At 62.0% G+C, this 115,343-nt stretch carries 99 protein-coding genes and 1 pseudogene (2 of these 100 running past the window's edge); 45 read left to right on the top strand and 55 right to left on the bottom strand.

Annotation, left to right across the window (positions count from 1 at the left end; all coding sequences use genetic code 11):
* The 3 genes from GH663_RS04390 to GH663_RS04380 form a co-directional block, all read left to right on the top strand.
* A protein-coding gene (locus GH663_RS04390) for a transposase (protein WP_153130468.1) crosses the window boundary here: on the top strand, nucleotides 1–670 show its 3' portion. 392 nt of this gene lie to the left of the window's left edge; only the last 670 of its 1,062 coding nucleotides appear in the window; its start codon lies beyond the left edge, outside the window; it ends in the stop codon at nucleotides 668–670.
* A 132-nt stretch (nucleotides 671–802) separates the two neighbouring features.
* The gene (locus GH663_RS04385) at nucleotides 803–1,315 is read left to right on the top strand and encodes a hypothetical protein (RefSeq protein ID WP_153130467.1); all 513 of its coding nucleotides are present in this window, start codon (nucleotides 803–805) and stop codon (nucleotides 1,313–1,315) included.
* A gap of 179 nt (nucleotides 1,316–1,494) precedes the next feature.
* Nucleotides 1,495–2,376: an NYN domain-containing protein gene (locus GH663_RS04380; protein ID WP_246181494.1), complete on the top strand. Its 882-nt coding sequence runs from the start codon at nucleotides 1,495–1,497 to the stop codon at nucleotides 2,374–2,376.
* 657 nt (nucleotides 2,377–3,033) lie between these two features.
* Here the strand turns inward: GH663_RS04380 and GH663_RS04375 are convergent.
* Nucleotides 3,034–3,756 (bottom strand): ComEC/Rec2 family competence protein, encoded by a 723-nt coding sequence (locus tag GH663_RS04375; RefSeq protein WP_153130466.1) that lies wholly within the window; start codon nucleotides 3,754–3,756, stop codon nucleotides 3,034–3,036.
* 23 nt (nucleotides 3,757–3,779) lie between these two features.
* Between GH663_RS04375 and GH663_RS04370 the strand changes: the two genes are divergently transcribed.
* The gene (locus tag GH663_RS04370; RefSeq protein ID WP_153130465.1) at nucleotides 3,780–4,313 is read left to right on the top strand and encodes a DUF2062 domain-containing protein; all 534 of its coding nucleotides are present in this window, start codon (nucleotides 3,780–3,782) and stop codon (nucleotides 4,311–4,313) included.
* Here the strand turns inward: GH663_RS04370 and GH663_RS04365 are convergent.
* The 3 genes from GH663_RS04365 to GH663_RS04355 all read right to left on the bottom strand — a co-directional run bounded on the left by GH663_RS04365 (nucleotide 4,303) and on the right by GH663_RS04355 (nucleotide 8,336).
* Nucleotides 4,303–6,318 carry a methyl-accepting chemotaxis protein gene (locus tag GH663_RS04365; RefSeq protein ID WP_153130464.1) on the bottom strand — a complete coding sequence of 672 codons (2,016 nt, stop codon included), beginning with the start codon at nucleotides 6,316–6,318 and terminating at the stop codon, nucleotides 4,303–4,305. The two genes, GH663_RS04370 and GH663_RS04365, sit on opposite strands and share 11 nt — an antisense overlap.
* Nucleotides 6,319–6,418: 100 nt before the next feature.
* Complete coding sequence (gene lolD / locus GH663_RS04360; RefSeq protein WP_153130463.1) at nucleotides 6,419–7,096, bottom strand: lipoprotein-releasing ABC transporter ATP-binding protein LolD; 678 nt, start codon at nucleotides 7,094–7,096, stop codon at nucleotides 6,419–6,421.
* Nucleotides 7,089–8,336, bottom strand: a complete 1,248-nt coding sequence (locus GH663_RS04355; RefSeq protein WP_211371057.1) for a lipoprotein-releasing ABC transporter permease subunit — start codon at nucleotides 8,334–8,336, stop codon at nucleotides 7,089–7,091. The genes lolD and GH663_RS04355 overlap by 8 nt, the downstream gene beginning before the upstream one ends.
* 74 nt (nucleotides 8,337–8,410) lie before the next feature.
* Between GH663_RS04355 and GH663_RS04350 the strand changes: the two genes are divergently transcribed.
* Both GH663_RS04350 and recJ read left to right on the top strand, forming a co-directional pair.
* The gene (locus tag GH663_RS04350) at nucleotides 8,411–9,439 is read left to right on the top strand and encodes a hypothetical protein (RefSeq protein WP_153130462.1); all 1,029 of its coding nucleotides are present in this window, start codon (nucleotides 8,411–8,413) and stop codon (nucleotides 9,437–9,439) included.
* Nucleotides 9,436–11,124, top strand: a complete 1,689-nt coding sequence (recJ, locus tag GH663_RS04345; protein ID WP_153130461.1) for a single-stranded-DNA-specific exonuclease RecJ — start codon at nucleotides 9,436–9,438, stop codon at nucleotides 11,122–11,124. The genes GH663_RS04350 and recJ overlap by 4 nt, the downstream gene beginning before the upstream one ends.
* A gap of 10 nt (nucleotides 11,125–11,134) precedes the next feature.
* Here recJ and GH663_RS04340 read toward each other — a convergent pair whose 3' ends face one another.
* Complete coding sequence (locus tag GH663_RS04340) at nucleotides 11,135–13,783, bottom strand: bifunctional diguanylate cyclase/phosphodiesterase (protein WP_153130460.1); 2,649 nt, start codon at nucleotides 13,781–13,783, stop codon at nucleotides 11,135–11,137.
* Nucleotides 13,784–14,157: 374 nt separating this feature from the next.
* On the opposite strand from GH663_RS04340, the gene GH663_RS04335 reads away from it, so the two are divergent.
* Complete coding sequence (locus GH663_RS04335) at nucleotides 14,158–15,231, top strand: PEP-CTERM sorting domain-containing protein (protein ID WP_153130459.1); 1,074 nt, start codon at nucleotides 14,158–14,160, stop codon at nucleotides 15,229–15,231.
* Between the two features lie 141 nt (nucleotides 15,232–15,372).
* Nucleotides 15,373–15,846, top strand: coding sequence for an STAS domain-containing protein (locus tag GH663_RS04330; protein ID WP_153130458.1), 474 nt, complete (start codon nucleotides 15,373–15,375; stop codon nucleotides 15,844–15,846).
* Between the two features lie 24 nt (nucleotides 15,847–15,870).
* Here GH663_RS04330 and GH663_RS04325 read toward each other — a convergent pair whose 3' ends face one another.
* The 5 genes from GH663_RS04325 to GH663_RS04305 all read right to left on the bottom strand — a co-directional run bounded on the left by GH663_RS04325 (nucleotide 15,871) and on the right by GH663_RS04305 (nucleotide 24,865).
* On the bottom strand, nucleotides 15,871–16,881 hold the full coding sequence (locus tag GH663_RS04325) for a dihydroorotate dehydrogenase-like protein (RefSeq protein WP_153130457.1): 1,011 nt from the start codon (nucleotides 16,879–16,881) through the stop codon (nucleotides 15,871–15,873).
* The gene (gene nifJ / locus GH663_RS04320; protein WP_153130456.1) at nucleotides 16,874–20,521 is read right to left on the bottom strand and encodes a pyruvate:ferredoxin (flavodoxin) oxidoreductase; all 3,648 of its coding nucleotides are present in this window, start codon (nucleotides 20,519–20,521) and stop codon (nucleotides 16,874–16,876) included. The genes GH663_RS04325 and nifJ overlap by 8 nt, the downstream gene beginning before the upstream one ends.
* A gap of 157 nt (nucleotides 20,522–20,678) precedes the next feature.
* Nucleotides 20,679–22,838, bottom strand: coding sequence for a putative bifunctional diguanylate cyclase/phosphodiesterase (locus tag GH663_RS04315; RefSeq protein WP_153130455.1), 2,160 nt, complete (start codon nucleotides 22,836–22,838; stop codon nucleotides 20,679–20,681).
* Complete coding sequence (locus tag GH663_RS04310) at nucleotides 22,804–23,703, bottom strand: nitrate- and nitrite sensing domain-containing protein (RefSeq protein ID WP_066886609.1); 900 nt, start codon at nucleotides 23,701–23,703, stop codon at nucleotides 22,804–22,806. The genes GH663_RS04315 and GH663_RS04310 overlap by 35 nt, the downstream gene beginning before the upstream one ends.
* 7 nt (nucleotides 23,704–23,710) lie before the next feature.
* A complete protein-coding gene (locus GH663_RS04305) occupies nucleotides 23,711–24,865 on the bottom strand; it encodes a methyl-accepting chemotaxis protein (protein WP_170291331.1) in 1,155 nt (384 codons plus the stop codon).
* 331 nt (nucleotides 24,866–25,196) lie between these two features.
* On the opposite strand from GH663_RS04305, the gene prfB reads away from it, so the two are divergent.
* The 13 genes from prfB (at nucleotide 25,197) to GH663_RS04240 (ending at nucleotide 39,588) form a co-directional block, all read left to right on the top strand.
* Nucleotides 25,197–26,301, top strand: a protein-coding gene (gene prfB / locus GH663_RS04300; protein WP_153130453.1) for a peptide chain release factor 2 whose coding sequence is annotated in 2 segments (ribosomal slippage) — nucleotides 25,197–25,277 and nucleotides 25,279–26,301 — 1,104 coding nt in all. Because the reading frame shifts where the segments join, the coding sequence is not laid out codon by codon here.
* Nucleotides 26,302–26,324: 23 nt separating this feature from the next.
* Nucleotides 26,325–27,560: a YfiM family lipoprotein gene (locus GH663_RS04295; RefSeq protein ID WP_153130452.1), complete on the top strand. Its 1,236-nt coding sequence runs from the start codon at nucleotides 26,325–26,327 to the stop codon at nucleotides 27,558–27,560.
* A 5-nt stretch (nucleotides 27,561–27,565) separates the two neighbouring features.
* Nucleotides 27,566–27,895, top strand: a complete 330-nt coding sequence (locus GH663_RS04290) for a cupin domain-containing protein (RefSeq protein WP_153130451.1) — start codon at nucleotides 27,566–27,568, stop codon at nucleotides 27,893–27,895.
* Nucleotides 27,896–27,987: 92 nt separating this feature from the next.
* Entirely contained in the window at nucleotides 27,988–29,493 is a 1,506-nt protein-coding gene (gene lysS, locus GH663_RS04285) for a lysine--tRNA ligase (protein WP_153130450.1), read from the top strand.
* Nucleotides 29,494–29,605: 112 nt separating this feature from the next.
* Entirely contained in the window at nucleotides 29,606–30,403 is a 798-nt protein-coding gene (locus GH663_RS04280) for a BUD32 family EKC/KEOPS complex subunit (protein WP_153130449.1), read from the top strand.
* Entirely contained in the window at nucleotides 30,404–30,916 is a 513-nt protein-coding gene (locus tag GH663_RS04275) for a hypothetical protein (protein ID WP_153130448.1), read from the top strand.
* Complete coding sequence (gene mnmC, locus GH663_RS04270) at nucleotides 30,916–32,829, top strand: bifunctional tRNA (5-methylaminomethyl-2-thiouridine)(34)-methyltransferase MnmC2/FAD-dependent 5-carboxymethylaminomethyl-2-thiouridine(34) oxidoreductase MnmC1 (protein ID WP_153130447.1); 1,914 nt, start codon at nucleotides 30,916–30,918, stop codon at nucleotides 32,827–32,829. Before GH663_RS04275 ends, mnmC begins: the two co-directional genes overlap by 1 nt.
* 68 nt (nucleotides 32,830–32,897) lie before the next feature.
* Nucleotides 32,898–34,169: a bifunctional O-acetylhomoserine aminocarboxypropyltransferase/cysteine synthase gene (locus GH663_RS04265; protein WP_153130446.1), complete on the top strand. Its 1,272-nt coding sequence runs from the start codon at nucleotides 32,898–32,900 to the stop codon at nucleotides 34,167–34,169.
* 195 nt (nucleotides 34,170–34,364) lie between these two features.
* Nucleotides 34,365–35,195, top strand: coding sequence for a polyphosphate kinase 2 (ppk2, locus tag GH663_RS04260; RefSeq protein ID WP_153130445.1), 831 nt, complete (start codon nucleotides 34,365–34,367; stop codon nucleotides 35,193–35,195).
* A 37-nt stretch (nucleotides 35,196–35,232) separates the two neighbouring features.
* A complete protein-coding gene (locus GH663_RS04255) occupies nucleotides 35,233–36,264 on the top strand; it encodes a hypothetical protein (protein WP_211371056.1) in 1,032 nt (343 codons plus the stop codon).
* 54 nt (nucleotides 36,265–36,318) lie between these two features.
* Nucleotides 36,319–37,107: an enoyl-ACP reductase FabI gene (gene fabI / locus GH663_RS04250; RefSeq protein WP_153130444.1), complete on the top strand. Its 789-nt coding sequence runs from the start codon at nucleotides 36,319–36,321 to the stop codon at nucleotides 37,105–37,107.
* A gap of 114 nt (nucleotides 37,108–37,221) precedes the next feature.
* The gene (locus GH663_RS04245; protein ID WP_153130443.1) at nucleotides 37,222–38,565 is read left to right on the top strand and encodes a DUF3300 domain-containing protein; all 1,344 of its coding nucleotides are present in this window, start codon (nucleotides 37,222–37,224) and stop codon (nucleotides 38,563–38,565) included.
* A gap of 60 nt (nucleotides 38,566–38,625) precedes the next feature.
* Nucleotides 38,626–39,588 (top strand): DUF2950 domain-containing protein, encoded by a 963-nt coding sequence (locus GH663_RS04240; protein WP_153130442.1) that lies wholly within the window; start codon nucleotides 38,626–38,628, stop codon nucleotides 39,586–39,588.
* 80 nt (nucleotides 39,589–39,668) lie between these two features.
* Here the strand turns inward: GH663_RS04240 and GH663_RS04235 are convergent, their stop codons facing one another.
* The 21 genes from GH663_RS04235 to GH663_RS04135 all read right to left on the bottom strand — a co-directional run bounded on the left by GH663_RS04235 (nucleotide 39,669) and on the right by GH663_RS04135 (nucleotide 64,814).
* Complete coding sequence (locus tag GH663_RS04235; protein ID WP_153130441.1) at nucleotides 39,669–40,532, bottom strand: bile acid:sodium symporter family protein; 864 nt, start codon at nucleotides 40,530–40,532, stop codon at nucleotides 39,669–39,671.
* 106 nt (nucleotides 40,533–40,638) lie between these two features.
* Entirely contained in the window at nucleotides 40,639–41,628 is a 990-nt protein-coding gene (locus GH663_RS04230) for an LLM class flavin-dependent oxidoreductase (protein WP_153130440.1), read from the bottom strand.
* Nucleotides 41,625–42,554: a DMT family transporter gene (locus tag GH663_RS04225; RefSeq protein WP_153130439.1), complete on the bottom strand. Its 930-nt coding sequence runs from the start codon at nucleotides 42,552–42,554 to the stop codon at nucleotides 41,625–41,627. The genes GH663_RS04230 and GH663_RS04225 overlap by 4 nt, the downstream gene beginning before the upstream one ends.
* Before the next feature lie 67 nt (nucleotides 42,555–42,621).
* On the bottom strand, nucleotides 42,622–43,710 hold the full coding sequence (locus tag GH663_RS04220; RefSeq protein ID WP_153130438.1) for an alkene reductase: 1,089 nt from the start codon (nucleotides 43,708–43,710) through the stop codon (nucleotides 42,622–42,624).
* 108 nt (nucleotides 43,711–43,818) lie between these two features.
* On the bottom strand, nucleotides 43,819–44,403 hold the full coding sequence (curR, locus tag GH663_RS04215) for a TetR family transcriptional repressor CurR (RefSeq protein WP_153130437.1): 585 nt from the start codon (nucleotides 44,401–44,403) through the stop codon (nucleotides 43,819–43,821).
* Nucleotides 44,404–44,506: 103 nt separating this feature from the next.
* The gene (locus GH663_RS04210; protein WP_153130436.1) at nucleotides 44,507–47,440 is read right to left on the bottom strand and encodes an HD domain-containing phosphohydrolase; all 2,934 of its coding nucleotides are present in this window, start codon (nucleotides 47,438–47,440) and stop codon (nucleotides 44,507–44,509) included.
* A 114-nt stretch (nucleotides 47,441–47,554) separates the two neighbouring features.
* Entirely contained in the window at nucleotides 47,555–47,800 is a 246-nt protein-coding gene (locus tag GH663_RS04205; protein ID WP_153130435.1) for a hypothetical protein, read from the bottom strand.
* Nucleotides 47,797–48,582, bottom strand: coding sequence for a secretin GspD/PilQ domain-containing protein (locus GH663_RS04200; protein ID WP_153130434.1), 786 nt, complete (start codon nucleotides 48,580–48,582; stop codon nucleotides 47,797–47,799). The genes GH663_RS04205 and GH663_RS04200 overlap by 4 nt, the downstream gene beginning before the upstream one ends.
* A 27-nt stretch (nucleotides 48,583–48,609) precedes the next feature.
* Entirely contained in the window at nucleotides 48,610–49,857 is a 1,248-nt protein-coding gene (locus tag GH663_RS04195; protein WP_153130433.1) for an HD domain-containing phosphohydrolase, read from the bottom strand.
* Nucleotides 49,858–49,860: 3 nt separating this feature from the next.
* Nucleotides 49,861–50,976 carry a cell division protein ZapE gene (gene zapE / locus GH663_RS04190; protein ID WP_153130432.1) on the bottom strand — a complete coding sequence of 372 codons (1,116 nt, stop codon included), beginning with the start codon at nucleotides 50,974–50,976 and terminating at the stop codon, nucleotides 49,861–49,863.
* A 57-nt stretch (nucleotides 50,977–51,033) separates the two neighbouring features.
* A complete protein-coding gene (locus tag GH663_RS04185; RefSeq protein ID WP_153130431.1) occupies nucleotides 51,034–53,241 on the bottom strand; it encodes a putative bifunctional diguanylate cyclase/phosphodiesterase in 2,208 nt (735 codons plus the stop codon).
* A gap of 131 nt (nucleotides 53,242–53,372) precedes the next feature.
* Nucleotides 53,373–54,797, bottom strand: coding sequence for a dihydrolipoyl dehydrogenase (gene lpdA, locus GH663_RS04180; RefSeq protein ID WP_153130430.1), 1,425 nt, complete (start codon nucleotides 54,795–54,797; stop codon nucleotides 53,373–53,375).
* Between the two features lie 75 nt (nucleotides 54,798–54,872).
* Nucleotides 54,873–56,099, bottom strand: coding sequence for a 2-oxoglutarate dehydrogenase complex dihydrolipoyllysine-residue succinyltransferase (gene odhB / locus GH663_RS04175; protein WP_153130429.1), 1,227 nt, complete (start codon nucleotides 56,097–56,099; stop codon nucleotides 54,873–54,875).
* Between the two features lie 24 nt (nucleotides 56,100–56,123).
* Nucleotides 56,124–58,958 (bottom strand): 2-oxoglutarate dehydrogenase E1 component, encoded by a 2,835-nt coding sequence (locus GH663_RS04170; protein ID WP_153130428.1) that lies wholly within the window; start codon nucleotides 58,956–58,958, stop codon nucleotides 56,124–56,126.
* 104 nt (nucleotides 58,959–59,062) lie between these two features.
* Nucleotides 59,063–60,361 carry a citrate synthase gene (gltA, locus tag GH663_RS04165; RefSeq protein WP_153130427.1) on the bottom strand — a complete coding sequence of 433 codons (1,299 nt, stop codon included), beginning with the start codon at nucleotides 60,359–60,361 and terminating at the stop codon, nucleotides 59,063–59,065.
* Between the two features lie 83 nt (nucleotides 60,362–60,444).
* Nucleotides 60,445–60,687 (bottom strand): FAD assembly factor SdhE, encoded by a 243-nt coding sequence (locus GH663_RS04160; protein WP_066882611.1) that lies wholly within the window; start codon nucleotides 60,685–60,687, stop codon nucleotides 60,445–60,447.
* Nucleotides 60,687–61,397 carry a succinate dehydrogenase iron-sulfur subunit gene (locus GH663_RS04155; RefSeq protein WP_066882612.1) on the bottom strand — a complete coding sequence of 237 codons (711 nt, stop codon included), beginning with the start codon at nucleotides 61,395–61,397 and terminating at the stop codon, nucleotides 60,687–60,689. The genes GH663_RS04160 and GH663_RS04155 overlap by 1 nt, the downstream gene beginning before the upstream one ends.
* A gap of 12 nt (nucleotides 61,398–61,409) precedes the next feature.
* Nucleotides 61,410–63,194 carry a succinate dehydrogenase flavoprotein subunit gene (sdhA, locus tag GH663_RS04150; RefSeq protein WP_153130426.1) on the bottom strand — a complete coding sequence of 595 codons (1,785 nt, stop codon included), beginning with the start codon at nucleotides 63,192–63,194 and terminating at the stop codon, nucleotides 61,410–61,412.
* A 2-nt stretch (nucleotides 63,195–63,196) separates the two neighbouring features.
* Complete coding sequence (sdhD, locus tag GH663_RS04145) at nucleotides 63,197–63,544, bottom strand: succinate dehydrogenase, hydrophobic membrane anchor protein (protein ID WP_153130425.1); 348 nt, start codon at nucleotides 63,542–63,544, stop codon at nucleotides 63,197–63,199.
* Entirely contained in the window at nucleotides 63,541–63,927 is a 387-nt protein-coding gene (gene sdhC, locus GH663_RS04140; protein ID WP_153130424.1) for a succinate dehydrogenase, cytochrome b556 subunit, read from the bottom strand. The genes sdhD and sdhC overlap by 4 nt, the downstream gene beginning before the upstream one ends.
* Nucleotides 63,928–64,061: 134 nt before the next feature.
* Nucleotides 64,062–64,814: a GntR family transcriptional regulator gene (locus GH663_RS04135; RefSeq protein WP_211371055.1), complete on the bottom strand. Its 753-nt coding sequence runs from the start codon at nucleotides 64,812–64,814 to the stop codon at nucleotides 64,062–64,064.
* A gap of 199 nt (nucleotides 64,815–65,013) precedes the next feature.
* On the opposite strand from GH663_RS04135, the gene GH663_RS04130 reads away from it, so the two are divergent.
* The 3 genes from GH663_RS04130 to GH663_RS04120 all read left to right on the top strand — a co-directional run bounded on the left by GH663_RS04130 (nucleotide 65,014) and on the right by GH663_RS04120 (nucleotide 67,788).
* The gene (locus tag GH663_RS04130; protein WP_066882616.1) at nucleotides 65,014–66,000 is read left to right on the top strand and encodes a malate dehydrogenase; all 987 of its coding nucleotides are present in this window, start codon (nucleotides 65,014–65,016) and stop codon (nucleotides 65,998–66,000) included.
* Between the two features lie 77 nt (nucleotides 66,001–66,077).
* Nucleotides 66,078–67,061 carry an HpcH/HpaI aldolase/citrate lyase family protein gene (locus tag GH663_RS04125; RefSeq protein WP_153130423.1) on the top strand — a complete coding sequence of 328 codons (984 nt, stop codon included), beginning with the start codon at nucleotides 66,078–66,080 and terminating at the stop codon, nucleotides 67,059–67,061.
* Nucleotides 67,054–67,788, top strand: coding sequence for a tRNA pseudouridine(65) synthase TruC (locus GH663_RS04120; protein ID WP_153130422.1), 735 nt, complete (start codon nucleotides 67,054–67,056; stop codon nucleotides 67,786–67,788). Before GH663_RS04125 ends, GH663_RS04120 begins: the two co-directional genes overlap by 8 nt.
* On the opposite strand, the gene GH663_RS04115 is transcribed toward GH663_RS04120, so the two are convergent.
* The 5 genes from GH663_RS04115 to GH663_RS04095 form a co-directional block, all read right to left on the bottom strand.
* The gene (locus GH663_RS04115; RefSeq protein ID WP_153130421.1) at nucleotides 67,782–68,222 is read right to left on the bottom strand and encodes a CBS domain-containing protein; all 441 of its coding nucleotides are present in this window, start codon (nucleotides 68,220–68,222) and stop codon (nucleotides 67,782–67,784) included. The two genes, GH663_RS04120 and GH663_RS04115, sit on opposite strands and share 7 nt — an antisense overlap.
* Before the next feature lie 172 nt (nucleotides 68,223–68,394).
* On the bottom strand, nucleotides 68,395–68,832 hold the full coding sequence (locus GH663_RS04110) for a hypothetical protein (RefSeq protein ID WP_153130420.1): 438 nt from the start codon (nucleotides 68,830–68,832) through the stop codon (nucleotides 68,395–68,397).
* Between the two features lie 3 nt (nucleotides 68,833–68,835).
* Nucleotides 68,836–70,053, bottom strand: a complete 1,218-nt coding sequence (locus GH663_RS04105; protein ID WP_153130419.1) for a hypothetical protein — start codon at nucleotides 70,051–70,053, stop codon at nucleotides 68,836–68,838.
* 80 nt (nucleotides 70,054–70,133) lie between these two features.
* Nucleotides 70,134–70,691, bottom strand: a complete 558-nt coding sequence (locus tag GH663_RS04100; protein ID WP_246181493.1) for an ankyrin repeat domain-containing protein — start codon at nucleotides 70,689–70,691, stop codon at nucleotides 70,134–70,136.
* Between the two features lie 64 nt (nucleotides 70,692–70,755).
* Nucleotides 70,756–72,012 (bottom strand): nitronate monooxygenase, encoded by a 1,257-nt coding sequence (locus GH663_RS04095; protein ID WP_153130418.1) that lies wholly within the window; start codon nucleotides 72,010–72,012, stop codon nucleotides 70,756–70,758.
* A gap of 176 nt (nucleotides 72,013–72,188) precedes the next feature.
* Between GH663_RS04095 and GH663_RS04090 the strand changes: the two genes are divergently transcribed.
* Nucleotides 72,189–73,349, top strand: coding sequence for an NnrS family protein (locus GH663_RS04090; RefSeq protein WP_153130417.1), 1,161 nt, complete (start codon nucleotides 72,189–72,191; stop codon nucleotides 73,347–73,349).
* Nucleotides 73,349–73,810 carry a YaiI/YqxD family protein gene (locus GH663_RS04085; RefSeq protein ID WP_066882624.1) on the top strand — a complete coding sequence of 154 codons (462 nt, stop codon included), beginning with the start codon at nucleotides 73,349–73,351 and terminating at the stop codon, nucleotides 73,808–73,810. The genes GH663_RS04090 and GH663_RS04085 overlap by 1 nt, the downstream gene beginning before the upstream one ends.
* On the opposite strand, the gene hmuQ is transcribed toward GH663_RS04085, so the two are convergent.
* Both hmuQ and GH663_RS04075 read right to left on the bottom strand, forming a co-directional pair.
* Nucleotides 73,807–74,112 carry a heme-degrading protein HmuQ gene (gene hmuQ / locus GH663_RS04080; protein WP_153130416.1) on the bottom strand — a complete coding sequence of 102 codons (306 nt, stop codon included), beginning with the start codon at nucleotides 74,110–74,112 and terminating at the stop codon, nucleotides 73,807–73,809. The genes GH663_RS04085 and hmuQ overlap by 4 nt on opposite strands.
* Nucleotides 74,113–74,145: 33 nt before the next feature.
* A complete protein-coding gene (locus tag GH663_RS04075; protein WP_153130415.1) occupies nucleotides 74,146–75,846 on the bottom strand; it encodes an AAA family ATPase in 1,701 nt (566 codons plus the stop codon).
* A 172-nt stretch (nucleotides 75,847–76,018) separates the two neighbouring features.
* On the opposite strand from GH663_RS04075, the gene rlmF reads away from it, so the two are divergent.
* Nucleotides 76,019–77,050 carry a 23S rRNA (adenine(1618)-N(6))-methyltransferase RlmF gene (gene rlmF, locus GH663_RS04070; protein ID WP_246181492.1) on the top strand — a complete coding sequence of 344 codons (1,032 nt, stop codon included), beginning with the start codon at nucleotides 76,019–76,021 and terminating at the stop codon, nucleotides 77,048–77,050.
* Here the strand turns inward: rlmF and GH663_RS04065 are convergent.
* Entirely contained in the window at nucleotides 77,047–77,745 is a 699-nt protein-coding gene (locus tag GH663_RS04065; RefSeq protein WP_153130413.1) for a helix-turn-helix transcriptional regulator, read from the bottom strand. The genes rlmF and GH663_RS04065 overlap by 4 nt on opposite strands.
* Nucleotides 77,746–77,892: 147 nt before the next feature.
* Here GH663_RS04065 and GH663_RS04060 point away from each other — a divergent pair, with 147 nt between their 5' ends.
* From GH663_RS04060 to GH663_RS04045, 4 genes are all read left to right on the top strand, one after another.
* Nucleotides 77,893–78,261, top strand: a complete 369-nt coding sequence (locus GH663_RS04060; RefSeq protein ID WP_153130412.1) for a VOC family protein — start codon at nucleotides 77,893–77,895, stop codon at nucleotides 78,259–78,261.
* Nucleotides 78,262–78,381: 120 nt separating this feature from the next.
* Nucleotides 78,382–79,230 carry an archaetidylserine decarboxylase gene (asd, locus tag GH663_RS04055; protein ID WP_153130411.1) on the top strand — a complete coding sequence of 283 codons (849 nt, stop codon included), beginning with the start codon at nucleotides 78,382–78,384 and terminating at the stop codon, nucleotides 79,228–79,230.
* An 8-nt stretch (nucleotides 79,231–79,238) separates the two neighbouring features.
* A complete protein-coding gene (locus tag GH663_RS04050; protein WP_153130410.1) occupies nucleotides 79,239–79,544 on the top strand; it encodes a hypothetical protein in 306 nt (101 codons plus the stop codon).
* A 58-nt stretch (nucleotides 79,545–79,602) separates the two neighbouring features.
* Entirely contained in the window at nucleotides 79,603–80,568 is a 966-nt protein-coding gene (locus GH663_RS04045; protein WP_153130409.1) for an MBL fold metallo-hydrolase, read from the top strand.
* Between the two features lie 88 nt (nucleotides 80,569–80,656).
* On the opposite strand, the gene GH663_RS04040 is transcribed toward GH663_RS04045, so the two are convergent.
* Nucleotides 80,657–81,889: a right-handed parallel beta-helix repeat-containing protein gene (locus tag GH663_RS04040; protein WP_246181491.1), complete on the bottom strand. Its 1,233-nt coding sequence runs from the start codon at nucleotides 81,887–81,889 to the stop codon at nucleotides 80,657–80,659.
* Nucleotides 81,890–82,165: 276 nt separating this feature from the next.
* Between GH663_RS04040 and GH663_RS04035 the strand changes: the two are divergent.
* A pseudogene (locus GH663_RS04035) lies at nucleotides 82,166–83,122 on the top strand (peroxidase family protein); the annotation flags it as partial.
* 113 nt (nucleotides 83,123–83,235) lie between these two features.
* Here GH663_RS04035 and GH663_RS04030 read toward each other — a convergent pair.
* Complete coding sequence (locus GH663_RS04030; protein ID WP_153130413.1) at nucleotides 83,236–83,934, bottom strand: helix-turn-helix transcriptional regulator; 699 nt, start codon at nucleotides 83,932–83,934, stop codon at nucleotides 83,236–83,238.
* 147 nt (nucleotides 83,935–84,081) lie between these two features.
* Here GH663_RS04030 and GH663_RS04025 point away from each other — a divergent pair, with 147 nt between their 5' ends.
* The 4 genes from GH663_RS04025 (at nucleotide 84,082) to GH663_RS04010 (ending at nucleotide 86,757) form a co-directional block, all read left to right on the top strand.
* Nucleotides 84,082–84,450: a VOC family protein gene (locus GH663_RS04025; protein ID WP_153130412.1), complete on the top strand. Its 369-nt coding sequence runs from the start codon at nucleotides 84,082–84,084 to the stop codon at nucleotides 84,448–84,450.
* A 120-nt stretch (nucleotides 84,451–84,570) separates the two neighbouring features.
* Nucleotides 84,571–85,419 (top strand): archaetidylserine decarboxylase, encoded by an 849-nt coding sequence (gene asd / locus GH663_RS04020; RefSeq protein ID WP_153130411.1) that lies wholly within the window; start codon nucleotides 84,571–84,573, stop codon nucleotides 85,417–85,419.
* Between the two features lie 8 nt (nucleotides 85,420–85,427).
* Entirely contained in the window at nucleotides 85,428–85,733 is a 306-nt protein-coding gene (locus GH663_RS04015) for a hypothetical protein (RefSeq protein ID WP_153130410.1), read from the top strand.
* A gap of 58 nt (nucleotides 85,734–85,791) precedes the next feature.
* Nucleotides 85,792–86,757, top strand: coding sequence for an MBL fold metallo-hydrolase (locus GH663_RS04010; RefSeq protein ID WP_153130409.1), 966 nt, complete (start codon nucleotides 85,792–85,794; stop codon nucleotides 86,755–86,757).
* Nucleotides 86,758–86,845: 88 nt separating this feature from the next.
* Here GH663_RS04010 and GH663_RS04005 read toward each other — a convergent pair whose 3' ends face one another.
* Nucleotides 86,846–88,078: a right-handed parallel beta-helix repeat-containing protein gene (locus GH663_RS04005; protein WP_246181491.1), complete on the bottom strand. Its 1,233-nt coding sequence runs from the start codon at nucleotides 88,076–88,078 to the stop codon at nucleotides 86,846–86,848.
* Between the two features lie 276 nt (nucleotides 88,079–88,354).
* Here GH663_RS04005 and katG point away from each other — a divergent pair, with 276 nt between their 5' ends.
* Complete coding sequence (gene katG, locus GH663_RS04000) at nucleotides 88,355–90,529, top strand: catalase/peroxidase HPI (RefSeq protein WP_153130408.1); 2,175 nt, start codon at nucleotides 88,355–88,357, stop codon at nucleotides 90,527–90,529.
* 188 nt (nucleotides 90,530–90,717) lie between these two features.
* On the opposite strand, the gene GH663_RS03995 is transcribed toward katG, so the two are convergent.
* From GH663_RS03995 to GH663_RS03985, 3 genes are all read right to left on the bottom strand, one after another.
* A complete protein-coding gene (locus tag GH663_RS03995; protein ID WP_153130407.1) occupies nucleotides 90,718–92,739 on the bottom strand; it encodes a methyl-accepting chemotaxis protein in 2,022 nt (673 codons plus the stop codon).
* A 307-nt stretch (nucleotides 92,740–93,046) separates the two neighbouring features.
* Complete coding sequence (locus GH663_RS03990; protein ID WP_153130818.1) at nucleotides 93,047–95,635, bottom strand: bifunctional aconitate hydratase 2/2-methylisocitrate dehydratase; 2,589 nt, start codon at nucleotides 95,633–95,635, stop codon at nucleotides 93,047–93,049.
* A gap of 444 nt (nucleotides 95,636–96,079) precedes the next feature.
* Complete coding sequence (locus tag GH663_RS03985; RefSeq protein ID WP_153130406.1) at nucleotides 96,080–96,283, bottom strand: tautomerase family protein; 204 nt, start codon at nucleotides 96,281–96,283, stop codon at nucleotides 96,080–96,082.
* Nucleotides 96,284–96,550: 267 nt separating this feature from the next.
* Here GH663_RS03985 and tal point away from each other — a divergent pair, with 267 nt between their 5' ends.
* Both tal and GH663_RS03975 read left to right on the top strand, forming a co-directional pair.
* On the top strand, nucleotides 96,551–97,588 hold the full coding sequence (tal, locus tag GH663_RS03980) for a transaldolase (RefSeq protein ID WP_153130405.1): 1,038 nt from the start codon (nucleotides 96,551–96,553) through the stop codon (nucleotides 97,586–97,588).
* Nucleotides 97,589–97,593: 5 nt separating this feature from the next.
* Nucleotides 97,594–98,145 carry a DUF1439 domain-containing protein gene (locus GH663_RS03975; protein WP_153130404.1) on the top strand — a complete coding sequence of 184 codons (552 nt, stop codon included), beginning with the start codon at nucleotides 97,594–97,596 and terminating at the stop codon, nucleotides 98,143–98,145.
* A gap of 31 nt (nucleotides 98,146–98,176) precedes the next feature.
* Here the strand turns inward: GH663_RS03975 and GH663_RS03970 are convergent, their stop codons facing one another.
* Together GH663_RS03970 and GH663_RS03965 are read right to left on the bottom strand one after the other, a co-directional pair.
* Nucleotides 98,177–98,608, bottom strand: coding sequence for a PaaI family thioesterase (locus GH663_RS03970; protein WP_153130403.1), 432 nt, complete (start codon nucleotides 98,606–98,608; stop codon nucleotides 98,177–98,179).
* A gap of 32 nt (nucleotides 98,609–98,640) precedes the next feature.
* Nucleotides 98,641–99,855: an MFS transporter gene (locus GH663_RS03965; RefSeq protein ID WP_153130402.1), complete on the bottom strand. Its 1,215-nt coding sequence runs from the start codon at nucleotides 99,853–99,855 to the stop codon at nucleotides 98,641–98,643.
* A 102-nt stretch (nucleotides 99,856–99,957) separates the two neighbouring features.
* On the opposite strand from GH663_RS03965, the gene GH663_RS03960 reads away from it, so the two are divergent.
* On the top strand, nucleotides 99,958–100,884 hold the full coding sequence (locus GH663_RS03960; RefSeq protein WP_153130401.1) for a LysR family transcriptional regulator: 927 nt from the start codon (nucleotides 99,958–99,960) through the stop codon (nucleotides 100,882–100,884).
* Here GH663_RS03960 and GH663_RS03955 read toward each other — a convergent pair.
* The 4 genes from GH663_RS03955 to GH663_RS03940 all read right to left on the bottom strand — a co-directional run bounded on the left by GH663_RS03955 (nucleotide 100,881) and on the right by GH663_RS03940 (nucleotide 105,160).
* Nucleotides 100,881–101,195 carry a YkgJ family cysteine cluster protein gene (locus tag GH663_RS03955; RefSeq protein ID WP_170291330.1) on the bottom strand — a complete coding sequence of 105 codons (315 nt, stop codon included), beginning with the start codon at nucleotides 101,193–101,195 and terminating at the stop codon, nucleotides 100,881–100,883. The two genes, GH663_RS03960 and GH663_RS03955, sit on opposite strands and share 4 nt — an antisense overlap.
* The gene (gene trmB / locus GH663_RS03950; protein ID WP_153130399.1) at nucleotides 101,192–101,869 is read right to left on the bottom strand and encodes a tRNA (guanine(46)-N(7))-methyltransferase TrmB; all 678 of its coding nucleotides are present in this window, start codon (nucleotides 101,867–101,869) and stop codon (nucleotides 101,192–101,194) included. Before trmB ends, GH663_RS03955 begins: the two co-directional genes overlap by 4 nt.
* On the bottom strand, nucleotides 101,866–102,825 hold the full coding sequence (locus tag GH663_RS03945; protein ID WP_153130398.1) for a tRNA dihydrouridine synthase: 960 nt from the start codon (nucleotides 102,823–102,825) through the stop codon (nucleotides 101,866–101,868). The genes trmB and GH663_RS03945 overlap by 4 nt, the downstream gene beginning before the upstream one ends.
* Nucleotides 102,826–103,204: 379 nt before the next feature.
* Nucleotides 103,205–105,160: an ATP-binding protein gene (locus tag GH663_RS03940; protein WP_153130397.1), complete on the bottom strand. Its 1,956-nt coding sequence runs from the start codon at nucleotides 105,158–105,160 to the stop codon at nucleotides 103,205–103,207.
* Between the two features lie 465 nt (nucleotides 105,161–105,625).
* On the opposite strand from GH663_RS03940, the gene GH663_RS03935 reads away from it, so the two are divergent.
* Nucleotides 105,626–106,045, top strand: coding sequence for a putative toxin-antitoxin system toxin component, PIN family (locus GH663_RS03935; RefSeq protein WP_153130396.1), 420 nt, complete (start codon nucleotides 105,626–105,628; stop codon nucleotides 106,043–106,045).
* Between the two features lie 3 nt (nucleotides 106,046–106,048).
* Here the strand turns inward: GH663_RS03935 and GH663_RS03930 are convergent, their stop codons facing one another.
* The 4 genes from GH663_RS03930 to GH663_RS03915 all read right to left on the bottom strand — a co-directional run bounded on the left by GH663_RS03930 (nucleotide 106,049) and on the right by GH663_RS03915 (nucleotide 108,700).
* The gene (locus tag GH663_RS03930) at nucleotides 106,049–106,420 is read right to left on the bottom strand and encodes a hypothetical protein (RefSeq protein ID WP_153130395.1); all 372 of its coding nucleotides are present in this window, start codon (nucleotides 106,418–106,420) and stop codon (nucleotides 106,049–106,051) included.
* Nucleotides 106,417–107,190: a peroxide stress protein YaaA gene (yaaA, locus tag GH663_RS03925; RefSeq protein ID WP_153130394.1), complete on the bottom strand. Its 774-nt coding sequence runs from the start codon at nucleotides 107,188–107,190 to the stop codon at nucleotides 106,417–106,419. The genes GH663_RS03930 and yaaA overlap by 4 nt, the downstream gene beginning before the upstream one ends.
* A gap of 24 nt (nucleotides 107,191–107,214) precedes the next feature.
* Nucleotides 107,215–108,021 carry an AraC family transcriptional regulator gene (locus GH663_RS03920; protein WP_153130393.1) on the bottom strand — a complete coding sequence of 269 codons (807 nt, stop codon included), beginning with the start codon at nucleotides 108,019–108,021 and terminating at the stop codon, nucleotides 107,215–107,217.
* Nucleotides 108,022–108,142: 121 nt separating this feature from the next.
* Nucleotides 108,143–108,700: a YbhB/YbcL family Raf kinase inhibitor-like protein gene (locus GH663_RS03915; RefSeq protein ID WP_153130392.1), complete on the bottom strand. Its 558-nt coding sequence runs from the start codon at nucleotides 108,698–108,700 to the stop codon at nucleotides 108,143–108,145.
* A 325-nt stretch (nucleotides 108,701–109,025) separates the two neighbouring features.
* Here GH663_RS03915 and GH663_RS03910 point away from each other — a divergent pair, with 325 nt between their 5' ends.
* The 4 genes from GH663_RS03910 to GH663_RS03895 all read left to right on the top strand — a co-directional run.
* Complete coding sequence (locus GH663_RS03910; protein ID WP_066880163.1) at nucleotides 109,026–110,198, top strand: DUF2863 family protein; 1,173 nt, start codon at nucleotides 109,026–109,028, stop codon at nucleotides 110,196–110,198.
* A 124-nt stretch (nucleotides 110,199–110,322) separates the two neighbouring features.
* On the top strand, nucleotides 110,323–111,669 hold the full coding sequence (bioA, locus tag GH663_RS03905) for an adenosylmethionine--8-amino-7-oxononanoate transaminase (protein ID WP_153130391.1): 1,347 nt from the start codon (nucleotides 110,323–110,325) through the stop codon (nucleotides 111,667–111,669).
* A 182-nt stretch (nucleotides 111,670–111,851) separates the two neighbouring features.
* Nucleotides 111,852–112,970 (top strand): sensor histidine kinase, encoded by a 1,119-nt coding sequence (locus tag GH663_RS03900; RefSeq protein ID WP_153130390.1) that lies wholly within the window; start codon nucleotides 111,852–111,854, stop codon nucleotides 112,968–112,970.
* On the top strand, nucleotides 112,967–115,343 hold the 5' portion of the coding sequence (locus GH663_RS03895; protein ID WP_153130389.1) for a two-component system response regulator. The gene runs 86 nt beyond the window's last position; the window shows 2,377 of its 2,463 coding nt (coding positions 1–2,377); it begins with the start codon at nucleotides 112,967–112,969; its stop codon lies beyond the right edge, outside the window. The genes GH663_RS03900 and GH663_RS03895 overlap by 4 nt, the downstream gene beginning before the upstream one ends.

Genomic DNA, 115,343 nt, shown 5'->3' with positions numbered 1-115,343 from the left:
GCCATCCGATAACTCCAGCAAGCCGAAAATACTGTTCTACGAGAGCGCTCGCGGCAATACCGGCCTGCAGCCGGACAAGGCCGAGGGAATTCTCAACAGCCTGTCATGGATGTATTGCTTTCCCTCTGCCCGTCAAGCCTGGAATAGCGTCCTCGAATACGCTCGCCAAGGTCGGCTGGATATGAACCTCCCCATCGGTAACTTTTCCTTCACCGGCCGAGGCGTCCGCACCGACAACAAAATTCTCATTACCGAACTCCAAATCAAAATTCTGGAAACGACTGAAGAGCCATTACCTGCCTACTCCCAACACACCAAGGTCATCGAATTTCAACGTATCCTCCACAGCGAACATCGCATGACCGGATGCCCCAAAATCGAGAGTGCGCTGCCCAAAAGCACAAATGAAGACAGCTACAGCCTGACTGATGATGAATGGCTATACCTGCAGCCATTCATCGAGCGAGTTAGCCAGATTCCAAGGCTGTTCTCCCTCAGACAGGTTATCGACGGAATACTGGCTAAACTAGGCCATGGTCTTCCCTGGGCGGATGTCCCAGGCCTTCCATTTAGCAATTCATTACTGCCCCGGACCTACAGCCGAATGCAAAAGGATGGCCGGTGGCAAATATTGATGAGCCACCTTCAACAAAGCCGTGATTACCCCTAACCAGCCGACTTAAGCACTGCCCCCTCTGAATAACCCCTCCGGTATCCAAGGGCATAGTTCAGGTAGTCCGGCCACAGATAGCCTCCAATTCAAACGGATGAAGATGCCGCCAAAAATCGGCAGAAATCGATTGTGCCCATAGAATTTTTGGAGAAGTACAAAGCAACATTTCTCCATATTTTGAGGCAATCCATGTGCGTTAAGTCATCAGTAAAGAAAACCCTCTGGCATTACTCTCCTGGTACGTATGTACCGAAAATATTTGAGTCGGGGTTGCTCAAACCCTCAAATGCGGGAGCCTCAACTGAAAGGCCGGTACTCTGGTTCTCAGAAAACCAGGTCTGGGAACCTACTGCAGGGAAGCTACTTGTAAATAAGTATGGTCAGGCTGTTAGGTCTATGGGTTTTACTGAACAAGTTGAGCGAAGTGGTTGCGTCCGCTATGGGATTGATTCAAACGACATTCGCCTTCTGGGCTGGAAAGCTGCAGCAGGACAAGCGGGAATGTCACGCGATGTCCGCCGTGAGCTCGAGAAAAAGGGTAAATCACTGGGAGCAAATCCGATGCATTGGTGGGGGACACTGTTTTCGATTGAAATTGACGAACTGTGTTTTGAGTATTGGAATGGGGTAGCGTGGATATGATGGGCTTGGGCTTGGAACGGCTGTGCTTCAGGCTACCGAACGCAGGGTCTCTATTGAATGTTTGAGACTTTGCCTCAAATTCTGGATAGCACTAAACAGCGTTACTGCCAGTAGCAATGCGACACCGGTAGTAACGCTTGCCTAAGCACCTCACTGATTCGGCAACCAGATAACTCATCTTGAATATCCGGGAAATCAAAGTAACGGGCCAGACTCAGCGTATGATTTGCGCATTATTAACAGAACAAACCTGCGCTATGGTATCTCCTAGGCTCATCGCAAAAATTGAATCCGAAGAACCCACCCTCCGACTGGCCGTACTCATAGATGCTGACAACGCTCAAGCCGCTGTCATTGAAGGAATCCTGGCTGAGATAGCTCGCTTTGGCGAGGCAACAGTAAAGCGGATATATGGTGACTTTACGTCGCCGAACAGTGCATCCTGGAAAAAGGTCCTCCAGAAGTACGCCATCAAACCGGTACAACAATTCGCCTACACCACTGGCAAAAATGCGACCGACAGCACACTTATCATTGACGCAATGGACCTGTTGTACACACGTAAATTTGATGGTTTCTGCCTTGTCACCAGCGACAGCGACTTTACGGGCTTGGCCACCCGTATTCGGGAAGAAGGACTAACAGTCCTGGGGTTTGGTGAGCAAAAGACCCCGGATGCCTTCAGGAACGCTTGCCATAAGTTCATCCTGACTGAGGTACTACGCCCCACCGTGAACGAGGTCGACAAACCCTCTTCAAGTGCAAAAGCCGAATCCACCGCTGCTGCCCCCGCCAAGGCGGCGGAGCCTTCTAGACCGGAGCCGGAGTTTCCTCGTCAGTTCGTACTCGATGCCTTGGAACAGTCGTCGGATGAGAACGGCTGGGCTCACCTCGGAACCTTTGGCAGCTACCTGACCAAGCTGCAGCCAGACTTCGATTCGCGGGTCTACGGTTTCAAAAAGCTCTCGGACTTGGTCAAAGCCAAGACCAACCTTTTTGTGACGGAAGAGCGAACGCCCCCAGGGCAGACGCTGAAGCAACTCTACATTCGGGCACGGTAATCAAGAAAATCCGGAGAAGCTGCCAGCGCAAATCCTAGGCCCGACCGTTCTCAATGAATCCTTTGATGTCCAAGTCTGCCCTCGGTTCAGCGTCTTGCATAAAGGCGTGCATCTCTGTTACCGCCGCATCAGCATCAACCTGTTCGGGGCTGGCAGTAGAGGCTGCTCGTCGCAACGTATTGAGCTCTGCGCGTGCAGAGTCGCGCATGGCTTCTCGCGTCGGTGCAGTCGCAGTGTCCTCGAATAGGTACTCAATCTCGAGTGACCTAGTTTCCATCGTATTGACAGCGTAGTCGAGCCACGACGCGTGGCCGGTTGGTGGAGGCAGTACCATCGGCGAGGTCTCTTGTGGGGAAGGGAGAAGGTAAAGTCTCAATAGCCCCCCAATACAGAGCACCGGGTCGCCATTGAATGCTTGAGACTGTGCCGCATTTATTGGATAGCACAAAACAGCGTTACCGCAAGTAGCAATGCGATGCCGGTAGTAACGCTTGCCATAGGAATGGTCACCATGGCGTCAGCGCAACCAAATTTTTAAATCGCAAAATAGCTAATGGATTCACCACTGCATGTTTCATTTTTAAATGCCATCCGACTACCATGGCAGGCGCTAATAGAAACAAGGGATTAGCTGATTAGCCAGCGCAACTTATATTTTTAAAGCACCACCTGGATCGCCTTCTGGTCGCCGACCGCCAGCGCCACCAGGATGCCTGTCCAAGGATAGTCTTCGGCCGGCAGCATCTCGTTGAACGAGGCGCGGACCGCGTAACGTAGCCGTTCGATGACGTAGCCCGCTTGCCAACTCATCACACTCAGACGCTCCGGCGGATTCGGTCGGACATAGCCGGTCGCCCGGATATTGCGTTCGAGCAGCCAGGCTTCGTAATCGAAAGCACCGGGGTTGGCGTTGCCGTGCGGCCGTTTCAGGCGCACCGTGAACCGCCAACGCTCGCCAGGGCGCACCGACAGGCGTGCCAAATCTTCTTGATCGCGGTTGCCCTGATAATAGGAGAGCATGATGCGCGGCGGCACCGCTATGTCTGCGGTCAACGTCTTTTCCAGGGCAAATTCGAAGCGCGTGCCGTGGCTGAAGTCCTGCGGCAGGCCGGCAACGACGCCGACGATCTCGATATCTCGCCCCTCCCAATCCGTCGCCAGTTGATCAGCCAAGCGGAGTTCGGCCCGCCAGCTCGCCCAGGCCAGGCCGAGCGCCAAGCAGGCAAGGATCGCCAGCCCCCGCGTCACTGCATGTGGTTTGAACAGGCGGGGTAGCAGCAGCACGCCGCCAGCCAGCGCCCAGGGCCACCAGACGGGCAAAGCCGCCTGCATCTGCAGGCAAAGTACTCCGCTGGCAAAGGCGAGAATATTCAGGCGCATCCTGCAATAATAGAGGCGAGACCATGCGCAAGCACCTGAAAAAATTCCTGCCCAGTCACGACAGCATCCACCGCAATCGCTGGTTGCGGCCGTTCGCTTCGTCGCTGCTGCATCCGCGCCTGTGGCACCTGAACCGCCATTCGGCGGCTGGCGCGGTGGCGGCCGGGCTGGCCTGCGGTCTGATCCCCGGGCCCTTGCAGATGATCGGCGCCGCCGCCTGCGCCCTGCTCTTTCGCGTCAATCTGCCGCTGGCACTGCTGGTGACGCTGTACACCAACCCCTTCACCATCGTCCCACTCTACCTGCTGGCCTATCAGCTGGGCCGATTGGCGATTGGCGACGGCAACGGCTTCATCGCCCCGCCGGGTTTCAGCGCCACCCAGTTCGTGGCCTGGACAGAAGCCATGCAGGGCTGGATGTTGCTCGTTGCCAAGCCGCTCGGCATCGGCCTGATCATCCTCGCCGCCGGCCTGGCGGTGGCCGGTTACTTCGCCGTCAAGGCGGCCTGGCGGATTTACCTGCTGGCCGCCTGGCGGCGGCGCAAACTCAGGTCCTGAAGCGGGCGACTTCCCTGCTCAGGGTTTCGGCCAGTTGCCGCAGCTCGCCGGCCGTCTCCGCATTGCCGTAGGCGGCCGCATTGTTCTCTTCAGCCATCTGGGCAATCCGCTCGACGTTCTGGGCAATTTCGGTACTCGCCGTCGCCTGTTCGCGCAAGGCGACGGAGATTTCGGAAACGGCATTCAGCACATTGCGCGACTGGCTCTGCACCTGGCCGATCGCCGTCCCGGCCAACTGGGCCTGTTCGACGCCGTTGGCCACCCGTTCGACGCCGCGCTTCATGCTGCTGACGGCGGTAGCGGTACCGGACTGGATGGAAGTGATCATGCCGGAAATTTCCTGCGTGGACTTGGCTGTGCGTTCGGCCAGCTTGCGCACCTCGTCGGCGACCACGGCGAAACCGCGGCCGGATTCGCCAGCCCGCGCCGCTTCGATGGCGGCATTCAGCGCCAGCAGATTGGTCTGATCGGCAATGTCCTTGATGGTGCCGACAATTGCCGAAATCTGGTCGGACTGCTGACCCAGCGCCTCGACGGCGGCGGCTGACTCATTGACGGTATCGGCAATGCCGCGAATTTCGCTGACCACGCTCTGCACGATATTGCCGCCTTGCGCCGCCACCTCGTCCGACTCACGCGAATAGTCCTGCGCATCCTGCGCATTCTTGGCGATGTGATCGACGCCGACCGTCATTTCCTCGACCGAGGCCGCCATGCTGGAGGCCGAATCGCTCTGCAAACCGGTACTGGCCGAAATCTGCTGACTCGACGAAGCCAGTTGTTCGGCCGCCTGGCGCAAACGCTGGACGTCGCTCTGAATCCGGCCAAGCAGCTTGCGGAAAGCGTGCGCCATGTCGTTGAAATCCTTACCGGCGGCATGCAGCTCGTCGGCCCCCTCGCTGATGAACTCGACGGTCATGTCACCCTCGGCCAGACGACGTGCCCCCTTCGAGAAGTTATCGACGCTGCCGATCACCGAGTAATAGGTGCCGATCCCGAGATAGCCAACGATCGACATGACGACAAAGGCAAGGCCGACCTGGAAGCTCAGAATCCGCTGCGCGCTGGCCTTGCGTTCCTCCAGCTGCTTTTCGAACTGCGGAATCAGGGTCTCGAACATCATCTTGTAACCAAGATCGATCAGTTGCGTGGTCTGCGCAAAGTATTCCTGCGGCGGCGTCGCAAACTTTTCGCTCAGGATGTCTTCATGGACCAGGGCAAATATTTTCTCCGCTCCAGCCGCGAATTCCTTGCTCGGCCCCGACAAGGCTCCCTGCAAGGTCGGGGCATAGCGCACCACCTTCTCCAGATTGGTGTTCTGGGCCTGCAGGGTCGCCGCCATCTGGGCCACCACCGACGAAATATCGATCCGCATCTGCGGCGCCAGCTCCTTCTTGCTCAGCACGCCGGTGCCGCGGGCCCGGGTAATGCCCAGCGGCTCCAACATGGCCGGCATCTTGGTGACCACGGTATCCATGAAATAATAGGTATCCATCACCGGATCGAGCGTCAATTGGCTCTCGTCGGCAATATCGACCATGAAGGCCTGGACCTTGGCGATCATCGCCGAATGGCGCTTGATGCTCTCCGCCGCCGTCCAACTCAGGCCCTGGCTACGGATCGCTTCCCAATCCTGGCGGATGGCTTTCCAGGCGCCAGACTCACGCAGGCGCGGCGAAAGCGCTGTATCGGTAACCGCAACGATGTCGATCACCTCTTTTTCCTTGTCGGCCCGCTTCGGCTTCATCGCCTCATTGCCACTCAGCACACCGGAGGAGAGACCACGGTGTTGCTGCATGTACTGCGCCATGCGATTGACCGGCTTCAGCATCTGCAGCCCGATCAGTTCCTGCTGCGCCGTCTCGATGTCGCGGTTCAGGTTGGTGTACACGGTATAGAGCAGAACCAGCATCACCAGCCCGACAGCGGTACCCAGCAACAGGAACTTTTTGGTGTAACGCAGACGGTTCATCAGGGCGACCGCCGGGGCAAATAGTGCTTGCATTTCTTATCTCCTCATCAAGCCATTTCTCGGCTGATCTATCTGGCAATTCGTTTCAACTCAAGCAAATGCCGACAAGATGCATTTGCAATTTACTCTTTACTTATTCGAAAAGCATCCCGTCATTCAGGCGCAGGACCCGGTCGGCCTTGGCGGCGAGGCGCTCGTCGTGGGTAACCATGACCAGACTGGCCTGCTGCAGACGTACCCGCTCGATCAGCAGGTCGAACACGATATATGCGCTCTGACTATCCAGGTTGCCGGTTGGTTCATCAGCCAGCAAGCACGAAGGTTCGCTGACCAGCGCCCGGGCAATCGCTGCCCGTTGCCGCTCGCCGCCGGACAGTTCGCCCGGCCGATGTTCCAGACGATGACCGAGCCCGACTGCGCCGAGCATTTCCGCCGCCTTGGCCAGCGCCTGCTGCCGTTCGACGCGGCGAATCAGCAGCGGCATGGCGACATTTTCCAGCGCCGAAAACTCGGGCAGCAAATGGTGGAACTGATAGACGAAGCCGAGATGCCGGTTACGCCAATCGCCGCGGTCGACCTCGCCCAAAGACGAAAAATCCCGACCCATCAGTTTGACGCTACCGGAGGACGGCGTATCCAGCCCCCCCATCAAATGCAGCAGCGTGCTTTTGCCCGAACCGGAAGCACCGACCACGGCGACCGTCTCACCAGCCTGAATGGCCAGGCTGACATCGGACAACACCGCCACGTCCAGGCCATCACCGCGAAAAACCTTGCCCAGGCCGCTCGCCTGCAGAATCGGGTCACTCATAGCGCAGCGCCTCCGCCGGATTGACGCGCGAAGCGCGCCAACTGGGATAGAGCGTAGCCAGCAGGGCGAGCACGAAGGCGATCAACGTGACCCCCCAGACATCGCTCCACTGCAGGTCGGACGGCAGGTCGGAAATGTAATAGACCTCTTTGGACAGGAAATGGACACCCAGCAATTTCTCAATAAATGGCACGACGACATCGATGTTCAGCGCCAGCGCGACACCGCCGACGATGCCGAGACCGAGGCCAATGAAGCCGACCAGCGCGCCCTGCACGACGAAAATCGCCATGATCGACAGCGGCCGCGCGCCCAGCGTGCGCAGGATGGCGATATCGGCCTGCTTGTCGGTCACCGCCATGACCAGCGTCGAGACGAGATTGAATGCTGCCACCGCGACAATCAGCGACAGAATGATAAACATCATATTTTTCTCAATTTGCACCGCCCGGAAGAAATTGGCGTGGCTCTTCGTCCAGTCGTTCAGGTAGGCATCGGCATTGACGTAGCGGGCCAGTTCGCGGGCGATGCGCGGCGCCTGGAACAAGTCGTCGACCTTGAGGCGGACGCCGGTCACCCGGTCCTCCATCTGGTACAGCTTCTGCGCATCCTGCAGATTGATCAGGGCCAGGCCGCTGTCGTACTCGTACATGCCGACCTCGAAAATACCGACGACGCGGAAGGATTTCAGGCGCGGCACGACACCGGCCGGCGTCACCGTGCCCTGCGGCGCGATCAACGTCACCTTGTCGCCGGTAAAGACGCGCAGCGAGCGAGCCAGGTCGGCGCCGAGCACGACGCCGAATTCGCCCGGCCGCAAATCGTCGAGGCTGCCGCTCTTGATGGTCTGCCGAAAATCGGCGACACGGTCTTCCTGCTCGGGCAGGATGCCGCGCACCAGTGCGCCCTTGACCCCGCCATCGACGGTAAACATCGCCTGTGACTGGACGAATGGCGCCGCCGCCCGCACTTCCGGATGCTGCATCGCCTGCTCGGCCAGCGACGGCCAGTCGGCCAGTTCGCCATTGATGCCGGTGATCTGGATATGGGAAGCGACGCCGAGGATGCGCGTGCGCAATTCCTTTTGAAAACCGTTCATCACCGAGAGGACGACGATCAGCGCCGCGACGCCGAGCCCGATGCCGAGCATGGAAATCAATGAAATGAAGGAGATAAAGTGATTTCGGCGTTTGGCGCGGGTGTAGCGCAAACCGATCAGCAGTTCGTAAGGCAGGGCCATGCGGCTCGGGGATTCGTGAAAAGTCGCTATGGTACACTCAAGCGCTTCCCCGACGTCTGCTGGCCTGGATTCCTGTGCACCTCACCTTGCTTGTTCCAGAACTGATCTGGCCCGAACCCGCCGACCAATTCACCCTCGGCAAGCTCAGCGCCCCCGGCCTTGAATGGCTGCTCGCCCACGGCAACCTGCAACGCCGGCCGCGCCGCCCCTTCGAAAACGTGCTGGCCGACTGCTTCGGCCTCGCCACCCCGCCCTTCGGCGCCCTCCGCCTGCTCGGCGAAGGCTGCCCGGAAGCCCGAACCGGCCACTGGCTCTGCGCCGACCCGGTGCATCTGCGCTTTCATCACGAACGCATCATCCTGGCCGACGCCGGCGCCTTCGATCTCGACGAGGCCGAAGCGCACAGCCTGGCCGCTTCTCTGAATGGTGAATTTGCCGATATCGGCGAATTTCACGTGATCAGCGCCCGCCGCTGGTATCTCAAGCTCAATGCTGCGGTCGACCACCCGGTGGCGCCGATTTCCGCCGTTGCCGGCCGCCGGGTCGATGGCGACCTGAACGGCAACGCCCTGCCGCTGACCCGCTGGCTGAACGAAGTGCAGATGTTCCTGCACGGCCACCCGGTCAACGAACAACGCCAGCGCGAAGGCAAACCGGCCATCAACAGCCTGTGGCTGTGGGGCGGCGGCGCCCTGCCCAGCCCGGCCCGACCGGCCTTCTCCGGCCTGTGGAGCGACAACCCGCTGGCTGCCGGCCTGGCCCTGGCCAGCGACATCCCGCTGCATGACCGCCCGCCCAGCCTCGCCGCCTTGCTGCCGGAAGCCGGCCCGGCCCCGCTGCTCATCCTCGACCAGTTGCTGCCGCGCGTCCTCTATGAAGATGGCGAAGGCTGGCGCAGCGCCCTGGAACAACTGGAAGCCGACTGGTTCGCGCCGCTCAAAAAAGCCCTCGGCAGCAAGGTCGACCGCATCAGGCTGATCGCGCCGACCGTTTATGGCGAACTGCAATGCACCGTGACCGGCGGTGAACGCTGGAAATTCTGGAAAAAAACCGAGGCCCTCCCCGCCCTCGCCACCCGCCTCGCCGAGCAAGCCACCCAATGACCAACATCGTCACCCGCAGCAGCCCGCCGCGCACCGTCTGGCAACTCGAACAACAAGGCCTGCACCCCCTGCTCGCCCGCCTCTATGCGGCGCGCGGCGTCACCGACAAGGCCGAACTCGACTACGAACTGAAGTCTCTGCTGCCGCCTGCCGCGCTGACCAATACCGATCAGGCCGCCCACATCCTGGCCGATGCCATCGAGGCCGAAGCCCGCCTGCTGATCATCGGCGATTACGACTGCGACGGCGCCACCGCCACCGCCGTCGGCATGCGCGCCCTGAAGTCGCTCGGCGCCGACGTCAATTTCCTGGTTCCCGACCGCTTCAAGTTCGGCTACGGCCTGTCGCCGGAAATCGTCGAACTGGCCGCCGAACAATCGCCCGACCTTATCATCACCGTCGATAACGGCATCGCCAGCCTGGAGGGCGTCGCCCGCGCCCGCGAACTGGGCATCGCGACGCTGATCACCGACCATCACCTGCCGGCGGCGACGCTCCCGGACGCCGACTGCATCGTCAATCCGAACCAGCCGGGCTGCGAATTTCCATCCAAATGCATTGCCGGCGTCGGCGTCATGTTCTACGTCGCCCTGGCGCTGCGTGCCGAACTTCGCGAACGCGGCTACTTCGCTGACCACCCGGAACCCAATTTCGCCGACCTGCTCGACCTCGTCGCGCTTGGCACCGTCGCCGACGTCGTCAAGCTCGACCGCAACAACCGCATCCTGGTCAGCCAGGGCCTCAAGCGCATGCGCGCCGGCCGCCTGCAACCGGGCATCGCCGCCCTGTTCAAGGCCACCAGCCGCGACCCGAAACGCGCCTCGGCCTTCGATCTCGGCTTCCTGATCGGGCCCCGCCTGAATGCCGCCGGCCGCCTGGCCGACATGCGGCTCGGCATCGAATGCCTGATCACCGACGACCCCGGCCGCGCCCTGCAGATCGCCCAGGAACTCGACACCCTGAACCGCACCCGCCGCGAAATCGAATCCGGCATGCAGGATCAGGCGCTGATCCTGCTCGAAGCGATGGACGTCAACGACCCCGCCCCCGGCATCGTGCTGTTCGACCCGGAATGGCACGAAGGCGTCATCGGCATTCTCGCCTCGCGGATCAAGGAAAAGCTGCACCGGCCGGTCTTCGCCTTTGCCCGCAGCGAAGGCGGCATCGTCAAGGGTTCCGGCCGGTCGATACCCGGCCTGCACCTGCGCGACGCCCTCGACCTCGTCGCCAAGCGCGCCCCCGGCCTGCTGCTGCGCTTCGGCGGCCACGCCATGGCGGCCGGCGCGACGCTGAAGGAAGAAAACTTCACGCGCTTTGCCGCCCTGTTCGCCGAAATCGCCGGCGAACTGCTTGCCCCGGCCGACCTGACCCGGACGCTGGAAACCGACGGCGCGCTGGAGGGCGGCTATATCTCGCTCGAAATCGCCCGCCTGCTCGAAAACGAAGTCTGGGGCCAGGGTTTCCCGGCGCCGCTGTTCGTCGATGAATTCGACGTCGAGCAACAGCGCGTCCTCAAGGACAAGCACCTCAAGCTACGCCTGAAAAAAGGCAACGCCCGCATCGATGCCATCCAGTTCAATTTCAGCACCCAGCCCGGCAACCGCACCCGCGCCGCCTACCGGCTGTCGATCAACGAATATATGGGCGTCGAATCGCCGCAGTTGATGATCGAGTACCTCGAGTAGAGGAAGTTCTTTAGCCCGGCTTGCCGCGCTGCTGGGCGCCGGCGATCTCGGCCGGCGGCAACGGGCGGCTGAAGTAATAGCCCTGCACCTCGTCGCAGCCGAAGCGACGCAGCATTTCGACCTGCTCGGCAGTTTCGGCGCCTTCGGCGATGACGCGCAGACCGAGCTTGCCGGCGACCGCGATGATCGCTTCGACAATCGCCGCGTTATTGGCGTCAACCGTCAGATCGCTGACAAAGCTCTGGTCGACCTTGAGTTTGTCGAGCGGCAAGCGCTTCAGGTAGGAAAAACTGGAATACCCGGTACCGAAGTCGTCGATCGCCAGCTTGACGCCCATCGCCCGAAAATCCTCCAGCACGGCGATGGCCCGCTCGGCATCGGCCAAGAGCATGCTCTCGGTGATTTCCAGTTCGAGCCGAGCAGCGGGCAGCCCGCTATCGGCCAAGGCCTGGCGGACGATGGCGACGATCTCCGGATCGGCCAGTTGCACCGCCGACAGATTGACCGCAACGATGAAGAGCGGCAAACCGGCGCCCTGCCAGGCCACGGCCTGGCGGCAGGCTTCGTTGAGCACCCATTCACCGAGCGGCTTGATCAGGCCGGTTTCCTCGGCCAGCGGGATAAAGCGGGCCGGTGAAATGAGGCCTTCGACGGGATCCTGCCAGCGCACCAGCGCCTCGACGCCAACCATCCGGCCCGAGCTCAGTTCGTATTGCGGCTGGTAATGAAGCAGCAAACGCCTTTCGGCAATGGCCTTGCGCAGGCGGCTTTCGAGCGTGACGCGTTCGGCGACGCGGGCGTTCATCTCTGGCTTGAAGAAACAGTAAGCGTTGCGGCCGGCCGACTTGGCGGCATAGAGCGCAACGTCGGCATTGCGCAGCAGGTGGTCGATATTGTTTCCATCGTCGGGATAGAGACTGATGCCGATACTGGCGGTGACCAGCAACTCGCGGTCATCGATGGTGAACGGCTGCCTGACGGCATCGAGCACCCGTTGCGCGATCTGGGCCAGTGCATTGACGCTATGCCAGTCGACGACCAGGATGGCGAACTCGTCGCCGCCCTGGCGGGCAATCAGGTCTTTGTCGAACACGGTCTTCTTCAGCCGCCCGGCCAGTTCGCGCAGCAGTTGGTCGCCAATCGCGTGGCCCAACGTGTCGTTGATGTGCTTGAAGTGATCCAGATCGAGCAGCAGCAGGGCGATCCGGTTCTCCCTGCCGGCCGCGCCGGCCAGCGTCTGGGCAATGTTTTCCGAGAGCAGCAGGCGATTCGGCAGATCGGTCAGCGCGTCGTGCTCGGCCAGGTAGTCGGCACGCGCTTCGGCTTCCTTGCGCGGCGTCACGTCGCGAGCGAAGCCGGCAACGCCGATCACCCGCCCGGCAGCATCGTGCAGCGGCGCGTGGACATATTCGTAGGTACGGCGCCGGCCGTCGGCGTGAGTCTGCTCGCCGACGCCTTGATGTTCGGCATTGGCCGCGATCACTTCACTGTCCTGACGCCGGTAGAGGGCAGCATGGCGGGCCGGCCAGACTTCTTCGAGCGTCCGGCCGATCACTGCCGCGCGTAATTGGCCGCAAAAGGCCAGGTAAGCGTCGTTGACCATCAGGAAACGGCCAGTGCAGTCGCGCAGCCAGGCCGGATCGGGAATGCTGTCGAGCAGCGTGCGGGCCCGCCGCTCGGAATCGAGATACGCCGTTTCCATCGCATCGCCAAAACGCAGGGCCAGCCGGTAATTGCGCTGCCAGGCCCAGAGCAGAGCCGCGAGAACCAGCCCGAGCAGCAGCGTGGAGACCCCATAGACCTTCGCCTTGACGTACCACTCCCGCAGAATATCCGGCTCGCTACGCCCGACCAGAATGCTCAGCGGCAAGCCCTCGACCTTACGCAGCGCGAAATGGCGCTCGACGCCATCGAGCGGCGATACGGCCTGGTAATCGGCCGCAGTCTGACCACTGGCCAGCACGCTTTCAAAATAGGTCGCGGCGAGTTTTTTGCCCAGTTGATCTGGGGCGGCCGGCTTGCGGGCCACCAGGCGAATTTGGTCGTCGTAAAGAGCGACGACGTCGCCCTGATTTTTCAGCATCTGAGAAAACAGGGTCTCGAACTGGCTGGCATTGATCGCTGCCTGCACGTGGCCGACGAAACCGCCATCCGGCGAGGCCAGCCGACGGCTGAGGGTGATTACCCAGTTCTTCGTGATGCGGGCGAAGATCGGCTCGGAGAGCACCAGGCCTGCAGCCGGATCGGCACGCAGGCGGTGAAAGTAGTCGCGGTCGAACACTGTGGCGCTGGACAGCTTGCCACTGGCATCGAAGATGAAAGAACCCTGAGCATTGCCGACGCGCAAGCTTTGCGAATCCGGCATGCTGCGCAAATGGGCGGCCAGTTCGTCGTTCACCTGCCCAGTCGGCCAGCCAGCCCAGAGCGGATATTGGCGGGCCACGGTACTGAGCACGATGTCGATCTTGCCGAGGCGATCGCCGACATGGGTCGCCAGCAGCTCGGCCTGGGTGGCAATTTCGTGCTTGGCACGCTCGATCTCGTGGCGGCGCGACGAGACCAGTTCCAGTCCGAGCATGGCCACGAAGGCCAACAAGGTCAGGGCGGCCGCCAGCGCATGGAGATAAGGCGCCGACGAAATTCCGCGCTGGAGGGTCATCGCCCGCTGTTAGCCGAGTTTTTGGACATCCGGGGATCTTAACAGCCGATGCCCTGCTTGGGCAGCCAGAGCGGATATATAAGGCATATCAGCAATCACTGGCCGAGCGCATTTTCGGCCATTTTCCGGCGTGGACCGCAGGCATCCGGAAAGCCGGTTCAACCCCCAACCCCTGCAACAAATCAACAAAATCGACAAATTTAATTATGCAAATTAGATATTGAACGTTCTGTCGATTTTTTTTACACGCTCTCATATTTAGCAAAATCAAATACGACAAACAATCGAATAAAGTTCTGAATTCATTGAATTTCCAAAAACGTGGCACGGCACGTGCGTTAGTTAAGCCGAAACGTACCCGAACTGGAAAAATCATGAAAAAAACTCTGATTGCAACACTGAGCACATTGGGCCTGGGTCTCGGCGCAGGCAGCGCCAGTGCATTGACGGTCGACCTGTCGTATCCGTATCTCACCTACGGCAATGCAAACTCCTACTCGATGCCGGTTTCAGCCTATTACTACGATCAGGCCAACGGTGGCGGCACCGGCCCGGGCAACCCCTACTACATTCCTTCCGGCCCCGGCCAGATCATGAACAGCCTGGTCCTCTACACCGGCTCGGGTGGTCAGAATGTCACGACCAACGGCATCGGCTTCGACAATGCCTACGAAACCCCGAACGGTTCATCGCCCGTTTTTGCCAATTTCGCCGGCACCGGCGCGACGCAGCCGAACGCGGCAGGCAAGGACATCGTCAATAATTCGACCACGACCTGGGATGCCAATCTGTCGTATCTGAAGACATTCCTGAATGGCGACTCGGCTCTCTTCCTGTTCAACAACAACGACACCAACGCCGATCAGAGCCTGGCAATCTGGGCCAAGATGTGGATCACCAATGGCGCAAATAGCATCTACAACGGCCAGTATCTTTACCTGACCAATCGCGGATTGGCCTATGGAGCAGGCGGCGTACCTTTCGGTGATGCCACCACCTACAATGGCGGCAACGTCACCTCCCCGCTGACCGGTTACGGTAGCAGCGACTACGTCCTCTCCGGCGGTCAACTGAACGCCAATGGCGAAACCTTCAACCACAATCTTGGCGCCAACCAGGTTGCCTATGCGGCCGACATACCCCTGCTAAACATGTGGCTGAATACCTTGTTCTCATTGAGCGATGCCGCCCTCAGCCAATACACGCTGCACCTCGACGTTCGGCTGGGCTGCGACACGCCGAGCAACTGGGTGTCCGGTGTCGATAACCAGGGCAATCCGGTCACCTGCACCAACGTCAAGATCGACAACGGATACGAGCAACTGTTCCTGGTGGCCAACGACTGGACCAATCGCGTACCGGAACCGGAAAGCCTCGTTCTGCTCGGCATCGGCTTGCTCGGCCTGAGCGCTGTCGGTCGCCGCCGCGAGCGCACCGCCAAGATATAAAAACAAGAAGCTCCTGCTTGCGGCTTCGCGATCACCCGCCAGGGTGCGCGAGGCCGCTTTTTATTGTGCCTCACCCGGCCAGCAGGCTTGCAACTTCGGCATGGATGTTGCTCAACTCCGCTATCAACCAGGGAGAACAACATGGCCAGCAAATCTATCCAGATCAAAGAATCGGCAGAGGAATGGCAACTTGCGTTACCACCCACGCTCGACTTTGCTGCGGCGCGTCAATTACTCAAGCAAATCCGCGACTTCCCCCCCGTTCAGGCGCCGACCGGGCTGTGCCTGGATTTTTCGCAAACGAGGCAGATCGATACCGCCGGCCTCGGCAGCCTGCTGTTGGTCGGTGAACATTTTGGTGCGAAAACCAAAATCCGGCTGACCGGAGCCACAGAGATGGTGCGCGAACTGCTCGACGTATCGGGCATCGAGCAACGCCTGACGGGGCAGGACGCAGGTGCCAGCACAAGCAATCTCCGCATCTGCGCGGTCTGCCGCAAACCGGAAAAAAGCAACTGTGGCGCGACGCTCGGTGAAGCCCGGAACTGTCCGCGGGCCGGCCATCGCCAGGCACAGGCGGGCCGCTCGGCTGGCGTACGCATACTTGGCGCCTGAGCGCGACTGCCGGGCGGGCAGCGTTCAGTAACGTACGCCGGGCGGCGGCGTGAAGGAATCCAGTGCGTTGAGATAGGCGGCACGGGCGAAGGCGCTCGGGTCGGGCAGGTTCTGCTGGCTCATTGAGCCTTTCAGCTGTGCTACCGACTGGTATTCGCGCTCTTCCAGCCAGCGCCCGATGCCGGCCAGCACCGTTTTCAGCACGGCCGGGCCGCCACTCAACAAGGCGCTCGCCAAATGTACGACATCAGCGCCGGCGAGCAGCATTTTCAGGGCGTCCTCGGCGGTGTGCACACCGCCGGTCGCCGCCAATGTCAGGTTGCTGCGACCGCGCAGGATGGCGATCCAGCGCATGGTGAGCAGGACATCGGCCGAGCTCGACAATTGCACGCGGTCGACCACCGTCAAACTATCCAAATCGATATCTGGCTGAAAAAAGCGGTTAAACAACGAGACGCCCGCTGCGCCGGACTTTTCAGCATGGCGGACAAAGTTCGGCAGTGATGAGAAAAACGGCGACAGCTTCATGCTGATCGGCAGCGTCACCGCCCCCTTCAGCTCCTGCAGTAACGACAGGTAATGGTCTTCCAGCGCTTCGCCGGATACCTTCGGGTCGCTCGGCATGTACCAGGCGTTCAGTTCAAGGGCGTCGGCGCCGGCCGCCTGCATTTCCTTGCCCAATTCGACCCAGCCGCTCAGTGAGGAACCGTTCAGGCTGGCGATGACCGGGATGGCCAGGCGCTGCTTGAGCAAGGTGATCTGCTCAAGATAACTGTCGAGCTTGCTCTGGTAGCCTTCTGCAAACGGCAGATGCCCGGCGCCTTCGTCGAAGGCATCGGGATTGACCAGAAAGCGGTCGATCATCCGTTCGTCGTTGCGCACATCCTCCTCGAACAGCGAGTGCATGACGATGGCCGCGGCGCCGGCGTCCTCCAGATGCAGCACGGCATCCAGGTTGTGGCTGAGCGGCGTCGAGGACGGGACCAGCGGGTTCTTCAGCTTGAGGCCGAGATAGTTGGTGGACAGATCAGGCATTGCGCTCCCCTTTTTCCTCGGCACTGGCCGCCGGCTGGTCGATGGCCGTTTCCGGCAAGGCCAGCCCGGCCAGTTCGACATATTCCTGATGGCGCAGGCGGGCGTTCTTTTCGGCCTGCGCCATGAAACGCGCCGCTGCTTCCGGCTGTTGGCGTTCGAGCACGGTGAAGCGTGCCTCGTTGCCGGCAAAGTCGCGGAACGGCACGCTCGGCGCCGCGCTGTCGACCGACAGCGGATTCTCGCCCGCCTCGCGCCGGCGCGGGTCGTAGCGTAGCAGCGGCCAGTGGCCGGCCTTGACGGCCAGATCCTGCTGCCGGTGGTTGTGCGACAGATCGACGCCATGCGCGATGCACGGGCTGTAGGCGATGATGAGCGAGACGCCGGGATAGCTCTCGGCATCAAGGAAGGCCTTCAGCGTATGACCATCCTTGGCGCCGTAGGCGACTTGGGCGACGAAGACGTTTTCGTAGTCCATCGCGATCCGGGCCAGATCCTTCTTGCGGTTCGGCTTGCCGCCGGCCGCGAACTTGGCGACGGCGCCGAGCGGCGTCGCCTTCGAGTTCTGGCCGCCGGTATTGGAATAGACCTCGGTATCGAGAACCAGGATATTGACGTTCTCGCCCGAGGCCAGCACATGGTCGAGGCCGCCGAAACCGATGTCGTAGGCCCAGCCGTCGCCACCGATGATCCACACGCTGCGCCGGATCAGGGTCTCGGCAATGGCAGCCAGCGCCGCCGCGGCCGGCGTCGCCAGATGAGCGAGCCAGCTCTGCAACTGGGCGACCCGTTCGCGCTGTTCGTGGATGCCGGCTTCGCTGCTCTGGTCAGCGTTGAGCAGCGCCTCGACCAGGTCCTGGCCGATATCCGGTGCCAGCGCCCGCAACTGGCTACGCGCCGCCACGGCCAGCTGGTTGGTCGCCAGCCGCAGGCCGAGGCCGAACTCGGCGTTGTCCTCGAACAGCGAATTGTTCCAGGCCGGACCGCGCCCGTCGGGATCGGTCGTATAAGGCGTGGTCGGCAGGTTGCCGCCGTAGATCGACGAACAGCCGGTGGCATTGGCGACCAGCATGCGGTCGCCGAACAGTTGCGTCGCCAGCCGGATGTAGGGCGTTTCGCCGCAGCCGACACAGGCGCCGGAGAATTCGAAGAAAGGCTGGAGCAGCGCCGCGCCCGGCACCGTGCCACGCTTGACGAGACGCCGGTCGTAATCGGGCAGCTTCAGGAAGAATTCCCAGTTCTCCGCCTCCTGGCGGCGCAGCGGCGGCTGCTCGGCCATGTTCAGCGCCTTGCGCGAAACATTCGACTTGTCGCGGATCGGGCAGATATCGACGCACAGCGTGCAGCCGGTGCAATCCTCCGGCGCCACCTGGTAGCTCATCTGCCAGCCGGCCGGGTAATCCTTGCTGCGCGTCGGCATGTGCTTGAAGCTGGTTGGCGCGGCCGCAGCCAGTTCGGCCGGGTACACCTTGGCCCGGATGGCGGCATGCGGACAGACGAAGACGCACTTGCCGCACTGCGTGCATAGGTCAGTTTCGAGCACCGGGATCTGCAGCGCCAGATTGCGCTTTTCGTACTGGGCGGTGCCGGTCGGCCAGGTGCCGTCTGCCGGGAACAGCGACACCGGCAAGCGGTCGCCCCGGCCGGCAATCATCGGCAGAGTCAGCTGGCGGACGAAATCGCTGACCTGACGGGCCGCGCCCTCGGCGACTCCGGCGGTCGACACCGCCAAATGGGCAAAATCCACCTTGTGCAGGCAGGCCAACGTCTGGTCGATGGCCCGGTAATTCAGTTCGGCAATGCGCCGCCCCTTGCGGCCGTAGGTCTTTTCCACCGCATGCTTGATCGCGGCGATGGCATCGGCCGGCGGCAGGATGCCGGAAATGGCGAAGAAGCAGGTCTGCATCACGGTATTGATACGCCGCCCCATGTCGGCGGCCAAGGCCACCTGGTAGGCGTCGATGACGTAGAACTGGATGTCCTTGTCCCGCATCTGGCGCTGCATGGCGGGCGGCAAGGTCGTCCAGACCTGCTCGGCCGGCAGGTGGGTATTGAGCAGGAAGACGGCGCCCGGCGCCGCATGCACCAGCAGATCGTGCGTTTCGAGGAAGAGCGGCTGGTGGCAGGCGACGAACCTGGCATCGCCGTCCCCCGTCAAATAGGCCGAGCGGATCGGCTGCGGCCCGAAGCGCAGGTGCGAGACGGTCATCGCCCCCGACTTCTTGGAGTCGTAGACAAAGTAGCCCTGGGCGTAGAGCGCCGTTTCGTCGCCGATGATCTTGATCGAGTTCTTGTTGGCCGAGACCGTGCCATCCGAGCCGAGGCCGTAGAAGACGGCGGCGAAGGTTTCGTGCGCCGCCTGGGTGCGGAAACTGGGGTCGAACGGCAGCGAGAGGCCGCTGACGTCGTCGGTGATACCGAGCGTAAAGCGGCGCCGTGGCAGGCCGGCGCCCCTGGAAGCAACGGCTGCCCCTGCGGTCAACGCCTCGAAAACGGCCAAAACCATGGCCGGCGTGAATTCCTTGGAGGCCAGGCCGTAGCGGCCGCCGATCACCGTCGGCAAGGCGGTGAAGCGCGGCGCCGGGTTGCTCAGATCCTCGGCCAGCGCGACCAGCACGTCCTTGTAGAGCGGCTCGCCCTCAGCGCCCGGCTCCTTGCAGCGGTCGAGCACGGCGATGCGGCGCGTCGTCGTCGGCAAGGCGGCGAGCAAGGCGGCCGGCGCCCACGGCCGGAACAGCCGGACCTTGAGCAAGCCGACCTTTTCACCCTGGCGATTGAGATGCTCGACGGTTTCCTGCACCGTTTCCGCCCCGGAGCCGATCAGGATGATGACGCGCTCGGCATCGGCCGCGCCGACGTAATCGAACAACTGGTAGTGGCGGCCGGTCAGCTGGCCGAACTGGTCCATCGCCTGCTGGACGATACCGGGGAAGGCGTCGAACCACGGGTTCTGCGCTTCGCGAGCCTGGAAGAAGACATCGGGGTTCTGCGCAGTGCCGCGCAGCACCGGGTGTTCCGGCGACAAGGCGCGGCCGCGCAAGGCAATGATGTTTTCCGGCGGCAGCATTTTATGCAGCACGGCATCGTCGACCGGCGCGATCTTGGCGACTTCATGCGACGTACGGAAGCCGTCAAAGAAATGCAGCACCGGGATGCGCCCGGCCAGCGTCGCCGCCGTCGCGATCGCCGCCATGTCGTGCGCTTCCTGCACCGAGTTGGAAGCGAGCAGCGCGAAGCCGGTGGCGCGGGTCGCCATCACGTCGGAATGGTCGCCGAAGATCGACAGCGCATGGGTGGCGATGGCGCGGGCCGCAACATGGAAGACGGTCGGCGTCAATTCGCCGGCGATCTTGTACATGTTGGGAATCATCAGCAGCAGGCCCTGCGAGGCGGTGAAGGTGGTGGCCAGCGCGCCGGCCTGCAGCGCGCCGTGTACCGTGCCGGCGGCGCCGCCTTCGGACTGCAGCTCGACAACGCGCGGCACGCTGCCCCAGATATTGGCTTTGCCCTGCGCCGCCCATTCATCGGAAAGTTCGCCCATGCCGGACGAGGGAGTGATCGGATAGATCGCGATCACTTCGGACACGCGGTAAGCCACGTGGGCGACGGCTTCGTTGCCGTCGATGGTGAGCATCTTGTTCATGACAATCCCTGGCAATACCCGCTGCGAACGCAATGGCTCGCAGGGTGAAGGCGGCCGGGCCGGCGCCGCCGCTTGCTGCATAGCAACAAGCCGATTCTACGCCCGTTTCCGGCAAAAATATGCCAAGTAAAAGCGGGCGCCGATCAGCCCGGGAAAGTCAGGCGATTATTGCCTGCAAATAGGCGTCGACCGCAGCACTCTGCAACGGCCGGGAAAACAGGTAGCCCTGGAATTCGTTGCAGCCGCAGACAGTGAGAATCTCGCGCTCGGCTTCGGTTTCGACGCCTTCGGCGACGATGTGCAGGTCGAGGCTGCGACCGAGGAAGATGATCGCATGCGGGATCGCCATCGCCTTGCCGCCGCGGTTGCAGCCGGAAACGAAGGAACGGTCGATCTTCAGCGTGTCGATCGGCAGCTGCTGCAGGTAGGCGAGCGACGAATAGCCGGTGCCGAAGTCATCGACCGCGATACGCACGCCGAGCCCCTTGATCGACTTGAGGACGCGGATGGTGTGCTCCATGTCCCCCATGATCATGCTCTCGGTGATTTCCAGCTCCAGGCATTCCGGCGGCAGGCCGGAGACGGCCAGCGCATCGGAGACCAGCGCCAGCAAGCCGGGTTCGCGCAACTGCCGGGCCGACAGGTTGACGGCGACGCCCAGCGCCTGGCCATCGACCAGTGGCCAACTGGCAGCAGCCCGACAGGCGGCATAGAGTACCTGCTCGCCGATCGCCAGGATCTGCCCGGTTTCCTCGGCCAGCGGGATAAAACGGTCGGGCGTCACCAGGCCCTGGCCGGCACTGTTCCAGCGCACCAGCGCCTCGAAGCCGCGGACCCGGCCACCGCCATCGACCTTCGGCTGGTAGACGACGGTCAGTTCGTTGTTTTCGATGGCGCTGCCGAGCGCCGTTTCCAGCGCGAAACGGTCCTGCGCCGCCTGGTTGAGGTCGCGGGTATAGAAACAGTACTGCCCCTTGCCGCTTTCCTTGGCGTGATACATCGCGACATCGGCCACCCGCAACAGGCCGTCGAGATCCTGCGCGTCGTCGGGAAAAACGCTGACGCCGATGCTGCAGTTGATACGCAGACCGTGCCCGGCCAGTTCGAGCGGCGCCTGGACGGTGGCCAGCACGCGCTCCAGCAGGTGTTTGGTGTCATCCGGCGAGACCTGCTCGCCGAGGATCAGCACGAACTCGTCGCCACCGTAGCGGGCGACAGTATCGAGGCCGCGCAGCGCGGTGCGCAGGCGGCTGGAGATTTCGATCAGCAACTGGTCGCCGGCGGCATGGCCAAGGCTGTCGTTGATCACCTTGAAGTTGTCGAGATCGACAAAGGCCAGCGCCACCTTGCCGCTCTTGCGGCGGGCCAGTTGCACGGCCTGGGCCAGCCGGTCGGCGAGCAGGTTGCGGTTGGGCAGGCCGGTCAGCGGATCGTGCGTCGCCTGGTGCTGCAGCACCGACTGATGGCGATGACGCTCGGTGATGTCCTCGACCGTGCCTTCGTAATAGAGAAAAGTGCCGTCCGACGAGCGCACGGCATGGGCATGCTCGGCAATCCAGATCCGGCTACCGTCGCAGCAGATGATTTCCGACTCGAAATCGGTAACCCGGCCGTCGCGCTGGATCAATTCCTTGAAATCGTCACGCCGCTGCGGGTCGACGTAAAGCCCGCTGGCAATGTCGGCCAGGCTGCTGATCAGCGCCTCCGGCGTCGGGTAGCCGTAGAGCCGGGCCAGGGCCGGATTGGCGGCCAGATAACGACCGCTCTCGGTACTCTGGAACATGCCGACCACCGCACTTTCGAAAATGCTGCGATAGCGCAGTTCGGTTTCCGCCAGCTGGATCTGGGCCTGAACGCGGTCGGTGATGTCTTCGAGATAGGCTTCGAGCAGGCGCAGCCCGCCTTCGTCGCGCAGGCCGACGCCGCGTTCGAGCACCCACTTCTCCTCGCCGTCGCGGCAGACGATGCGGTACTCGATGCTGTAGCGCGAACCGGTATCCAGTGCCGCCAGGATGGTGCCACGCACCGCTGCCCGGTCTTCCGGGTGGGTCAGCGACTCCAGCGAATTCTGCCGATTGCCGACCAGATCCTCGGCCCGATAACCGGTCAGGCCATAACAGCCGGGGCTGACCGACAACAGCGTCCAGAACTCGTCGATCAGGCAGCGGAACAGCATGCCGTCGAGGTTGGAAAACAGCGTCGCCATCGCCGGCGCCTGCTGTACATAAGCCTGGCGCAAGGCGCAGCCCGGGCTGCCTCCGGGTTGCACGAAATGCTGGCTCTCAGGCGCGCCGGGGATGAAGTGATTGCGAAACATGGGAATAACCGCTACCTGCCTGTTTTAACTGAACGCCGCTGTCGCCGATCCAGGCGAAGACATGGTCGATCGCGCCGGAGGCGACTTCAAAATACTCCTGGGCCGCCACCGTGATCCCCGAGCTGAGCAGCATCTGGGTCCGGATGACGCGCGCCATCTGCTGCACGCCACGCGCCGCCTTGTCGGCCACCACTCCTTCGCCGCCGGCTTCGCTGGCCTGCTTGAGCAAGGCCTCGGCGCGGGCGACGAGAAACATCAGGCGGACCCGGACCACGGCCGAACAGCCATGGCGGGCGGCGACGCTCATGCCGAGGGCGCGCGCCTGGCCGAGGCATTCGGTCAGGGCCGGCAGGCGACTGGCGTAATTGCGCACCAGGCCGCGCGCCGCCGGCTCGTCGAGCAGCAATTCGACGCGCGACTCGCCGAGCGCAGCCAGCCAGTGCAGCAATTGTTCGATCAGGAAACTGTGCTGGGCAATGCTCTGCTCAACCGACAGGCCGGGCAGTTTCTCGTGCAGATTCGCCCAGTTGAAGCGGAACAGGTCGAGGTCGTTCAGCGTCAGGCAGGGATGCACCCGCTCGCCTTCGCGGCGGGCGATATCGCGCAGGGACGGAATGCAGGCCTCGATTTCACGCCCCTTGCCCTCCAGCCGCTGCTTGAAGCCCTGATCGCCGGCCAGCCAGGCCGAGCTCATGCCGCGATGCTGCTGGAAATGGGCAATCAGGGCTAGCAAGGCGCGGCAGGCGGCCAGCGTCTCGTCCAGCGAGCGGCCGGCATCGCTCCGATTGCGGCGGCGATAGAGCCAGAAGGAGCTGGCCCCGACAAACAAGGCCAGCAGACCCATCAGAATCATGATCCAGTCCATGACAACCTCACTCGTATTGGTATTTTTTCAGGGTGCCGTTGAGCTGAACGGACAAGTCGCTCAGGTAACGGGACAGTTCGCTGTTCTCGCGCACCAGATGTTCGTTGGCATCGGCCAGCTGGGCGACCTGCTCGATATCGCGGGCAATGCTCAGCCCCGCCTCGCTCTGCTCGCGGCTGGCGGCGGCGATATCGCGAATCAGCGCCAGCGTCTGGCCGGCATTGCTTTCGACCCGCTGCAGGTCGTCCACTGCCAGCGCCGCATCGTTCAGGCTGGCAGCGGCCCGGGCCGACGTTTCCGCCATCGCTTCGATCATGCTGCCGACCTCCTGGCGCATGCCGTCGATCCGCTCGCCGATATCGTGGGTGGCGTTGCGCGTCCGCTCGGCCAGCTTGCGCACCTCGTCGGCGACCACGGCGAAGCCCCGTCCCTGTTCGCCGGCCCGTGCTGCTTCGATGGCGGCATTCAGGGCGAGCAGATTGGTCTGTGCCGCGATCTCGGCAATCAGTTCGACGATGATGTCGATTTCCTGCGAGCGCGCCCCGAGCCGGCTGGCGCCCTCCGAAGTCTGGCGTACGGTCGCCGCCAGGCTCTCAAGACTTTTCGCCAGCCCGCTCACCCGCTCGGCGCCGGCCTCCGCCATCTGGCCGGAAGCCTCGGCCACCTCGGCGGCACCGCCGGCACTGTCGCTGGTCTGGCCGAGGCTGACCGTCAACTGCTCCAGCGTCGCTGCCGACGACAGGGTGATGTCGCGCTGACGGCGCACGCCGTCGTTGCCGCCGCTGGCATTGGCGCTGCTCTCGCCGGCGACGCTGGAAATTTCCTGCGACATCCGGGCAAAGGCCAGAATCAGCCCGGACAAGGAACGCGCCATGCCGTTCAGGCGCTCGGCCAGCGGCGCCAGCGCGCCGCAGCGCGGCGCATCGAGCCGACTGACCAGCGCCCCGCCGGCCAGATCCTGGGCAAAACGATCAATCAAGCCGAGGCCGGATTCCAGTTCCTGCTGCACATGCCAGCCGAGGAGCAGCGCGAGCAGCAGCAAACCGGCCCCCAGCCCGGCCAGCAGTGCCGAACCCTGGCCGGCGGCGGCCCAGGCCAGCGCAGCGGCGGCAGAGAACGCCAGGGCGCAGACCGTCAGTTGTTGCCAGCGCACAGAACGCATGCTGGCGTGCAAAGCCGGGGCTGAATCACTCTTTGTCATATATTTCGCACACATATTTACAAAACTGTCACAACCAAAGCAATTCGCTTGCCACGCGACAATCAAATGGCAGTTTGCCAATCAAACAACGACTTACAAGACTTTTTTTGCACCAGACCGGGCCAAACCCACCCATTCGCCTCAAGAGCGGCCCGACCCGGCGGGCCGATGCACCATTCAGGTGCCCGCCTTTCCCCACCTCCGGCGCAACAATGCCTCCGAACGGTGCAGCGCGATGCGGCTTTGAGCAGCGGCTATAATTGAGGTTTTGCCAAGCAACGAGACGAACATCATGGACGCGGAACACATCAACAGCATCGCCAACAAGCTCGAAGACATCGCGCAGCGCGCGGCCGAGCTGCGGAGGTATCTTTGACTACGATCAGAAACGCGAGCGCCTGACCCTTCTCAATCTGGAGATGGAAGATCCCAAGATTTGGGATGACGCCAAACGTGCCCAGGAACTGGGCCGCGAAAAGAAATCGCTGGAAGACATCGTGCTGGTGCTGGAAGAAGTCCAGGCCGGGCTCGATGACGGCCGCGAGCTGTTCGCCATGGGCAAGGAAGAAGGCGACGACGACACGCTGCTCTCGGTCGAAGCCGACAACGTGCCGCTCGAGCAAAAGATTGCCGCCCTCGAATTCCGCCGGATGTTCAACAACCCGTCCGACCCGATGCCCTGCTTCCTGGAAATCCAGGCCGGCGCCGGCGGTACCGAAGCCCAGGACTGGGCTTCGATGCTGTTGCGCATGTATCTGAAATACGGCGAAAAGAAGGGTTTTTCCGTCGAGGTCATGGAAGAATCCGAAGGCGACGTCGCCGGCATCAAGAGCGCCACCGTCAAGTTCACCGGCGACTACGCCTACGGCACGCTGCGCACCGAGACCGGCATCCACCGCCTGGTCCGCAAGTCGCCGTTCGACTCCAACGCCCGCCGCCACACCAGCTTCACGTCGGTGTTCGTCTTCCCGGAAGTCGATGACTCGATCGAGATCAACATCAATCCGGCCGACGTCCGTACCGATACCTACCGCGCCTCCGGCGCCGGTGGTCAGCACATCAACAAGACCGACTCCGCCGTGCGTCTGACCCACGTCCCGACCGGCATCGTCGTCCAGTGCCAGAACGACCGTTCGCAGCATCGCAACCGCGACGAAGCCTGGCAAATGCTGCGCGCCCGCATCTATGAGTTCGAACTGCGCAAGCAGCAGGCCGAACAACAGAAGTTGGAAGACGCCAAGTCTGATATCGGCTGGGGCCACCAGATCCGCTCCTACGTGCTCGACCAGTCGCGCATCAAGGATCTGCGTACCAACCACGAAACCGGCAACACCCAGGCCGTGCTCGACGGCGACCTCGATCCCTTCATCGAGGCCAGCCTGAAACAAGGCGTCTAAGCGGCGCCGACCGTGAGTCAACGGTGATTCGCCTCCTCGCCTGGCTGGCCGGCACGCTGCTTCTGCTCGTGCTGGCCGCCGGGGGCTTGTTGCTGGCGGCGGTCGACCGCCAGCCGCTGGTCAACCGCAGCGAAACCATCGCCCCGCTCGCCGTCGCCCAGGCCCGCTGGCTGTTCCAGACCAACGACCCGCGCCGGCTGCGGCCCGGCGAAGCGCGGCAAACCGCCATCCCGGTCGCCCTCATCGACGAAGGCATCAACTACGCTGCCAGCCGAGGCCTGCGCGGCCGCGGCGGCCTGTTGCTGAACGGCGATGCGGCCGAAATCCGCCTCAGCCTGCGCCTGCCCGGCGAACACTACCTGAACCTGCGGGCCAGCATTCCGCCCGGCCCCGGCGAACCGCGCCTGGCCAGCGCCGCCCTCGGCCCCCTGCCGCTGCCGGCCGGCCTGCTCGAACTGGCGCTGAACACGGCCATCGAAGGCACCGGCTACGGCCGCGAATGGCGGCTGGCGCGCAGCGCCATCCGCAACCTGAATTACGACACGCGCAACCAGCGCATCCTGGTCAGCTACGTCTGGGAACCGGCCATCCTCGAACGGGCCCGCGCCATCGCCCTCAACCCGGCCGAACTCGACCGCATTCGCATTGCCCAGCGGCAGTTTGCGGCACTGCTCGATCATCATGCACGGGGCGCCAAAGTCGCCCTCCCCGACGTGCTGCAGGCCATGCTCGCCGGTACTGGCGACGATCAGCGCCAGCAGCGCCGCGCTGCGCTGCTGGTGATGGCCGCCTACCTGGCCGAAAAAGACCTCGCCGCGATCATTCCCGACGCCCGCAACTGGCCACAGCCGCGCCAGGTCATGTTGATGCTGGCCGGGCGCTACGACAGCGCCCAGCATTTCGTCATTTCCGCCGCGCTCGCCGCCTGGGCCGGCGAACCGGTGGCCGATGCCATCGGCGTCTACAAGGAACTGGCCGATTCGCGGCACGGCAGCGGCTTCTCCTTCGCCGACCTCGCCGCCGACCGGGCCGGCACCCGCTTCGGCGAAGGACTCAACCGCGACGACGCTAAGCTGCAGGCGGCGCTGCAAAACACACTGCGCGAGCAGGACCTGATCCCCTCGCTGGCCGGCCTGCCGGAATACATCAGCGCCCGCGACTTCCGCCGCCAGTTCGGCGACCCGAGCAGCCCAGCCTACCAGCGGCTGAACGCGGAAATCGAACAGCGCCTGGCTGCCCTCCCCCTTTACCGCCCGTGAAGCAGATGCCCACCAACATCTTTGCCGACCTGCCGCGGTCGACCTTGCCGGAAGAGCAATTTTCGGAACTGCTGAGCCACCCCGGCCTGCGCATCGAACGCATCGTTTCGACCGGCCAGGCCAGCCCACCGGATTTCTGGTACGACCAGGCGCAGGCCGAATGGGTCCTGCTGCTGCAAGGGCAGGCCGAACTGCGTTTTGAAGACACTCCGCAGCCGGTGCCGCTGGCCGTCGGCGACTTCGTCGAAATCGCCGCCCATCGCCGGCATCGCGTCGAATGGACAGACCCGGGCCAGACCACGGTCTGGCTGGCCATCCATTACGCAGCGGACTGACGCATCGTGCTTTCCCTGAACGGCCAAATCGGCGAAAATTCAGGGTTCTACAGCGGTCGACCGCAGCAAACCTCAATTTCCAAGGATTTTTCATGTCCAACGCCGAACAGCAAGCCCCGGTCCAGCAAGACGAAAACCAGCTCATCGCCGAGCGTCGCGCCAAACTGGCCGAGTGGCGCAAGAGCGGCCAAGCCTTCCCCAACGACTTCCAGCGCGAGAACACCGCGGCCAAGGTCCTCGAAGTCTACGGCGAGAAATCGGCGGAAGAACTCGAAGGCATGCCGGTCGAAGTCAAGGTTGCCGGCCGCATGATGCTGAAGCGCGTCATGGGCAAGGCGTCTTTTGCCACCGTCCAGGACCTCTCCGGCCGCATCCAGATCTACATCACCCGCGACCGTGTCGGCGAAGACGTTTATACCGCCTTCAAGGGCTGGGACCTCGGTGACATCATCGGCGTCACCGGCATCCTGATGAAGACCAAGACCGGCGAGTTGTCCATCCAGGCCGCCGAGATCCGCCTGCTGACCAAGTCGCTGCGCCCGCTGCCGGACAAGTTCCACGGCCTGGCCGACCAGGAAATGAAGTATCGCCAACGCTACGTCGACCTGATCATGAACGAGGAAACGCGCTTCACCTTCCGCGCCCGTTCCGCCATCGTCGCCTCGATCCGCAACTACATGACCGGCCACGGCTTCATGGAAGTCGAAACGCCGATGATGCACCCGATCCCGGGCGGCGCCTCGGCCAAGCCTTTCGTCACGCACCACAACGCGCTCGACATGCAGCAGTTCCTGCGCATCGCCCCCGAGCTGTACCTGAAGCGCCTGGTGGTCGGCGGTTTCGAGAAGGTTTTCGAAATCAACCGCAACTTCCGCAACGAAGGTCTGAGCCCGCGCCATAACCCCGAATTCACCATGATGGAGTTCTACGAGGCGTATGCGAACTACCACACGCTGATGGACTTCACCGAAGGCCTGCTCCGCCACGCCGCCCGCGAGGCGCTGGGCAAGGAAGTCTTCATTTATCAGGGCCGCGAACTCGACCTCTCCAAGCCTTTCCATCGCCTGACCATCTGCCAGGCCATCCAGCGCGAACAGCCGGGCTTCACCGATGCCCAGCTGGCCGACCCGGAATTCCTCAAGGCCCAGATCAAGGCCTTCGGCGAGCCGATCAAGCCGGGCGGCTTGGGCAGCCTGCAACTGCAACTGTTCGAAGCCTGCGCCGAAGCCCAGTGCTGGGAACCGACCTTCATCATCGACTACCCGGTCGAAGTCTCGCCGCTGGCCCGCGCCTCCGATTCCAACCCGGAAATCACCGAGCGCTTCGAACTGTTCATCGTCGGCCGCGAAATCGCCAATGGCTTCTCGGAGTTGAACGACGCTGAAGACCAGGCGGCGCGCTTCCACGAACAGATGAAGGCAAAGGATGCCGGCGATGAAGAGGCGATGTATTACGACGCCGACTTTATCCGGGCCCTGGAATACGGGCTGCCGCCGACCGGTGGTTGTGGCATCGGCATTGATCGGCTGATCATGCTGCTGACCGACTCGGCAGCGATTCGCGATGTGATTCTCTTCCCCTCCATGCGTCCCGAGTGATGTGGTCGGCTGCGCTTGCCAATACGGCGTTGCACGACACCTTGCATAGCGCTGCTATGCGGCGGCGCCGTGCGCCTTGTCTTGGCGGCGCTCGCTCGACCACGGGCTGCTTGTGACTGAAAATCCAACACTCGAAGCCGCCGCCCGGGCGGCTTTGACGACGCATCACAGCCGTGCCCTCGTTTTCGAACATGAGGGCCGGCGCTATGTCGTCAAGAAACTGGCCGAAAAGCCGCGCAAGCTGGGGCAGACGCTGTTCATGCGCTGGCTGGTCAAGCGGCTGACCGGACAGCCGCTGCCGCTACGCACGCTGGCCCTGTCGCAGGCGGCCGGCAGTATGGATTTCGAGGCCAACCGGCTGAAGGTGCTGGCCGCAGCCGGCATTCGCGTGCCGCGGGTGGCGCTGGTCACGCCCGAGTTTTTCGTGCTCGAATTTTGCGGCACCGTCGTCGCCACGCTGCTCGAAAAATGGACGCCGGAAATCTGGCGCCGCGAACTGCCGCGCCTGGCCAGCGAACTCGGTGAATTCCACCGGGCCGGCCAGTGGCACGGCGGGGCGCAGATCAAGAACATCACGCTGCTCGACGGCCTGAGCTATCGCATCGATTTCGAAGAGAACTTCGGCGAATTCCTGCCCCTTGCCGTTGCCCAGACCGCCGACCTCGCCCTTTTCCTGAATTCCATCTCGCTGGCCGGTCCGGTCGGCGAAACCGAATCGCGCCAACTGCTGCCGCAACTGCTGGACGCCTACTTCGCCGCCAATCCCGACCCGGAAATCAAGCGGATCATCCACCGCGCCCTGCCCTTGCTGAAAAAACTGGCCGGACTGGCCGGGCTGTTCCAGCGCTGGTCGAAAAAAGGCATCCGCCGCGTGCTGATCCTGGTCGATGTGCTGGCCACGGTGAAATAAATGCAAATCCGCCAATTACAAATCGCCAACGATAGCGTGCAGGATCGCCTGGTCCTGCGCGTCGGCACCCAGGCCAACGAGGAATACCGGATCTACATCACCCGCCGTTTCCTGCGCGAAATCTGGCCGCACTTGGTCGAAATGCTCAATGGCCACCTGAGCGGCCAGTCGGTGACCGTCGTCGAGGCCAATGCCGACACCGATGTCGTACCCGGCGAAGCAGCCTCTTTCGAACAGTCCTTCATCGACGACAACCCAAGCTATCCGCTCGGCGCCACCCCACTACTGGCCAGCGAGGCAGTCCTCGAAGCCAGCGGCGACGGGACGGCGCGACTGATCCTGCGCGAAGGGCGCGAACGGCGCTTCACGCTCGAACTGACCGCCGAAATCCTGCACGCGCTGTGCGCCATGCTGCGCGCCGCCAACGACCAGGCCGCCTGGGATCTGACGCTGGCCTACGACAGCCCGGCGCCGATCAGCCCGCCGCCGACCGGCAAAACCCTGCTCCATTAGTGGAAAAACTGCAGCCCGCCCGCCTCGAACTGGTCGCCTACGACACGCCGTACTCGGCCACTTACGACGACGTTTATCACTCGGCCCTCGGCGGCCCGGCCCAGGCCCGGCATGTCTTCCTGGCCGGCAATGAGCTGCCGCAACGCTGGCAGGGCCGTCATCGCTTCGTCATCCTCGAAACCGGCTTCGGCCTCGGCCTCAGTTTTCTCGCCGCCTGGCAGGCCTGGCGGGCCGACCCGCAGCGCTGCCAGCGGCTACATTTCATCTCCTTCGAGAAGCACCCGTTTGCGCTGGCCGACCTCGTCGGCGCGCAAACCGCCTGGCCGGAATTCGCCGAACTGGCGGCCGAACTGCAGCGGCACTGGCCGGCGCTGACGCCGGGCATGCACCGCCTCTACCTGAATGGCGGCCAGGTCATCCTGACCCTGCTCTTCGGCGATGCGACGACGCAGATCCGGGCGGTCGACGCCTCGGTCGATGCCTTTTTCCTCGACGGCTTTTCGCCGGTCAAGAATCCCGAACTGTGGTCGCCCCACTTCTGCAAGGCGCTGAGCCGGCTGGCCGCCCCCGGCGCCACGCTGGCGACGTGGACGGTGGCTGGCCACGTCCGTCAGGCGCTGACGGCGGCCGAATTCACCGTCGAAAAACGCCCCGGCTTTGCCGGCAAACGCCAGATGCTGGCCGGCCACCTGCGTTCGCGCCGCCCCGACCGCTTCCCGGAGCCGACGGAGCGCCGCGCCATCGTCATCGGCGCCGGCATTGCCGGCAGCACCACGGCCCACCGGCTGGCCGCCGCGGGCTGGCAGGTCACCGTCCTCGAACAGGCGGCCGGCCCCGGCCAGGGCGCCTCAAGCAACCTGGCCGGCATGCTGCGCCCGCTACCCAGCGCCGACGACAACCGCCTGTCGCGCCTAACCCGAGCCGGCTTTCTCGCCACCCGGGCGCTGCTCGCCGGGCTACCCGAAGCCCGCTGGTCGCCGTGCGGCGTGCTGCACCTGGCCCGCGAAGCGGTGCATGAAGCGCAGCAGCGGCGCGCCGTCGAACAACTCGGCTGGCCTGAAGAACTACTGCAATTCGTCGAGCGCGACGCAGCCTCCCGTCTGCTCGGCCAGTCGGTCGCCAACGGCGGCTGGTGGTTTCCAAACGGCGGCTGGGTGCAACCGCCGTCCGTCTGCCAGGCGGCGCTGGCCGCTTTTCCCGAGCGGATCACGGTGCACTTCAATGCTGCGGTCGACCGCCTGGAAAAGGCAAAAACCGGCTGGCGCGCTGTGGCGGCCGATGGCAACGTACTGGCCGAAGCGCCGGTCGTCGTCATGGCCAGTGGCGCCGCCGCGCCACGTTTCGAACAGTTCGCCTGGCTGCCGCAACGCTCGGCCCGCGGCCAGGTCACCCATCTGCCAGCCGGCCTGACGCCACCGCTCGAGGTCGTGCTGTTCCAGATTGGCTACGCCATGCCCGTCGTCGACGGCATGCAACTGATCGGCGCCTCGCTCTCCTATGATGACGACGATGCAGCCGAACATCCGGTCGATCACCGCGACAACCTGGCCCGCCTCCGGCTGACCCTGCCCGGCTTCGGCGACGGCATCGACCCGGCCGGCCTGAGCGGCCGCGTCGGCTTCCGGCCGATGTCGCCGGACCGCCTGCCTATCGTCGGCCCCGTTCCCGAGCCAGTCGCCGCCGGCAGCAACAGCCGCCTGCACGACCTGGCCCGCCAGCCCGGCCTGTGGTGCGTCCAGGGCTTCGGGGCGCGCGGCATCGTCTGGTCGGCGCTGATGGCCGACCTGCTGCTCAGCCAGCTGGAAAACGAACCGCTACCGCTCGAACGCGACCTGGTCGATGCTCTCGACCCCGGCCGTTTCCTGCTCAAGGCGGCGCGCACCGCTGCGCCGGAGTTCACCGACCACAGTTAGCAGACTGCTGCGGTCAACGCCTGCTAGACTTCATATTTCATCCACATAAGCACAAGAGAGAGGCATGCATGAAAATTGAAACCCTTGCCGTTCATGGCGGTTACTCCCCCGATCCGACCACCAAAGCGGTCGCCGTGCCGATTTACCAGACCACCTCCTACGCTTTCGACAGCACCCAGCACGGCGCCGATCTCTTCGACCTCAAGGTCGCCGGCAATATCTACACGCGGATCATGAACCCGACGCAGGACGTGCTGGAAAAGCGCGTCGCCGCGATGGAAGGCGGCATTGCCGCACTGGCCATGGCGTCCGGCATGGCCGCCATCACCGCCTCGATCCAGACCATTGCCGAGGCCGGCGACAACATCGTCACTTCGAGCACGCTGTATGGCGGCACCTACAACCTGTTCGCCCACACCCTGCCGCAATACGGCATCGAAGTCCGCTTCGCCGATTACCGCGATCCGGAAGCTTTCGAAAAGCTGATCGACGGCAAGACCAAGGCGGTGTTCTGCGAGTCGGTCGGCAACCCGCTCGGCAACATCACCGACTTCGAAAAGCTGGCTGAAATCGCCCACAAGCACGGCGTGCCGGTCATCGTCGACAACACCGTGCCCTCGCCCTACCTGTGCCGCCCCTTCGAACACGGCGCCGATATCGTCGTCCATGCGCTGACCAAATACCTCGGCGGCCATGGCAACAGCATCGGCGGCATCATTGTCGATAGTGGCAAGTTCCCGTGGGCCGAGCACAAGGCCAAGTTCAAGCGCCTCAACGAGCCGGATGTGTCCTACCACGGCGTCGTGTACACCGAAGCCCTCGGCCCGGCCGCCTACATCGGCCGTGCCCGCGTCGTGCCGCTGCGCAACATGGGCGCCGCGATCAGCCCGTTCAACGCTTTCCTGATCCTGCAGGGCATCGAAACGCTGGCCCTGCGCATGGATCGGATCTGCGAAAACTCGCTGAAAATTGCCCAGTTCCTGCAGAAACACCCGAAAGTCAGCTGGGTCAACTACGCCGGCCTGCCCGAGCACAAGGACCACGCACTGGTCCAGAAGTACATGGGCGGCCGTGCTTCCGGCATCCTCAATTTCGGTGTCAAGGGCGGCCGCGAAGGCGGCGGCAAGTTCCAGGATGCGCTGCAACTGGTCACTCGCCTGGTCAATATCGGCGACTGCAAGACCTTGGCCTGCCATCCGGCCTCGACTACGCACCGCCAGTTGTCGCCGGAAGAACTGGCCAAGGCCGGCGTTTCCGAAGACATGATCCGCCTGTCGGTCGGCATCGAGCACGTCGATGACCTGATCGCCGACCTCGACCAGGCGCTGAACGCCGCCTGAGCGACAACGCCCTCCCGACATCAAACCCGGCTAAATGCCGGGTTTTCTTTTTTCCGCATGACACTACAATGAAATTGAGGCAACCGAAGCTACATGCTGACCAGGCGCCCGCCCCGGTCAGGGAGGATGGTTGCCAATACGCCGATAGCACTTGAGCAGCACCTATAAACCAACGTTTGATAGGAGACTCCGTTCATGAAAAATAAAGGCAAAAAAGCGCGCCCGGACCAGGCTGACGATAGCAAAACCAAGCTCAAGGCCAAGGATTACGACAAGGCCCTGCTCAAACTGCAGGGCGAACTGTGCGCCCTGCAGGACTGGGTAGTCGCCACCGGCCAACGCATCATCATCGTCTTCGAGGGCCGCGATGCCGCCGGCAAAGGCGGCACCATCAAGGCCATCACCGAACGGGTCAGCCCGCGCGTGTTCAAGATCGTCGCCCTGCCCGCTCCCTCCGATCGCGAGAAAAGCCAGATGTACATCCAGCGCTACATGGCGCACTTTCCCGCTGCCGGCGAAGTCATCATTTTCGACCGTAGCTGGTACAACCGGGCCGGGGTCGAACGGGTGATGGGCTTCTGCAGCGAGGAGCAGTGCAGCCGTTACCTGGAGCTGTGCCCGTTCATCGAGAAGCAGATCGTGGCCAGCGGCATCATCCTGCTCAAATACTGGCTGGAAGTCGGCGATGCCGAGCAGGAACGCCGTTTCCGGGCACGCATCGACGATCCGGTGCGGCAATGGAAACTGTCGCCGATGGATCTGCCGTCGCGCGAACGCTGGTACGACTACTCGCGGGCCCGCGACCAGATGCTGGAAGCGACCGATACCGATTTCGCCCCGTGGAACATCGTCGACTCCAACGACAAGAAACGGGCGCGACTGAATCTGATCAGCCATCTCCTCAAGCAGATTCCCTACGAGCACCTGCCGCGCAAGACAGTCAAACTGCCCAAGCGGAACATGAAGCATGCCTATGACGATGTGGCGCCCATGGTCAATCGGCGCTGGATTCCGATGAAATACTGAACACCGGGGCCCGGCCGCGAAACGGAGGTAATGCATCATGCTGAAACTGTTTCAATCCATCTTCGGGGGCAATGAACAGCCGGGGCGCTACCCCGAGTCGCTGATCGAGATGGCGATCGAACGTGCTGTCGATGGCACAGACCCGAGGTTGCGGGCGGTCCCGGCTTACCGCAAGCGGCTGCGTGAGCCGGTGATCCACGCCATCGATCATGTCGTTGCACTGGTTGAACTGCTGCCTGCCCCCCTCTTGGCGGCCAGTTCGGAGTTTTCCCGCGACCCCAGGCTGAAAGCGTTGTTCGTTTCGCCGGAACACATGCGCGAGGTCTTCGGCAACGACCCGCAACTCAGCGAGTTTCGCGACACCAATAACGGCCCGGGCAATGGGCTGACGGCGCTCTTGTTGGCCGAGCGCAAGGAGAAACAGACCTTCGGTATGGAGGTGGCCGGTGACACGGTGCGTCGGGATGTGGCGCAAATGACGGTCAGTTTCACCCATCATCGCCTGATCGACCTGAGTGCCAACGAGGCCGAGACGCGCCGCATGCTCCGCCACCGCGCCTTCGACCACCTGATCAGTATCGCGCTGTCGCATATTTCCGATGCCAAGAGCGAGCGGGTCGAGCTCAAGCACCGGCACGAACTGCTCAAAGGCAAACTGAAGGTCTTGCAGAAAGGCGGCTGGAGCTTTGACGACAAGGCCGGCGAACACGCCGATCCGGCTACCTTGCAGCGGGAATTCGATGACATCGAGGGGCAACTGGCCGCCTTGAGCATTGACGACACCACACTCAACTGGCAACTCGACACCCTGAGCAAGGTACTGCAGGAAGCCGAACAGCAATTCTGGGCCGAGAACATCGACCTTTATCTGGATCGCATGAATATCCGGCGCCCGGCCGGCGATGCCGATGCCCAGCTGGTCAACTTCAAGGAACTGCATAACGTGCTGGGCCAGAACATGGTCATGCTTTTTGTCTCGATCAGCCCCGACGAGTTGCCGAAGCGCAAGAGCTTCGCCGAAAACGCCGATCGCTGCCTGGCCGAACTCGGCTTGTCAGGGCAGCGCTGAAAATCGCATTTTTTACCACGTCGACCGCAAGAAATAACATCAAGGAGACATTGCATGGCCAAGGACAAAAACTATCGCCCCCCCATTCTTGAAGGCAAGAAGGCGCTGATCGTCGGTGTCGCCAACGATAACTCGATCGCCTACGGTTGCGCCCGCGCCTTCCATGAACTGGGCTGCGAGGTGGCGATTACCTACCTGAATGAAAAAGCCAGGCCGCATGTCGAACCGCTGGCCAAAGCCGTCGATGCCAAGATCTTCGTGCCGCTCGATGTCTCCAAGCCGGGCGAACTGGAAGCCGTTTTCAAGCGCATCGAGCAGGAATGGGGCGAACTCGACATCGTCGTCCATTCAATCGCTTCGGCCAAGAAGGAAGACATCAAGGGCAAGCTGATCGACTGTTCGGCCGATGGCTTCGCGCTGGCGATGGACATTTCGGTGCACTCCTTCATCCGCATGGCCAAGCTGGCGGCACCACTGATGAAGAAAGGCGGCACCATGTTTGCGATGAGCTACCACGGCGCCCGCAAGGTCGTGCCAAACTACAATGTGATGGGTCCGGTCAAGGCGGCGCTCGAAGCCGCCTGCCGCTACCTGGCCTACGAACTGGGCAAGAAGAAGATCCGGGTTCACACCATATCGCCCGGCCCGCTCAAGACCCGCGCCGCATCCGGACTGAAGGACTTCGACCTGCTGCTCAACGAAGCCATCGAACGCGCCCCGGTCGGACAACTGGTAGACATCATGGATGTCGGCTTCGCCTGCGCCTACCTGGCCACCCCTTATGCCCGCCGAATGACCGGCGAGACCTTGTATGTCGATGGCGGCGTCAATATCATGGCATGACAGGCTGCCCAGTAAAGACACGAATCGCTGCGCTGATCCAATGTCCAACAACAAGGCTGGCGCAGTATTGCAAATGCTCACCCAGCCGGTCCGCTGAATAAAGGAGCCATTCTCATGCCCTCAGGCATTACGCGTTTAGTCGCTGCCCTGCTTTCAGGCAGCGTTGCCATTTCTGGCTGTAGCGCTGCACCGCCGGCCGCTCCGCCACCGACGACATCGACAACAAGCGCCGCCTCGGCGCAGAACACCGGCAGCCTGAGTCAGGAACAACTCGAGCAATTGCTCGCCCCGGTTGCCCTTTACCCCGATGCCTTGCTGGCCCAGATCCTGATGGCCTCGACCTATCCGCTGGAAGTCGTCGAAGGGGCGCGCTGGAGCAAGGCCAACCCGGACGTCAAGGACAAGGCACTCGAAGATGCGATGCAGAAGCAGTCCTGGGATCCGAGCGTCAAATCGCTGACCGCCTTTCCGCAAGTGCTGCAGATGATGAATGAGAAGCTCTCCTGGACGCAGCAACTCGGCGATGCCTTCCTGGCCGACCAGCAGCGCGTCATGAGCTCGGTGCAAAAGTTGCGCAAGGCCGCCAATGACCAGGGCAACCTGAAGAGCAGCAAGGAACAGAACGTCGTCGTCGAACAGGGCACCAGCGAAACCATCATCAAGATCGAGCCGGCCGATCCGGCTGTCGTCTATGTACCGACCTACAACCCGAGCGTGGTCTATGGCACCTGGCCTTACCCGGCCTACCCGCCGTATTACTACTACCCACCCGGTTACGTGCCGGGAGCAGCCTTCTGGACGTTTACCGCCGGCGTGATCGTCGGCTCGGCGCTGTGGGGCGGTTGCAACTGGCGCGGCAACAACGTTTACATCAACCACAACAACTACAACAACTTCAACCGGACCAATATCTCCGGCAATACCAACTGGAACCACAACGTCGAGCATCGGCGCGGCGTTTCCTACAAGGACCAGCGCGTCGCGCAGCAGTACAACCGCGGTACCAATACGCGCGATGCGCAGGCCCGCGAGCAATTCCGCGGCCGAGCCGAAGCCGGCCGCAGCGAGTTGGGACAACCTGGCGGCGGCGACCGGGCCGCAACAGCGGATCGCGGTCGCGATGCCGGGGCAGGTACGCGCGACACCCAGCGCGGTGGCGCGGGGCGCGACGGCGGCCCCAGTGCCGGCACCTCGGACATTTCACGGGGCGGCCGCGATGGCGGGCCGAGCGCGGGTACGTCAGACATGTCGCGCGGTGGGCGCGATGGCGCAAGCGGCCGGGATGTTTCCGGCAGCCGTCAGGCCAGTAGTTTCGGCGGCGCCGATCATGGCCGGCAAGCCAGCGACTTCGGCAGCCGGGGAGCGTCAAGCCGGCAAAGCAGCGGCTTCAGCGGTGGTGGCGGCAACTTCGGCGGTGGGCGAGCAGGTGGCGGCGGTGGGCGCGGCGGTCGACGGTAGTCGGCGGCGTCTTTTCAAGCTTTCCTCATCCTCACCTCTTTCGCCTTGGGAGTAATCCTCATGTCATTCTCGAATTCCTTCATCTGCCGGGCCGCGGCCAAGTCCTTGCCGCCCCTCGCCCTGCTGCTGGCCATCGCAGCCACCCCGGTCTCCGCCGCTGCGCTGTACGGCAAAGCCTATCCCTCGCCAGACGCGGCGGCGGCCGATCTTCTTGAAGCCGCCCGCTCGGGCAACAGCAAACGCATTCAAACCGTGTTCGGGGCCAAGGCCAAGCGCCTGGGTTCCGGCGACCCGGTCCGGGCGAAGTACGAGCGAGAGTTGTTCGTCAGTGCCTACAACGAAAAGCATGAACTGCGCATGGAGGGCGATCAGCGGGCGACGCTCGTTCTCGGCAACAACGAGTGGCCTTTCCCCGTGCCGCTGGTCAAGATCGGCAACATCTGGCGCTTCGACCCGGCCGCCGGCATGGACGAGATCGTCAATCGGCGCATTGGCCAAAACGAGCTGTACGCCATCCAGGTCCTGCAGGCCATTGTCGATGCCCAGTACGACTACGCCTCGGTGGACCGCGACGGCGACGGGCTGCGCGAATACGCCCAGAAGTTCAGCAGCACGCCCGGCCAGCACGATGGCTTGTACTGGCCGACCCAGGCCGGCGAGGCACCAAGCCCGCTCGGCCCCCTGCTCGCCTTTGCCGAAAGCAAGGGCTACGCGAGAAAGAGTGGAAAACCGGCCCCCTACTGGGGCTACTACTATCGCATCCTGACCGAACAGGGCGGCGACACACCGGGCAATAGCTACAACTACCTGGCCGGCGACAAGCTGATCGGCGGTTTTGCGGTGATCGCCTATCCGGCCGACTACGGGGCATCGGGGATCAAGAGCTTCATCGTCAACCACGAAGGCGTGGTTTATGAAAAGGACCTCGGGGCGGATACGGCCAAAACCGCCGCCGCGATCAAGCAGTTCAACCCTGGCGACAACTGGGAAAAGGCGGTAAAACCCGAGTTGACCGCAAGGTAGCAAACCGCTTCGCCAACAATGCGCCAGCCCGCCGTTCGATAACGATCTGCGGGCTGTTTGCGTTGTTTGGCCGCCCGGCTCTAGGTGGCCCTGGCTGCACGGCGCCGCCAGACGACATAGGGCAGCACGGTCAAGGCGCAGACGACGAGATAGGCGAGTATCGTCGCCATGACAGTCGGCGGCGCGCCGTTCAACGAAGCGACGAGCAGCGCCAGGCCAGGATTACGGGCCGCGCTGGCCACGGCATTCGCCGTCCTCGTCGCCGGGTCCGGGCCGCCTAGCAGATGACCCGCCATCAGGGCGAGCAGCGTCATCGTGACAATTCCCAGAATGGCCCGCGGGCCAGCATCAATCACCGTTTGCCAGACGTTGATCAGGGCCAGAACGGTGAGCAGCAGCAACAAGCCGCCTGCGACAGGGGCCAGGCGTGGCAGCAACAGCGCTGCCAGGCGGGTGCTCGAGCGGCGTGCCAGGAGGCCGATGCCGAGGGGCAGCAATTGGGCGAAAAAAACCTGGCGGCCGAGGCTCCAGGGATCGATCGAGGCATTGGCGTCGTACAGCAGGTCGAGCACGGCAATCCACAGGGGCATCGAGAGCACGGCGAGCAAGACGACCGCGATTTGCAGGGTGACGGCAAACGAAGCATGTCCGCCAGCACCGATCGAACGGCGCAGCGCGACCGGTGCCCCGGGCGAAATCGACATCAGCACGATACCAATTTCGACTGCCCGGTTCAGTTCAAAATGGCGGATCACGGCCAGCGCCAGCACCGGCACCACAACCAGTACCGCGAACAGCCCTTTCATAAGCTGGCCAGGATGCTTTCCGACCCAAGCCAGCTCTTCGGGCACGATACTCAAGCCGGCATGAAACATCACGGCCCACAGCGTCAATACGGCAAGGCTGGAAAATACGACATCCGGAATAGGACCATCAATCGGCATGCTCTGTTGTCCCCCTTGATGCCAGCCAATTGGCTAAGCATCTTGAGTATATCGCCATCCAGGCATGGCGCCGCCGGCCAGCGACACCGGGCGAGAGATTAACGGCCTATCGTGCCAGTGCTGCGATCTCCAGCGAACGTAAGCGTAGAGCCGGATCGAAGATGTCGCAGACCAGCATCAGTTCGTCGGCGCCGCTGGCCTGTTGCAGTTCGGCCAGGCCGGCTGCCACTTTGTCCGGCCCGCCGATCACCGCTGCGCCGAGGAAATCGCGGATTGCCGACTGCTCGTGCGGCTGCAGGCCAGCCAGAAAATCGGCTTGCGGTGGCGGTAGACCGCGGCGGTCACCACGCAGAATACCGAGCACCCGTTGATAGGTGCTGCTCGCCAGGTATTCGGCCTCGGCATCGTCGGGCGCCGCGATCAACGGCACGCCGATCATCACGTAGGGACGTGCCAGCACCGCCGACGGCTGGAAATTCCGGCGATACAGCTCGACCGCCTGCAGCAGCATGGCCGGTGCGAAGTGCGAGGCAAAGGCATAGGGCAGACCGCGCTCGGCCGCCAGCCGAGCCGAAAACAGGCTGGAACCAAGCAGCCAGATCGGCACCTGCGTACCGGCGCCGGGCGTCGCGACGATGGCCTGTCCGGGCTGCACCGGCCCGAGCAACTGCTGCAGCTCCGCCACCTCGCGCGGGAAATCGGCTTCACGCTCAAGACGGTCGCGGCGTAGCGCGCGCATTGTCTGCTGATCGGTCCCCGGGGCGCGCCCCAGCCCGAGGTCGATGCGCTGCGGATAAAGTTCGGCCAGCGTCCCGAAGGCCTCGGCCACCACCAGCGGCGCGTGATTGGGCAGCATGATGCCGCCCGAGCCGACCCGGATACGACTGGTCGCCCCCGCGATGTGGCCGACCAGCACGGCGGTGGCCGAACTGGCGATGCCCGGCATGTTGTGATGCTCGGCCAGCCAGTAGCGCTCGAACCCCAGAGCCTCGACATGGCGAGCGGTGCGCACGGAAATGGCCAGCGCGTCGGCCACCGTCCCGCCCTCACGCACGGCAACGAGGTCGAGCATGGAAAGTTTGTACGGTGTCGTCATGACGTTACCTGAACCTCTTTTTGAATAATCGCTTTGGCCGGATTTCGCCGACTGGCCGCCCAGCCTAGCAAAGAAAGTAGCGCCAGGCCGCTGCCGATCAGCAGAATGCCGGCCACCTCGATGCCTTTGAACTCTTCACCAAAGGTCAGGCGTGACAACAGGATCGCCACCACCGGCGTGCCGAGTACCGACAGACTGGCCTCCCAGGCCGGCACCCGGTCGAGGATGTAGATCCACAGCCACCAGCACATGGCCGTGCTGGCAATCGACATGAAGGCGAGAATGCCGGCATAGGGCAGCGACCATTCGGTCGCCCGTTCCGGAACCACGCAGGCGAGCAAAATGAGCGGACCGGCGCCGAGTATCATCTGCCAGGTGGTCAGGGCGAGCAGATCGACCTGTTGGGTCGAGCGCAAGCGCTTGACCAGAATGGTACCGATGCCCCAGCAAAGCGCTGCCATCAGACCGAGGAATTTGCTGAACAGGCTGGAATGCATGTCCCACGGCTCGATGATCAGCAATAGACCAGTCAGCGTACAGGCCGCCGCCAGCCACTGCTTGCCCTTGATCCGCTCGCCAAGGATGGGCCAAGCCATCAGCAGCGTCCAGATCGGCATCGTGAAAATCAGCACGGCCGTCTTGCCGGGACCGCCTTCAACCAGCGCCCAGGTCTGGAAGGCCATGAAGCCGGCCACTTGGGTCAAGCCGATGGCCAGCGTCGGCCCCGGCGCCACCAGCTTCAGCGGGCGCCCCATCAGCTTGAGCGCGAGAACCAGGGCCAGCGCTCCGCCAATACAGCGCTCGGCGGCGAAAGCGAAAGGCGGCGCATAGACCAGGCCTTGCTTGGCCAGGACCCAGGTGTAACCCCAGGTTAGCGACAGGACGATCAGGGCAAGCGCTGGTAGCCAGCGGCGATATGAAGACATTGAAAATCCAGATAAGACAAAAGAAAACCGTGACGGAGCGCTCCGTCACGGCAATTGCATAAGCCGATTAGTCGGCCAGCGTTGGGTAATCCGTATAACCTTCGGCGCCCCCGCCATAGAGCTTGTCAGCCTGCAATTCGTTCAACGGCGCCTCTTCCCGCAAGCGACGTACCAGGTCTGGATTGCTGATGAAGGGCCGACCAAAGGCGATCAGATCGGCCTGGCCATCGTTCAATGCCGCCTGCGCCATGTCGCGGCTATAGCCGTTGTTGAGCATCCAGGCACCGGAAAACCGCTGGTGCAGTGCTGCATAATCAAAGGCCTTGGCCGCCGCCGGAGCGCGCTCACCGCCGGTTTCGCCTTCGATCACATGCAGGTAAGCCAGCTTAAGCGGCGCCAGTTGTTCGACGACGTAGTTGAACAGAGCCTGCGGATCGCTATCGAGCGGCGTGTCGCTGAAGGTGGTCATCGGGCTGAAGCGGACGCCGGTGCGACCGCCGCCGATTTCACCGGCCACCGCCTGCATCACTTCGAGCAGCAGGCGGGCGCGGTTGGCGATGCTGCCGCCGTACGGCCCGCTACGGTCATTGACGCTGTCGCGCAGGAACTGGTCGAGCAGATAGGAATTGGCGGCATGTACCTCGACGCCGTCGAAACCGGCTTCGATGGCAAGGGCTGCGGCACGGCGGTAATCGGCGACCAGGCCGGGCAGTTCGTCGTCACGCAGGGCACGCGGCGCGGAAACCGGAACGAAACCGTCGCGGGTAAAGGTCATCGCCTCGGGACGACGATTGGTCGAGGAAACCGGCGCAGCACCGTCCGGCAGCAGGGAGCTGTGCGAAATGCGGCCAACGTGCCAGAGCTGCAGCACGATACGCCCGCCTTCGGCATGCACGGCATTGGTCACCTTGCGCCAGGCGGCTACCTGCCCGGTCGTGTAGATGCCCGGGGTATCGAGATAGCCCTGGGCCATCGGGCTGATCTGGCTGGCCTCGGCAATGATCAGGCCGGCGCTCGCCCGCTGCCGGTAATACTCGACGGTCAGCGGACCCGGCTGCAGGCCTTCGACGGCACGGTTGCGAGTCAGCGGCGCCATAACGATGCGGTTGGCGAGCGGGATATCACCGACGTTGATGGGATCGAACAATGAACTCATGGATCTTCTCCTTGTTGGGAATTACATATGCTTTATTAGACCGGTCGTCTAATATCAACGGTAAAAAATTGGCCGCCTACGACAGCGGCCGGTTCAATGCATGGCAACTCAGTGTGACAAAACCTTTTCCGTAACCTGCATGGCGTTATCGAGCGCCTTGCTGTCGCGGTGCAACTTGCCGAGCAGGCTGGCCCCCAGCCAGAGCTGGTAGAGCATCTGGGCAGTGGCGAGCGGTGCCAGTGCCGGCAGCGAACCGTCCGCTACGCCGGCTTCGATCAATTGGGCGATGCGGGCAACGATTTGATCGGTGCCATCGCGCAAGGTGATCCGCATCGCGTCCGACAAGTCGGCCACCTCGGCACTCAGCTTGACGACCAGGCACTTCTGCTCGCTGCAGTCGGCACACTGCGAATGCCGCCACTGCTGCCAGAAATGCATCAGGCGCTCGCGCCCAGACAGCTCTTCGCTCTGCAGCAAGGCATCGATTTCGGCCAGATAGCAATCGAAATGATCCCTGAGCAGCGCTTGGCCAAACAGTTCCTTGGATTCGAAGTAATGGTAGAACGAGCCTTTCGGCACGCCGGCCGTTTTCAGGATTTCGTTGAGGCCGACACTCGAAAAGCCCTTGCCGGCAATAATCCGCTTGCCGGTATCGATAACGTGCTGTCGGGTGTTGTCGTGACGAATGTTCATGCAGGTAAGATTGCCATAAATTAGACCGGTCGTCTAGTCCTCAATTTTTAATTGTCGGAAATGGCTGGCCAGTCGCTTCCGGCCGCGAAACGCTGGCCGGCAACTACGCGGCAGTAGGCGCTGCGGCGGGGCCGACGAAGGCCTCGATGTCGATTTCGTCGATCTGCTCCGGCCGCATGAAGCGCTCGGCGTATTCCCGGTAAACCCCGGCACGCAGAAAGATGTCGAACAGCTCGGCATCGATGTGTTGCGCCTTTTTCATCGTCGCCATGATCTGGATCGCCTCCGACAGCTTCTTGCCTTTCTTGTACGGACGATCGATTGCGGTCAACGCCTCGAAAATGTCGGAAATCGCCATCATCCGGGCGACCGGACTCATCTCCTCGCGACGCAGGCGTTTCGGGTAGCCGGTGCCGTCCATCTTCTCGTGGTGGCCGCCGGCGATCTCGGGCACCTGGCGCAGATGCTTGGGAAACGGCAACTGGGTCAGCATGATGATGGTCTGGATGATGTGCTCGTTGATCTTGTAGCGTTCTTCGTCCGACAAGGTGCCGCGCGCCACGCCGAGGTTGTGCAGTTCGCCCCGGTTGTAGAGCAGTTCGGGCGGCGGCATGCGGAAGCCCCAGCGATTGTCGTCCGGCATCTGGTCGCGTACCCCGCGTTCGAAACGATGTTCCGGCTTGTCGGCCAGCAAAGGCTCGTCGACCGGCAGAGCGGGCGCCGGTATGCGTTCCTTGCGCGCCTTTTCCTCATGCGAGATGCCGATCCGGTCATCGAGCGTCCGCCGCCAGGTCCGGCCGGCGATGGCCTTGAGCCGTTCGATTTTTTCAGCCGCCATGAATTCGCCGCCTTCGTTGCAGGTCGCGACAAAGGCAAAATCGGCATCAAGGGCTGCGAGCTGTTCGGCCAAGCGGTCCCGCGCCGACGCTGCCTGCTCGCCAGCGGCGATCGCCTGCAGGCAGGCGATTTCGGCATCGCGCTTGAGCACCTCGAAACGCATCCGGACTTCGTGGATACGGTCGTAAAGCGATTCGAGCTTGGTCGCCTTGTCGACGACATATTCGGGCGTCGTGACTTTGCCGCAGTCGTGCAGCCAGGCCGCGACATGCACTGACTCCCAGCCCTCCTCGTCGAGTTGAAAGTCCTTGTAAGGGCCACTCGATTCGGCACAGGCCGCTTTCGCCAGCATCTTGGTCAGTTCCGGGACACGGGCGCAATGGCCGCCGGTGTAAGGACTTTTGGCATCGATCGCACCGGCAATCATCTGGATGAAGGATTCGAACAGCACCTTCTGGGCGTGGATCAGCTCCTTACTCTCGATAGACACCGCCGAAGAGCCTGACAGTGCCTCGATGAAGCGCAGCCGTGCCTGGTCGGTTTCACTCAGCCGGAACAGCACCATGGCCCCCACCAGGTTGTGCTGGCGATTGAGCAGCGGCACGGCGATGGCATGGCTTTTACCGGGCAGGCAGTTTGAATCGACGACACCCAGCGCCTTGAGGTCGGCCTCGCCGAGCCGGCCGGTCTGCGCCCGACCGGAGGCGATGGCCGCGCTCAGCAACGGCCCGGCCAGGGCCGGGTCGAGCCCGGTGCTTTCCGCCATCAGCGGCCCGCCATCCGCTTTCATCGCAGCGGCCTGGACCAGCATGTCGTTCTCGGCCAGGTAGAGGATGCCGGCTTCAGCTTCACCGGCTGAAATGGTTTCCCGCAACAAGCTGGGCAGCAAGCGGCTGAAATTGTTCTCGCTGGCGACCGCCATGCTGATGTCGAGGAAACGCCGGATCGTCCGCTTCATGACGCCCATCGTCACCGCCAGTTCATTGACCTCGAGCACCATCGAGTCGACCGCGATCGGGTGCGAGAACTCGAAGCGACGGATTGACTCGGCCTCGCCGACCAATTGCTGCAGTTCCCTGGAAATGCGCCGCGCCAGTGCCAGCGTTGCCGGAATGGCCAGTGCAATCACCAGCAACATGGCAACAACGAGGTGTCGCATCAGCTTGTGGGCCGGCGCCATCAACTCCTGATCGGGAATGGCCGCCACCAGAAAAAGCGGATTGGTGCCTTCGAGCTTGAACGATCGAATCGATGTATGCCAACGCTCACCGTCAAGCGTCAGCACAGCATTTTGTGCTGCCTGTTCATCCGACTTGAAACTGGCTGCCGTGAACTGGGCCAGCACCGGCACGCCCAAATCCCTGATATTCGGCAGATGCAAAGGTTCCGGCGCCTGCCCGGCCGGCGGCAAGGCATTGCTGAAGTCGTCGGCGGCGATGACCTGCCCTGCCGCATTGCTCAACACGAGATGCGTGCCGGGCGTTACTTTCTGCGCGGCGAGCAGTTGATTCAGTGTATCCAGGCCGATATCGGCCCCGACCACGGCCCCACCCTTGCTGGCACGGCTGGCGATGGTGGTGCCCGGCTTGCCGGAGGTAAAGAACAGGTAGGGCGGCGTCTTGATCTGGCCTTTGGAACGCATCGCTGCGGTATACCAGTCGCGGTTGCGCGGATCGAACTTTGCCGCATATTCGGGACGCACATCGCTGCGCAGCGTCACCAGGGCTGCATCCAAATAGATGAAGCGCCCCGTGCTCCCGCCTTCGGCGTGCTCGATACTCTGCACGATGTAGGCGGTTCCCTCGGGCGCCGCAAAATATTTCAGCTCGGCCGCCTCGCTGACCCGTCGGAACAAGAAGAAATCACCGCTTTCGTAGCCGACATACAGCGAAGTCAGCGCACTTGAGCTATTCAGCAATTCGCGCATGAAATCGAGCTGGCTTAGTCGCCCCTCGAACGTACGCTGCTGCGTGATGTCATCGAGACCGAGCAGCCGGGTCGCGACCTCGGCCGGCGCCAGCAGGCCGGTAAAATTGCCAAGCACCTCGCGCTGGATGCGGGTACTCAGCTCCGCCGCGGTCGATTCAAGAATATCCTGGCTGATCTTGTAGCCAATGCCGCCGATCACCCCGCCGACCAGCAGGGTCAGGATCAGGAACAAGGTTGAGATATGAACCTGAAGCGGGAAACGGCGTTTCATGGCAGCCTCGACGAGCGAAGATATGCGGCCATGATACGCACACTACGGCCGCCAGGTCGATGGCGGACGGCTTATCGCAAACGGCTGAAGCAGTTTTTTGAAAATTGCCCTTTTTTAATGGTCGACCGCAGCATCCTCGTTCGGCAGCGGTGGTTGCGGCCGACTAATGACATAAAGCACCACGGTGCAGGCACCGAGAAAACCAACCGCAGCCAGGGCGCTCGGCACCCAGGTATCGGCCAGCCCGCGCTCCATCCACAACCAGACAAACAGGCCGAAGGCCGGCAGGGCTAGCAAGGCACAAAAAACAGCAGTGGCCAGGGCCACTTTTTGTCCGATATGACGTTTCAAATCACTCACTCTACTTCCTCCACCATAAGCCAAATTGAGCGATTGTCACGAGCATCGCTGGTTGAAAGACTGAGCGCTCCACTCTGATTACCACTGGCCTGGCGGCCGCTGCCGCCCAGCTCTATCCATTCACCGAGGCGCCCGGAAACCGTCGTCGACAAGCGCTGGCTGTTGATACTGCCATAGCCGCCCTGACTGGCCGCCTGCTGGCTGATATCGAGCGTTACCCGCTCGCCATTGAGGCGGGGTACGGCATAGAAGCCGCGTCCGACATCCTGATAAACCACCGTTTCATTGACCACTGCCCCACCCGGCCCGATCACCACTTGGCGCATCGGAATCGGCAAGGAACGGCCAACCTGGATAAAGGCCTGGCCGCCCTCGACCGTCTGCACCATTTGCGCGGCGCTTTCGCCGCGCACGCTCTTGGTGTCCCAGACCCGGGCCTCGACATTGCTGCGCCGCGTGCTGCCGAGCACGACCTGGCCACTGGCCTCGCCGCCACGGGCGCTGTCCTCGGCCTGCCGGTTCTGGCTGACGCGAATGATCAAACGCCGCGTCGGCGTATCGATCGCCGCCAGCGCCTTCTTGATGTCCGCCCGGTTGCGGGGCGAGGCGCGCAGGAATAGCTGGTTGTTCATGCCGGTCAAGGTGCCACCCGGCTCGACCAGCGGCAGCAGCACGGGCAGGACTTGCTCGACGCTCTTGCTCTTCAGTTCAATGACTTCCAGTTGCTGCGCCCAGACCGGCGCGGCAAACCACAGGCTCAGTAACAACAGGATTCTTGGCATGGCAGGGCCTCCGTCAGAAATGCCGGGCTAGTTCTGGCACAGGGCGATGCGGTGGCAGTGCGCCAGATCCGCCGCCACCGCCGCCACGACGGTCGCGTCGGCCCGGCCGCTAGCCGCCCGCTCGTGCAGGATCGTCATGATCTGCGCCGGCAACATCGGCTTGCGATAGGGCCGCTCCTGGGCCAGCGCCTGAAAAATGTCGGCGACGTTGATGATACGCGCCGCCAGCGGCAAGGCGTCGCCACCGAGATGAAAAGGGTAACCGTGCCCGTCCGGTGTTTCATGGTGATAGGCAGCCCAACGTGCAATTTCATCGATGGCATGCAACGGCTTCAAGACTTGCAGGGTGCCGTAGCTATGCCCCTTCATGATGTCGAACTGGTGTGGCGTCAGCGGGTCGTGGCCCTCGATGATCTCGTCGGGTATCTGCAGCTTGCCGATGTCGTGCAACAAACCGGCAACCTCGATTTTTTCGCAGGTGACTGCATCCAGGCCCAGGCGTTCGGCCAGGAACCGCGACAGTCGGGCAACGCCACGTGAATGCTGCTCGGTATAGGGCGACTTGGCGTCGATGATGCGGGCAAAAATATCGGCGCAGCGCTTGAAGTCATTCCAGCCGACCATCTGCAAATCGCCATGGGACTCCATGTCCGTATGGTATTGATGCACGCACTCCGGCTGCAGCGCCAGCCAGAATGCCTCGCCCTCGGAGATCGCCATGAAGGCATCGATCAACTCGGGTGCGAACATCCGGCCACGCTCCCTGGCCAGACGCAGGCGAATTTCCTCGACATGCGCCAACAGGGTCTGCTCGGCATGAAATGGCGCTGCCAGCACGTCGATGCGATCGGCGAGATAGATCAGGTTGGCAAAGCGCGCCGTATTGTCCGGCAGGCTTTGTTGCAGCAACCACTCCCAACGGCTGTGATGGAAACGGACGATGCCTGCCAGATGCGCCAGCGGCGGAAAGTCCACCAGCAAGTCGTAACCGCGGACGCAGTGCGCATCCGCTCCGGCCCACTCAAGATCGGCAACCAGCCGGCGATGGACGCGGGTCGATGAAACCCCGCAGTCATGCAGCAGGCCGGCATCATAGAGCTGCAGTTGCTCCGCTTCGGGCCAGCCCATGTGACAGGCCAACTCGCGCGCCAGCATGGCGACGCGGCGGCCATGCAGCACATCGTCGACACCGACCAGATCGACGGCATGGGCGATAGTCATCACCAACAGCCTCAGGTCGATGGCCAGGTCTTCCGGAAGCGTGGCGGTGAGCAACGGTCAGCTCGCGTTATGCGGCAGGGCCAGATATTCCTGGGAATGCATTTCGGTCATCCTGCTGACCGTACGGGCAAACTCGGAGGCCTGCGTCCCCTCGGTGTACAGTTCCTCCGGGGCACAATCGGCAGTCGCGATCAGCTTGACCTTGTGGTCGTAGAAAACATCGACCAGCCAGGTGAAACGACGCGCTTCCGAGGCCTGGTGCTGAGTCATCTTCGGAATATGGGAGAGCAGCACCGTGTGATAGGCGCGGGCAATTTCCAGATAATCGTTCTGCGAACGCGGTCCACCGCAGAGGGTACGAAAATCGAACCAGATCACCCCATGACCGCGCCGAACGGTATCGACCTGGCGACCGAGGATCTCGACATGGCCACCCTTCTTGCCCTCCTCGCCGGCCACCATCCGGAAGTAGTCGAGCATCTTCTTCTCGGCATTGGCATCGGCTGGGTAATGATAGATCTCGACTTGCTCCAGGGCGCGCAACCGGTAGTCGATACCGGCTTCCACTTCAAAGACCTTGAGGTGCTTCTGCAGCAGCGCAATGGTCGGCAGAAAGCTCTCGCGGTGCAGGCCGTCCGGGTAGAGTTTTTCCGGCGGGTAGTTTGAGGTCATCACCAGAATGACCCCCTTGGCAAACAGCCCATCCATCAGGCGCCCGAGAATCATCGCATCGGCGATGTCGGAAACGTGGAACTCGTCGAAACAGAGCAGCCGCACATCGCGGGCGATCTGCTCGGCCACCTTCAGCACCGGGTCGGTCTCGCCCTTGAACTGCTCGAGATCGCGATGGATTTGCTGCATGAAGGCGTGAAAATGGATGCGCCGCTTGCGCCGGTAAGGCACCGAGTCGTAGAAACAGTCCATCAGGAAACTCTTGCCGCGGCCGACCCCGCCCCAGAAATACACGCCTTGTGGCGGCGTCGGCGGTGCAAGCAGACGCTTCAGCGTACTGCCCCGCTTGACCTTGAAGGCAAGCAGGTTCGAATAGAGCGACTGCAGCGCACTGGCGGCAGCCATCTGGGCGGCATCGGCAACATAGCCCCGCGTCGCGAGCAGGGCCTCGTAGGCATCCATCATGCCATGGGCGGAAACGTTCAGTTTTTTGTGCGGCATGACCAGATTTTAACAGGCCAGGCCGGCCCGCGCAGCGAAAGCCGGACTCGGCGGGAACTAACGGCGGCTGGCCAGCCAGCCTGACAACTCATCTTCCTGCATCGCCTTGGCGTAATACCAGCCCTGCGCCTCGTTGCAGCCGAGATCGATCAGCGTCTGCAGTTGTGCCGCATCCTCGACCCCTTCGGCCAGCACCCGCATGCCGAGGCGTTTGCCAAGCTGGATCACCATTTCGGCAATACGAGCCCCCGACTGGTCCGAATCGAGCGCGGAAACGAAAGCCCGATCAATTTTCAGGCAATCGGCCGGCAGGCGATCCAGATAGCTAAGCGAGGAAAAGCCAGTACCAAAATCGTCGATTGCGACCGAAACTCCCTGTTTCTTCAAGCCCTGCAGACGCTCATGCACCTGCGCCCAGCCGTACATCGCCACCGACTCGGTAATTTCCAGTTCAAGCATGGCCGGATCAACCTGCATATCGGCCAGAGCGGCCTCGACCAGGCTGATGAAGCCTGGCTGGCGAAACTGGATGGCCGATACGTTCACCGCCATCCGCAAGTTAAAGCCGGCCGCGGCCAACTTGCGCTGGGCGCCCAGTGCGGTACGCAGCACCCAGGCGCCCAGACCGACGATCAGCCCGGACTGTTCGGCAACCGGAATGAACTGGTCGGGCGAGATGAATTGTCCCGCCTCATTCCGCCAGCGCAACAAGGCCTCGACACCGACTACACGGCCGCTAAGCAGATCGATCTGAGGCTGATAGGCGATGAACAGCCGCCGACTGTCGAAAGCGCTCCGCAGGTCCTGCAACAATCTGACCCGCTCGCGGGTCTGCACGGCAACCTCGGCCGTGTAATAGGCATCGTTGCCGGTACCGTCCACCTTGGCCCGCTTCAGCGCAATGGCGGCATTGCGCAACAGATCGGCGCCGCTGACTGGAGCCTCGCCCTCCCGCACGAAACCGAGCGAAAACGATACGGACTGGAAGCCGGCTTCACTTTGAAAGGGATCGAACAGGATCTCCCGCAAGACAGCCGGATTGACGATGTCTTCGCGGCCATAGACCCCGAATACGTCACCGCCGACGCGCGCCACATGAACGTCGGATGGCAGGCTGCTACGAAGACGCTGGGCAATGGACTGCAACAACAAGTCGCCGAAACGGTACCCGAAGACATCGATGGTTTCCGAAAACTGGTCAATGTCGATCAAAGCGAGCAGTTTGCTCCGGGCTCCAGGCAGATGCACTTGACGATCGATCGCTTCGATCTGGGCGGCCCGATTCGGCAGTTCGGTCAAATGGTCGACATAGGCCGTATTGCGCAAACGCTCGACCAGGCCAACGTTGTCGCCGCAGATGGCGATGTTGGCGCAGAATACTTCGAGGAGATGGCGATCGATTTCATGGATTGCTGCGGTCGACTCGATATAGGCGGCAAAACTGCGGCCGAGACTCCCTTGAAAAAAGAGTGCCAGACTGCGTTCGCCCAACTGGTTGCGGCGCTCCAGCAGGCAACGCGTCAACATCTGGCTGACATGCGACTCGCCCAGATCAGCAAGCGAGTGACTGACCAGGCCCTGGTAGCGGCCAGCCGCCGCCAGTACGACGCAGTGATCCTGGCCCGGGCCTGAACAGGCGCACATCATGCCTTCCGGCGGCACACCGAGCAGCGCGGCAATCTGCGTGATTACCCCGGCGGCAAAGGCCTGCAAACCTTGCTCGGCAATGAAACGATTGGCACCATCGATAATCAGCTCCAGGCCGCGCCGACTGGCATCGAGCCGTTGAATCTGGTCATAGGAGCGAATCGCCGCCGTCACCGTCGTATAAAGCTTGTTGCGGGTCAGCTCGGACTTGGTCTTGTAGTCATTGATGTCGTAGCTGCTGATCGCATCGAGCTCCGGGGCATACCCCGGTTGCCCGGTCCGCAGAATGATACGGACATTGGCCAGTGCAAGCTCATGGCGAATTCGCCCAACGGCCCGCAAGCCGGCATCCTCCGACTCCATCACGACATCCAGCAGTACCACGGCGATATCGCGCTCCCTACGCAGACTGTCAATCGCGGCATCGCTGCTGTACGCATGTAGGAATTTGAGGCGACGGCCGAGAACCAGCACATCCTTCAGGGCAAACTCGGTTGCTTGATGCACATCCTCGTCGTCATCGACAACCAGGATCGACCAAAAATCTTCCTGATCATTACCCAGACCAATCGGCTCGTCCTCGACGAAGGCAATGCAATCATCATCGATATTCGGCATCCCCTGCTCCCCTCTCTTAGTTTTTTCGACCATCCTCCTTGCTGGAGTATGAATATAAAGCGGCCAAAAAAAAAGAGCCCATTTCGGGCTCTTTTTGACACCAGGGCAGATCAACTGCCGGCGATGTGAATTTAGAAATGCAAGGGGCGCTTGTCGCAGGCCAGAGCCGCTTCGTGCACCGCTTCCGACAGCGTCGGGTGAGCGTGGCAGATGCGGGCGAGGTCTTCGGAAGCACCGCCGAACTCCATCGCCACAACGGCTTCGGAAATCAGTTCGGAAGCATTGGCACCGATGATGTGCACACCGAGAATGCGGTCGGTCTGCGCGCAGGCCAGCATCTTGACGAAGCCGGACGGATCGCCCATGCCGAGCGCCCGGCCGTTAGCCAGGAACGGAATCTTGCCGGCCTTGTAGGCAACGCCTTCGGCCTTGAGTTGCTGTTCGGTCTTGCCGACCCAGGCGATTTCCGGGCTGGTGTAGATGACGAACGGGATGGTATCGAAGTTGCAATGACCGGCCTGGCCAGCCATCAGCTCGGCGACCATGACCGCTTCTTCCATCGCCTTGTGCGCCAGCATCGGGCCACGCACGACATCACCGACAGCCCAGACGCCCGGCAGGTTGGTCTGGCAATGGCCATCAACCTCGACCATGCCGCGCTCGGTCAGCTTGAGGCCAACTGCTTCAGCGTTCAGGCCGTCGGTATTCGGCACGCGACCAATCGAAACGATCAGACGATCGGCTTCGAGCTTCTCGGCCTTGCCATCCTTGGTTTCGTAAGCGATCGAAACCCCCTTCTTGCTGGTCTTGATCTCACCGATCTTGACGCCGCAATGAATGTCCAGCCCCTGCTTGGTAAACAGCTTGAGCGCTTCCTTGGCGACGTCCTGATCGGCAACGCCGAGGAATTCCGGCATGGCTTCGAGAACGGTCACTTCGGCACCAACACGACGCCAGACCGAACCCATTTCCAGACCGATCACACCGGCACCGATGATGGCCAGCTTCTTCGGCACGGATTCCTGGTTCAGGGCGCCTTCATTGTCCATGACGATCTTCTGGTCAACCGCCACGCCCGGCAGATGACGGGCCTTGGAACCGGTGGCGATGATGACCTGCTTGGCCAGCACTTCCTCGGCGCCAACCTTGACCTTCCACAGGTCGCCTTCCTTGCCAACGAAGGAACCGTGGCCGTTGAGCAGGGTCACCTTGTTCTTCTTGAACAGACCCTTGATGCCGGAAGTCAATTGGCTAACGACGGTATCCTTGCGGCCCTTCATCACCGGCACGTCGATCGTCGCTTTGCCGACCTTGATGCCCTGGGCTTCGAAGCTGTGGTTGGCTTCCTCGAACAAGTGCGAGGTGTGCAGCAGGGCCTTGGACGGAATGCAGCCGACGTTGAGGCAGGTGCCGCCGAGGCGCGGTTCGCCCTTCGGGTCGGCGTAGGGATTCGATTCGCAGCAGGCGGCGGAAAAGCCGAGCTGGGCAGCGCGGATCGCTGCAACATAGCCGCCGGGGCCGCCACCGATAACGAGCACGTCAAATTGCTTGGACATGTGTAAACCTTTCAGATTTCAGATGTGCAAAAGCGCCAGCGCCCTGCACGGGACACTGGCGCCAGGCAACGTCGATTAGACGCCGAGCAGCAGGCGGGAAGGATCTTCCAGCGCTTCCTTCATGGTCACCAGACCGAGGACGGCTTCGCGGCCGTCGATGATGCGGTGGTCGTAGGACATCGCCAGATAGTTCATCGGACGCACGACGACCTGACCGTTTTCAACCATGGCACGATCCTTCGTGGCATGAATGCCGAGGATCGCGGACTGCGGCGGGTTGATGATCGGGGTGGACATCATCGAACCGAAGATGCCGCCGTTGGAGATGGAGAAGGTGCCACCGGTCAGTTCTTCGATGGTCAGCTTGCCGTCCTTGGCCTTGGCGCCGAATTCGGCAATCTTCTTTTCGATTTCGGCAATGCTCAGCTGATCCGCATTACGGATGATCGGCACGACCAGACCACGCGGCGAACCAACGGCGATACCGATGTCGATGTAGCCGTGATAGACGATGTCGTTGCCATCAACCGAAGCGTTGAGAACCGGGAACTTCTGCAGGGCGGCACAGGCAGCCTTGACGAAGAAGCCCATGAAGCCGAGACGGACGCCGTGCGCCTTTTCGAACTTCTCACCGTACTGCTTGCGCAGTGCCATCATCGGGCCCATGTTCACTTCGTTGAACGTGGTCAGAATGGCGTTGGTTTGCTGCGACTGCAGCAGACGCTCGGCGATACGGGCACGCAGACGGGTCATCGGCACGCGCTGTTCGGTACGGTCGCCCAGAGCGACAGCAACCGGCGGCGTCGGCAGCGCAGCCTTGGCGGCAGCCGGGGCAGCGATCGGGCCAGCCTTTGGTGCAGCAGCGACTGCATCTTCCTTGGTGACACGACCACCGCGGCCCGAACCAGCGACGTCAGCAGCAGCGATGCCCTTTTCGTCAAGAATCTTGCGGGCGGACGGGCTAGCCGTACCAGCCGGTGCGGCAGCGGCCGGTGCCGGAGCGGCAGCCGGAGCAGCAGCCTTCGGCGCTTCAGCCGCCGGCGCAACGGCGCCGGCGGTAGCAGCGGTGTCGATGCGGGCGATCAGTTCGCCGGAGACAACGGTTTCACCGTCGCCCTTGACGATCTCGACCAGGACGCCGGCACCCGGCGACGGGACTTCGAGAACCACCTTGTCGGTTTCGATATCGATCAGAATTTCGTCGCGGGCAACAGCCTCGCCGATCTTCTTTTTCCAGGATGCCAGCGTGCCTTCGGCAACGGACTCGGAAAGCTGGGGAACTTGGACTTCAATAATGCTCATAATGACTCCACTCTGCTTTAGTTATTAGTACTCGATCTTGCCCAGGGCGGACTCGATAAGTGCCTTTTGTTGCTCGTTGTGCTTGGCCAGGTAACCAACTGCCGGCGAAGAGGAGGCCGGGCGGGAAACCAGCAGCAACTTCTGCTTGGCGCCCAGTCCGCTGTCCAGGTGATGACGCGAGGCGAACCAGTACCAGGCACCCTGATTGCGCGGCTCTTCCTGACACCAGACGACTTCGGTGGCTTTCGGGTACTTGGCCAGTTCCTTCTCGAGCGAATCTTTCGGGAACGGGTAAAGCTGTTCGATACGAACGATGGCGATATCAGTGATCTTCTTCTCGCGACGGGCGGCCAGCAGATCGTAGTAGACCTTGCCGGAACAGAGAATCACCCGCTTGACCTTCTTCGCATCGATCGTGTCGATTTCACCGATCACGCGCTGGAACTCTCCATTCGCCAGATCTTCCAGCGACGAGGCGGCATCCTTGTGGCGAAGCAGCGACTTCGGCGTCATCACCACCAGCGGCTTGCGCTGCATGCGAACGGCTTGACGGCGCAGCATGTGGAAGACCTGGGCGGCGTTGGACGGCACGCAGACTTCCATGTTCATTTCGGCACAGGCCTGCATGTAGCGTTCGAGGCGAGCCGACGAGTGTTCCGGCCCCTGGCCTTCGTAACCGTGCGGCAGCAGCATGACCAGACCACAAGCACGACCCCACTTGGCTTCACCGGAGGCGATGAACTGGTCGATAACGACCTGCGCACCGTTGGCGAAGTCGCCAAACTGACCTTCCCAGACGACCAACTCGTATGGGTTGGCAGTGGCGTAGCCGTAGTCAAAAGCAAGCACGGCTTCTTCCGAAAGAACGGAGTCATAGCACTGGAAGCCGGCCTGCTTTTCCTGAAGGTTCTTCAGGGTGTAGTAGGTGCCTTCGTCCCAGCTATTGCGGTTCTGGTCGTGGAAGGCGGCATGGCGGTGGAAGAAGGTACCGCGACCGACGTCTTCACCGGAGATGCGAACGCCATAGCCAGAGACGAGCAAGGAGGCATAGGCCAGATTCTCGGCCATACCCCAGTCGACGGGCAGCTTGCCCTCGCCCATGGCGGCCCGGTCTTCGACGATTTTCTTGACGCGGGAGTGCAGCGTGAAGCTGTCCGGCAGCGCGGTCAGGCGTTCGGCCAGGCGCTTCAATTCCTTCATCGGCACCGAGGTATCGCAGGTTTCGATGTAGTTCTTGGTCAGGAACGGCGTCCAGTCGATCATGTTCGGATGCTTGTAGCCAGCCAGCACCGGGTTGTAGAGCAGTTCGCCCTTGTCGAGGTGTTCGCGATACTGGGCAATCATCTGATCCGGACCGTCGGCGGCGAGGACGCCTTCGGCAATCAGCTTGTCGCCGTAGAGCTTGCGGGTACCCGGATGCTTGCTGATGATTTTGTACATCAGCGGCTGGGTGACCATCGGCTCGTCCTGCTCGTTGTGACCGAGCTTGCGGAAGCAGATGATGTCGATGACGACATCCTTCTTGAATTGCTGACGGAACTCCACGGCAATCTGGGTGACCAGTGCGACAGCTTCCGGATCGTCGCCATTGACGTGGAAGATCGGCGCATCGGCCATCTTGAAGATGTCGGTGCAGTAGTGACCGGAACGGTAATCACGCGGATCGCTGGTCGTAAAACCGATCTGGTTGTTGACAACGATATGCAGCGTGCCGCCCGTGCCGTAGCCGCGGGTCTGCGCAAAGTTGAGCATTTCCTGGTTGACACCCTGACCGGCCACCGCTGAGTCGCCATGGATCAGAACCGGCAGGATTTTGCCCTTGCTGCCTTCGCCACGACGGACCTGGCGAGCGTACACCGAGCCTTCGACGACCGGGTTGACGATTTCAAGGTGCGACGGGTTGAAGGCTAGCGTCAAATGACACGGCCCTTGGGCGGTCGACACATCGGACGAGAAGCCCATGTGGTACTTGACGTCGCCAGCCGACAGATCGACCTTTTTCTTGCCTTCGAATTCGGCGAAGAGCATGGACGGTGCCTTGCCCAGCGTGTTGACGAGAACATTCAGACGGCCACGGTGAGCCATGCCGATGACGATTTCGTCGATACCGACCGTGCCGCCGGTGCGGATGGTTTCATCCATGGCGACGATCAGCGACTCGCCGCCTTCGAGCGAGAAGCGCTTCTGGCCGACGTATTTGGTGTGCAGGTAGCGTTCGAGCGTTTCGGCTGCGGTCAACCGCTCCAGAATGCGTTTTTTCTGGTCGGCCGAGTAGTTCGGACGCGAACGGATGTTTTCGAGGCGCTCTTGCAACCAGCGCTTCTCGGTGTACTCCGTCATGTACATGTATTCAACACCGATCGTGCCGCAGTAAGTCTGCTTCAGGGTTTCCAGAATATCACCGAACTTGGCATTGTCCGGCAGGCCCTTCAGGGAACCGACATTGAAGGTCTGGTTGAGATCGGCATCGGAAAAGCCATAGAAGGACGGCTCCAGCTCTTCAATTTTCGGGCGAGCCAGACGCTTCAGCGGATCCAGATCAGCCCAGCGGGTTCCCATCGAGCGGTAGGCCGTAACCAGCTGACCGACGGCCGATTGCTTCTTGTTATCGCCACCGGTCGGCGCCGCCGGTTTGAAACCACCATCCTTGCCGAGCTCGGCAAAGGCCGCAATGACGGGAGCATGCGCAACGTCACGTGCAACAAAGCCCGGCATCTGGGCCAGGCGGTCAAAGTAATCGCGCCACTCGGCCGGAACCGAGGTCGGATCATCGAGATAGTTTTCGTACAGCTCTTCTACAAACGGCGCATTGCCGCCGAAAAACATCGTGCTGTCGAACAGGTTATTCATCGTAGTCATAGGCGTCCCCTTGAGGGTATTGTCTTTCTCTGTAGCTGCGGGCTGCAAAGCGATCAGGCTTTGCGGGTAAAAAAAGGGCGGCCATACGGCCGCCTTTTTCTATTCTAGCCGCGTTGGGCAAGCGGTACAACGTCGCGCTTGGCGGCGCCAATGTACAACTGACGCGGACGACCGATCTTGTATTCCGGATCGGTAATCATTTCTTCCCACTGCGTCATCCAGCCAACCGTGCGAGCCAGCGCAAAGATACAGGTGAACATTTCGGTCGGAATGCCAATGGCCTTCTGAACGATGCCGGAGTAGAAGTCCACGTTCGGGTAGAGCTTCTTCTCGACGAAGTACGGATCTTCCAGAGCGATACGCTCAAGTTCCATAGCCAGCTTGAACAGGCGGTCATTTTGCAGGCCAAGCTCGGTCAGCACTTCGTTGCAAACCTTGCGCATCAGCGTGGCACGCGGGTCGAAGTTCTTGTAGACGCGGTGACCGAAGCCCATCAGCTTGAAGGAATCGTTCTTGTCCTTAGCACGGGCAATGAATTCTGGAACGCGCGAAACGTCGCCGATTTCTTCCAGCATCTGCAGGCAGGCCTCGTTGGCACCACCGTGCGCCGGACCCCACAGACAGGCGATACCGGCAGCGATACAGGCAAACGGATTGGCACCCGAAGAGCCGGCCAGACGCACGGTCGAGGTCGAGGCATTCTGCTCGTGATCGGCATGCAGCGTGAAGATGGTATCGAGCGCACGAACAAGAACCGGATTCGGCACATACTTCTCGCACGGATTGCCGAACATCATGCGCATGAAGTTGGCGGTGTAATCCAGTTCGTTATCCGGATACATGAACGGCGCACCGGTGTTGTACTTGTAGGCCATAGCAACGATGGTCGGCAGCTTGGCAACCAGGCGGTTGAAGCTGACGTTGCGGTGCTCGGCATCGGAAAAGTCCATGGCGTCGTGGTAGAAGGCGGACAGAGCGCCGACGACACCGGTCATCACGGCCATCGGATGCGCATCGCGACGGAAGCCGGAGAAGAACTTGGCGAGTTGCTCGTGAACCATGGTGTGGTTCTTGATGGTCTTTTCGAAATCGTTCTTTTGCTTGGCGTTCGGCAGTTCACCGTTCTTCAGCAGGTAGGTGACTTCGAGGAAGTTGCAGTTTTCAGCCAACTGCTCGATGGGGTAACCACGGTACAGCAGTTCGCCTTTATCGCCGTCGATAAAGGTTACTTTGGACTTGCAACTGGCGGTGGAGAGAAAACCGGAGTCGTAGGTGAACAAACCGGTCTTGGCACCCAGCGTGCGAATATCGACGCAGTCGTTGCCGTGCGTCGGGGACATGATCGGGAAATCGACGGGAGCCTGTCCGTCAATTGTCAAAGTTGCCTTGCGTTCGGTCGTCATGGATTATTCCCTTTTCAGGTGTTGGTTGTCACTGCAATGCCAAAAAAGCGGTAAACATTCGAAATTTAAAATGCAAACCTTACTCAACTCTTACGAAGCAACGCCACAACGGGCGCCAAGCGAGGATCATCAATCTCTGCCTTGCCGTTGATCAAGTCCCAGAGATCGTAATCCTCCATATCGGCAAGTTCCACGAACGCCTGCTGTTCCTCATCGTTGAGCTTGTCGAAACCGTTATCAAGAAAACGCGTCAGCGTGATATCGAGTTCGAGCAAGGCACGACGGATACAGCGCCAACGCAGGCGTTCGTAGTCCTTTCGTTCCATCAGACGGCGCGACGAACCATCATGTCCTTGATCTTGCCGATGGCCTTGGTCGGGTTCAGACCCTTCGGACATACGTCAACGCAATTCATGATGGTATGGCAACGGAACAGACGATACGGATCTTCGAGATTGTCGAGACGCTCGTTGGTCGCCTGGTCGCGCGTATCGGCGATGAAGCGGTAAGCAGCCAGCAGGCCAGCCGGGCCGACGAACTTGTCCGGGTTCCACCAGAACGACGGACAGGAGGTCGAGCAGCAGGCGCACAGAATGCACTCGTACAGGCCGTTCAGCTCTTCACGATCTTCTGGCGACTGCAGACGCTCGCGTTCCGGAGCCGGATCGTTGTTGATCAGGTAGGGCTTGATCGAGTGGTACTGCTTGAAGAACTGGGTCATATCGACGATCAGGTCGCGAATGACAGGCAGACCGGGCAGCGGACGCAGCACGATAGGCTGCTTCAGGCTGTCGATATCGGTCAGGCAGGCCAGACCGTTCTTGCCGTTGATGTTCATGGCATCAGAACCACAAACACCTTCGCGGCAGGAACGACGGTAGGAAATCGCGTCGTCCTTGGCCTTCAGCTTGGTCAACGCATCCAGCAACTTGCGGTCAGTCGGCTCCAGTTCAACCGAGATGTCCTGCATGTAGGGCGCGTCGTCCTTGTCCGGATCGTAGCGATAGATACTGAATTGAACCATGCGTTTGCTCATTCTGGACTCCAATTAGTACGAGCGCGTCTTGAGGGCTACGGCCTCGACGGTCAAGGGTTGCATGTTGACCGGCTTGTAGCTGATCGAGTTATCAACCGGCGAGAACAGCGTGTGCTTCAGCCATTCCTTGTCGTTGCGACCATTCGGAAACTCGGCGCTATCCGGGGCATCGTCACGAACGTGAGCACCACGGGACTCCTTGCGGGCTTCGGCAGAAATCATCGTCGCCTTGGCAACCTCGATCAGGTTTTCCATTTCGAGAGCTTCGGTACGGGCCGTGTTCCAAGCCTGCGACTTGTCCTTGATTTCGAGTTGGCGAGCAGCCTTTTCGACTTCGAGGATCTTCTCGACGCCCTGCTTCAGCATGTCGCCGAAGCGGAACACACCGGCATGGTCCTGCATGGTGCGCTGCATGGCCAGGCGGGTTTCATGCACGTTGGCACCACCCTTGCGGTTGTCCAGTGCGGAGATGCGAGCCAGGGTCTTGTCGGCGACATCTTTCGGCAGTTCGCGGTGAGCGCGGCCGGCCTTGAGATCTTCAACCGCTGAATCGCCGGCCGACTTACCGAAGACCAGAAGGTCGAGCAGCGAGTTGGTGCCGAGGCGGTTGGCACCGTGCACCGAGGCACAGGCACATTCGCCACCGGCATAGAAGCCGGGCACGACGGCATTCATGTCGCCGCCCTGCGGCATCACGACACGACCAGAGTAATGGGTCGGGATACCGCCCATCTGATAGTGGCAGGTCGGCACAACGGGGAGCGGCTCTTTCAGGCAATCGACACCGGCGAACTGCAGGCCGATTTCGTGGATGCCGGGCAGGCGCTTCATGATGGTGGCGGGATCGAGGTGGGTGATGTCAAGCAGGACGTAGTCCTTATTCACGCCACAGCCGCGGCCTTCCTTGATTTCGGTGGCCATGGCGCGGGAAACCACGTCGCGCGACGCCAGGTCCTTGGCGTTCGGCGCATAGCGCTCCATGAAACGTTCCTTGCTGCTGTTACGCAGGATACCGCCTTCGCCGCGCACGCCTTCGGTAATCAGCACCCCCGCACCGGCCACGCCGGTCGGGTGGAACTGCCAGAATTCCATGTCTTCGAGCGGGATGCCGGCACGCGCCGCCATGCCCAGGCCGTCACCGGTATTGATGAAGGCATTGGTCGACGAGTAGAAGATGCGGCCGGCACCACCGGTGGCGAAAATGGTGGCGCGAGCGTGGAAGATCACGACCTGGCCGGTTTCCATTTCCATGGCGGTAACGCCGAGGACGTGACCTTCTTCGTCACGAATCAGGTCAAGCGCCATCCATTCCACGAAGAACTGGGTATTGGCCTTGACGTTGCGCTGGTACATGGCGTGCAGCATGGCGTGACCGGTACGGTCAGCTGCGGCACAGGAACGACGCACCGGCTTTTCACCGAAGTTCGACATATGACCACCGAACGGGCGCTGGTAGATCTTGCCGTCATCGGTACGGTCGAACGGCATACCGTAGTGCTCGAGTTCGACAACCACTTCGTTGGCCTTCTTGCACATGAACTCGATCGCGTCCTGGTCACCGAGCCAGTCGGAACCCTTGACGGTATCGTACATGTGCCACGTCCAGTGATCTTCCTCGGAATTACCGAGAGACGCAGCAACCCCACCCTGCGCCGCAACCGTGTGCGAGCGGGTCGGAAAAACCTTGGAAAGCACGGCGGTCTTCAGGCCGGCTTCGGACAATTGAATTGCGGAACGCAGACCGGCACCACCGGCACCGACGATAACCGCATCAAACTTCAGAACAGGAATACTCACGCTTACAGCCTCCAGAGAATCGCAGCAGCCCACGCGGTGTAACCCACCAACGCAGCAATGGTCAGCACATGCAAGGTCAGGCGCAGGCCCGTCGGCTTGATGTAGTCCATCCAGATGTCACGCACGCCGATCCAGGCGTGGTAAAACAGGCTAACGAAGAAAAGGAAGGTCATGAACTTGATGAAGCCGTTGGCAAAAACCCCCTGCCAAGCCTCAAACGACGACGGACGAACGACCAGCAGAACCGCAGCAATCAGGACCGAATAGACAGCCATGATTACAGCCGTTGCACGCTGAGCAATCCAGTCCTTGAGCCCGTAATGGGCGCCAACAACGATACGATTGATCACAGCAGAGCCCCCCAGAGGATCAGGGTCAGCGGAATGCTGACCGCAAAGACAACCCCCGCCGATTTGCGAGCAGCCTCTTTTTCGATACCAACATGCACATCCAGCAGCAGGAAGCGAATACCGGCACAGAAATGGTGAACAAAGGCCCAGAGCAGACCCGCCAGAACAACTTTCACAGGCAGCATCGCCGCTACCGCCTTGAAGGCAGCGAAGCTTTCCGCCGAAGCCAGGCTAGCCCCAAAGAGCCAGAGCATAAGCGGGAAACAAAGGAACAAACCCACACCGCTGACGCGATGAAGAATTGAAACCTTGCCCGGCAAAGGCAACCTGATAGTGGTCAAGTCCAAGTTTTTTGGACGTTTCTTGATGGTCATTTCTGCCATGAACGTCATCCCTCGCGTAAAGTTGCGGTTATCCGCTTGTACGTGGTTTGAAAAGAGCCGTAATTATACATTCAAAACCAGCCAGAACACGCCAAAACACGTGCTTCCAAGCCAATATTGAAGAACTTTTTCTCTCACCCCAGATCATTCCGATAATAATGGTGACGCGTGCAATAAAGACCACGCCGCCATTCAACCGGCTTATTGCCGTAGGTGTACGCCGTCCGCTCAACCAGCAGCAAAGGCACCCCCTCGGCCACACCAAGCAAGCCCGCACTGTAGGCATCTGCGGCAACCGCACGCAAATGCTCTTCGGCATTGATCATGCGCACCCCGAAATCACTCTCGAACAAGCTGTAGAGCGAACGCTCGCCCTCCCGTAACTTCTCAAGCGACAAGCCAAAAAACAGATCGGCCACCAGATAAATCTGATCAAAAACAACGGGCTCGCCATTGAAACGCAACAGGCGCTCGACCCGAAGCACCTGATCACCAACCGACAAGCCAAGCACCTTTGCCACTTCGGGCGTTGCCGACTGCAACTCGCAGGAAAATGGATCGCTGACCGTATGCGTCACCGTCCCGTCATCGGAAACCAGGCGGAGAAAACGATAAAAGGAGCGTGGATCGTCATGAGTGGCAACAAAGGTTCCCTTGCCCTGGCGACGGACCAGCAGGTTTTCCGCAGCCATCTCGTCGATCGCCTTGCGTACGGTCCCCTGACTGACACTAAAACGGGCCGCCAACTCCCCTTCGCTGGGAATCGCATCACCCGGCCCCCATTCACCGGCCTCCAGGCTGCGGATCAAAAAATCCTTGATCTGCCGATAGAGCGGACTAAAGGTGGGCGATGGCATGCGGGCAGGACGGGAGGCGTCACGAGTCATGGTGCAAATTTCAGCACATTTAGACACGGGCGTCCACGAAAAGTTGTCTTATATAAGACAGATGATGAATTGACAGCCCAGCCCCGAACTTCTAACATCGTCATCCTCTCGAGCCTGCTGACTGCAAGGTAAGAACAAAGGCTGGTCTCCGAGCAGACTCAAACAATCTCAATCACGCTGTTTCATACAGGAGCGACATATGTCCAAAGCCCCCATGCGCGTTGCCGTAACCGGTGCCGCCGGCCAAATCGGTTATAGCCTGCTGTTCCGCATCGCCTCCGGCGAAATGCTCGGCAAAGACCAGCCGGTCATCCTTCAGTTGCTCGACCTGCCGCAAGCTCAGCAAGCCGTGAAGGGTGTGATGATGGAGCTCGACGACTGCGCTTTCCCGCTGCTCGCCGGCATGGTTGCCACCGATGATCCGAACGTCGCGTTCAAGGATGCCGACGTCTGCCTGCTGGTGGGTGCCCGTCCGCGCACCAAGGGTATGGAACGTGCCGACCTGCTGACCGCCAATGGCGCCATCTTCACCGTTCAGGGCAAGGCCATTGCCGAGAACGCCAAGGAAGACGTCAAGGTTCTGGTCGTTGGCAACCCCTGCAACACCAATGCCTACATTGCTGCTGCCGCCGCCAAGAAGGTCGGCCGCACCAACCCGAACAACTACCACGGCATGCTGCGCCTCGACCACAACCGCGCCCTGTCGCAACTGGCCGAGAAGACTGGCCGCAGCGTTTCTTCCTTCAAGAAGCTGGTTGTCTGGGGTAACCACTCGCCGACGATGTATGCCGATTACCGCAACTGCGAGTCGAATGGCGACAACGTCAAGGCCCTGATCAACGATCACGCCTGGAACAACGACGTCTTCCTGCCGACCGTCGGCAAGCGTGGCGCCGCCATCATCGAAGCGCGCGGCCTGTCTTCCGCTGCTTCCGCCGCCAACGCCGCCATCGACCACGTTCGCGACTGGGTCCTCGGCTCCAGCGACTGGGTCACGATGGGCGTCCCGTCCGATGGTTCTTACGGCATCCCGGCCGGCATCGTTTATGGCTTCCCGTGCGAATGCAAGGGCGGTTCGTTCAAGATCATCCAGGGTCTGGAAATCGACGAATACAGCCGTGAAAAGATGAACTTCACGCTCAAGGAACTGACCGACGAAGCTGAAGCCGTCAAGGACATGCTGTAATCCAGCATTTCTCTTAGCTGCACTGAAAGGCCGCGGTAAAATGCCGCGGCTTTTTTCTTTTGTGACGATCGAAAACCATGCGCCATCCCACTGCGGTTCTTTTTGCCGGCGAAAAGCCTTTTCCCGTTCTTCCTGCGGTCGACCACTACGCCGGCTCGGAAAAGCTGATCCGCAAGGCGCTCCAGTTGCAGAAGGAACTCGGCCCCATTTTCGACATCACCTGCGACTGCGAAGACGGGGCGCACGCTGGCGCGGAACGTGAACATGCCGAAATGGCGGCCCGCCTGATCATGAGCGAAGACAACCTGTTCAATCGGGTTGGCGCCCGCGTCCATGACGTGACCCACGCCCATTGGCGGCAGGATATGGAAATTCTGGTCGGCATCGCCGGCAATCGCCTGCCCTTCATCACGCTGCCCAAACCATGCAGTGCCGGGGATGTCAGAGTCCAGATCGAAGCACTGCGAGAAATCGAACTCAAATTGAACGTTGACCGCCGGATTCCGGTGCACGTGCTGATCGAAACCCACGGCGCGCTACGCGAAGTTTGGGAAATCGCCGCCCTGCCCGGCGTCGAGAGCCTGGATTTCGGTCTGATGGACTTCGTTTCCGGTCACCATGGCGCGATTCCAGGCAGCGCGATGAAAAGCCCCGGCCAGTTCGAACACCCCCTGGTCGCCCGCGCCAAATGCGAGATCAGCGCCGCTGCCCTGGCCAACGGCGTTATTCCATCGCATAACGTGACGACCGAACTCAAGGATCTCGAATACATCGGCAACGATGCCCGCCGCGCCCGCCGCGAATTCGGCTATCTGCGCATGTGGAGCATCCATCCCAACCAGATCCTTCCCATCATTGAAGCCATGCGCCCAGATTTCTCGGAGGTCCAGGCTGCCAGCGAGATCCTGATCGCCGCCCAGGACACGGACTGGGGTCCGATCCAGCATGAAGGAAAGCTGCACGACCGCGCCTCCTATCGCTACTACTGGGAATTGCTGGAACGCGCCCAGGTGACCGGGATGGCATTGCCTGGTGAGGCCAAGAGCCGCTTCTTTGACTGAGCAACTGAAGATACTGTTTCGCGACGCGCATATCGTCGTCATCGACAAACCGCCCGGACTACTGGTTCATCGTTCGGAAATCGATCGTCACGAAACACGCTTCGCCATCCAGATCCTGCGCGACCAGATCGGTCAGCGGGTCTGGCCAGCCCATCGCCTCGACCGGGGCACCTCGGGCGTCCTGCTTTTTGGGCTATCCAGCGAAATTGCCAGCCGACTGGGCAAGCAATTCGAAGCCGGGACAGTGGAGAAGCGCTATCTCGCCGTGGTGCGCGGCCATCCGCCGGAGCACGGCAGCATCGACCACCCCTTGCGCCGCCAGCGCGACGACTATGAGTTCGCCGGCGATCGTCGCAGTGAAGTGCCGCAAAGCGCCCTCACCCACTATCGCAGACTGGCTGAAGTCGAACTGCCGATTGCTGTCGACCGCTATCCGAGCAGTCGTTATGCATTGGTTGAGCTGAACCCGGTCACCGGCCGCAAGCATCAGCTACGCCGCCATCTGAAACACATCGCCCATCCGATCATCGGCGATGCCACCCACGGCAAGGGGCGGCACAATCGCTTTTTTGCCGAGCACCTTGATTGCCACCGCCTGCTGCTGGCGTGCACACAGTTGGATTTCCTGCACCCGGAAAGCGGTGCCCCGGTGCAAATAAAAGCGCCAGTGTCCGGCGAATTCGCCGCCACACTGGCGCGCTTGGGCTGGCAGACGCCCGCTCAGTAACCGATCGAACCCTCGAGTTCTTCGAGTCGCCGCATGTCACGCTCCAGATCGACCATATCCTGACCAAGGGCATCGCGTGCCGACACCATGCCGACCGGCTCTCCGTCATCGCCAACCACCGGTACATGCCGAAACCCGCCTTCGGCCATCATATGCAGCGCATAAGCCAGCGGCTTGTCGGCGCGAATGGTTTGCGGCTCGCGGACCATGACCTGAAGCAGTTTTGTACTGTCGGGATCGAGATTGGCGGCAAGAATTTTGTTGAGTGCATCCCGCTCGGTGAAAATACCGGCAATCCGCTGATTTTCAACGACAAGCAGAGCGCCGATTTTCTTTTCGGCCATCAGGCGGCAGGCTGAGCGGACAGTCATTTCCGGACTGGCCGTAATCAGGGTGCGACCGACCAGAATTTCGCTAATCACGCGTCTTGGCATATTTGTCTCCTTTATTGATTTGGTGGTATTCGAATAGTGGCCAAACCTGCACCAATATGCAAGCCGCCCGATTACTGCGACCGGATGACGATCACTGCAATCACTACAAAGATAATGACCAGACCAATCAATTCAACGTTCAACGCCAACCCCAAATTATTCGCAAACCCGCTCAAGGCTTGAATTCGTAAACCACCCGAACGCGAGCATCGGCCTTGGCAAGATCGACAAAACCGATCCCTCCCGGATGCGCACTGACCCATTTCATGACCTCATCGGGATTCGCCACACGCGGCGGCGGCTGCATGCGTCCCGAGAAGACCTGGCGCGACCAATAGGCATTGACGTCCGACAGATCCTTGCCGACCAATGCGCTATAGAAACGCGCCCGATCCGCGTGGCTATCGACCAGATCGACCGGTTGCGCCTCGACCCCATTGAAAAACTGGCGATAGCGCCCGAAGAAGATATTGATGATTTCGTTGCGCGTCATGACTGCGACACCGCTACGCGCGTTGACGACGACGACCAGTTCGGCCAGCGCCTCATGAGCCGGCAACAGGAGCAGGCAGGCGAAGAAGAACAGGAGGCGAAGTCGTTGGCTGTTCATGGTTCAGAAGACAAAATCCATGGTCACCGAAAACACATCCGTCTTTCCCGTCCAAGCCGCCCGCTCCTGACGGTAGGGAAAAATCGATGCCGGCTCGCCCCGAATGGCGTCCCACTGGGCTTTGATCGCCATATTGTGGGCAAAGTCCCAGCGCGCGCCGAGTATGGTGGTGTTCTGATCGGCGTGCGAATCCGCCATGATCGAAGCGACCACCGGATTCAGCGTATTGCCTCGCGAATCGCTATGAATCCAGGAATAGCCGAGATACGGAGTGACCTGCGCAATGCGGTAACCAGCCAGCACGTAGCCGCCCTCGGAGCTCTGGAAAATATTGCTGCCCTGCTTGATCTTGTTCAGCATCAACTGGAACAGCCACGGGCCGCTGTCGTAGATCGCACCCAGCGAATAATAGTGGCTGCGTGTATTGGCCGTGGTCAGATACTGGCTCGCCTGAGCCGCTTGCGCCGGCGGCAAATAGGCAGCCAGCACATCGTCGATCGGCATTTCATGACTAAAACGGATATTGGCATAGCTCAGGCGGAACAGCCAGGCGCCGGCCTGATAATCGAGATAGCCGCCCGCCATGGCCGAACCGTCGATCTTCCACTGCTTGTCGGCGAGCGGAATGTTGGCGTCGGAAACCCCGTAATAGACCTTGCCGCGCAGCACATCCTCACCGACTGGCACGGTCACCGCCAGATCTGCGCCATCAATCGCGTAAAAGGGCAGATACCAGAAAAAATCCCCCGGCGGGCGTACCGGCAAGTAGGAATAGCCGACCAGCCGCGAATCGGCCAGCATGAAGAACTCGGTTCCCAAGCGGCCGGCCCGCAAGCTCAGTTGCGGATTGGGGTCATATTTGAGGAAGGCCCAGGAGATTTCCGGCGTAAAAGTCCTATCGTAACGATAACGACTGGTCGCCTGAATCACTGCCTCCAATTGCGGCGTTAGCTGCCAGTTGGCCTGCAAGCCGAGGACGCTGTCCACCCGAGCATCCCAGTGATTGGTCGCGCCACGGGGTTGCGACAGGTCACGGACAAACTCGGCCTGATTGCCGGTGGTCCGGGCCACCCCGAGCGTGCCAAAGCCATGCAGGCTGAACGCCGACTCCTCGTTCGCTGCGACCTGCGGCGCAATAAGAAGCTGAACGAGCAGGATGGCAATGGCAAAAAAACTGCCAGCCGCCTGACGAAGAAGGATATCGGCGCGTTGTCGCGTCATCTTATTAATTTGGCTTACCGGGATTCAAGCTGCGCGATGATAAAGCCATATCACATGGCCAGCAATCGCCGGAAGCCTCCTCAACAGGGCTTGCCGGCCTTGCAACCTTTCAGTATCCACAAGGAAATCACGCCGGCCACCTCGTTGGCCATCACCTTGCGCGCCATTGACGTCGGGTCGCGGCCAGCGTTGGTTTTCGCGTAAGGATCGGCCCCGGCCTCGAGCAAGAGCTGGGCGTGCCGGGCATTCTGGGTATAAGCCGCCATGTGGAGCGGGGTCAGGCCGTCAACATCGCGGGCATTCGCATCCGCCCCCGCCGCAATCAAGGCTTTGAGCGCCGCAGGGTCCGGATTGGTGGCTGCCAGATGGAGCGGTGTCGATCCCTGGCTCGTTCGCAAATCGCGGGTTCCCGGCTCGGCCTTGAGAAGACGTTCAATATCCTGCCCCGAGCCAGCACGCGCCGCATCGTGAATGGCATGGTCGTGGGCACCGAGCACCGTATCCGCAAAGGCAACGGAGATGCCGAGCAGCAGCGAGAGAAGAATGGCGAATATTTTTTTCGGCATGTGCATGGACTCAGTCTGGAAAGCGCTTCCGATTTTAAATGACGCCCCGGCAAAACCATTGATACGGCTCAATCCGGCTAATTTCGGCAGAAAAAAACCCGGCTCTATCGCGCCGGGTATTTGGAGATTGCTGATCTCAGGCAGGCTGCTGTTCGGGCAGCGCCAGTTTCTGATCGGTGCTGAACTGGTAATCCTTGAAAATATGTTCAGCCGAGAGAATCTGGTAGCTGCCATCAGCCAGTTTGTGCGTCGTATCTTTCAGACGGTAGGTCAGCTGACCGCAGGTCCAGAGATCGAAGTTGCGCATGTGGGTGCACAGGCAGGTTTTGTCCATCACCGAGACCTTGCGAGCCCCGGGGTGAGCCGCCACTTCGCGATTGTAGGCGGTGACATAGGCGCACTTGCCATTGGCGTCGAGCAGATAGCCGTAGGCTTCGCAGTTCGGGCGAATACCGTCGCCGATCGCCGGGCTGCCCTTGAGCATGCGCATCGGGTAACCGGTCGGGGAAATCATATTGACTTCGATATCCTCTTCGCTGGCCTTGAAGTATTCCTGCTGGACCTTTTCCGGCAGGCCGCACTCCTTGGCAACGGTAAAGCGGGTGGCGACCTGGACGGCAGCGGCGCCATGCTCCAGGAAACCGGCCGCATCGCTGCCGGTGAAGATGCCACCGGCCGGAATGACCGGAATATCGAGGTGTTCATCCTGCAGGTACTTGATGACCTCGGCGACGATGGTCGCCAGATCGTACTGGGCCCAGTCCAGGCCGAAGCCGAGGTGGCCGCCGGCGAGCGGGCCTTCGACCACGATGTAGTCGGGCAGGCGGTTGGTGCGCGCGGACTTCTTTAGGAAAAGCTGCAGGGCACGCACCGAGGAAACGATGATACCGAGCTTGGCGTCGCGGAAACGCGGGTGATCTTCGATCAGCGCGAACGAACCGAGATGCAGGCCGGCGGCCAGCGTGATGCCGTCGATGCCGGCGTCAAGCGCTGCCGTCATGCGAACCTTGAGCGTCTCTTTCGGGGCGTTCATGGTCAGCTTTTCCATGCAGTTCACGAAGACCAGGCCGGAACCCTGCTTGCGCTCCATGGTGCTGGCGACGTGCAGGCGGGTCGCTTCGGCGATCTTGCCGAGGTCGAACTTGACCGGCGACTTGTCTTCGTTCTCGGCGTTGTACTTGTAGAGAGCCAGCTTTTCCTTGACGAATTTCGTCTTGTAACGGCGGTCGGTGACGGTCTTGATCATCGCGTCCGAGATATGCCCGACGCCGCCCAGGCGGGCCGCCTCAAGAGCCAGATCGGCCGTCGAAATATCAACGCCCATGCCGCCGATCATGATCGGTACAAGCTCATGCTTGCCCAACCGCAAGCGGAAATCGTCCACACGCTTCATTGCTATCCTTCAGAAAAGCAGCCGGACCCCATGCGATATCGCAGCCTCGGCTAAGCGCAGAATTTTACGCGAATGTGAAAGCTCTTGCTTGCCGAGCATGGGATAAATCAAGTCGAGACGAGGTAGTCATCGCTAAACTCGCCACTTTGAGTACCCCTAGTCGTGAAAGGTTCGCCATGCAGCTCTCGTCCCACCCACTCTGGCTGGTCGGCTTTCGCCCCTTCTTTGCGCTGGCCTGCCTGGCCGGAATGAGCCTGCCGGTGATCTGGGCGCTGGTCTTCAGCGGCTTGCTCGGCGCGCCGGACAGCCCGTTCAGCACGGTGCAGTGGCACGCCCACGAAATGTTCTTCGGCTTCGGCTGGGCGGTGCTCGGCGGCTTCTTGCTGACCTCGACCAAGAATTGGGTGAATATTCGCGGCTACCATGGCCCGGCCCTGATGCTGCTGAGCGCTGCCTGGCTGTTCGAGCGGATCGGCATGAGCTTCGGCGGTTCCTGGCCGACCGCCCTCTTCCTGTTTTCCAACAACGCGTTTCTCGGCGGCATCGTAGCCATGCTGCTGTGGACGCTGCTCCGCTTCCGCTCCCAGGACAGCTACCGCGACAACGCCTTCTTCATGGTGATGCTGCCTGCCTTCCTGATCGCCAAATACCTGATGCTCAACGGCGCCGATTTTAGTGCCGGCTACACGATGGCGATCGGCCTGTTCCGGATGGCTTTCCTGGTCATGCTGGAAAGAACGCTGACCGGCTTCATGAAAGCGGCTTTCCAGGCGCAGATCCTGCGCCAGCCGAAACTGGACATGCCGATCAAGGTGCTCGGCCTGCTGCTGGTCGTCGAATTTGCCCTGCCCCGGCCGTTGACCGCAGCAATCGCCGGTCTGCTCGCCATCCTGCTGCTGGTTCGCTTCGTTTTCTGGAAACCCCAGCTGGCGTTCAAGCGTATCGACATCGGCATCATGTACGTCGGCTACCTGGCCATCGTCGCCCAACTGCTGATCGAATCCTTGGGCCATGTCGTCAATTTCGTCTGGATCGGCAGCGTCTCGGTCCATGTCTTCACCTTCGGCGCCATGGGTTCGGTCATTCCCGCCATGCTGATCCGCATTTCCAAGGGCCATACCGGGCGCAAGGTGGTGTTCGACGGCATCGACCGGGCGACGCTCTACATCATGCTGCTCGCCCTGGCGCTGCGCGTCGCGCTGCCGCAGTTCCTGCCGGCGCTGTACCTGCTCTGGATCCAGCTTTCGGCGCTGTGCTGGTTTGCCTGCTTCGGCATCCTCGCCTGGCGGTATATTCCCTTCCTTCTCCAACCGCGTATCGATGGCAAGGAACACTAATGCAAATCTGGGTCGACGCCGACGCCTGCCCGGTCGTCATCAAGGAAATCATTTTCCGGGCGGCCGAACGCCTGCAGATATCGACCATCCTGGTCGCCAACCAGATGCTGCGCACGCCGCCGTCGCGTTTCATCCGGGCCATCCAAGTGCCCTCCGGCTTTGACGTCGCCGACCGCCACATCGTCGATCAACTGGCGCCGGGCGACCTCGTCATCACCGCCGACATTCCGCTCGCCTCCGGCGTCATCGAACGCGGCGCCCACGCGCTGAACCCGCGCGGCGAGCTCTATACCGTGGCCAATATCCGGGAACGGCTGGCGATGCGCAACTTCATGGAAGAACTGCGCAGCGCCGGCGTCGAAACCGGCGGCCCGGCCGCTTTCAGCCAGGCCGACCGGCAGGCCTTCGGCAACGCCCTCGACCGCTTTTTGGCCAAAAACGGCAGTCGACCGCCGGCCTAAAGCACAGCCTCGAACAATTCGAGTTGCGGCGGGCCGAGGTAGAAATCGCGCGGGGATTGCCCGGCCGCCATGTGCGCCTTGCGAAAAGCCGCCGACTGCGTCCAGTCGGCGAAAGCCTGTTCGGACGCCCACACCGTGTGCGATGCGAACAGCGTGTATTCCTCGTTGGGCTGGGCGCGCAGCAGGTTGAAGCTGATGAAACCGGGCACTTCGCTCAGGTAGCTCTCGCGCTTGCGCCAGTGCTCGACGAAGGCCTCTTCCTTGCCGAGCGCGATGCGGAAACGGTTCATGGCCAGAAACATGGGCAACTCCTTGGTTGAGTGGGTTCGAGCATGTCACGCCACCGCCAGTTCCATGCCGCGAAAGATCGAACAGCGGCGGAAGACCTCGACCGTCGGCGGCAGCTGTTTCTGCTTGCAGTACTTGGCGACCAGCTTGGCCAGGCCCTTGATGTCGCGCCCGGTCGCTTCCGGAAAGATATCCGGCAAACGCTCAAGCAAGGCCGGCTCGACGGCCAAGCCGAACTGTTCGGTCATCACGCCCCAGATTTTCCGGCGGTCGTCGCGGGTCGGCGGATGGAACTTGATCAGCGCGATGCAGCGCGAGACGATCGCTTCGTCGATGTCGTCCACCCGGTTGGTGGTCAGGAACAACAGGCCGTTGAAATACTCGAGCACGCGCAGGAAAACGCCGACCACCGCATTCATCGTGATGTTGTCGTCGCGCTTCTTGATATAGACGTCGGCCTCGTCGATCAGCATCACCGCGCCCCAGCGCTGGGCGCGGGTCAGCACTTCCTTGAGCGCCGTCTCCATCGCCGCGACGTTCAGGCCGAGCTGACCGGAATGCACCCGGTAGAGCGGACGGCGGATGATTTCCGAATAGACCTCAGCGGTCAGCGTCTTGCCGACCCCGGCCGGGCCGGCGCACAACACCGTCGTGCCGCCCGACTTGCCGGCAACGATGTCGTCCATCAGCACATCCATCTCGGCGGTCAGGATGTCGATCAGGTCGGTCTGCTCCGGCGGCAGCACCAGCTTGTCCTTCAACGCCGGCTGGTAGGCGTAGGGCTGCAGGTCGTCCACATGCACCCAGACGTAATGGTGCAGGTCGAGATGGAACATCAGCAGGTAGAAATGCACCGGCAGTTCGGTGAACAGCCCCTTGCCGATCGCGGCATGGGTCGCCTCGACCTCGGCTTCTTCCTTGCCGGAGAGCCGCGAATTGCGCGCCACCCGGCGGACGAACTTGGCCATGATGTCGCCGGTCGCATCGAGCGCCAGCACCCGCTCACCAAGGATGCTCTCGTCGTTGACCAGGCGGGCCGGGCTGCCGGTCGAGGACAGGATGATCTGGTCCTTGCGCGAATAATCGGTATCGCGATGGGTCGCCGTCGGGTTCTCGGCGAAGTAGCCGACGCCGTTGCCGGAAAACTGCGCGCCGTATTGCGCCCGCCAGTCGAAGTAACGCGCCGCGCCTTCGTCGTAGCTCTTCAGCAACTCCGGCGTTTCCTTGACGAAGCCCTTGGCGGCGAGGATCTCGGGGATGGTCCGGCCGGCGATGTCGGGCCCGGCGATGCGCAAGGTCGCCGTCGCCAGCCGCGCCTTGGCGTTGGCTTTCAGTTCGAGAAAGATCTTGCCGGTTTCCTCTTCCGACGGCGGCGTGAAATCGAGCCGGGTCACGACGTAGGCCAGCGGCTTGCCGGTAATGCCGGCCGAAAACAGCCAGCCGCGCGTCGCGTCATCGGCCAGATATCGTGCGATGGCCGGCACCGCCATTTCCAGTTCCTCCGCCTCGAAGCGGCGCCCGCCGGCGTGCAGGGCTTTCTGCAGCGTCGCGATCTGCGCCGCCCGCGCCCGCAGTTCCGCCCCGCCCTCGGCATACAGGCCGCGCAGGAAGGCCAGTTCCTCGTCGTTCAGGTTGCCAAACGGAATCTCGACCTTGTTGCCGAAGCGCAATTGTTCCTCGACGTAGGCCAGCCGCGGAAAGGCCTGCAGCATCACCGCGATGTGCGGCCGCTCGATTTGCAGCTTCATGGTGCCACTCCCCAATTGATCGTTTCGGGGAAGCCGAGCGAATTCCATGCCGAGCGGGAAAGCGGACAAAGCGACGTCGAAACAATAACTTGGCAAAAGCCGACTTTGTCGGGCATGCAACATTCAATCCATGGGATACTCCGCCCCCTCGTCCCCGATCGGAAAACAACAAATGACGGCCCCTGCCCAGAAACCCGGACTGCACCCGCGCAACAAGAATGCCGCCGGCTACGATTTTGCCGCGCTGACGGCGGTCGCGCCGGGGCTGGTCAAGTACGTGATCACCACGCCGGCCGGCACGCCGAGCATCGACTTCGCCAATCCGGCCGCCGTCAAAGCCTTCAATCGCGCCCTGCTGGCGCTGCATTACGGCGTCTGCGGCTGGGAGATTCCGGCCGGTTACCTGTGCCCGCCGATTCCCGGCCGGGCCGATTACATCCATCACCTGGCCGACCTGCTGGCGACCTGCAACAAGAAAGTCATTCCGACCGGCGCCGCCGTCCGCGTGCTCGACATCGGCGTCGGCGCCAATTGCGTCTATCCGCTGATCGGCTTCGCCGAATATGGCTGGCGCTTCCTCGGGGTCGACATCGACGAAGCGGCACTGGCCAATGCACAGACCATTTTGGGCAAAAACAAGGCGTCCACCGCAGCCATCGAGCTGCGCCACCAACCGGTCTGGGACAACATCTTCACCGGCCTGCTCCGCTCCGGCGAAAGCTTCGACCTGAGCATGTGCAACCCGCCTTTCCACAACTCGCCGGATGAGGTGATCGCCGTCAGCCAGCGCAAGTGGAACAACCTCAACAAGCCGGGTGCGAAAAAGGGTGCGGTACAGCAGCCCCGCCTCAATTTCGGCGGCGGCGGCACCGAATTGTGGTGCAACGGTGGCGAGCGCGCCTTCGTCAAGAACATGATCGAACAGAGCACCAGCATCCCGAAACGGGTGATGTGGTTTACCAGCCTGATTTCGAAGGCCGAGAACGTCGAACACATCGAAGCCGCGCTGAAGAAGGCCAAGGTCGTCGACTCGCGCATCATTGCCATGGCACAGGGCCAGAAGCAGAGCCGCTTCGTCGCCTGGACCTTCATGGGCAACGGCGACCGGGAAAAATGGCGGCGCGAACGCTGGCAAACCACTTCTCACTTCACGCCGGCCCCGGCCCCGACGCCGACACAGCCGGACGACGCAGCCCAGTCCTAAGGGGCACCTTCCTCGCCACGCGCCTTGGCCAGATATTCGCGCCAGCGGTGGCCGTGGCGGTCATCGAACGGATCGGCCAGGATGTCCACGGCGCCGATCCGGTCCACCCGGAAAGTCCGGAAGTCCTGGCGCAACTCGCACCAGGCACCCAGTGTCCAGCAATGTCCCCAGAAGACCAGGCCGAGCGGCCACAGCATCCGCTCGGATAGCTCGCCGTCGGCCCGCCGGTAGCTGACCAGGACTTTCCGCCCGCTTTCCATGCCTTCGCGCAACAGCGCCATCGGTTCGCGCAGCGGCGCCGGCTGCAGACAATCGGGCGCCAGAAAGCGCCGGCTGCTGGCACTGATACGCTGCTCCAGCGCCTGCGGCACCACAGCTTCGATCCGTGCCATCGCCTGCTCCGCCGCCCGGCCGAGCGCAGAATCGCCCCAGGCCCGCACCAGCTTGGCGCCCACCACCAACGCCTCCAGTTCGTCGCCGGTAAACATCAGTGGTGGTACCTGATAGCCGCGCCGCAGCCGATAGCCGACGCCGGCCTCGCCATCGATCGGGGCGCCGGACTTCACCAGATCGGCGATATCGCGGTAGATGGTGCGCTCGGAGACTTCCAGCGTGCTGGCCAGCGCCGCCGCCGTCACCACCCGCCCGTGGCGCAGCAGCAGGATGATCTGGAACAGGCGGTCGGCTGGGCGCATGGCATGGCTCGAAAAACGGGAATTTCAGCATAACACGCGCCTTTTCAGGCCTGGCAAAGCCTCCTGACACCATGCTGTCAGTAGCCCCTGGCCACAATGCGCTGCATCAACGGCATCCCGCCGCTGAATTTGACCAAGGAAAACATCATGGACAATCCATTGCGCTGGTTTGAAATCCCCACGACCGACCTCGACCGGGCCACTGCCTTTTATGAAGCCGCCTTAGCCACCGCCCTGCGCCGCGAAAGCTGTGGCGGCAACCCGATGGCGATCTTTCCCTACACCTGCCCGCACCCGGGCGGCGCGCTGGTCGCCATGCCGCAACTGGCGCCGCGCGACAACGGCACGCTGATCTATCTCGATGGCGGCGATGACCTGAACGCCGTCCTCGCCCGCATTCCTGCAGCCGGCGGCAGCGTCGTCATGGCGAAGACCGATCTTGGCAAGGGCATCGGCCATATCGGCCTATTCATCGACAGCGAAGGCAACCGGGTCGGCGTTTATTCGCAAAACTGAGTTCGACGCCCCGGCCGGGCCGATAGCCCCGGTTGGGCCTGGCTCGCCATGCCAACGGAAACACGCCACCGGCAGGCGAGTCAGTATAATCACGGACCCTAGCTTCCAGTGATCAGCCCAGTGTCCGACCGCCTCGCCGTTCTCCCCCAGTATTTGCTGCCCAAACAGGCACTCACCATTCTCGCCGGCAAGCTGGCCAGCGCCCAGGCCGGCAGCCTGACCACCGGCGTCATCCGCTGGTTCGTCGGCCGTTACGGCGTCAATATGGCCGAAGCGGCCAACCCGGACATTGCCAGCTACCAGAGCTTCAACGAATTCTTCACCCGGCCACTGCAAGCCGGCGCCCGGCCGCTGGCCGAGGCTGATTTCCTGTGCCCGGTCGATGGTGCGATCAGCCAGTTCGGGCCGATCGAACGCGATCAGATTTTCCAGGCCAAGGGCCACAGCTACTCGACGACCGCGCTGGTCGGCGGCGACCGCAAGCTGGCCGCGCAATTCGAGAACGGCAGCTTCGCCACGCTTTACCTCAGCCCGCGCGACTACCACCGCATCCACATGCCCTGCGACGGTCGTCTGAGCCGGATGATCTACGTGCCGGGCGCGCTGTTCTCGGTCAATCCGACCACGGCCCGCGGTGTACCCGGCCTGTTCGCCCGCAACGAGCGCGTCGTCTGCGTCTTCGAGTCGGCGGCCGGCCCCTTCGTGCTGACCCTGGTCGGCGCCACCATCGTCGGCAGTATGGCCACTGTCTGGCACGGCCAGGTCAATCCGCCGCGCCCCGGCGTCGTCCGCGAATGGCGTTACGACGAGCAGAACATCGTGCTGAAGAAAGGCCAGGAAATGGGCCGCTTCCTGCTCGGCTCGACCGTCGTCATGCTCTTCCCGAAGAACAGCCTCGCCTTCAACGCAGCCTGGGCGCCGACCGGCGCCATCCGTATGGGTGAGCTGATGGGCAACAAGCCCGCCTGAGCCGGCCAATGAGCACCGAAAACGGCGGCCTGCCGAGTATCGTTTCGCGCAGCTTGGGCCTGGCCATGCTGGGCGGGCTAATCTGGTACGCCATCAAGCATTCCCCGGCGCCGCTCTTCGGCTTCCTCGGCGTAGCCTCGGCCCTGGTTTCAATCCGTATCGGGCAGCGTGGCGAGGAGCGCTACGGTCGACGCGTCCCGGTCACCGAAATGCTCGCCCTCGGCCGGCAAGGCGACCGTGCCATGCTGGTCGGCGGCATCGCCGGCTACGCCATGATCGTCTGTTTCGGCATCGCTGCCTACGTCGCCTTCTGAGGCTGCCGCGAATCCCATAGTCATGGGATACTGCATTCCCCCCAACCAGGAGAATTGCATGAACGCACAGCCCAAATCGCTGCTCCGCAGCCTGCTCGCCAGTTGCTTCCTGCTCTGCAGCAGCCTTGCCCTCGCCGAGGCGCCTCAACAGAAGACTCAGGTCCCCGGCTATTACCGGATGCAGCTCGGCCAGATCGAAGTCACCGCCCTCTACGACGGCGCGATCAAGCTCGATACCAAGTTGCTCAAGAACACCAATGAAAAGGAAGTGCAGCAGCTGCTCGCCCGCCTGTTCGTCAAGGGTCCGGCCGTGCAGACCGCGGTCAATGCCTACCTGATCAACACCGGCAGCAAGCTGGTGCTGGTCGATGCCGGCGCCGCCAAGCTGTTCGGGCCGACGCTCGGCAACATCGTCAACAACCTGAAAGCTGCCGGCTACGCGCCGGAACAGGTCGATGCCGTGCTCGCCACCCACCTCCACGGCGACCACGTCAACGGCCTGATCGACGCCGACGGCAAGGCCATCTTCACCAATGCCGAAATCTGGGCGGCGCAGGCCGACCACGATTTCTGGCTGAGCGAGGAAGTCGCCGCCAAGGCACCGAAGGAAATGCAGGGCTTCTTCAAGATGGCGCGCGATGCCGCCGCCCCCTACCGCGCTGCCGGCAAATGGAAGACCTTTGCCAGCGACCAGGAATTGCTGCCTGGCATCAGCAGCCTCGCCGCCAACGGCCACACGCCCGGCCACAGCGCCTACCTGATCGGCAGCGGCGAGGAGAAGCTATTGATCTGGGGTGACATCGTGCATAACCATGCCGTGCAGTTTGCCCGTCCCCAGGTCGCCATCGAGTTCGACAACGACCGCAAGGCTGCCGTCACCACCCGCAAGCAGATCTTCGCCCGGGCCGCCAAGGAAAAACTGCTGGTCGGCGGCATGCACCTGCCCTTCCCGGGTATCGGCCATGTTCGCAAGGACGCCAAGGGCTATAGCTGGGTACCGGTCGAGTTCGCGCCGCTGCCCTGATCGGGCTGGCTGGAAAAGCAGGAAAGCCGGCGCCGGCTTTCCTGCGGTCGACACCGCAAAAACGGCAATTTTCAGGCGCCGCCCGGCATCACTGAAAAGCGCCGGGCGATAGCGCACTGCTGACACGCACCGGCCGGGTGCCGGCCGGCGCGACAAATTCCGCAGTCGGCAGCAAATCCATTTCACCGCCCCGCCCGGGCACCCGGACGCTGCCGCGCAAAGGCGACAGATTGGCCAGCCGCGATGGCACGCCGGCATACTCGATCAGCTCGCCGCGCCCCACCGCCCGGTTGCCTTCGAAACGGCCCTGCGCCGGCTGGAAGAAATTGCCATTGCCGACGCTCAGGTTGTTGATCGCCCAGACATCGACGCCGCCAGCAAAGCGGTCGGCCCAGACCGACAAGAAGCTGCCGGCGTGCGCATCGTTGAGCAAGGTGTTGTGCGCCAGGTAGAGGGCGTTTTCCGGCCAGCGCTGGCCTTCGGCACCGAAAGCGACCAGGCTCGGATTGTCCGTCCCCGCGCTCTGCCCGATGACATTGCCGATGACGTAGGCGATGCCGCCGTTCGGGAACTCCAGCTCGTAGGAAGCCCGCCCGGTCGCGCCATCGACCAGCATGTTGTAGAGAATATGGTTTTCACGGGCCCGCGATTTGACCAGGTGGCCGAGGTAGCCGTTCTGGAAACGGCTGCCGCGCAGCACGAACTTGCCGATGGCGCCGACATAGAGCAGATGATGCACATCGCGGGCATCGCGCGGCGCATCGGCAAACTCGCTGTCGCTGACGGTCAGCGCCATGGTCGCCTGGTTGGCGGTCAGGATGCCCATCTCGTTGTCGGCGAAACGACAGCCATGCACCGTCAACTCGCCGCGCTCGAAGCGAATGCCGGCACCGTTGGCATGGCTGGCCCGGGCACCGCGAAACTCGATATTCTCGATCCGGACATGCCCGCCGCGCACGACCCAGGTTGCCTTGTCCTCGGCGCTACGACCATCGGCCAGCATTACCGGCCGTTCGCCGACGCCGCGAATCAGCAGATTGTCCTGCGTCCACACCACCGGCTGGCCGCGGTAGTTGCCGGGGCGGATTTCGATCACTTCGCCATCGCGCGCCAAACGCGCCGCCTCGGTCAGGGTGCTGATCTTTTCGCCACTGCCGACCCGCATCGTCGCCTTCGGCGCCGCATCGCCCCAGCGCTTCTGCATCGACAGCTCCGCTTCCGGCAAGGCGATCAATTTGCCATCGGCGCCACGGCGGATTTCACCGACATAGCTCGGTGCTTGCGGCAGCATATCGCCCGACTGAGCCGTGGCGGCACTCATCAAAGCAGCCCCAAGGCTAGCGATGCAGATACGACACAGCTTGCGGCAGAACGAATCACGGATCACGGGCATCTCCTTCGGCAAGGCCGGCCGCCTTATTCTAACGACATTCCAAAAGCAGAAAAAATCCCGGCCGCTTTGCCGTTCTGACATCGGAGTCTGAATAGCGATTACCTATCAACAGTATCCAGCCAATCAATTAGCAATAAGTGTCATGCTTTCCTAATATCAGTTTGCCTGCTTCCAATAACGTCATTCACTGAGGAGAGAAGAGAAATGGATCAAAACAATGCAAGTTCTGCTGGCAAGTGCCCGGTCATGCACGGTGGCGCCACTTCGGCCAGCATGCAAACCATGGCGTGGTGGCCAAAGGCCCTGAACCTGGACATCCTGCACCAGCACGACAGCAAGACCAATCCGATGGGAGCGGACTTCAACTACCGCGAAGAGGTCAAGAAGCTGGATGTCGCAGCCTTGAAGAATGACCTCAGGGCCTTGATGACCGACAGCCAGGAATGGTGGCCGGCGGACTGGGGCCACTATGGCGGCCTGATGATCCGCATGGCCTGGCACGCAGCGGGCAGCTACCGCACGGCAGACGGCCGGGGCGGTGGCGGAACCGGCAATCAGCGCTTCGCCCCCTTGAATTCCTGGCCCGATAACGCCAACCTGGACAAGGCCCGCCGCCTGCTCTGGCCAATCAAGAAAAAATACGGCAACAAGTTGAGCTGGGCCGACCTGATCATCCTCGCCGGCAACATGGCCTATGAATCGATGGGTCTGAAGACCTTCGGTTACGGTTTTGGCCGCGAGGACATTTGGCAACCGGAAAAGGACATCTACTGGGGCTCCGAGAAGGAATGGCTGGCCCCGACCGACAACCCGAACAGCCGCTACTCCGGCGAGCGGGATCTGGAGAATCCGCTAGCCGCCGTGATGATGGGGCTGATCTACGTCAACCCACAGGGCGTTGACGGCCAGCCCGATCCGCTGAAGACGGCGCGCGACGTCCGCATCACCTTTGCCCGCATGGCGATGAACGACGAGGAAACCGTGGCCCTGACCGCCGGCGGCCACACCGTCGGCAAGGCGCACGGCAATGGCGACGCCGCCAAGCTGGGTCCCGAGCCGGAAGGCGCCGAGCTGGAAGAACAGGGCCTGGGCTGGAACAACCACAGCAGCCGTGGCATCGGTCGCGATACCGTGACGAGCGGCCTCGAAGGCGCCTGGACCTTCATGGGCAACGGCGACCGGGAAAAATGGCGGCGCGAACGCTGGCAAACCACTTCTCACTTCACGCCGGCCCCGGCCCCGACGCCGACACAGCCGGACGACGCAGCCCAGTCCTAAGGGGCACCTTCCTCGCCACGCGCCTTGGCCAGATATTCGCGCCAGCGGTGGCCGTGGCGGTCATCGAACGGATCGGCCAGGATGTCCACGGCGCCGATCCGGTCCACCCGGAAAGTCCGGAAGTCCTGGCGCAACTCGCACCAGGCACCCAGTGTCCAGCAATGTCCCCAGAAGACCAGGCCGAGCGGCCACAGCATCCGCTCGGATAGCTCGCCGTCGGCCCGCCGGTAGCTGACCAGGACTTTCCGCCCGCTTTCCATGCCTTCGCGCAACAGCGCCATCGGTTCGCGCAGCGGCGCCGGCTGCAGACAATCGGGCGCCAGAAAGCGCCGGCTGCTGGCACTGATACGCTGCTCCAGCGCCTGCGGCACCACAGCTTCGATCCGTGCCATCGCCTGCTCCGCCGCCCGGCCGAGCGCAGAATCGCCCCAGGCCCGCACCAGCTTGGCGCCCACCACCAACGCCTCCAGTTCGTCGCCGGTAAACATCAGTGGTGGTACCTGATAGCCGCGCCGCAGCCGATAGCCGACGCCGGCCTCGCCATCGATCGGGGCGCCGGACTTCACCAGATCGGCGATATCGCGGTAGATGGTGCGCTCGGAGACTTCCAGCGTGCTGGCCAGCGCCGCCGCCGTCACCACCCGCCCGTGGCGCAGCAGCAGGATGATCTGGAACAGGCGGTCGGCTGGGCGCATGGCATGGCTCGAAAAACGGGAATTTCAGCATAACACGCGCCTTTTCAGGCCTGGCAAAGCCTCCTGACACCATGCTGTCAGTAGCCCCTGGCCACAATGCGCTGCATCAACGGCATCCCGCCGCTGAATTTGACCAAGGAAAACATCATGGACAATCCATTGCGCTGGTTTGAAATCCCCACGACCGACCTCGACCGGGCCACTGCCTTTTATGAAGCCGCCTTAGCCACCGCCCTGCGCCGCGAAAGCTGTGGCGGCAACCCGATGGCGATCTTTCCCTACACCTGCCCGCACCCGGGCGGCGCGCTGGTCGCCATGCCGCAACTGGCGCCGCGCGACAACGGCACGCTGATCTATCTCGATGGCGGCGATGACCTGAACGCCGTCCTCGCCCGCATTCCTGCAGCCGGCGGCAGCGTCGTCATGGCGAAGACCGATCTTGGCAAGGGCATCGGCCATATCGGCCTATTCATCGACAGCGAAGGCAACCGGGTCGGCGTTTATTCGCAAAACTGAGTTCGACGCCCCGGCCGGGCCGATAGCCCCGGTTGGGCCTGGCTCGCCATGCCAACGGAAACACGCCACCGGCAGGCGAGTCAGTATAATCACGGACCCTAGCTTCCAGTGATCAGCCCAGTGTCCGACCGCCTCGCCGTTCTCCCCCAGTATTTGCTGCCCAAACAGGCACTCACCATTCTCGCCGGCAAGCTGGCCAGCGCCCAGGCCGGCAGCCTGACCACCGGCGTCATCCGCTGGTTCGTCGGCCGTTACGGCGTCAATATGGCCGAAGCGGCCAACCCGGACATTGCCAGCTACCAGAGCTTCAACGAATTCTTCACCCGGCCACTGCAAGCCGGCGCCCGGCCGCTGGCCGAGGCTGATTTCCTGTGCCCGGTCGATGGTGCGATCAGCCAGTTCGGGCCGATCGAACGCGATCAGATTTTCCAGGCCAAGGGCCACAGCTACTCGACGACCGCGCTGGTCGGCGGCGACCGCAAGCTGGCCGCGCAATTCGAGAACGGCAGCTTCGCCACGCTTTACCTCAGCCCGCGCGACTACCACCGCATCCACATGCCCTGCGACGGTCGTCTGAGCCGGATGATCTACGTGCCGGGCGCGCTGTTCTCGGTCAATCCGACCACGGCCCGCGGTGTACCCGGCCTGTTCGCCCGCAACGAGCGCGTCGTCTGCGTCTTCGAGTCGGCGGCCGGCCCCTTCGTGCTGACCCTGGTCGGCGCCACCATCGTCGGCAGTATGGCCACTGTCTGGCACGGCCAGGTCAATCCGCCGCGCCCCGGCGTCGTCCGCGAATGGCGTTACGACGAGCAGAACATCGTGCTGAAGAAAGGCCAGGAAATGGGCCGCTTCCTGCTCGGCTCGACCGTCGTCATGCTCTTCCCGAAGAACAGCCTCGCCTTCAACGCAGCCTGGGCGCCGACCGGCGCCATCCGTATGGGTGAGCTGATGGGCAACAAGCCCGCCTGAGCCGGCCAATGAGCACCGAAAACGGCGGCCTGCCGAGTATCGTTTCGCGCAGCTTGGGCCTGGCCATGCTGGGCGGGCTAATCTGGTACGCCATCAAGCATTCCCCGGCGCCGCTCTTCGGCTTCCTCGGCGTAGCCTCGGCCCTGGTTTCAATCCGTATCGGGCAGCGTGGCGAGGAGCGCTACGGTCGACGCGTCCCGGTCACCGAAATGCTCGCCCTCGGCCGGCAAGGCGACCGTGCCATGCTGGTCGGCGGCATCGCCGGCTACGCCATGATCGTCTGTTTCGGCATCGCTGCCTACGTCGCCTTCTGAGGCTGCCGCGAATCCCATAGTCATGGGATACTGCATTCCCCCCAACCAGGAGAATTGCATGAACGCACAGCCCAAATCGCTGCTCCGCAGCCTGCTCGCCAGTTGCTTCCTGCTCTGCAGCAGCCTTGCCCTCGCCGAGGCGCCTCAACAGAAGACTCAGGTCCCCGGCTATTACCGGATGCAGCTCGGCCAGATCGAAGTCACCGCCCTCTACGACGGCGCGATCAAGCTCGATACCAAGTTGCTCAAGAACACCAATGAAAAGGAAGTGCAGCAGCTGCTCGCCCGCCTGTTCGTCAAGGGTCCGGCCGTGCAGACCGCGGTCAATGCCTACCTGATCAACACCGGCAGCAAGCTGGTGCTGGTCGATGCCGGCGCCGCCAAGCTGTTCGGGCCGACGCTCGGCAACATCGTCAACAACCTGAAAGCTGCCGGCTACGCGCCGGAACAGGTCGATGCCGTGCTCGCCACCCACCTCCACGGCGACCACGTCAACGGCCTGATCGACGCCGACGGCAAGGCCATCTTCACCAATGCCGAAATCTGGGCGGCGCAGGCCGACCACGATTTCTGGCTGAGCGAGGAAGTCGCCGCCAAGGCACCGAAGGAAATGCAGGGCTTCTTCAAGATGGCGCGCGATGCCGCCGCCCCCTACCGCGCTGCCGGCAAATGGAAGACCTTTGCCAGCGACCAGGAATTGCTGCCTGGCATCAGCAGCCTCGCCGCCAACGGCCACACGCCCGGCCACAGCGCCTACCTGATCGGCAGCGGCGAGGAGAAGCTATTGATCTGGGGTGACATCGTGCATAACCATGCCGTGCAGTTTGCCCGTCCCCAGGTCGCCATCGAGTTCGACAACGACCGCAAGGCTGCCGTCACCACCCGCAAGCAGATCTTCGCCCGGGCCGCCAAGGAAAAACTGCTGGTCGGCGGCATGCACCTGCCCTTCCCGGGTATCGGCCATGTTCGCAAGGACGCCAAGGGCTATAGCTGGGTACCGGTCGAGTTCGCGCCGCTGCCCTGATCGGGCTGGCTGGAAAAGCAGGAAAGCCGGCGCCGGCTTTCCTGCGGTCGACACCGCAAAAACGGCAATTTTCAGGCGCCGCCCGGCATCACTGAAAAGCGCCGGGCGATAGCGCACTGCTGACACGCACCGGCCGGGTGCCGGCCGGCGCGACAAATTCCGCAGTCGGCAGCAAATCCATTTCACCGCCCCGCCCGGGCACCCGGACGCTGCCGCGCAAAGGCGACAGATTGGCCAGCCGCGATGGCACGCCGGCATACTCGATCAGCTCGCCGCGCCCCACCGCCCGGTTGCCTTCGAAACGGCCCTGCGCCGGCTGGAAGAAATTGCCATTGCCGACGCTCAGGTTGTTGATCGCCCAGACATCGACGCCGCCAGCAAAGCGGTCGGCCCAGACCGACAAGAAGCTGCCGGCGTGCGCATCGTTGAGCAAGGTGTTGTGCGCCAGGTAGAGGGCGTTTTCCGGCCAGCGCTGGCCTTCGGCACCGAAAGCGACCAGGCTCGGATTGTCCGTCCCCGCGCTCTGCCCGATGACATTGCCGATGACGTAGGCGATGCCGCCGTTCGGGAACTCCAGCTCGTAGGAAGCCCGCCCGGTCGCGCCATCGACCAGCATGTTGTAGAGAATATGGTTTTCACGGGCCCGCGATTTGACCAGGTGGCCGAGGTAGCCGTTCTGGAAACGGCTGCCGCGCAGCACGAACTTGCCGATGGCGCCGACATAGAGCAGATGATGCACATCGCGGGCATCGCGCGGCGCATCGGCAAACTCGCTGTCGCTGACGGTCAGCGCCATGGTCGCCTGGTTGGCGGTCAGGATGCCCATCTCGTTGTCGGCGAAACGACAGCCATGCACCGTCAACTCGCCGCGCTCGAAGCGAATGCCGGCACCGTTGGCATGGCTGGCCCGGGCACCGCGAAACTCGATATTCTCGATCCGGACATGCCCGCCGCGCACGACCCAGGTTGCCTTGTCCTCGGCGCTACGACCATCGGCCAGCATTACCGGCCGTTCGCCGACGCCGCGAATCAGCAGATTGTCCTGCGTCCACACCACCGGCTGGCCGCGGTAGTTGCCGGGGCGGATTTCGATCACTTCGCCATCGCGCGCCAAACGCGCCGCCTCGGTCAGGGTGCTGATCTTTTCGCCACTGCCGACCCGCATCGTCGCCTTCGGCGCCGCATCGCCCCAGCGCTTCTGCATCGACAGCTCCGCTTCCGGCAAGGCGATCAATTTGCCATCGGCGCCACGGCGGATTTCACCGACATAGCTCGGTGCTTGCGGCAGCATATCGCCCGACTGAGCCGTGGCGGCACTCATCAAAGCAGCCCCAAGGCTAGCGATGCAGATACGACACAGCTTGCGGCAGAACGAATCACGGATCACGGGCATCTCCTTCGGCAAGGCCGGCCGCCTTATTCTAACGACATTCCAAAAGCAGAAAAAATCCCGGCCGCTTTGCCGTTCTGACATCGGAGTCTGAATAGCGATTACCTATCAACAGTATCCAGCCAATCAATTAGCAATAAGTGTCATGCTTTCCTAATATCAGTTTGCCTGCTTCCAATAACGTCATTCACTGAGGAGAGAAGAGAAATGGATCAAAACAATGCAAGTTCTGCTGGCAAGTGCCCGGTCATGCACGGTGGCGCCACTTCGGCCAGCATGCAAACCATGGCGTGGTGGCCAAAGGCCCTGAACCTGGACATCCTGCACCAGCACGACAGCAAGACCAATCCGATGGGAGCGGACTTCAACTACCGCGAAGAGGTCAAGAAGCTGGATGTCGCAGCCTTGAAGAATGACCTCAGGGCCTTGATGACCGACAGCCAGGAATGGTGGCCGGCGGACTGGGGCCACTATGGCGGCCTGATGATCCGCATGGCCTGGCACGCAGCGGGCAGCTACCGCACGGCAGACGGCCGGGGCGGTGGCGGAACCGGCAATCAGCGCTTCGCCCCCTTGAATTCCTGGCCCGATAACGCCAACCTGGACAAGGCCCGCCGCCTGCTCTGGCCAATCAAGAAAAAATACGGCAACAAGTTGAGCTGGGCCGACCTGATCATCCTCGCCGGCAACATGGCCTATGAATCGATGGGTCTGAAGACCTTCGGTTACGGTTTTGGCCGCGAGGACATTTGGCAACCGGAAAAGGACATCTACTGGGGCTCCGAGAAGGAATGGCTGGCCCCGACCGACAACCCGAACAGCCGCTACTCCGGCGAGCGGGATCTGGAGAATCCGCTAGCCGCCGTGATGATGGGGCTGATCTACGTCAACCCACAGGGCGTTGACGGCCAGCCCGATCCGCTGAAGACGGCGCGCGACGTCCGCATCACCTTTGCCCGCATGGCGATGAACGACGAGGAAACCGTGGCCCTGACCGCCGGCGGCCACACCGTCGGCAAGGCGCACGGCAATGGCGACGCCGCCAAGCTGGGTCCCGAGCCGGAAGGCGCCGAGCTGGAAGAACAGGGCCTGGGCTGGAACAACCACAGCAGCCGTGGCATCGGTCGCGATACCGTGACGAGCGGCCTCGAAGGCGCCTGGACCACTCACCCGACGCAATGGGACAACGGCTACTTCGACCTGCTCTTCGGCTACGACTGGTGGCTGCAGAAGTCCCCGGCCGGCGCCTGGCAGTGGCAACCGGTCAACATCAAGGAAGAAGACATGCCTGTCGATGTCGAGGACCCGTCGATTCGCCGCCCGCCGATCATGACCGACGCCGACATGGCGATGAAGTTCGACCCCGAATACCGCAAGATCGCCGAGCGCTTCCACAAGGATCCTGCCTATTTCTCGGAAGTCTTCGCACGCGCCTGGTTCAAGCTGACCCACCGTGACATGGGACCGAAGGCCCGCTACATCGGCCCGGATGTGCCGCAGGAAGACCTGATCTGGCAAGACCCGGTGCCGGCAGGCCGCAAGTACTACGACGTGGCGGCAGTCAAAGCCCAGATCGCCGCCAGCGGCCTGAGCATCAGCGAAATGGTGGCAACGGCCTGGGACAGCGCCCGCACCTTCCGCGGTTCGGATAAACGCGGCGGCGCCAACGGTGCGCGCATTCGTCTTGCCCCGCAAAAGGACTGGGCAGGCAATGAACCGCAACGTCTGGCCAAGGTGCTGGGCGTACTGGAAAGCATTGCGGCGCAGACCGGCACCAGCGTCGCGGACGTCATCGTTCTGGCTGGCAACCTCGGCGTCGAACAGGCAGCTCAGGCGGCAGGTTTCAGTGTCAGTGTTCCCTTCGCGCCGGGCCGCGGCGATGCCAAGCAGGAAATGACCGATGTCGAGTCGTTCGAGGTGCTGGAACCCTTGGCCGATGGCTTCCGCAACTTCCTGAAGAAGGACTACGCCGTCAGCGCCGAGGAACTGATGCTCGATCGCACGCAACTACTCAGACTGAGCGCGCATGAGATGACCGCTCTGGTTGGCGGCATGCGCGTCCTCGGCACCAATTACGGTGGCACCAAACATGGCGTATTTACCGACCGCGTCGGGGTTCTGAGCAACGACTTCTTCGTCAACCTGACCGACATGGCCTACACCTGGCAGCCGGTTGGCAAAAACCTGTATGAAATCCGCGACCGCAAGACCGGTGCCGTCAAATGGACAGCCACCCGGGTCGATCTCGTATTCGGCTCGAATTCGGTTCTTCGTGCCTATGCCGAGGTCTATGCACAGGACGACAACAAGGAGAAGTTCGTCAAGGACTTCGTCGCCGCCTGGACGAAGGTCATGAACGCCGACCGCTTCGATCTGGCCTAAGCGCTTTCAAGGCATCGCCCCCCGCTGCAAAGCATCGCAGCGGGAACCTCAGGCGCGTTTAAAAGCCCTCGCCGTTTTCCCGGTGAGGGCTTTCAGTTTCCGGCCAACATAGAACCAACAGCGGTCCGACGGTCGACCGGCTAAAACGGCCTTTTTTTACCAAGCGGGTCGCCGCTTTGGCAGTGGACTCAAGCCACCTTGAAGCGTGAAACCTCGCGCTGCAACGCATCGGCAAATTCCTGCAACTGCTCCGCCGTAGCGTGGTTTTCGCCGACCGCTGCCGAGTTCTCTTCCGCCATCTGGGCAATCGTTTCGACATTGCGCGCAATATCCGAACTGGCGGCCGCCTGTTCGCGCAAAGCGTCTGAAATTTCGCGGACTGCGGCAACGACCTGCGCTGCGCCTTCGCGCACCTCGGCCATCGTCTGACCAGCCGAGGTGGTCAGCGCGACACCCCGATCAACCTTGCTGACGCCGGCTTTCATCGCATCGACGGCAGCGTGGGTTTCCTGCTGGACGCTGCCGATCATCGCGGAAATCTGTTGCGTCGACTTGGTCGTCCGCTCGGCGAGTTTGCGCACCTCGTCGGCAACGACGGCGAAGCCGCGTCCCTGCTCGCCGGCTCGCGCCGCCTCGATGGCAGCATTGAGCGCCAGCAGATTGGTTTGATCGGCAATATCCTTGATCACTTCGACGATGGAGGAAATCTCCTGCGAACGCCGGCCCAGCTCTTCGACGGCATTGGCCGAGGCCGACACCGCCGCGGCGATTTCGCCCATTTCGGCGACCACGGTCTGGACCAGATCACCGCCCTGCCTGGACAGCTCCCCGGAGCGCTCCGAGATTTCGTTGGCATCGCGCGCATTTGAACTGATGTGGTCAATGCCGACCGTCGTCTGCTCGACCGCCGCTGCCATGCTCGAAGCCGCTTCGCTCTGGTTGCGACTGGACTGCGCGATCTGGCCCGACGACGTTGCAGTGCGCTCGGCGGCACTGGCTACGGCATCGGCATTGGTCCTGACATTGCGAACGGTCTGATTGACCGCTTCGGCCATCTTGTTGAAGCTGTCGGCCACCCGCTCCAGTTCGTCCCGGCAGGCCAGCTTGATGCGGGTCGTCAGATCGCCCTGGGCAATCGCGTCGGCGCCGACGGCAAGCCGGCGAATGTTGTCGGTCACCGCGCTATACATGCCGGCCACCATGTAGGCGGCGAACAGTAGGACAGCGCCGACCAGCAGGAAGGTCATCCACATCTGTTTCTGGAAGCGATCGATCCGCTGATCGATCAACTGCTCCAATGTCGGCAATAGCGTGTCGAACATCTGGGCATAGCCGGCATCGATTGTCGCCGTCGTTTCTTTGAGAAAATCGGCGGCGCTGACCGAGAACATTTGCGTCAGGATATCGTCGCGCACGACGCCGACCGACTGCGCCAGGGCGAAAAGAAACTTTTGCGACGAGGCATCCAGCGCTGCCGCCACCGACGGGTTTTCCCGCTTTGTCTTGGCCAGGTTGCGTTCGTACTGTTCGCGCAGATCGCTAATACTGGCCAATCCAATGTTCAGCATGCTGGCCTGCGCCGGCTCGAGGACGCCGGCGGCTAGCACGCCGGTCCCGTTCGCCCGCATCCGGCCCAGCGTTTCGAGTAGCGCCGGCAATTTGACCAGTGCCGTATCCATCAGGTAGAAAGAACCGATTTCCGGGTCCTGCGTCAGTTGGTAGTAATCGGAGACTTCCGCCGCAAAGACCAGAATCTTGCTGATCAGCACCCGATGCGCCGCGATGTTTGCGGAAAGGCGCATGGCGAAGCCTTCATTGGCCAGGCGGCTCCAGTCGGCTCGGATCGCCTGCCAATCGGCACCGTTGCGCAAACTCTCCGACAAGGCGCTTTCGACCCTGGCCAACTCGGCTTCAAGCTCTTTCCCCTTTTGCTCGGCCTCCACTTTCTGCTCGGCTTTGCCGCCGAGCACCGCGGCCGACAGGCCGCGATGCTGCTGCGCGAACTGAATGACCCGGATCAACGGCTTGACGGTTTTCAGGCCATCAAGCTCGTTGCGCGCATGCACGATGGAGGCGTCGAGGCGCAGGTAGAGCAAGGAGACCAGGAGGCTAACGGCGACCATCAGAACGAGAACGACAACAGCGAATTTCCCGGTAAACCGCAGGCGATTCATCAGCGCCACGGCCGGTGTCATCAGTAGGCTGCTCATAGAATGCTCCCAGTTGGTTGTTTGCAGTTAGTCGCCAAAGGTACGGATCGATCATTGGTCAGCCCCGGCCTTCGCCATGCCCGCACCGGTGCGAACTGTGCCACATCGAGAATGCTAAGTTTTTAATTTTTCTTATATTTCAGCCATAAATTTCAGCTTCTTCAGACCAGGTCCATCTTCGCTTGCAAGGCACCAAAATGGACACACGCATCAAGAGCGAGCGTAATGAAAAAGCCCCCGCCAGTTTCCCGGCGGGGGCTTTTTAATGTCCTGCGGTCGACGCCGTAAAAGCGTCGATTTTCGCAACTTACATCTCGACGGTCGCAGCCTGCTCGACGAACTCCGGAATCTGGTCGAAGTTCATGTAGCGATAGACTTCGCCGGCCTTGGCGTTCACCAGCTTGATCTGCTCCATGTATTCCGGAACGGTCACGATGCGGCCGGCCAGGGCGCACATGGCGGCCAGTTCGGCGGAACCGAGGTACACCTGGGTGTCGATACCAAGGCGGTTCGGGAAGTTGCGGGTGGAGGTGGAGATCGCGGTGGAGCCCTTGCGGATCTGTGCCTGGTTGCCCATACACAGCGAGCAGCCCGGCATTTCCATGCGCGCGCCGGACTTGCCGAGGACGCCGTAGTAGCCTTCTTCGGTCAGGATCAGCGCATCCATCTTGGTCGGCGGAGCGATCCACAGACGGGTCGGGATGTCCGACTTGCCTTCGAGGACCTTGCCGGCGGCACGGAAGTGGCCGATGTTGGTCATGCAGGAGCCGATGAAGACTTCGTCGATCTTGGCGCCGGCGACTTCGGAGAGGATCTTGACGTCGTCCGGATCGTTCGGGCAGGCCAGGATCGGCTCGGTGACTTCAGCCAGATCGATTTCGATGACGGCGGCGTACTGGGCGTTGACGTCAGCCTTCAACAGCGTGCCGTTGGCAATCCAGTCTTCCATGGCATTGATGCGGCGCTTCAGGGTGCGGGCATCCTGATAGCCTTCGGCGATCATCCACTTCATCAGGGTGATGTTCGAACGCATGTACTCGACGATCGGTTCCTTGTTCAGGGCGATGGCGCAAGCAGCGGCGGAACGCTCGGCGGCGGCGTCGGACAGTTCGAAGGCCTGTTCGACCTTGAGATCCGGCAGACCTTCGATTTCGAGGATGCGGCCGGAGAAGACGTTCTTCTTGCCCTTCTTCTCGACGGTCAGCAGGCCAGCCTTGATGGCGTACAGCGGAATGGCGTTAACCAGGTCGCGCAGGGTGATGCCGTCCTGCATCTTGCCCTTGAAGCGGACCAGTACGGATTCCGGCATGTCCAGCGGCATGACGCCGGTGGCGGCGGCAAAGGCGACCAGACCGGAACCGGCCGGGAAGGAGATGCCGATCGGGAAACGGGTGTGCGAGTCACCGCCGGTACCGACGGTGTCCGGCAGCAGCAGGCGGTTCAGCCAGGAGTGGATGACGCCGTCGCCCGGACGCAGCGAGACGCCGCCACGGGTCGAGATGAAGGACGGCAGTTCGCGGTGCATCTTGACGTCGACCAGCTTCGGATAAGCCGCGGTGTGGCAGAAGGACTGCATGACCAGATCGGCGGAGAAGCCGAGGCAGGCCAGATCCTTCAGTTCGTCGCGGGTCATCGGGCCGGTGGTGTCTTGCGAACCGACGGTGGTCATCTTCGGCTCGCAGTAGGTGCCCGGCAGGATGCCAGTCACGCCACAGGCCTTGCCGACCATCTTCTGGGCCAGCGAGTAGCCCTTGCCGTCGTCGGCCGGGTTCTGCGGCAGGCGGAACAGCGTGGATTGCGGCAGGCCGAGGAATTCGCGCGCCTTGGTGGTCAGGCCACGGCCGATGATCAGCGGAATACGGCCGCCGGCACGGACTTCGTCCATGATCACGGCAGTCTTGAGCTGCGATTCGGCGATCACGGTGCCGTTCTTCAGCGCGGTGACCTTGGCGGTAGCGGCATCGACACGCAGTTCGATCTCGTCGCCCATGTCCATCTGGCCGCAATCGAGTTCGATCGGCAGCGCGCCGGCATCTTCCATGGTGTTGAAGAAGATCGGGGCGATCTTGGAGCCGAGGCAGACGCCACCGAAACGCTTGTTCGGGACGAAAGGAATGTCTTCGCCGGTGAACCACAGCACCGAGTTGGTGGCCGACTTGCGGGAAGAACCGGTACCGACGACGTCGCCGACGTAGGCGATCAGGTTGCCCTTCTTGGCCAGCGCTTCGAGTTGCTTGATCGGGCCGCGCGAACCCGGCTCGTCGGCTTCGATACCCGGACGCGGGTTCTTCAGCATGGCCAGGGCGTGCAGCGGGATGTCAGGACGCGACCAGGCATCCGGTGCCGGCGACAGGTCGTCGGTATTGGTTTCGCCGGTGACCTTGAAGACGGTCAGCTTCTGCGAAGCCGGAACTTCCGGACGCGAGGTAAACCACTCGCCGTCAGCCCAGGACTGGATGACGTTCTTGGCATTGGCGTTGCCGGCCTTGGCCAGCTCGGCGACATCGTGGAAGAAGTCGAACACCAGCAGGGTCTTCTTCAGGCCTTCGGCGGCGACGGCGCCGCAGGTCGGGCAGGCAAGCAGGTCGATCAGCGGCTTGACGTTGTAACCGCCGAGCATGGTGCCGAGCAGTTCGGTGGCTTTTTCCTTGGAGATCAGGGCGCAGGCTTCTTCGCCCTTGGCGACCTTGGCCAGGAACTCGGCCTTGACCTTGGCGGCATCATCCACACCGGCCGGAACGCGGTAGGTAATCAGCTCGACCAGAGCGGCTTCTTCGCCCTTCGGCGGATTCTTCAGCAGGCCGACCAGTTCGGTGGTCTGTTGCTTGGACAGGGGCAGCGGCGGGATACCGAGGGCTGCACGCTCTGCTACGTGGGCGCGATAGGCTTCAAGCACGGCGACTTCCTTTCGTAAAGGGTTGCTCTGGGAAAACGAATATTTTACGACAATGGCGACGGCCGAATGGTTCGGCATGTTGCTTCCCAAGGCCGGCCCGCAAGTCTTATATATTATATGTTATCTCACCGCTTTTGCTAAGTGCGGCATGCGCCGGCGCCAGACCCCGGCGGTCGACTGCTCAAAATTTGCGCAAAGCAGGAAAAGGCTTGCCAGATCAATGGATTGGCCAGCTTGCCCAGAGCTTATCCACAGACTTACCCGACTAAAACGGGGATAAAAATTATCTATTCCCAGAACAGCGAATCTGCCCAATTCTTGAGCACACCCCCACAAACGCTGCGCCATCAATGACTTGGCGAATCTATCCAGCGCTTATCCACAGACTTACCCAATAAAAAAGTGGATAAACGCTGCTTATACACAGCGCCGGACCGCTTGAAACTATTGCCCGCGCTGGCGGCGGAGGGTGACGCTTTCGCCGCCGATCCCCCAGTTGTCGGTCTCCACTTCATCAATGACGACGACCGTGGTTTGCGGATTCTTGCCAAGCACCGTGCGCAGCAGTTCGGTAACGCCGTGGATCAGTTCGGCCTTCTGCTCCGCGGTCGCCCCTTCGCGGGTGATCTTGATATTGACGTAGGGCATCGCGCTCTCCTGAAATGTGAAAACAGGCAGCCTAACGCAAAGGCCGCGCTCGGAAAATTGCATTGTGGCGATAGCTTTGATCTGAATAAGCGATAGCCGGGCGGCAGTCGCCCATTTTTTGAGCAACGCTTCTTTTCCCTTGCCGGACAATGGATTAGCGAAACCATCCCGAGCTTATCCACAGACTTACCCGACCAAAACGGGGATAAATAGAATTTATGAAAGTGCGCTGCTAGACTGACGTTTTTAGCTAACGGACCCACGCGCATGTCTCGCATCAAAGCCATCGCCCCGCTCGGCCAGCAGATCTGGCTGGACAACCTGACCCGCCAGTTGCTCGATTCCGGCGAACTTGCCCGCTGGATCGCCGACGACGCCATTGCCGGCGTCACTTCCAACCCGGCCATCTTCTATAACGCGATTCGCACCGACCCCGGCTACCAGGCCGAAGCCGCCCGCCTGAAGAGTGCTGCGGTCACCCCGGAAAAACGCTTCGAAACGCTGGTCCTGCCCGATATCCGCCGGGCCTGCGAGCTGTTCGCCCCCCTCCATGCCGCCAGCCAAGGCCAAGCCGGCTTCGTCAGTTTCGAGGTGGCACCGAGCCTGGCCGACGACGCAGCCGGCACGCTGGCTGCCGCCCGCCGGCTGTGGCAGGAAATCGACCGGCCGAACGCGATGATCAAGATTCCGGCAACCACCGCCGGCCTGACGGCGATTGCCGACGCCATCGCCGAAGGCATCAACGTCAATGTCACGCTGATCTTCGGGCCGGCCCAACTGGCCAGCGTCCAGGCCGCCTACCGCGCCGGCATCGAGCGCCGTTTTGCCGCCGGCCAGCCGGTCGACCGCATCGCTTCGGTGGCCAGCGTCTTCATCAGCCGCCTCGACAGCCTGCTCGACCCCAAGCTGCCGGTTGAATTGCAGGGCAAGACCGCCATCGCCTTCGCCCGCAACGAATACGCCCGCTGGCAGCAGTCCGCCGCCCTGCCCGGCGGCGCCCGGCAACAGATGCTGCTCTGGGCCTCGACCTCGACCAAGAACCCGGCCTACCGCGATGTAATTTACGTCGAGGAACTGATCGGCGCTGGCACCGTCAATACCGTGCCCGACGTCACCCTCACCGCCTTCCGCGACCACGGCGAAGCGGCTGCCACGCTGGGTCGCCAGCTCGATGCCGCGCAGGCGCAACTGGCTGCCCTCGCCGCCCTGGGCATCGACCTCGATGCCGTCGGCCAGGAATTGCTGGCAGCCGGCCTCAAGCAGTTTGCCGAGGCCTTCGCCAAGCTGCTGGAACTGGTGCAGTAGCCAGCATGAAAACGACGCGCTTCGCGCTATTGCTCGCCGCCGGCCTGGCCCTGGTCGGCAGCGTCGGCGCCGCCCTGTTCGACCGGGAAGTGGTGTTTTCGGAAACGGAAATCCAGAATTCGCTGCTCAAGAACGGTCAGCTGTCGCAAAACTACGGCGGCTGGATGACCGTGACGCTGCGCGAGGCGCCACGCATCACGCTAGGCAACCCGGAAGGCAAGGTCGGCATCGCCGCCCGCCTGTACATCGCGCTGCTTGGCGGCAGCGCCGTACCGGTCGATGTCACCGGGACGGCCGGCGTCCGCTACGACGACCAGCGCAAAGCCTTCTTCCTAGAAAACCCGGTCGCCCACAGCATCGAATCGCAGGCCATACCGCGCGAAGCGGCGCCAGGGGCCAAGCAGGCGATCAACGCGCTAATCGCCAGCTATTTCCGCAGCAAGCCGGTCTATGTGCTGCGCGAGGACGGCAGCGCCGAGGAAATCGCCGCCCGCTGGCTGCTGCGCAGCATCCGCATCGAACCCGGCCGCGTCGTGGCGACGCTGTCGCCGTCCTGAAGCCAGGACGGCGCTTAAACCAAGCCGAAACTCAGCCCTTCGGCCAGAGAATCATCTGCGTGCAGCGGAAGAGTGCGATCTTCCGCCCGTTCGCCTCATCGGTGACCACCGCATCCCAGACCTGCGTATTGCGCCCGAGATGCTGCGCCGTCGCCACGCAGGCGATGCTGCCCTCCTTGACCGTACCGAGATGGTTGCTCTTCAGTTCGATGGTGGTGAAGGACTGGGCACCGTCCGGCAGATGGGCGATGGTCGCGTAGCCGCAGGTCGTATCGGCCAGCGCGACGACACTCGCCGCATGCAGGAAGTCGTTCGGGGCGAAATGCAGTTTCTTGACCGGCATCCGGCTGCTTACGGTATTCGGCGCCAGGCTGAGGATCTGGATGCCGAGATAGCCCGGCAGGTATTCCTGGCCGCGCTCGTTCAACTCGGCAATGGATACATCGCTACGTAGTGTCGTCATGGGTGCTGTTCTCCTTTTATTTTGTATTCTGTTCAGGCAACCGCCAGTTTCGGGGCGATCGGCGCTTCGCGGATCGGCAGATTGATGATCGCCGCCGCCAGGGCCAGCGCCATGTCGGCGTACCACATCCAGCCGAAGTCGCCGAACTGCGTAATCACCAGCCCGCCCAGGTAAGCGCCGAGGAAGCCGCCGATCTGGTGGCTGAGCAGGGTCAGGCCGAACAGCGTCGCCAGATAGCGAATGCCGAACAGCTTGCCGACGATGGCGGCGGTCGGCGGCACGGTGGCCAGCCAGGTGAAACCGAGGCCGGCGGCGAACAGATAGAAGGTCAGCTCGGTGCGCGGCGCCATCAGGTAAAGCGCGATCAGCACGGCGCGCGAGGCATACATCGCGGCCAACACGTACTTGCTGCGGTACTTGGCGACGCAGGAACCGGCGTACAGGCTGCCGAAAATATTGGCCAGCCCGATGATGGCCAGCGACCAGCTGGCGACCGCCGGCGGCAGACCGCACAGATTGACCTCGCCCGGCAGATGGGTGACCAAGAAGGCGATATGGAAGCCGCAGGTAAAGAAGCCGGCATGCAGCAGCAGGTAGCTCGGATCTTTCATCGCCGTGCCGACCGCCCGCTTCAGGCCGCCTTCTTCATGCGTGTGCGCAACGTGCCCGTCCACCGGCCGGGTCAGCTTGCCGATCAGCGGCAAGGCGGCCAGCGTCATTAGGGCCATCGCCCACATGGCGCCCATCCAGCCGATGCCCTGGATCAGTTTCTGCAGGATCGGGGCAAAAACGAACTGGCCGAAGGAACCGCCGGCATTGATGACGCCGGAAGCGGCACCACGCGACTCAATCGGCAGGCGCTGGGCGGCAGCGCCGATCAGCACCGAAAAACTGCCCGCCCCCGAACCAATCGCCGAAAGCAGGCCGAGCGAAACGACCAGACCGAAACCGGTGCCCATGAACGGGGTGATGGCGCAACCGAGGGCGAGGATGACCAGACCGCCGACCAGCACGGCGCGCGGCCCGTAACGGTCGGCCACGGCGCCAGCCACCGGCTGGATCGCCCCCCAGGTGAATTGGCCGACGGCCAGCGCCAGGCTGATGCTGGCAATACCGAGGCCGGTACTGGCGTCGATCGGCGCGATGAACAGGCCGAGCGACTGGCGGGCGCCCATGGTGACCATCAGGATGCCGGCGGCGGCCAGCGTGACGATCAGGATGTCGGGGCGATTCAATGAACGCAACATATGCTTATTCCAAAATTCTTGTTCGAGACCACACTATAGTTAGCAAATCCGTTGGCAAAAAGCCGATAATTCGGCCCACTACGTCAACGGATCATTGACAATATGCAATGGCTCAACAGTTGGGAGGCCTTCGTCAAGGTCGTCGAAAGCGGCAGTATGGCAGCGGCGGCGCGCCGGCTGGACTGTTCACGGGCGCAGATCAGCAAGCAGGTGGCAGAACTGGAACAGAGTTTCGGCGTCCGCCTGTTCGAACGCTCGACCCGCAAGCTCAGTCTGACGCCCTCCGGCGAAATCTTTCACCAGCATGCGCTGCGCGCCCTGGAAGCGATCCACAGCACCGAAGTCGCCGTCCGCAACCTGGGCGATGCGCCGCACGGCGTGCTGCGCATCAGCGCCTCGATCACCTTCGGCCGCCTGTACATCGCGCCGCTGCTACCAAAAATCGTCGCCAAATACCCGGAGCTGACCTGCGAACTGGTGCTGACCGACGCTCTGGTCGACCTGCTCGAAGACAACATCGACCTCGCGCTACGCCTGACCAAGAGCCCGCCGCAGGATGCCGTGGCGCGCAAGCTGGCGCACATGAAACGGGTGATCTGCGCAACGCCGGCCTACTTCGCGGCGCATGGTGAGCCGAAGACGCCGCACGAACTCAGCCATCACCAGTGCTTCACCTTCCTGCTCGCCGACGACAGCCGGGAGTGGCAGCTACTCGACCGCAACGGTGATGAAATCCGCATTCCGATCGACAGCAAGATCCGTTTCAACAACGTCGATTGCATTCTCGACGCCACGCTGGCCGGGCATGGTATCGCGCTGCTGCCGACCTACCTGTGCGGCCCGGAAATCGCCGCCGGCCGACTCAAGACGCTATTCGACGATTTCGAGCCGATGAGCAGCTTCGGCCGCCATCTTTACGCCTGCTATACGCCGAGCCGGGTCCGCGTGCCGAAAGTTCGGGTCTTGCTCGATGAACTGGCCAGCCTGTTCCAGCCTGCCCCGCCCTGGGAAAGCGCGGCCAGCGCTTAAAGCGGCGGCAGGCCGCAGCGCTGCCGGGCCCGCCCGCAGGCGGCATGCTCGGTATCGAATTCGCGGCAGGGCGACGGTCGACCGTCGTAAATGGTGCAATTTACCGCCACCCCGATCTCGCCGGCCAGCGCCACGCAGCGCGCCGGGCTGGCATCGGTGCCGGCCATGCGGACGATGTTGGCGGTGACCGGCAAAGTCATGGCCGGCGGCACGCCCTGCCCCCAGGAAAAAGCGCCGCCGGCCAGCTCGGCCGGGTGGAAATCGACGCGAAAGCTGACACAGCAAGCGCCGCAGGACTGGCAGACGCTCATTGCAGACTGACCCGGCAGCGCCATAGCTGATGGCCGGAAGCGAGGTATTTCTTCTCGAAAGGCGTCATCGGATCGTCGGTGGCATATGGCTCGGCGGCGACCGGCTGGCCGGTGAGCAGGGTCAGCGCCTGCGCCATTTCCTCGATGTAGATGCGCCAGTTGCTGCGGCATTCCAGTTCGCCGCCCAGTTCGCGCCAGACCGGAAACACCGCATGCCCCTGCCAGCGCCGGGCCAGGTGGCCGATCTTCGGCCACGGGTTCGGGTAGAGGTTGTAATGGCGGGCCAGCCGCACGCCGTGCTCGGCCAGCAGGCGCCAGAAATCGACCAGATCGGCACGGATCAGCACGGCATTGGCCGGCAGCGCCATCGGCTTGCCGCGCCCGATGCGGTCGCTCGACTGATCGACGCCGAACACGAAATGATCGGGAAACTGCTCGGCCAGCCGCAGCGTGCTCCAGCCGACGCCGCAACCGGCATCCAGGATCAGCGGCGCATCTGGTTGCCAGGCGGCGCGGGCAGCCATGGCGGCGGCGAAGGCCTCCCGGTTGTAATCGAGGATCGGCTTGCGGAACGGGTGCGCCATGTGGCGGCGGACGAGTTCCTCCAGGTCGCGGTGCGGCCCGTCCTGGGCGCTGGAGATGAACCGCGAATTGCCGTCGTGGGTGGCGCTCATTGCAGCACCGGCCTTTCCTGCAGCACGCCGGCGGCGAGTAACGCCGCATCGATCCCCTCCGCCGTCTTGATCGGGCGCAGGGTCTGGTAGAGCACTTCGGCTTCCGGGTATGTACGGCGCAACAGGGCCAGCCATTGCTTGACGCGGCCGCCGGCATGCTCCGGCACCACCTTGTGGCGCACGCCCAGCCAGTAGGCGGCGACGCCGGGCACCACCTCGGCCCAGCCGCCGGTTGCCTCGCCGCGCACCTTGCGCGGCAACAGCGGGTCGGCGATGACGCCGCGGCCGAGCATGATGTCGGCGCAGCCGGAAACCTGCTGGCAATTCCGGAAATCCTCGGCCGTCCACACCTCGCCATTGGCGATCAGCGGAATGCTCACCGCCGCCCGCACCTTGTCGATCCATTCCCAGCGCGCCGGCGGCCGGTAGCCATCGACCTTGGTCCGGCCATGCACGATCAGTTCGTCGATGCCGCCGGCCTGCAGGGCCAGCGCGCAGTCGACGGCGCGGCTGGTGTCCTCGATGCCGAGGCGCATTTTTGCCGTAAACGGGATGTCGACCGGCACCACCGCCCGTACCGCGCTGACGATTTCATGAAGTAGTTCCGGCTCACCGAGCAGCGCCGAACCGCCGCGATGCCGGAACACGGTCGGCGCCGGGCAGCCGAAATTGATGTCCACGCCGGCCGGGTTCAGCGTCACCAGGCGACGCGCGTTTTCGGCCATGAAATGCGGGTCGGAGCCGAGCAGCTGGACACGCATCGGCGTACCGGCTGCCGTCTTGCCGCCCGTCAGCAGCTCCGGGCAGATCCGCTCGTAGGTCTTGACCGGCAGCACGCTGTTGGAAACCCGGACAAATTCACAAATGCCCCAGTCGTAGCCGCCAATGCCGGTCAGCACGCCGCGCAACAGATTGTCGGCGAGCCCCTCCATCGGGGCGAGAAGAATACGGGACATTTACGGGAATTCCGGGCAAGGCGCTGAAGAGCCGCGCATTATAAGCTGCGGAGCCCCCAAAAACAAAAACCAGAAAGCCACCTAACTATTTAATTTTTAATATGTTTTAGGCATCAGCCTGGATTTTATGATTTCAAAATTCAACTCGTTTTGAAATGCAATCAATACGAAGAGTAGTATTGATGAAGTGGGCTAAGCCTGCATTGACAGTATTAATCGACGGTCAGTTTCTGACTACTATCGGCAGTTTGGTCAAAAGCTACCCTCGGAGTCTTTAAGATGGGGACGTCCAACGTTTGAAATAACTGGCGCCGGAGCGCCAGCGGAGGGAACCAAAAAGCGCAGCTTTTTGGCGTCCGGTTAATGGAATTGCTCGACGTCAGTTCATATACCTTTTCTGCTGATTCGCCTCTTCCTGAGGGGCGTTATTAAGATAAGAGATAAGCTCTGATAGAACAATTAGGTCCATGCGCCTTTCGCCGGTATTTTCGTCGTGGAGCTCATGTGTTATGCCGTGGAATTGCCTGAGATGGATGTTCTCAGGATGGAGAAGGGTTACTGCCTGATATCTTTCGCGAAACCTGTCCTCCATATTCCAAACTATGGCAAGGTCAATAGAGGATTCTGACTTTTCTCCGTTCTCGAACTCAGCAATCAAAGAGTCTAGGCCATGTTTAAATTCAAGAACATAAGGCTTCGATACAAAGCCCTCGGAAATGCTTTCGTTTTCGACTCCGAGAGGATTCTTTCCTTTATCAAAAAGGTGGTTCGATAGTGGTGGGTTCAAATGGAACCTATACAACCCATCATATTGCTTATGGCTACTTGCGGCCATAATCTTAATCCCTCGAATAACTCCACCAGCAACCAATTGATTAAAAAGGGCAACAACGTCTTGCTCTGAATTTGGTTCGGCCGAGATAGACACTTCGTTGATTGGCACAAAGAAATTGGGGTTCTTTAAGTTGATTGGATGTGTCTTCTCGTGTTCTTTCTGGCTGTTTATCCATTCATCAATATTAAGATTTTCTTGATGGGCAGTTCCTGGGCCGCTATCTACCAGGAGATTGCTTCGCCACGCTTTTAGCCTGTTAACGACACTAACCGAAATTCTCTCGCTGAGTTTTTGTAGCTCGGGTTGAAAACCCTTTCTACCCAGATCCGGATCGGCGTTGCTCAGATGAGCGACTACATGGGCCTGATTTTGGTAGCCAATATTTGACGTTAGAGGAATTGTGATTAGTTCCCCCTGAGGCATGGCATTCGTGGCTAGCTGTAGTCCGCCTCGAAGTATGCGTTGCCCCTTTCGCAAACCCGCAGTCTCATCATTAAATTTGTCAAAAACCCTGACGGCTGAGTAGCAAAAAAAACCGTAAGCCCATACGCCGTATTTTTCGATTAGTTCTTTGTCTTCATCGGACTGAACAAGATTCTTAAGTGACTCTGTGTTCCAATATTCGTACACCCCATTCAACTTTTTGAATTTCGGGGGTAGCTTAGTTGCATCTTTGCCTTGCTCTAGTAATTCTTTCTGTGTCTTGGTGATGTCTGATATGCGTACGCAAGCCTTTATAACCGAGTGCGGGAATATGTATTCACACGACTGATCTAGTAGTTTTGTTGTGACGCCGTTTTCATCAATAACATGAAGATCAAAGCTGACTTCTGATTTCGACTCGTCATTAATGATTTGGCCAAGTGGCGTTTTAATCAGCAACAGGTGCTTCCACTGATCTGCGGTTGTTGCGCCAATCCAGCCAAGATTTTTGGGGCGAACATTGCCTTCAAACTTGAGCGAGAAGCGACTCCCACGATCAATGTCTTCCAGAACCGATGCCTTGCCGCTCACTGTTTTTACCGTGGGCCTTGCTACAGAAGCATCTTCGTCATCAACCCACGCGCGACCATTCAGAATTTGGGTGTTTGCGCAGTAGTCAGGGGTCTTGGTTTCTATTTCGAGATTGTTAAATCCGTACGCAAGATAAGTGGCACCAACCCCCTTGTTTCCTCGGCTATTTTTTGAGTTCTTGAAGGATATGCTAGGAGATAGGAATGTTTTGAATTGTGCGTCAGAGAAGCCAATCCCATTATCCCTTACCGTGAGCGTATTGTTCTTTAGATCAATCTCAATCCAAAGTTTTTTCTTGTAATTTTCCGGCTTCAATTGACTTTTTCGTAAGTCAACTGCATCCATTGAATTTTGGATAAGCTCACAGAACGGATCAAAGAATCCGACGTACGATTTGAGGATGTTTTTAATTTCTCGCTTCTTCGCGGCAGCCACAATTTCGGAGGTTGCCGAGCCTTGAATTTCAAGTGGATCCCAGTTTTCCATTTACTTTCCTATTGAAGAGAGTTGTGTGACACCGAACGTAAAGTAGACGTTAATTTTGCAGGGTTTCTCGAATTCGAGATGGATAACTTGGCAACGATAATTGGCTTAATTAATTGTTTTATATGCAATTTTTAAGATGCTGCCAGCTGTATCAACTACTTAATTTTCCGCCAAACCCTGCATACACCAAAAGGTGCCAATGGCATTATACGACTGCTTTCGGGCAACTCGACCGCCGGCCGCTTCTGGCCGCTTGCACTCATCGAGATTCTTCACTCGAATGACGGCATTCCTGCGCCATTGCCGCCATTGCTATTTCACAGTTCAAGCATGTCTATGACGAATGCCCCATGTTGTTTTTTAACTCTCGAAAATGACAAAGCACAGAAGAAACAACACATACAAATCAATCAGTTAAAGTTACAATTTTTATTCTTTGATGGCCTTTGAGTTACAATCCGCGCCATGCTGCGCTTTGTTCTCGATACCAACGTCGTCCTCGATCTCTTCCACTGGGCCAATACCGATGCCGTGCCGATCATGGCCGCGCTCGAAGCCGGGCAGATCGAATGCTTTGCCGACGAGCGCACGCTCGACGAGTTGCAGCGGGTGCTGACCTACCCGCAACTGAAAATGACGCCGGACATGATCAGCGAGCGCTACGCCCGCTACAGCGGCCTGATCCAGCTCGTGCCCCCCGGCGAGGCGCCGCACCTGCCGCGCTGCAAGGACCGCGACGACCAGAAGTTCCTCGAACTGGCCGCCCGCTGCGCCGCCAATGTACTGGTCAGCAAGGACAAGGCCCTGCTCCGGCTGCGCGGCCGGACGACGCTCGCTTTCCAGATCATGAAGCCGGCGGCGGCGTCGGCCCTGCTCGCCGGCTGAAACTCAGTCGGCTGCCGCGCCGTCGAGCAGCCGTTCGCACTCGACCAGCATAGAGTCGGCCAGTTCCGAGTGATAGCGCGGGTCGAGCGCTTCCATCATTTCATGGGCGGTGTACATCCCCGCTTCGCGCGACAGGGTGCCGGCGATCTGCCGCGCCAGTTGATCGCTCAAGCCGGAAAGCTGGCGGCGCTCGCTGAGCGGCAAGCTGCGTTTCGAGCGCGCCAGCCAGTCGGCGGCCAGACTCGCCCCCTGCGCCTCGGTCAGCCACTGGCCATGTTCGTAGAAGGCTGACAGGCGTTCGGCGGCGAGCGCAAAGATCAGCGCCACCCGCGTCCCGCGCTCGCTGATCGACGGCCGTTCCGGAAAGCCGCTCACGCTTCGCGCCGGCGGAAAACCCAGCGCTGCTCATCCGACACTTCCGGCGCGAAGGCGTAGCCGTCGATGTCGAAATCCTTCAGCCCTTCCGGCGCGCGCAGGCGGTTGAGGACGGCGTAGCGCGTCATCAGGCCGCGTGCCCGCTTGGCGTAGAAACTGATGATCTTGTACTTGCCGTTCTTCCAGTCCTCGAACACCGGCTGGATCAACTGGCCGTTGAGCTTGCGACCAACCGCCGCCTTGAAATATTCCTCGGAGGCGAGGTTGACCGCGACCGGGCGCGGCATTTCGGCTAGTTCGCCATTGATTGCATCGAGCAGGCGCTCGCCCCAGAAGGCGTAGAGATCCTTGCCGGCCTTGTTGGCGAAGCGGGTGCCCATTTCCAGCCGGTAGGGCTGGATCAGGTCGAGCGGTTTCAGGATGCCGTAGAGACCAGAGAGGATGCGCACCTGCTGCTGGGCGAAGTCGAGGTCGTCGGCAGCCAGCGTCCTGGCGCTCAGGCCGTCATAGACATCGCCATCGAAGGCGAGCGCCGCCTGCTTGGCATTGTCCGGCGTGAACGGCAGCGACCACTCGGCGTAACGGTTGAAATTGAGCAGGGCCAGCGGGTCGGAGAGATCCATCAGTTGGGCGATGTCGGCCGGCGCCAGCTTGCGCAACTGTTTGATCAGCGCTTCGGATTGTTTCAGATGGGCCGGCAGCGTATGCGTGGCGACGTGCGGCGGCGTCTTGTAGTCGAGCGACTTGGCGGGGGAGAGGAAGATCAGCATGCCGGCGATTTTACCGGAAGGCGTTCAGGCCCGCAGCGCGCCCTGGCGGATGGCGCTCGGCGAGAAACCGAAGCGCTGGCGAAAACGCACGGCGAAATGCGACGGCGACTGGTAGCCGACGTGGTAGGCGATCTGCGTCACCGGCTGGGCGCTGCATTGCAGCAGGTTGAGGGCGAACGACATGCGGGCATCGAGCAGGATTTCCGACAGGCTGGTGTCCTCGTCGGCCAGTCGGCGGCGCAGCGTCGCTTCGCTCATCGCCAGCGCCGAGGCGATGGCGGCGGCGCTCCAGTCACGAGCCAGGTCGCTGCCGATCAGCCGGCGCACCTTGATCACTACGGTCAACGTCTCGGCCGGGGCAAATTTGCCGCCCTGGGCGCCGATCCACAACAACATTTCGCCGGCCCGATGGCGGGCGATGTCGGCCGGCATCGCCTCGTCCTCGACGCCATCGACCGCGCGCCGAAAGGCGGCCATGAATTCGGCGGGCTGGCCGAGCAGTGGCCGGGCATGGCGAATCACCGGCTGGGCGGGGTGAGCCTGGGCATGGGCGGCGATCAACGCGGCATCCCAGACCAGCCAGAAGGCGCGGTAGCTGCCGTCCGCGGCCGGCCGGTTGATGATATCCACCGTCTGGCCGCCGGCGATGGCAATCGCCTCGCCGGCACGGATGATGTACTCGCCCTGCGCCCAGCGCAGCGCCTTGCTGCCGCGCTCGACGACGATCAGCACCGGCTGGTCGATGAACAGGCGCTTGAATTCCAGTTCCTGCTTCTGCAACACGCCGGCCGTGGTGCCGACCCCGGGCCGGTGAATGATGCGCGGTTCCATGCTTGTCCTGTTCAAGTGTGCAATGCGCCAAGATCGACGAGGATGGCGATCATTTTTGCCCGTTCCAGGCAGTCGACCGCAGGCCTCATGATAACGGCCCGCGACCGTCGCGCCCCATCGCTCAGCGGCCGCCCCTCAAGGTCAGGCTGGCCTTGCCCAGGCCATGCGCCCAGCTCATGAAACCGACCAGGGCCGGTGTCGCATTGGGCGGCAAGTCCAGCTTTTCCACCTTCAGCGCATGGACGGTGATGACGTAGCGGTGATTCTGGCCGAGCGGCGGGCAGGCGCCGCCGTAGCCGGGCTGGCCGGCGTCGTTATTGATCGCCAGCGCCCCGGCCGGCAGCTTGCCGCCGGCCGGCAATTCACTGACGCTGGCTGGAATGTTCGCCGTCACCCAGTGCCACCAGCCGGAACCGGTCGGCGCATCGGGGTCGTACATGGTGACGACGAAACTCCGGGTGCCGGCCGGCGCCCCCGACCATTTGAGCTGTGGCGACTGGTTGTCACCCTGGCAGCCCATGGCATTGGCGAACTGGGCATTGGGCAGGCGGCCGTCTTGCTGACTGACGCTTTCCACCCTGAACTCGGCGGCCTGGGCAAACCCCGCGGCCAGTGCCAGGCTGGCCAGCAGGCCGACAGTTGTTCGGCTGAATATCTTGCGGTTGAAATTCAAGTTCATCTTGCTTCTCCGTGCGTGGTTTGGACAGCGGCCAGTGTGCCGGCCGGCGCCCCGGGCTGCTGTTGCGCGGCGCTCAAGCATTGTCGGAATCCGCTCAAAGTTTTCACCCATCTGCGCTAAGGAAGCGCTGATTAAACCCCGACTAGTCATTCCCGCGTAGGCGGGAATCCAGAAGAATCAAGGCACTGGATCCCCGCTTGCGCGAGGATGACCATTTGTTCAGCGTTGCCCCAAGCATCGCCTGAATCGCCCTCGCCCGACAGGCTGCGCGGCGAATCGGGCGGCCGGCTGGTAAAATTCTCTCTTTGTATCTTCTGGAACACCCATGAAACGAACCCGCTTCGGCGCGCGCGACCGCCTTTCCCGCGATGCTGCTGAACTCCAGCGCCTGGCCACCGGCCTCTCCGAATCCGGCGGCAAACTGGAAGACAGCTACTGGGAAAGCCAGCTTGCCGAAACCGTCGACAGCCTGCTCAAGAACGGCGCCGAAGACGACATCAACACCGCCCTCGACCGCCTGTTCGAAGGCAACCCGCGCGCCCACGACGAACTGGCCGACATGGTCGAATCGCGTGCCGAAACCAGCCGCATGGACTTCAACGGCCAGGAATTCGACATCCAGCTCTTTGCCGCACCGGTGCTGGCCTGGTCGCGCTTCTCGATTCCCGCCGCCGCCTTGCCGAAAAGCACCGTCGAGGCACTGACCGTGCACCTCGGCGCCCATGTCTTCGGTGCCGACAGCCGCGTCGCGCTGGCCGACTTCCTGTTCAGCCCGGACCAGTTGCCGCGCAGCTTCTGCGACACCTGGCAACTGACCCAGGCCCTCGGCCAGGCCACACTGGCCGGCCAGGCCCTGGCGGTCGACACCACCGGCATGGCCGAAACCAACCGTTTCCTGTCCGACGTCCGCTACCTGGTCGGCAGCGTAGCCGTGCCGCGTGGCAAGCCACTGTTCCGCTGGAACGAAAAGGATGGCAGCAAGGAAAATTCGCTCAAGGAATGGATCAAGCAGGGCAGCCCCAACCTGGAAGCGCTGCTCACCGGCTGCGCCTGGCAACCGCTGCTGCCGGACGCCTACCACGCCGGCTGCCGCAACGCCGACCGCCTGTCGCGCCCCTATTCGCTGAAAGCTTCGGTCGCCTTCCTGCAGACCATGCTCGGCCTGCTGCCGGCCGACATCCGCGCCGTCGTCGGCCCGTGCTATGACCGCCGGATGGAGGAATACCGCGTCGGCCTCGGCCCGAAAGAAGGTGGCGAGACCTATCACGGCATCGTCTGGCCGCTGCTCGGCGCCGAAGACGAAGCGACCGACGCCGCCGGCGAGATCGAAACCGTACTGCGCGAAGCCGGCGTCAAGGACGTGCTCTTCCTCGACCATCACTTCCCGATGGAATTCTGCGACGACTGCGGCGCCCCGCTCTACCCCAACGCCGAAGCCGAACTGGTGCACGCCGAAATGCCGGAACAGGCTGCCGCCAACTCGCAAGCTTTGCATTGATGGAAGCGACGCCGTCATTCCCGCGAAAGCGCCCCGAAGGAAGTGCCCTTGGGGTGCGGGAATCCAGGAATTCCGGAGCACTGGATTCCCGCCTGCGCGGGAATGACGGTACGGGAGGCCGCACGTGAGCCAATCGAACAACGCCGACTGGCTGGCGCGCAGCCAGGCTGCCGTCTGGCACCCGTGCACGCAGATGCAGCACCACGCCGATGCCGCTGCGCCGTCCCACCTGCCGCTGGTGCCGATTGCCCGCGGCAGCGGGGCATGGCTCTACGACTTCGACGGCCGGCGCTATCTCGACGGCATCAGTTCGTGGTGGACCAACCTGTTCGGCCACGCCAACCCGCGGATCAATGCGGCGCTGAAGGATCAGCTGGAAACCCTCGAACACGTCATGCTGGCCGGCTTCACGCACCAGCCGGTGGTCGAGCTTTCCGAGCGCTTGAGCGCGTTGACCGGCGGCGCCCTCGGCCACGCCTTCTACGCCTCGGACGGCGCCTCGGCCACCGAGATCGCGCTGAAGATGAGCTTTCACTACTGGCGCAATGTCGGCCGCCCGGAAAAGGCGGAATTCCTCTGCCTGGCCGGCAGCTATCACGGCGAAACGGTCGGCGCGCTGGCGGTGACCGATGTCGCCATTTTCAAGGATGCCTACGCGCCGCTGGTTCGCGCCGCCGCTCACGTCCTGCCCTCACCCGATTTCCGCCTCGGCGAAGCCGGCGAAAGCCCGGCCGATGTCGCCCGCCGCGCTGCCGCTGCGTTGGAAGCGCATCTCGCACAGCATGGCGAGCGCATCGCCGCACTGATCGTCGAGCCGCTGGTCCAGGGCGCTGCCGGCATGGCGATGTACGACCCGGAATACCTGCGCCTGGCCCGCCAACTGTGCGACCAGTACGAAGTGCACCTGATCTGCGACGAAATCGCCGTCGGCTGCGGCCGCACCGGCACCTTCTTCGCGCATGAACAAGCCGGCATTCGACCCGACCTGATGTGCCTGTCGAAAGGCATTTCCGGCGGCTACCTGCCGCTCTCCATCGTGCTGTGCAGCGACACGATCTACCACGCCTTCCTCGACGATTCGGTGGCCCGTGCCTTCCTGCACTCGCATTCCTACACCGGCAACCCGCTGGCCTGCCGCGCCGCGCTGGCAACGCTCGACATCTTTGCCGAAGACGACATCCTTGCGGTCAACCGCCTGAAATCGGCAAAAATCAGCGCCGCCCTCGCCCCGCTCGCCGACCATCCGCAGGTAAAACACCTGCGCCAGCGCGGCATGATCGCCGCCTTCGACGTGGCGACCGACGACCCTTATTTCTCCCGCCGCTTCTACCGCGCCGCGCTCGACAATGAAGCGCTGATCCGGCCGATCGGCAACACGGTCTACCTGATGCCGCCCTACATCGTCAGCGATGACGAGATTGCGCACCTCGGCCGGGCCATCCACGCCGCACTCGACAGCGCGCTGACCTGAACCTCTGGCGGCCGGTAGCGAAGGCGCCCCTTCGCCGGCCAGCCGGCGGCATCGCCAATAATTTTTTAGCCTCCCGCGATCATTTTCAGCCGGCGGCTGTCCAAATTCCCAGCACAGCCCCGAATGTGATCCCCGGACTTGCCTGGCCTTCCGTGGTGACAGCACTCTTTCAGGAGTTTTCCATGGATGCCGCCCCCACCACCAACGCCCCACCGGAAAAACCGGAGCCGGCTTCCTGCCCCTTCGTGCCGCCCCATGCGGCCGGCCCCGCGCTCGGCGAAGACTCTTTCCGCCGGGTCGTCGAATGGGCGCCCAGCGCAATGGTGATGATCGACCAGGCAGGCATCATCGTGCTGGTCAATGCCCAGACCGAGCGGATGTTCGATTACGACCGCCAGGTTCTGATCGGGCAGCCGGTCGAAATTCTCGTCCCCGAGCGCTTTCGCCAGCACCATCGCTCGTTCCGTGCCGGCTACTTCGGTGACCCGGCACCGCGCCCGATGGGGGTTGGCCGCGACCTGGCCGGCTGTCGCGCCGACGGCAGCGAATTTCCGATCGAGATCGGCCTCAATCCGATCGCCACCGAGGCCGGCACCATGGTCCTCGCCTCAATCATCGACATCACCGAGCGCCGCCGGGCCCAGCAACGCCTGGAAGATGCCCTGCTCGAAAAGACCGTGCTGCTCAACGAAGTCCACCATCGGGTCAAGAACAACCTGCAGGTCATCACCAGCCTGCTCAACCTGCAGGCCGATTTCGCCGCCGACCCGCGGCTGCGGGCGATCCTGGCCGAAAGCTGCGGCCGGGTGAAGGCGATGGCGCTGACCCACCAACTGCTCTACGAGCGCAAGGATTTTTCCCGGCTCGACCTCGGCGACTATCTCGAACGCCTGGTCCAGTCGATCCGCACCAGCTACCGGGCGAGCGGCGACCGCATCAGCCTGCGCCTCCAGTCGCCGAGCAGCGATGTCCAACTCGACCTCGAACGGGCGATTCCCTGCGGCCTGCTGATCAATGAACTGGTGACCAATTCGTACAAACACGCTTTTACGGCGGAACGTCACGGCGAAATCGTGATCGAAATCAGTGAGGATGCCGATGCCCAGATTAACCTCAGCGTCAGCGATAACGGCGTTGGCCTCCCCCCGGAAGCCGATTTGGCACAGAGTTCGTCGTTGGGTCTTCAGTTGGTCCAGTTGTTCGTCGAACAATTGCATGGCGCACTGAGCGTCGAACGGGAAAGCGGCACGCGGTTCTCGATCCAGTTCCCGAAACGTTTTGCCGCCAAGGAGATTGCATGAGTGCACGACTGCCGATCAACCTGATGCTGGTTGAAGATGAGCGCATCGTCGCCTTCGATCTGAAACGCCAACTGCAGGGGTTCGGCTACCACGTCGGCAGTGTCGTCGCCAGCGGCGAGCAGGCGGTCAGCCAGGCCGCCCATGAAAAACCCGACCTCGTACTGATGGACATTCACCTCGAAGGCCAGATGGACGGTATCGAGGCCGCTGCCCGGATTCGGGCCCGGCATCAGATTCCGGTCGTCTTCCTGACCGCCTACGCCGAGGACGACACCTTGCGGCGCGCCCTGGACAGCCGGCCCTTCGGCTACCTGATCAAGCCCTGCGAAGGCCGCGAGTTGCATGCGACGATCCAGATGGCACTGGCCCGCCGGGAAGAGGAAGTTGCCGTCGAACAGAGCGAGCAGCGCCTGCGCTTGGCGCTCGAAGCGGCTTCGCTCGGCGTCCTCGAATGGAGCCCGACCTCGAATCGCCTGACCGGCGACGACTATCTCGGCATGCTGTTCGGTAACCTGCCGCAGCCGCTCGACGAACCGTGGGATAGCTTCATCGCCCGCGTCGACGAAGCCGACCGCGAACGGGTGCGCCTCGCGCTGACCGCCAAGTTGCCGGGCAGCGAGGCCGTCTGCGTCCAGTTCCGCATTGCCGGCGAAGCCTACCCGCCCCGGCGCATGGAGGCCCACGCCAAGGCCTACGGCCATGCCGGCGACGTGCAGCGGGTGGTCGGCATCCTGCAGGATGTCACCCAGCGTCATCAGGACGAAACCCTGCTCCGCCAGTCCAGCGTCGTTTTCCAGACGACGGCCGAAGGCATCGTGATCAGCGATGCGCAGCGCCGGATCGTTGCGGTCAACAGCGCTTTTTCACGCATTACCGGTTACCCGGAAAACGAGGTCACCGGGTTCGATCCGGACATCCTGCTGCGCGTCACACCGGCGCTCGAACACTATGCCGACAGCCTGCAGCCGGGGGCCGCCGGTTTCTGGCAGGGCGAAGTGAGCTGCCACCGCCACGATGGCAGCATCTTCCCGGCCTGGCAGAGCGTCAGCGTCGTGCACGATCCGGATGACAAGCTGACCCATTACGTGACTGCCTTTTCCGACGTCACCGCCATTTACGAAGCGCAGCAGAAACTTCACCACCTGGCCCACCACGATCCGCTGACCGGCCTGCCCAACCGCCTGCTGTTCGACGACCGGCTGAAAACTGCCATCGAACAGGCGATTCGCAACGAACAGCGCTGCCTGCTGCTCTTTCTCGACCTGGACGGTTTCAAGGTAATCAACGACACGCTCGGCCATGCCATTGGCGACGAGTTGCTGCGCGTCGTCGGCGGCCGACTGCGCAACGTGCTGCGCAGCAGCGACACCATCGCCCGCCTGGGCGGCGACGAGTTCGTCATCCTGGCCGGCAGCATCAACCCGGAGTACGCGGCGCAACTGGCGCAGAAGATCCTTGATCAATTGCGCGTCCCGGTGCCGGTGGCCGGCGAACTGCTGTCGGTCACCGGCAGCCTCGGCATTGCCGTCTTCCCGGAAAACGGCGCCGATTGCCAGCAACTGATGCGGGCGGCCGACATGGCGATGTATACGGCCAAGGCCGAAGGTCGCAACCGCTACCATTTCTACGCCAACGACATGTCGGAGCGGGCCCATCTGCGCATGGACATCGAGCAGGGCCTGCGCCGTGCCCTCGCCACCGACAGCCTGCTCGTCCATTACCAGCCACGTGTCGATCTCGCCGATCGCCGCATTGTCGGCGTCGAGGCGCTGGTCCGCTGGCTGCACCCGCAACGCGGCATCATTTCCCCGCTCAGCTTCATCAGCATCGCCGAAGAGTGCGGCATCATCGAACATCTCGGCCGCTGGGTACTACAGCGGGCCTGTTCCGAAATGCTGGCCGTGGTCCGCAGCCGGCCGCCCGGCGAGACTTTCCACCTGGCGGTCAACGTCTCGGCCCGCCAGTTTCTCGGTGTCGATTTCGTTGCCGTCGTCCGCTCGGTACTCGATGAAACCGGCTTCCCGGCCAGTGCGCTCGAACTGGAAATCACCGAGAGCACGCTGCAGGCCACCGAGCGCAGCCTGTCCATTCTGCAGGCCCTGGAAGCGCTCGGCGTCGCCATCAGCATCGATGATTTCGGCACCGGCTATTCATCGCTCAGCGTCCTGCGCGACCTGCCGATCAAGCGCATCAAGATCGACCGCTCCTTCATCATCGACCTGCCGACCAGCGAAAGCCAGCGCGCCGTGGTCGAGGCCATCATCGCCCTGAGCAAGGCCATGCACATGTCGGTTACCGTCGAAGGCATCGAACATCTGGCGCAGGCCGAAATCCTCGAAAACCTCGGCTGCCAGGAAGGCCAGGGCTATCTCT

This window comes from Dechloromonas hortensis (assembly GCF_009469765.1).
Lineage (GTDB): Bacteria > Pseudomonadota > Gammaproteobacteria > Burkholderiales > Rhodocyclaceae > Azonexus > Azonexus hortensis.
The sequence above is the reverse complement of the archived record's forward strand: the minus strand, read 5'-3'. Positions and strand labels throughout refer to the sequence as shown.

Coding starts and splice junctions, on each gene's coding strand:
- GH663_RS04375 (WP_153130466.1), bottom strand. CDS start 3,756: ATGCGCCTGAATATTCTCGCCTTTGCCAGCGGAGTACTTTGCCTGCAG.
- GH663_RS04370 (WP_153130465.1), top strand. CDS start 3,780: ATGCGCAAGCACCTGAAAAAATTCCTGCCCAGTCACGACAGCATCCAC.
- GH663_RS04365 (WP_153130464.1), bottom strand. CDS start 6,318: ATGCAAGCACTATTTGCCCCGGCGGTCGCCCTGATGAACCGTCTGCGT.
- lolD (WP_153130463.1), bottom strand. CDS start 7,096: ATGAGTGACCCGATTCTGCAGGCGAGCGGCCTGGGCAAGGTTTTTCGC.
- GH663_RS04355 (WP_211371057.1), bottom strand. CDS start 8,336: ATGGCCCTGCCTTACGAACTGCTGATCGGTTTGCGCTACACCCGCGCC.
- recJ (WP_153130461.1), top strand. CDS start 9,436: ATGACCAACATCGTCACCCGCAGCAGCCCGCCGCGCACCGTCTGGCAA.
- GH663_RS04340 (WP_153130460.1), bottom strand. CDS start 13,783: ATGACCCTCCAGCGCGGAATTTCGTCGGCGCCTTATCTCCATGCGCTG.
- GH663_RS04335 (WP_153130459.1), top strand. CDS start 14,158: ATGAAAAAAACTCTGATTGCAACACTGAGCACATTGGGCCTGGGTCTC.
- GH663_RS04330 (WP_153130458.1), top strand. CDS start 15,373: ATGGCCAGCAAATCTATCCAGATCAAAGAATCGGCAGAGGAATGGCAA.
- GH663_RS04325 (WP_153130457.1), bottom strand. CDS start 16,881: ATGCCTGATCTGTCCACCAACTATCTCGGCCTCAAGCTGAAGAACCCG.
- nifJ (WP_153130456.1), bottom strand. CDS start 20,521: ATGAACAAGATGCTCACCATCGACGGCAACGAAGCCGTCGCCCACGTG.
- GH663_RS04315 (WP_153130455.1), bottom strand. CDS start 22,838: ATGTTTCGCAATCACTTCATCCCCGGCGCGCCTGAGAGCCAGCATTTC.
- GH663_RS04310 (WP_066886609.1), bottom strand. CDS start 23,703: ATGGACTGGATCATGATTCTGATGGGTCTGCTGGCCTTGTTTGTCGGG.
- GH663_RS04305 (WP_170291331.1), bottom strand. CDS start 24,865: ATGCGTTCTGTGCGCTGGCAACAACTGACGGTCTGCGCCCTGGCGTTC.
- GH663_RS04290 (WP_153130451.1), top strand. CDS start 27,566: ATGCCCACCAACATCTTTGCCGACCTGCCGCGGTCGACCTTGCCGGAA.
- lysS (WP_153130450.1), top strand. CDS start 27,988: ATGTCCAACGCCGAACAGCAAGCCCCGGTCCAGCAAGACGAAAACCAG.
- GH663_RS04275 (WP_153130448.1), top strand. CDS start 30,404: ATGCAAATCCGCCAATTACAAATCGCCAACGATAGCGTGCAGGATCGC.
- GH663_RS04265 (WP_153130446.1), top strand. CDS start 32,898: ATGAAAATTGAAACCCTTGCCGTTCATGGCGGTTACTCCCCCGATCCG.
- ppk2 (WP_153130445.1), top strand. CDS start 34,365: ATGAAAAATAAAGGCAAAAAAGCGCGCCCGGACCAGGCTGACGATAGC.
- GH663_RS04255 (WP_211371056.1), top strand. CDS start 35,233: ATGCTGAAACTGTTTCAATCCATCTTCGGGGGCAATGAACAGCCGGGG.
- fabI (WP_153130444.1), top strand. CDS start 36,319: ATGGCCAAGGACAAAAACTATCGCCCCCCCATTCTTGAAGGCAAGAAG.
- GH663_RS04245 (WP_153130443.1), top strand. CDS start 37,222: ATGCCCTCAGGCATTACGCGTTTAGTCGCTGCCCTGCTTTCAGGCAGC.
- GH663_RS04240 (WP_153130442.1), top strand. CDS start 38,626: ATGTCATTCTCGAATTCCTTCATCTGCCGGGCCGCGGCCAAGTCCTTG.
- GH663_RS04235 (WP_153130441.1), bottom strand. CDS start 40,532: ATGCCGATTGATGGTCCTATTCCGGATGTCGTATTTTCCAGCCTTGCC.
- GH663_RS04230 (WP_153130440.1), bottom strand. CDS start 41,628: ATGACGACACCGTACAAACTTTCCATGCTCGACCTCGTTGCCGTGCGT.
- GH663_RS04225 (WP_153130439.1), bottom strand. CDS start 42,554: ATGTCTTCATATCGCCGCTGGCTACCAGCGCTTGCCCTGATCGTCCTG.
- GH663_RS04220 (WP_153130438.1), bottom strand. CDS start 43,710: ATGAGTTCATTGTTCGATCCCATCAACGTCGGTGATATCCCGCTCGCC.
- curR (WP_153130437.1), bottom strand. CDS start 44,403: ATGAACATTCGTCACGACAACACCCGACAGCACGTTATCGATACCGGC.
- GH663_RS04210 (WP_153130436.1), bottom strand. CDS start 47,440: ATGAAACGCCGTTTCCCGCTTCAGGTTCATATCTCAACCTTGTTCCTG.
- GH663_RS04200 (WP_153130434.1), bottom strand. CDS start 48,582: ATGCCAAGAATCCTGTTGTTACTGAGCCTGTGGTTTGCCGCGCCGGTC.
- zapE (WP_153130432.1), bottom strand. CDS start 50,976: ATGCCGCACAAAAAACTGAACGTTTCCGCCCATGGCATGATGGATGCC.
- GH663_RS04185 (WP_153130431.1), bottom strand. CDS start 53,241: ATGCCGAATATCGATGATGATTGCATTGCCTTCGTCGAGGACGAGCCG.
- lpdA (WP_153130430.1), bottom strand. CDS start 54,797: ATGTCCAAGCAATTTGACGTGCTCGTTATCGGTGGCGGCCCCGGCGGC.
- odhB (WP_153130429.1), bottom strand. CDS start 56,099: ATGAGCATTATTGAAGTCCAAGTTCCCCAGCTTTCCGAGTCCGTTGCC.
- GH663_RS04170 (WP_153130428.1), bottom strand. CDS start 58,958: ATGACTACGATGAATAACCTGTTCGACAGCACGATGTTTTTCGGCGGC.
- gltA (WP_153130427.1), bottom strand. CDS start 60,361: ATGACGACCGAACGCAAGGCAACTTTGACAATTGACGGACAGGCTCCC.
- GH663_RS04160 (WP_066882611.1), bottom strand. CDS start 60,687: ATGGAACGAAAGGACTACGAACGCCTGCGTTGGCGCTGTATCCGTCGT.
- GH663_RS04155 (WP_066882612.1), bottom strand. CDS start 61,397: ATGAGCAAACGCATGGTTCAATTCAGTATCTATCGCTACGATCCGGAC.
- sdhC (WP_153130424.1), bottom strand. CDS start 63,927: ATGGCAGAAATGACCATCAAGAAACGTCCAAAAAACTTGGACTTGACC.
- GH663_RS04135 (WP_211371055.1), bottom strand. CDS start 64,814: ATGACTCGTGACGCCTCCCGTCCTGCCCGCATGCCATCGCCCACCTTT.
- GH663_RS04130 (WP_066882616.1), top strand. CDS start 65,014: ATGTCCAAAGCCCCCATGCGCGTTGCCGTAACCGGTGCCGCCGGCCAA.
- GH663_RS04125 (WP_153130423.1), top strand. CDS start 66,078: ATGCGCCATCCCACTGCGGTTCTTTTTGCCGGCGAAAAGCCTTTTCCC.
- GH663_RS04115 (WP_153130421.1), bottom strand. CDS start 68,222: ATGCCAAGACGCGTGATTAGCGAAATTCTGGTCGGTCGCACCCTGATT.
- GH663_RS04110 (WP_153130420.1), bottom strand. CDS start 68,832: ATGAACAGCCAACGACTTCGCCTCCTGTTCTTCTTCGCCTGCCTGCTC.
- GH663_RS04105 (WP_153130419.1), bottom strand. CDS start 70,053: ATGACGCGACAACGCGCCGATATCCTTCTTCGTCAGGCGGCTGGCAGT.
- GH663_RS04095 (WP_153130418.1), bottom strand. CDS start 72,012: ATGAAGCGTGTGGACGATTTCCGCTTGCGGTTGGGCAAGCATGAGCTT.
- GH663_RS04090 (WP_153130417.1), top strand. CDS start 72,189: ATGCAGCTCTCGTCCCACCCACTCTGGCTGGTCGGCTTTCGCCCCTTC.
- GH663_RS04085 (WP_066882624.1), top strand. CDS start 73,349: ATGCAAATCTGGGTCGACGCCGACGCCTGCCCGGTCGTCATCAAGGAA.
- hmuQ (WP_153130416.1), bottom strand. CDS start 74,112: ATGTTTCTGGCCATGAACCGTTTCCGCATCGCGCTCGGCAAGGAAGAG.
- GH663_RS04075 (WP_153130415.1), bottom strand. CDS start 75,846: ATGAAGCTGCAAATCGAGCGGCCGCACATCGCGGTGATGCTGCAGGCC.
- rlmF (WP_246181492.1), top strand. CDS start 76,019: ATGACGGCCCCTGCCCAGAAACCCGGACTGCACCCGCGCAACAAGAAT.
- GH663_RS04065 (WP_153130413.1), bottom strand. CDS start 77,745: ATGCGCCCAGCCGACCGCCTGTTCCAGATCATCCTGCTGCTGCGCCAC.
- GH663_RS04060 (WP_153130412.1), top strand. CDS start 77,893: ATGGACAATCCATTGCGCTGGTTTGAAATCCCCACGACCGACCTCGAC.
- GH663_RS04050 (WP_153130410.1), top strand. CDS start 79,239: ATGAGCACCGAAAACGGCGGCCTGCCGAGTATCGTTTCGCGCAGCTTG.
- GH663_RS04045 (WP_153130409.1), top strand. CDS start 79,603: ATGAACGCACAGCCCAAATCGCTGCTCCGCAGCCTGCTCGCCAGTTGC.
- GH663_RS04040 (WP_246181491.1), bottom strand. CDS start 81,889: ATGAGTGCCGCCACGGCTCAGTCGGGCGATATGCTGCCGCAAGCACCG.
- GH663_RS04030 (WP_153130413.1), bottom strand. CDS start 83,934: ATGCGCCCAGCCGACCGCCTGTTCCAGATCATCCTGCTGCTGCGCCAC.
- GH663_RS04025 (WP_153130412.1), top strand. CDS start 84,082: ATGGACAATCCATTGCGCTGGTTTGAAATCCCCACGACCGACCTCGAC.
- GH663_RS04015 (WP_153130410.1), top strand. CDS start 85,428: ATGAGCACCGAAAACGGCGGCCTGCCGAGTATCGTTTCGCGCAGCTTG.
- GH663_RS04010 (WP_153130409.1), top strand. CDS start 85,792: ATGAACGCACAGCCCAAATCGCTGCTCCGCAGCCTGCTCGCCAGTTGC.
- GH663_RS04005 (WP_246181491.1), bottom strand. CDS start 88,078: ATGAGTGCCGCCACGGCTCAGTCGGGCGATATGCTGCCGCAAGCACCG.
- katG (WP_153130408.1), top strand. CDS start 88,355: ATGGATCAAAACAATGCAAGTTCTGCTGGCAAGTGCCCGGTCATGCAC.
- GH663_RS03995 (WP_153130407.1), bottom strand. CDS start 92,739: ATGAGCAGCCTACTGATGACACCGGCCGTGGCGCTGATGAATCGCCTG.
- GH663_RS03985 (WP_153130406.1), bottom strand. CDS start 96,283: ATGCCCTACGTCAATATCAAGATCACCCGCGAAGGGGCGACCGCGGAG.
- tal (WP_153130405.1), top strand. CDS start 96,551: ATGTCTCGCATCAAAGCCATCGCCCCGCTCGGCCAGCAGATCTGGCTG.
- GH663_RS03975 (WP_153130404.1), top strand. CDS start 97,594: ATGAAAACGACGCGCTTCGCGCTATTGCTCGCCGCCGGCCTGGCCCTG.
- GH663_RS03970 (WP_153130403.1), bottom strand. CDS start 98,608: ATGACGACACTACGTAGCGATGTATCCATTGCCGAGTTGAACGAGCGC.
- GH663_RS03965 (WP_153130402.1), bottom strand. CDS start 99,855: ATGTTGCGTTCATTGAATCGCCCCGACATCCTGATCGTCACGCTGGCC.
- GH663_RS03960 (WP_153130401.1), top strand. CDS start 99,958: ATGCAATGGCTCAACAGTTGGGAGGCCTTCGTCAAGGTCGTCGAAAGC.
- GH663_RS03955 (WP_170291330.1), bottom strand. CDS start 101,195: ATGAGCGTCTGCCAGTCCTGCGGCGCTTGCTGTGTCAGCTTTCGCGTC.
- trmB (WP_153130399.1), bottom strand. CDS start 101,869: ATGAGCGCCACCCACGACGGCAATTCGCGGTTCATCTCCAGCGCCCAG.
- GH663_RS03945 (WP_153130398.1), bottom strand. CDS start 102,825: ATGTCCCGTATTCTTCTCGCCCCGATGGAGGGGCTCGCCGACAATCTG.
- GH663_RS03940 (WP_153130397.1), bottom strand. CDS start 105,160: ATGGAAAACTGGGATCCACTTGAAATTCAAGGCTCGGCAACCTCCGAA.
- GH663_RS03935 (WP_153130396.1), top strand. CDS start 105,626: ATGCTGCGCTTTGTTCTCGATACCAACGTCGTCCTCGATCTCTTCCAC.
- yaaA (WP_153130394.1), bottom strand. CDS start 107,190: ATGCTGATCTTCCTCTCCCCCGCCAAGTCGCTCGACTACAAGACGCCG.
- GH663_RS03920 (WP_153130393.1), bottom strand. CDS start 108,021: ATGGAACCGCGCATCATTCACCGGCCCGGGGTCGGCACCACGGCCGGC.
- GH663_RS03915 (WP_153130392.1), bottom strand. CDS start 108,700: ATGAACTTGAATTTCAACCGCAAGATATTCAGCCGAACAACTGTCGGC.
- GH663_RS03910 (WP_066880163.1), top strand. CDS start 109,026: ATGAAACGAACCCGCTTCGGCGCGCGCGACCGCCTTTCCCGCGATGCT.
- GH663_RS03900 (WP_153130390.1), top strand. CDS start 111,852: ATGGATGCCGCCCCCACCACCAACGCCCCACCGGAAAAACCGGAGCCG.